The 115,343-nt window shown below is 69.6% G+C and carries 96 protein-coding genes, 1 tRNA gene and 1 pseudogene (2 of these 98 cut by a window edge); 32 read left to right on the top strand and 66 right to left on the bottom strand.

Features of this window, described 5'->3' with window-relative positions:
- Window positions 1-76 carry the beginning of an asparagine synthase (glutamine-hydrolyzing) gene (asnB, locus tag SALPAC3_RS0122400; RefSeq protein WP_018223406.1) on the bottom strand. The gene continues 1,886 nt to the left of window position 1, outside the view, so the window shows 76 of its 1,962 coding nt (coding positions 1-76); its start codon is at window positions 74-76; its stop codon lies beyond the left edge, outside the window.
- A gap of 120 nt (window positions 77-196) precedes the next feature.
- Between asnB and SALPAC3_RS0122395 the strand changes: the two genes are divergently transcribed.
- From SALPAC3_RS0122395 to SALPAC3_RS0122385, 3 genes are all read left to right on the top strand, one after another.
- Complete coding sequence (locus SALPAC3_RS0122395) at window positions 197-1,675, top strand: aminopeptidase P family protein (protein WP_018223405.1); 1,479 nt, start codon at window positions 197-199, stop codon at window positions 1,673-1,675.
- Between the two features lie 281 nt (window positions 1,676-1,956).
- Window positions 1,957-3,597 (top strand): right-handed parallel beta-helix repeat-containing protein, encoded by a 1,641-nt coding sequence (locus SALPAC3_RS0122390; RefSeq protein WP_018223404.1) that lies wholly within the window; start codon window positions 1,957-1,959, stop codon window positions 3,595-3,597.
- Between the two features lie 344 nt (window positions 3,598-3,941).
- Window positions 3,942-6,278 (top strand): hypothetical protein, encoded by a 2,337-nt coding sequence (locus SALPAC3_RS0122385; protein WP_020493371.1) that lies wholly within the window; start codon window positions 3,942-3,944, stop codon window positions 6,276-6,278.
- A gap of 66 nt (window positions 6,279-6,344) precedes the next feature.
- Here the strand turns inward: SALPAC3_RS0122385 and pulA are convergent, their stop codons facing one another.
- From pulA to SALPAC3_RS28450, 3 genes are all read right to left on the bottom strand, one after another.
- Window positions 6,345-9,188 carry a pullulanase-type alpha-1,6-glucosidase gene (pulA, locus tag SALPAC3_RS0122380; RefSeq protein WP_018223403.1) on the bottom strand — a complete coding sequence of 948 codons (2,844 nt, stop codon included), beginning with the start codon at window positions 9,186-9,188 and terminating at the stop codon, window positions 6,345-6,347.
- A gap of 124 nt (window positions 9,189-9,312) precedes the next feature.
- Window positions 9,313-9,924 carry a disulfide bond formation protein B gene (locus SALPAC3_RS0122375; protein WP_018223402.1) on the bottom strand — a complete coding sequence of 204 codons (612 nt, stop codon included), beginning with the start codon at window positions 9,922-9,924 and terminating at the stop codon, window positions 9,313-9,315.
- Between the two features lie 15 nt (window positions 9,925-9,939).
- Window positions 9,940-10,098 carry a DUF5993 family protein gene (locus SALPAC3_RS28450; RefSeq protein ID WP_018223401.1) on the bottom strand — a complete coding sequence of 53 codons (159 nt, stop codon included), beginning with the start codon at window positions 10,096-10,098 and terminating at the stop codon, window positions 9,940-9,942.
- Window positions 10,099-10,432: 334 nt separating this feature from the next.
- On the opposite strand from SALPAC3_RS28450, the gene SALPAC3_RS0122365 reads away from it, so the two are divergent.
- On the top strand, window positions 10,433-13,282 hold the full coding sequence (locus tag SALPAC3_RS0122365; RefSeq protein ID WP_018223400.1) for an aconitate hydratase: 2,850 nt from the start codon (window positions 10,433-10,435) through the stop codon (window positions 13,280-13,282).
- Between the two features lie 186 nt (window positions 13,283-13,468).
- Entirely contained in the window at window positions 13,469-13,717 is a 249-nt protein-coding gene (locus SALPAC3_RS0122360) for a DUF2630 family protein (RefSeq protein ID WP_018223399.1), read from the top strand.
- Window positions 13,718-13,738: 21 nt separating this feature from the next.
- Here the strand turns inward: SALPAC3_RS0122360 and SALPAC3_RS0122355 are convergent, their stop codons facing one another.
- Together SALPAC3_RS0122355 and SALPAC3_RS0122350 are read right to left on the bottom strand one after the other, a co-directional pair.
- On the bottom strand, window positions 13,739-14,665 hold the full coding sequence (locus SALPAC3_RS0122355; RefSeq protein ID WP_018811195.1) for a serine protein kinase RIO: 927 nt from the start codon (window positions 14,663-14,665) through the stop codon (window positions 13,739-13,741).
- Window positions 14,666-14,819: 154 nt separating this feature from the next.
- Window positions 14,820-15,464, bottom strand: coding sequence for an HAD family hydrolase (locus SALPAC3_RS0122350; protein ID WP_018223397.1), 645 nt, complete (start codon window positions 15,462-15,464; stop codon window positions 14,820-14,822).
- A gap of 239 nt (window positions 15,465-15,703) precedes the next feature.
- Between SALPAC3_RS0122350 and SALPAC3_RS0122345 the strand changes: the two genes are divergently transcribed.
- From SALPAC3_RS0122345 to SALPAC3_RS0122325, 5 genes are all read left to right on the top strand, one after another.
- A complete protein-coding gene (locus SALPAC3_RS0122345; protein ID WP_018223396.1) occupies window positions 15,704-16,276 on the top strand; it encodes a TetR/AcrR family transcriptional regulator in 573 nt (190 codons plus the stop codon).
- Between the two features lie 91 nt (window positions 16,277-16,367).
- Entirely contained in the window at window positions 16,368-17,258 is an 891-nt protein-coding gene (locus SALPAC3_RS0122340; protein WP_018223395.1) for a TIGR04222 domain-containing membrane protein, read from the top strand.
- Window positions 17,255-18,073 (top strand): MbnB/TglH/ChrH family RiPP precursor modification enzyme, encoded by an 819-nt coding sequence (locus SALPAC3_RS0122335; RefSeq protein WP_026185818.1) that lies wholly within the window; start codon window positions 17,255-17,257, stop codon window positions 18,071-18,073. The genes SALPAC3_RS0122340 and SALPAC3_RS0122335 overlap by 4 nt, the downstream gene beginning before the upstream one ends.
- The gene (locus SALPAC3_RS0122330; RefSeq protein WP_018223393.1) at window positions 18,070-18,576 is read left to right on the top strand and encodes an SCO6045 C-terminal-like domain-containing protein; all 507 of its coding nucleotides are present in this window, start codon (window positions 18,070-18,072) and stop codon (window positions 18,574-18,576) included. Before SALPAC3_RS0122335 ends, SALPAC3_RS0122330 begins: the two co-directional genes overlap by 4 nt.
- 41 nt (window positions 18,577-18,617) lie before the next feature.
- Entirely contained in the window at window positions 18,618-19,379 is a 762-nt protein-coding gene (locus SALPAC3_RS0122325; protein WP_018223392.1) for an SDR family oxidoreductase, read from the top strand.
- 45 nt (window positions 19,380-19,424) lie between these two features.
- Here SALPAC3_RS0122325 and SALPAC3_RS0122320 read toward each other — a convergent pair whose 3' ends face one another.
- From SALPAC3_RS0122320 to SALPAC3_RS0122255, 14 genes are all read right to left on the bottom strand, one after another.
- Complete coding sequence (locus tag SALPAC3_RS0122320; protein WP_018223391.1) at window positions 19,425-21,401, bottom strand: ABC transporter ATP-binding protein; 1,977 nt, start codon at window positions 21,399-21,401, stop codon at window positions 19,425-19,427.
- 113 nt (window positions 21,402-21,514) lie between these two features.
- The gene (locus SALPAC3_RS0122315) at window positions 21,515-22,282 is read right to left on the bottom strand and encodes an enoyl-CoA hydratase/isomerase family protein (RefSeq protein ID WP_018223390.1); all 768 of its coding nucleotides are present in this window, start codon (window positions 22,280-22,282) and stop codon (window positions 21,515-21,517) included.
- A gap of 46 nt (window positions 22,283-22,328) precedes the next feature.
- A complete protein-coding gene (locus SALPAC3_RS0122310; protein ID WP_007462679.1) occupies window positions 22,329-22,556 on the bottom strand; it encodes a helix-turn-helix domain-containing protein in 228 nt (75 codons plus the stop codon).
- A gap of 145 nt (window positions 22,557-22,701) precedes the next feature.
- The gene (locus SALPAC3_RS0122305) at window positions 22,702-24,306 is read right to left on the bottom strand and encodes an ABC-F family ATP-binding cassette domain-containing protein (protein WP_018223389.1); all 1,605 of its coding nucleotides are present in this window, start codon (window positions 24,304-24,306) and stop codon (window positions 22,702-22,704) included.
- A 215-nt stretch (window positions 24,307-24,521) separates the two neighbouring features.
- Window positions 24,522-25,202 carry an acVLRF1 family peptidyl-tRNA hydrolase gene (locus tag SALPAC3_RS0122300; RefSeq protein ID WP_269744926.1) on the bottom strand — a complete coding sequence of 227 codons (681 nt, stop codon included), beginning with the start codon at window positions 25,200-25,202 and terminating at the stop codon, window positions 24,522-24,524.
- Window positions 25,203-25,243: 41 nt separating this feature from the next.
- Window positions 25,244-25,942, bottom strand: coding sequence for a LysE family transporter (locus SALPAC3_RS0122295; protein ID WP_026185817.1), 699 nt, complete (start codon window positions 25,940-25,942; stop codon window positions 25,244-25,246).
- Window positions 25,943-26,098: 156 nt separating this feature from the next.
- Entirely contained in the window at window positions 26,099-26,509 is a 411-nt protein-coding gene (locus SALPAC3_RS0122290) for a metal-sulfur cluster assembly factor (RefSeq protein ID WP_018216244.1), read from the bottom strand.
- Window positions 26,506-26,982, bottom strand: a complete 477-nt coding sequence (gene sufU / locus SALPAC3_RS0122285; RefSeq protein WP_018216245.1) for a Fe-S cluster assembly sulfur transfer protein SufU — start codon at window positions 26,980-26,982, stop codon at window positions 26,506-26,508. Before sufU ends, SALPAC3_RS0122290 begins: the two co-directional genes overlap by 4 nt.
- Entirely contained in the window at window positions 26,982-28,286 is a 1,305-nt protein-coding gene (locus SALPAC3_RS0122280) for a cysteine desulfurase (protein ID WP_018223386.1), read from the bottom strand. The genes sufU and SALPAC3_RS0122280 overlap by 1 nt, the downstream gene beginning before the upstream one ends.
- A 25-nt stretch (window positions 28,287-28,311) precedes the next feature.
- The gene (gene sufC, locus SALPAC3_RS0122275) at window positions 28,312-29,085 is read right to left on the bottom strand and encodes a Fe-S cluster assembly ATPase SufC (RefSeq protein WP_018223385.1); all 774 of its coding nucleotides are present in this window, start codon (window positions 29,083-29,085) and stop codon (window positions 28,312-28,314) included.
- Window positions 29,085-29,429: a non-heme iron oxygenase ferredoxin subunit gene (locus SALPAC3_RS0122270; RefSeq protein WP_018223384.1), complete on the bottom strand. Its 345-nt coding sequence runs from the start codon at window positions 29,427-29,429 to the stop codon at window positions 29,085-29,087. The genes sufC and SALPAC3_RS0122270 overlap by 1 nt, the downstream gene beginning before the upstream one ends.
- On the bottom strand, window positions 29,429-30,625 hold the full coding sequence (sufD, locus tag SALPAC3_RS0122265; protein ID WP_018223383.1) for a Fe-S cluster assembly protein SufD: 1,197 nt from the start codon (window positions 30,623-30,625) through the stop codon (window positions 29,429-29,431). Before sufD ends, SALPAC3_RS0122270 begins: the two co-directional genes overlap by 1 nt.
- Window positions 30,626-30,701: 76 nt before the next feature.
- A complete protein-coding gene (gene sufB, locus SALPAC3_RS0122260; RefSeq protein WP_012014297.1) occupies window positions 30,702-32,132 on the bottom strand; it encodes a Fe-S cluster assembly protein SufB in 1,431 nt (476 codons plus the stop codon).
- Window positions 32,129-32,884: a helix-turn-helix transcriptional regulator gene (locus tag SALPAC3_RS0122255; RefSeq protein ID WP_018223382.1), complete on the bottom strand. Its 756-nt coding sequence runs from the start codon at window positions 32,882-32,884 to the stop codon at window positions 32,129-32,131. Before SALPAC3_RS0122255 ends, sufB begins: the two co-directional genes overlap by 4 nt.
- Window positions 32,885-32,982: 98 nt before the next feature.
- Between SALPAC3_RS0122255 and SALPAC3_RS0122250 the strand changes: the two genes are divergently transcribed.
- The gene (locus SALPAC3_RS0122250; protein WP_026185816.1) at window positions 32,983-33,963 is read left to right on the top strand and encodes a COX15/CtaA family protein; all 981 of its coding nucleotides are present in this window, start codon (window positions 32,983-32,985) and stop codon (window positions 33,961-33,963) included.
- Window positions 33,964-34,092: 129 nt separating this feature from the next.
- Here SALPAC3_RS0122250 and SALPAC3_RS0122245 read toward each other — a convergent pair whose 3' ends face one another.
- The 3 genes from SALPAC3_RS0122245 to SALPAC3_RS0122235 form a co-directional block, all read right to left on the bottom strand.
- Complete coding sequence (locus SALPAC3_RS0122245) at window positions 34,093-35,016, bottom strand: ATP-grasp domain-containing protein (RefSeq protein ID WP_018223380.1); 924 nt, start codon at window positions 35,014-35,016, stop codon at window positions 34,093-34,095.
- 10 nt (window positions 35,017-35,026) lie between these two features.
- On the bottom strand, window positions 35,027-35,362 hold the full coding sequence (locus SALPAC3_RS0122240; protein WP_018223379.1) for a hypothetical protein: 336 nt from the start codon (window positions 35,360-35,362) through the stop codon (window positions 35,027-35,029).
- 251 nt (window positions 35,363-35,613) lie between these two features.
- Window positions 35,614-36,576: a heme o synthase gene (locus tag SALPAC3_RS0122235; protein WP_026185814.1), complete on the bottom strand. Its 963-nt coding sequence runs from the start codon at window positions 36,574-36,576 to the stop codon at window positions 35,614-35,616.
- Window positions 36,577-36,831: 255 nt separating this feature from the next.
- On the opposite strand from SALPAC3_RS0122235, the gene tkt reads away from it, so the two are divergent.
- From tkt to pgl, 6 genes are read left to right on the top strand one after another with little or no spacing between them, the layout of a single operon-like run.
- On the top strand, window positions 36,832-38,970 hold the full coding sequence (gene tkt, locus SALPAC3_RS0122230) for a transketolase (RefSeq protein ID WP_018223377.1): 2,139 nt from the start codon (window positions 36,832-36,834) through the stop codon (window positions 38,968-38,970).
- Window positions 38,971-38,985: 15 nt separating this feature from the next.
- Window positions 38,986-40,164 (top strand): transaldolase, encoded by a 1,179-nt coding sequence (tal, locus tag SALPAC3_RS0122225; RefSeq protein WP_018223376.1) that lies wholly within the window; start codon window positions 38,986-38,988, stop codon window positions 40,162-40,164.
- A complete protein-coding gene (locus SALPAC3_RS0122220; protein WP_018223375.1) occupies window positions 40,161-41,825 on the top strand; it encodes a glucose-6-phosphate isomerase in 1,665 nt (554 codons plus the stop codon). The genes tal and SALPAC3_RS0122220 overlap by 4 nt, the downstream gene beginning before the upstream one ends.
- Window positions 41,826-41,856: 31 nt before the next feature.
- Entirely contained in the window at window positions 41,857-43,374 is a 1,518-nt protein-coding gene (gene zwf / locus SALPAC3_RS0122215) for a glucose-6-phosphate dehydrogenase (protein ID WP_018223374.1), read from the top strand.
- Between the two features lie 34 nt (window positions 43,375-43,408).
- A complete protein-coding gene (locus SALPAC3_RS0122210; RefSeq protein WP_018223373.1) occupies window positions 43,409-44,422 on the top strand; it encodes a glucose-6-phosphate dehydrogenase assembly protein OpcA in 1,014 nt (337 codons plus the stop codon).
- Window positions 44,419-45,189, top strand: a complete 771-nt coding sequence (pgl, locus tag SALPAC3_RS0122205; protein ID WP_018223372.1) for a 6-phosphogluconolactonase — start codon at window positions 44,419-44,421, stop codon at window positions 45,187-45,189. The genes SALPAC3_RS0122210 and pgl overlap by 4 nt, the downstream gene beginning before the upstream one ends.
- A gap of 134 nt (window positions 45,190-45,323) precedes the next feature.
- On the opposite strand, the gene secG is transcribed toward pgl, so the two are convergent.
- The 7 genes from secG to rapZ form a co-directional block, all read right to left on the bottom strand.
- Entirely contained in the window at window positions 45,324-45,584 is a 261-nt protein-coding gene (gene secG, locus SALPAC3_RS0122200) for a preprotein translocase subunit SecG (protein WP_018216261.1), read from the bottom strand.
- A 96-nt stretch (window positions 45,585-45,680) separates the two neighbouring features.
- On the bottom strand, window positions 45,681-46,472 hold the full coding sequence (tpiA, locus tag SALPAC3_RS0122195; RefSeq protein WP_018223371.1) for a triose-phosphate isomerase: 792 nt from the start codon (window positions 46,470-46,472) through the stop codon (window positions 45,681-45,683).
- Window positions 46,473-47,672 (bottom strand): phosphoglycerate kinase, encoded by a 1,200-nt coding sequence (locus SALPAC3_RS0122190; protein ID WP_018223370.1) that lies wholly within the window; start codon window positions 47,670-47,672, stop codon window positions 46,473-46,475.
- Between the two features lie 52 nt (window positions 47,673-47,724).
- The gene (gene gap / locus SALPAC3_RS0122185) at window positions 47,725-48,729 is read right to left on the bottom strand and encodes a type I glyceraldehyde-3-phosphate dehydrogenase (protein ID WP_018223369.1); all 1,005 of its coding nucleotides are present in this window, start codon (window positions 48,727-48,729) and stop codon (window positions 47,725-47,727) included.
- 250 nt (window positions 48,730-48,979) lie between these two features.
- On the bottom strand, window positions 48,980-49,960 hold the full coding sequence (whiA, locus tag SALPAC3_RS0122180; protein ID WP_018223368.1) for a DNA-binding protein WhiA: 981 nt from the start codon (window positions 49,958-49,960) through the stop codon (window positions 48,980-48,982).
- A gap of 54 nt (window positions 49,961-50,014) precedes the next feature.
- On the bottom strand, window positions 50,015-51,004 hold the full coding sequence (locus SALPAC3_RS0122175) for a gluconeogenesis factor YvcK family protein (RefSeq protein ID WP_018223367.1): 990 nt from the start codon (window positions 51,002-51,004) through the stop codon (window positions 50,015-50,017).
- Complete coding sequence (rapZ, locus tag SALPAC3_RS0122170; protein ID WP_018223366.1) at window positions 51,001-51,909, bottom strand: RNase adapter RapZ; 909 nt, start codon at window positions 51,907-51,909, stop codon at window positions 51,001-51,003. Before rapZ ends, SALPAC3_RS0122175 begins: the two co-directional genes overlap by 4 nt.
- 265 nt (window positions 51,910-52,174) lie before the next feature.
- Here rapZ and recQ point away from each other — a divergent pair, with 265 nt between their 5' ends.
- Window positions 52,175-54,016 (top strand): DNA helicase RecQ, encoded by a 1,842-nt coding sequence (gene recQ, locus SALPAC3_RS0122165; protein WP_018223365.1) that lies wholly within the window; start codon window positions 52,175-52,177, stop codon window positions 54,014-54,016.
- Here recQ and SALPAC3_RS27485 read toward each other — a convergent pair.
- The 6 genes from SALPAC3_RS27485 to rsgA form a co-directional block, all read right to left on the bottom strand.
- Window positions 53,934-54,209: a type II toxin-antitoxin system Phd/YefM family antitoxin gene (locus tag SALPAC3_RS27485; RefSeq protein WP_080635215.1), complete on the bottom strand. Its 276-nt coding sequence runs from the start codon at window positions 54,207-54,209 to the stop codon at window positions 53,934-53,936. The genes recQ and SALPAC3_RS27485 overlap by 83 nt on opposite strands.
- Window positions 54,210-54,287: 78 nt before the next feature.
- Entirely contained in the window at window positions 54,288-55,088 is an 801-nt protein-coding gene (locus SALPAC3_RS0122160; protein WP_018223364.1) for an alpha/beta fold hydrolase, read from the bottom strand.
- 46 nt (window positions 55,089-55,134) lie between these two features.
- Window positions 55,135-57,132 (bottom strand): excinuclease ABC subunit UvrC, encoded by a 1,998-nt coding sequence (gene uvrC / locus SALPAC3_RS0122155; protein WP_018223363.1) that lies wholly within the window; start codon window positions 57,130-57,132, stop codon window positions 55,135-55,137.
- Between the two features lie 95 nt (window positions 57,133-57,227).
- Window positions 57,228-57,722 carry a Rieske (2Fe-2S) protein gene (locus SALPAC3_RS0122150; RefSeq protein WP_018811218.1) on the bottom strand — a complete coding sequence of 165 codons (495 nt, stop codon included), beginning with the start codon at window positions 57,720-57,722 and terminating at the stop codon, window positions 57,228-57,230.
- 217 nt (window positions 57,723-57,939) lie between these two features.
- On the bottom strand, window positions 57,940-60,903 hold the full coding sequence (uvrA, locus tag SALPAC3_RS0122145; protein WP_018223361.1) for an excinuclease ABC subunit UvrA: 2,964 nt from the start codon (window positions 60,901-60,903) through the stop codon (window positions 57,940-57,942).
- Between the two features lie 288 nt (window positions 60,904-61,191).
- The gene (gene rsgA / locus SALPAC3_RS0122140; RefSeq protein ID WP_018223360.1) at window positions 61,192-61,986 is read right to left on the bottom strand and encodes a GTPase RsgA; all 795 of its coding nucleotides are present in this window, start codon (window positions 61,984-61,986) and stop codon (window positions 61,192-61,194) included.
- Window positions 61,987-62,100: 114 nt separating this feature from the next.
- On the opposite strand from rsgA, the gene SALPAC3_RS0122135 reads away from it, so the two are divergent.
- A complete protein-coding gene (locus SALPAC3_RS0122135; protein ID WP_018223359.1) occupies window positions 62,101-62,817 on the top strand; it encodes a maleylpyruvate isomerase family mycothiol-dependent enzyme in 717 nt (238 codons plus the stop codon).
- 7 nt (window positions 62,818-62,824) lie between these two features.
- Window positions 62,825-63,478, top strand: coding sequence for an MBL fold metallo-hydrolase (locus SALPAC3_RS0122130; protein ID WP_018223358.1), 654 nt, complete (start codon window positions 62,825-62,827; stop codon window positions 63,476-63,478).
- Window positions 63,479-63,600: 122 nt separating this feature from the next.
- Here the strand turns inward: SALPAC3_RS0122130 and SALPAC3_RS0122125 are convergent, their stop codons facing one another.
- The 7 genes from SALPAC3_RS0122125 to SALPAC3_RS0122105 all read right to left on the bottom strand — a co-directional run bounded on the left by SALPAC3_RS0122125 (window position 63,601) and on the right by SALPAC3_RS0122105 (window position 74,670).
- Window positions 63,601-65,802 (bottom strand): tachylectin-related carbohydrate-binding protein, encoded by a 2,202-nt coding sequence (locus tag SALPAC3_RS0122125; protein ID WP_026185813.1) that lies wholly within the window; start codon window positions 65,800-65,802, stop codon window positions 63,601-63,603.
- A 105-nt stretch (window positions 65,803-65,907) separates the two neighbouring features.
- On the bottom strand, window positions 65,908-66,450 hold the full coding sequence (locus SALPAC3_RS28060) for a hypothetical protein (protein ID WP_157632336.1): 543 nt from the start codon (window positions 66,448-66,450) through the stop codon (window positions 65,908-65,910).
- A 270-nt stretch (window positions 66,451-66,720) separates the two neighbouring features.
- On the bottom strand, window positions 66,721-67,113 hold the full coding sequence (locus SALPAC3_RS27480; protein ID WP_080635214.1) for a hypothetical protein: 393 nt from the start codon (window positions 67,111-67,113) through the stop codon (window positions 66,721-66,723).
- Between the two features lie 15 nt (window positions 67,114-67,128).
- Window positions 67,129-71,097, bottom strand: a complete 3,969-nt coding sequence (locus SALPAC3_RS29100) for an ALF repeat-containing protein (protein ID WP_080635267.1) — start codon at window positions 71,095-71,097, stop codon at window positions 67,129-67,131.
- A 373-nt stretch (window positions 71,098-71,470) separates the two neighbouring features.
- On the bottom strand, window positions 71,471-73,123 hold the full coding sequence (locus tag SALPAC3_RS0122115) for an FAD-binding oxidoreductase (RefSeq protein WP_018223355.1): 1,653 nt from the start codon (window positions 73,121-73,123) through the stop codon (window positions 71,471-71,473).
- Window positions 73,124-73,213: 90 nt separating this feature from the next.
- The gene (locus tag SALPAC3_RS0122110; RefSeq protein ID WP_018223354.1) at window positions 73,214-73,897 is read right to left on the bottom strand and encodes a DedA family protein; all 684 of its coding nucleotides are present in this window, start codon (window positions 73,895-73,897) and stop codon (window positions 73,214-73,216) included.
- A 92-nt stretch (window positions 73,898-73,989) separates the two neighbouring features.
- Window positions 73,990-74,670 carry a class I SAM-dependent methyltransferase gene (locus SALPAC3_RS0122105; protein ID WP_018223353.1) on the bottom strand — a complete coding sequence of 227 codons (681 nt, stop codon included), beginning with the start codon at window positions 74,668-74,670 and terminating at the stop codon, window positions 73,990-73,992.
- Window positions 74,671-74,855: 185 nt separating this feature from the next.
- Between SALPAC3_RS0122105 and SALPAC3_RS0122100 the strand changes: the two genes are divergently transcribed.
- The 3 genes and pseudogenes from SALPAC3_RS0122100 (at window position 74,856) to SALPAC3_RS28855 (ending at window position 77,362) form a co-directional block, all read left to right on the top strand.
- A complete protein-coding gene (locus SALPAC3_RS0122100) occupies window positions 74,856-75,059 on the top strand; it encodes a cold-shock protein (RefSeq protein WP_018216284.1) in 204 nt (67 codons plus the stop codon).
- A gap of 821 nt (window positions 75,060-75,880) precedes the next feature.
- Window positions 75,881-76,597: pseudogene (locus SALPAC3_RS28860) on the top strand (S1 family peptidase); the annotation flags it as partial.
- A gap of 69 nt (window positions 76,598-76,666) precedes the next feature.
- On the top strand, window positions 76,667-77,362 hold the full coding sequence (locus tag SALPAC3_RS28855; protein WP_232430573.1) for an FG-GAP repeat domain-containing protein: 696 nt from the start codon (window positions 76,667-76,669) through the stop codon (window positions 77,360-77,362).
- Window positions 77,363-77,471: 109 nt separating this feature from the next.
- Here SALPAC3_RS28855 and SALPAC3_RS0122090 read toward each other — a convergent pair whose 3' ends face one another.
- On the bottom strand, window positions 77,472-79,127 hold the full coding sequence (locus SALPAC3_RS0122090) for a CocE/NonD family hydrolase (RefSeq protein ID WP_018223351.1): 1,656 nt from the start codon (window positions 79,125-79,127) through the stop codon (window positions 77,472-77,474).
- Window positions 79,128-79,131: 4 nt separating this feature from the next.
- A complete protein-coding gene (locus tag SALPAC3_RS0122085) occupies window positions 79,132-79,644 on the bottom strand; it encodes a MarR family winged helix-turn-helix transcriptional regulator (RefSeq protein WP_018223350.1) in 513 nt (170 codons plus the stop codon).
- A 157-nt stretch (window positions 79,645-79,801) separates the two neighbouring features.
- Here SALPAC3_RS0122085 and SALPAC3_RS0122080 point away from each other — a divergent pair, with 157 nt between their 5' ends.
- Window positions 79,802-81,928 (top strand): MMPL family transporter, encoded by a 2,127-nt coding sequence (locus tag SALPAC3_RS0122080; protein ID WP_018223349.1) that lies wholly within the window; start codon window positions 79,802-79,804, stop codon window positions 81,926-81,928.
- 45 nt (window positions 81,929-81,973) lie between these two features.
- Here SALPAC3_RS0122080 and SALPAC3_RS26085 read toward each other — a convergent pair whose 3' ends face one another.
- Window positions 81,974-82,813: a lytic transglycosylase domain-containing protein gene (locus SALPAC3_RS26085; RefSeq protein ID WP_018223348.1), complete on the bottom strand. Its 840-nt coding sequence runs from the start codon at window positions 82,811-82,813 to the stop codon at window positions 81,974-81,976.
- A gap of 58 nt (window positions 82,814-82,871) precedes the next feature.
- Window positions 82,872-84,287 (bottom strand): DedA family protein, encoded by a 1,416-nt coding sequence (locus tag SALPAC3_RS0122065; RefSeq protein WP_018223347.1) that lies wholly within the window; start codon window positions 84,285-84,287, stop codon window positions 82,872-82,874.
- A 142-nt stretch (window positions 84,288-84,429) separates the two neighbouring features.
- On the opposite strand from SALPAC3_RS0122065, the gene typA reads away from it, so the two are divergent.
- Together typA and SALPAC3_RS0122055 are read left to right on the top strand one after the other, a co-directional pair.
- Window positions 84,430-86,298 (top strand): translational GTPase TypA, encoded by a 1,869-nt coding sequence (gene typA, locus SALPAC3_RS0122060; RefSeq protein WP_018223346.1) that lies wholly within the window; start codon window positions 84,430-84,432, stop codon window positions 86,296-86,298.
- Window positions 86,299-86,366: 68 nt separating this feature from the next.
- Complete coding sequence (locus tag SALPAC3_RS0122055; protein ID WP_018223345.1) at window positions 86,367-87,215, top strand: serine hydrolase; 849 nt, start codon at window positions 86,367-86,369, stop codon at window positions 87,213-87,215.
- Between the two features lie 57 nt (window positions 87,216-87,272).
- Here SALPAC3_RS0122055 and SALPAC3_RS0122050 read toward each other — a convergent pair whose 3' ends face one another.
- Window positions 87,273-88,070: a tyrosine-protein phosphatase gene (locus SALPAC3_RS0122050; RefSeq protein WP_018223344.1), complete on the bottom strand. Its 798-nt coding sequence runs from the start codon at window positions 88,068-88,070 to the stop codon at window positions 87,273-87,275.
- 251 nt (window positions 88,071-88,321) lie between these two features.
- Window positions 88,322-89,320: a TerC family protein gene (locus SALPAC3_RS0122040; RefSeq protein WP_026185810.1), complete on the bottom strand. Its 999-nt coding sequence runs from the start codon at window positions 89,318-89,320 to the stop codon at window positions 88,322-88,324.
- Window positions 89,321-89,801: 481 nt separating this feature from the next.
- Between SALPAC3_RS0122040 and SALPAC3_RS0122035 the strand changes: the two genes are divergently transcribed.
- Window positions 89,802-90,101 (top strand): antibiotic biosynthesis monooxygenase family protein, encoded by a 300-nt coding sequence (locus SALPAC3_RS0122035; protein WP_018223341.1) that lies wholly within the window; start codon window positions 89,802-89,804, stop codon window positions 90,099-90,101.
- 228 nt (window positions 90,102-90,329) lie between these two features.
- On the opposite strand, the gene uvrB is transcribed toward SALPAC3_RS0122035, so the two are convergent.
- Window positions 90,330-92,432, bottom strand: a complete 2,103-nt coding sequence (gene uvrB / locus SALPAC3_RS0122030; protein WP_018223340.1) for an excinuclease ABC subunit UvrB — start codon at window positions 92,430-92,432, stop codon at window positions 90,330-90,332.
- Between the two features lie 211 nt (window positions 92,433-92,643).
- Here uvrB and SALPAC3_RS0122025 point away from each other — a divergent pair, with 211 nt between their 5' ends.
- On the top strand, window positions 92,644-94,179 hold the full coding sequence (locus SALPAC3_RS0122025; RefSeq protein WP_018223339.1) for a hypothetical protein: 1,536 nt from the start codon (window positions 92,644-92,646) through the stop codon (window positions 94,177-94,179).
- A 48-nt stretch (window positions 94,180-94,227) separates the two neighbouring features.
- Here SALPAC3_RS0122025 and coaE read toward each other — a convergent pair whose 3' ends face one another.
- The 3 genes from coaE to SALPAC3_RS0122010 all read right to left on the bottom strand — a co-directional run bounded on the left by coaE (window position 94,228) and on the right by SALPAC3_RS0122010 (window position 98,133).
- Window positions 94,228-95,268, bottom strand: coding sequence for a dephospho-CoA kinase (coaE, locus tag SALPAC3_RS0122020; protein ID WP_018223338.1), 1,041 nt, complete (start codon window positions 95,266-95,268; stop codon window positions 94,228-94,230).
- A 166-nt stretch (window positions 95,269-95,434) separates the two neighbouring features.
- Window positions 95,435-97,015, bottom strand: a complete 1,581-nt coding sequence (gene rpsA / locus SALPAC3_RS0122015) for a 30S ribosomal protein S1 (protein WP_018223337.1) — start codon at window positions 97,013-97,015, stop codon at window positions 95,435-95,437.
- Between the two features lie 308 nt (window positions 97,016-97,323).
- Window positions 97,324-98,133 (bottom strand): class I SAM-dependent methyltransferase, encoded by an 810-nt coding sequence (locus SALPAC3_RS0122010; RefSeq protein ID WP_018223336.1) that lies wholly within the window; start codon window positions 98,131-98,133, stop codon window positions 97,324-97,326.
- Between the two features lie 218 nt (window positions 98,134-98,351).
- On the opposite strand from SALPAC3_RS0122010, the gene SALPAC3_RS0122005 reads away from it, so the two are divergent.
- Window positions 98,352-98,930 carry a dihydrofolate reductase family protein gene (locus tag SALPAC3_RS0122005; protein ID WP_018223335.1) on the top strand — a complete coding sequence of 193 codons (579 nt, stop codon included), beginning with the start codon at window positions 98,352-98,354 and terminating at the stop codon, window positions 98,928-98,930.
- On the opposite strand, the gene SALPAC3_RS0122000 is transcribed toward SALPAC3_RS0122005, so the two are convergent.
- A complete protein-coding gene (locus SALPAC3_RS0122000; RefSeq protein WP_018223334.1) occupies window positions 98,927-99,622 on the bottom strand; it encodes a helix-turn-helix domain-containing protein in 696 nt (231 codons plus the stop codon). The two genes, SALPAC3_RS0122005 and SALPAC3_RS0122000, sit on opposite strands and share 4 nt — an antisense overlap.
- Window positions 99,623-99,766: 144 nt before the next feature.
- On the opposite strand from SALPAC3_RS0122000, the gene SALPAC3_RS0121995 reads away from it, so the two are divergent.
- Complete coding sequence (locus tag SALPAC3_RS0121995; protein WP_018223333.1) at window positions 99,767-100,198, top strand: DUF3140 domain-containing protein; 432 nt, start codon at window positions 99,767-99,769, stop codon at window positions 100,196-100,198.
- Window positions 100,199-100,206: 8 nt separating this feature from the next.
- Here SALPAC3_RS0121995 and polA read toward each other — a convergent pair whose 3' ends face one another.
- From polA to SALPAC3_RS0121960, 7 genes are all read right to left on the bottom strand, one after another.
- On the bottom strand, window positions 100,207-102,906 hold the full coding sequence (gene polA / locus SALPAC3_RS0121990) for a DNA polymerase I (protein WP_018223332.1): 2,700 nt from the start codon (window positions 102,904-102,906) through the stop codon (window positions 100,207-100,209).
- Between the two features lie 175 nt (window positions 102,907-103,081).
- Window positions 103,082-103,792, bottom strand: a complete 711-nt coding sequence (locus tag SALPAC3_RS0121985; protein WP_018223331.1) for an ABC transporter ATP-binding protein — start codon at window positions 103,790-103,792, stop codon at window positions 103,082-103,084.
- On the bottom strand, window positions 103,782-104,705 hold the full coding sequence (locus SALPAC3_RS0121980) for an ABC transporter ATP-binding protein (RefSeq protein WP_018223330.1): 924 nt from the start codon (window positions 104,703-104,705) through the stop codon (window positions 103,782-103,784). Before SALPAC3_RS0121980 ends, SALPAC3_RS0121985 begins: the two co-directional genes overlap by 11 nt.
- Window positions 104,695-105,867 (bottom strand): branched-chain amino acid ABC transporter permease, encoded by a 1,173-nt coding sequence (locus tag SALPAC3_RS0121975; protein WP_033774901.1) that lies wholly within the window; start codon window positions 105,865-105,867, stop codon window positions 104,695-104,697. Before SALPAC3_RS0121975 ends, SALPAC3_RS0121980 begins: the two co-directional genes overlap by 11 nt.
- The gene (locus tag SALPAC3_RS0121970; protein ID WP_018223328.1) at window positions 105,864-106,838 is read right to left on the bottom strand and encodes a branched-chain amino acid ABC transporter permease; all 975 of its coding nucleotides are present in this window, start codon (window positions 106,836-106,838) and stop codon (window positions 105,864-105,866) included. Before SALPAC3_RS0121970 ends, SALPAC3_RS0121975 begins: the two co-directional genes overlap by 4 nt.
- 67 nt (window positions 106,839-106,905) lie before the next feature.
- A complete protein-coding gene (locus SALPAC3_RS0121965) occupies window positions 106,906-108,054 on the bottom strand; it encodes a branched-chain amino acid ABC transporter substrate-binding protein (protein WP_018223327.1) in 1,149 nt (382 codons plus the stop codon).
- A 442-nt stretch (window positions 108,055-108,496) separates the two neighbouring features.
- The gene (locus SALPAC3_RS0121960) at window positions 108,497-109,117 is read right to left on the bottom strand and encodes an ANTAR domain-containing response regulator (protein WP_018223326.1); all 621 of its coding nucleotides are present in this window, start codon (window positions 109,115-109,117) and stop codon (window positions 108,497-108,499) included.
- Window positions 109,118-109,216: 99 nt separating this feature from the next.
- On the opposite strand from SALPAC3_RS0121960, the gene SALPAC3_RS0121955 reads away from it, so the two are divergent.
- A tRNA-Leu gene (locus SALPAC3_RS0121955) sits at window positions 109,217-109,293 on the top strand.
- Window positions 109,294-109,843: 550 nt separating this feature from the next.
- Window positions 109,844-110,323: an Lrp/AsnC family transcriptional regulator gene (locus SALPAC3_RS0121950; RefSeq protein ID WP_018223325.1), complete on the top strand. Its 480-nt coding sequence runs from the start codon at window positions 109,844-109,846 to the stop codon at window positions 110,321-110,323.
- 211 nt (window positions 110,324-110,534) lie between these two features.
- Here the strand turns inward: SALPAC3_RS0121950 and SALPAC3_RS0121945 are convergent, their stop codons facing one another.
- From SALPAC3_RS0121945 to pyk, 5 genes are all read right to left on the bottom strand, one after another.
- Window positions 110,535-111,527 carry a sulfite exporter TauE/SafE family protein gene (locus SALPAC3_RS0121945; protein ID WP_018223324.1) on the bottom strand — a complete coding sequence of 331 codons (993 nt, stop codon included), beginning with the start codon at window positions 111,525-111,527 and terminating at the stop codon, window positions 110,535-110,537.
- 130 nt (window positions 111,528-111,657) lie between these two features.
- Complete coding sequence (locus SALPAC3_RS0121940) at window positions 111,658-112,128, bottom strand: RrF2 family transcriptional regulator (protein WP_018223323.1); 471 nt, start codon at window positions 112,126-112,128, stop codon at window positions 111,658-111,660.
- Between the two features lie 188 nt (window positions 112,129-112,316).
- Window positions 112,317-112,898, bottom strand: a complete 582-nt coding sequence (locus SALPAC3_RS0121935) for a hypothetical protein (RefSeq protein WP_026185807.1) — start codon at window positions 112,896-112,898, stop codon at window positions 112,317-112,319.
- Window positions 112,899-113,323: 425 nt separating this feature from the next.
- Window positions 113,324-114,208 (bottom strand): acyl-CoA thioesterase, encoded by an 885-nt coding sequence (locus tag SALPAC3_RS0121930; RefSeq protein ID WP_018223321.1) that lies wholly within the window; start codon window positions 114,206-114,208, stop codon window positions 113,324-113,326.
- 52 nt (window positions 114,209-114,260) lie between these two features.
- Window positions 114,261-115,343 carry the 3' portion of a pyruvate kinase gene (gene pyk, locus SALPAC3_RS0121925; RefSeq protein ID WP_026185806.1) on the bottom strand. 366 nt of this gene lie beyond the right edge of the window, so only the last 1,083 of its 1,449 coding nucleotides appear in the window; its start codon lies off the right edge, out of view — the gene reads right to left on this strand; the stop codon is at window positions 114,261-114,263.

Here is a 115,343-nt window from a genome sequence, read left to right as displayed (position 1 = left end):
CCAACGCGTTGGCGATGTGGTCGCGGTGAGCCGCGGCGTCTCCGCGCGCGCTGAAAAAGGCCAGGAGTCCGCACATAGTTGTCATCTTTTCACGCCCCGGTGGCGGCCGTAGCGGCCGTCCGCGCAACCAGCTTCAGCCGCCGGCCCGGCCCCGTCGGATACTGTCGAGACCAGCGACAACGCGAAGGGGGCGGCGATGACCGAGGAACGCATCCACCGCGATCCAGGGGGTACGGAGTCGCATGATCCGAACTTCCCGGCGGCGCTCCTGACGTTCATGCGACAGGGCTGGCGAGACAGTCCGCTGCCGGCTGTCCCGCACCCGGCGGCGCCCAACCACGCCAAGCGCCGGGCGGCCCTCTCCGCGGCCTTCCCGGGCGAGACCCTGGTGATCCCCACCGGAGGCGAGCAGGTACGCGCCAACGATACCGCCCACCGTTTCCGTCCCGGCAGCGACTTCGCGTACCTGACCGGCGACCACGAGCCGGACAGCGTGCTCGTACTCCGTCCGACCGGCTCCGGACATGAGCCCCTTCTCTACCTGCGGCCCCACACGTCCCGGCAGACCGACGAGTTCTTCCGGAGCCGGCACGGCGAGCTGTGGCTTGGCCGGCGGCCCACCCTCGCGGAGAAGTCGAGTGAGTTGGGCATGCCCACCGCCGACCTCGCTGACCTGGACGCCGCCCTGGCCGACCTCGCCCCGGCCCGAACCCGAGTGCTGCGCGGCTTCGACGCCCGGGTCGACGCGGCCCTGCGCCCGTACGACGGCCGGCGGCAGCCGTGGCAGCCGCCCCGCGACCAGGAACTGGCCAGCGCGATCTCCGAGCTACGGCTGGTCAAGGACGAGTGGGAGATCGCCCAACTCCAGGACGCGGTGGATGCCACGGTTCGCGGCTTCGAGGATGTGGCCCGGGCCCTCCCGGCCGACCGCGGGGTTTCCGAGCGGCTGCTTGAGGGCATCTTCGCGCTGCGGGCCCGACATGACGGGAACGACATCGGCTACGGCTCGATTGTCGGCGCCGGCGAGCACGCCACGATCCTGCACTGGGTGCACAACCACGGCACCACCCGCCCGGGTGACCTGCTGCTGATGGACATGGGCGTGGAGAACGACCACCTCTACACCGCCGACGTGACCCGGGTACTCCCGGTGAGTGGCCGGTTCACCGCGCTACAGCATCGGATCTACGACATCGTGTACGCCGCGCAGCAGGCCGGCATCGAGTTCATCCGGCCGGGCGTGGCGTTCAAGGACGTACACCTGACCTGCATGCGGGTTCTCGCCGAAGGCCTGGCTGAGCTGGGCCTACTACCGGTCAGCGTGGACGAGGCGATGGACGAGAGGTCAGCGGTATACCGACGGTGGACCCTGCACGGCTTCGGGCACATGCTCGGCATCGATGTACACGACTGCGCGAACTCGCGCAGTGCGGCGTACCGCGACGGCGCCCTGGGCGAGGGCTATGTACTCACCGTGGAGCCGGGCCTGTACTTCCAGCCCGAGGACGAGTTGGTGCCGGAGGAGCTGCGCGGCATCGGCATCCGGATCGAGGACGATGTCCTGGTCACGGCGAACGGCACGGTGAACCTCTCCGCCGGGCTCCCCCGGACCGCTGGCGACGTGGAGACCTGGCTGGCTGAACAGCGGGAGGCGGGCCCGCGCCTGCCGGGCTAAACCTCGACGACCACCTTTCGGCCCCGCCGCTGGGCCGGTGACCGCACGGTCACCGGCCCAGCGGCGGGGCCTTTCGTCTGGGTAGCCCCTTTTCGGGCCAGCCCGTGCCAGCTGCGCTAGCCGCCCTAAGATGAGCCGAATGCGGGGATTTTTCGGATACATCCCCTCCATGAAACATCTTCTCATACGGTGGTCATCGGAGGCTGCAACCGTTTTGTAGCAGTTCGCGCCACCTTCGTTCGGTGCGGACCGTCTGGTAGTCGAAAGGGCGGAATGCTCTGATGTCCATTGACGTAACAACTCCTTACGGCGGGAACAACGCCGACCCACCGAACCGGGGACGGCGGACACTGTGGGTCGCCGCCGGTGTCGTTGGCCTGACCGGCGTCGTCGGGTTGGCGGCCCTCGGTGGGGTCGCTGCCCGAGACAACGAGACGGCCGAAAGCTCCGGCCGGGCGGAGACGCAGGCCAACATCCAACAGAAGGTCAGCGATGCCGACCCCGCTGAGACCATTCCCGCCGAGGGCGGCACGGTCGGCGACAGCCAGGGCCAGTGGGGCGGTGGCGACAGCCAGGGCCAGGGCCAGTGGGGCGGCGGCGACAGCAGCGGCCGGGAGGAGCACCGGAAGACTGCGGACCACGCGAAAGCTGTCCCGTGCAACAGCGACAAGCTGATCCAAGCAATCGTCCACGCCAACCAGAACCGTGGCGGCGTGCTGACGCTCGCCAAGGGCTGCACCTACGAGCTGACCCGGGGCGAGCACGGTAACGGACTTCCAGTGATCAAGGAACCGATCGTTCTCAACGGGTACGACACCACGATCGCTCGGGCCGCCAACGCCGCGCACTTCCGGATCTTCAACGTCGGGCGCGATGGCCACCTGACCCTCAAGGGAATTACCGTCAAGGGCGGACAGACCACGCCCCGCTGGGCCTACTCAACGCCCGAAACGCCGTCGCCGCTCGACCTCTCGATGACGGGGGAAGCTACTCAGGCAACTGAGCAGGCAGTAGCTGGATCAACAACCACCAGCACGGCGATGATCAGCCGCCATGGCGACGGCGACGGCGCCGGAATCCTGGTCCAGCGTGGCGGCAAGGCCGACATCGAGAAGAGCGCGATCGTGCTGAACCACGGCCGCAACGGCGGTGGCGTCGCCAACTACGGCACGACCACCATCCGGGACTCCGCAGTCGAACACAACAGCGCCACCGAGTTCGGCGGCGGCGTCTTCAGCACCGGCATCCTACGGATCGAACGGTCGAAGATCGAACAGAACAACGCTCGCCTGGGCGGCGGCGGCTTCGCCAACGGCTCGTTCAAGCCCGGCGCCAAGGGAGGCACCGTCTGGGTATGGAGTAGCACGATCAGCCGCAACCAGACCCCGGGCCTGGCCGGCGGCATCCTCGACCGCTCCGGCAACACGAGCGTTACCCGTAGCGAGGTCACGGACAACACCGCTGGGCGGGACGCCGGCGGCATGCTCGGTATCGACAAGTCCAGGTTGTACCTGGAACAGGTGAAGATCGAGCGGAATGTCGCCACGGACGTTGCGGGTGGCCTCGCGGTAGCCAACAACTCCACCGCGATCCTGGAGGAGAGCGTACTCAAGGAGAACGTGGCCGAAGGTGTGGGCGGCGCTGGCCTGTTCAACGTGAAGGCCTTCGTGACCCTGCGGAAGAGCGAAGTCGTCGGCAACCGGGCGGTCGGCCCCTTCGCGGTGGGCGGTGGCATCGTCAACGCCTACGGACAGGTCTCCCTGATCCAGAGCACGGTGATCGAGAACTTCGCCACCACACCGCCGGGCGGCATCTTCACGACGAACAACGGCGTCAAGATCGACGAGAAGTCGGCGGTCAAGAAGAACCGGCCGACGAACTGCACGGGCAGCCCGGTCGTTCCGAAACGCTGCTTCGGATGAGGCACCCCTGAGTGCACCACCACATAGATCGGACTCCTCCGGCCGGGTGCGGCCGGAGGAGTCCCGTATCTACCCGAAGCTGACGCGATGAGCTGTTTAAGAGGTATGTCCGATTGCATACCATAACTCACATTTTAGAACACATTGATATATCTGCGCCTTATGAGGACTCACGCCCCAATCCATCCCGCAGCAAACCAAATGTGGGCTTCTTTCATAAAAGCCCCCGAGGTGAGAATGATTCCCATACGGTGTTTCTGGGAGCTACAACCGATTTGTAGTAGGGACACTCGCTCTCAAGCGAGGCGCCCCTGTCTGGTATGAGGAGAGGGTAGAGAGCTCCAATGTCCAACTACCAAGATCCAAACAACGCCACCGGCCCGGAGGCTGCGTCGAAGCGACGACGCAAACTCTGGTTCGCCAGCGGCGTCGCCGGCCTCACCGGCGTGGTCAGCATCGCCGCGGTCGGTTTCACCGGGGCCGGAGCCGGCGCCCGGGACCTGGCCTGGAACACCGCTCAGATCACCACGAACGAGCAGGCAGCCGACGACCGAGGCGCGGGCGGCGAGGGCGACTGGGAAGCCAACCACAGGGGAAACTGGGGGGGCAGCCAAAACAAGGAGTACCCGGGGAAGAAGCACGGAAAGGAGGTGCCCTGCAACACCGACAAGCTGATCCAGGCGATCATCCACGCCAACAGCAACCAGGGCGGCGTACTCAAGCTGGCGAAGGACTGCACCTACACGCTGACCCGTTCCGACGGCTACGGCAACGGCCTGCCGATCATCAAGGAACCGATCACGCTTATCGGGCAGAACACCAAGATCGTCCGGGATAGCCAGGCTGACTTCTTCCGAATCCTCAATGTCGGCCGGGGTGGACACCTAAAGGCACAGGGCCTGACCATTAAGGGGGGTAAGACCCTTGCGGACGAACGGGGTAAGAACCACCCCGAGGCGGTGTGGTCACGCTTTTCGAACTCGGTCGCGGCGGGAGAGGCTGCAAAGGCGGGCCAGCCGTACCTACCGCTGTTCCAGGGCGAGCCGCGGACTGCGGGAGCCGGCACAACGACCCCGGCCACCACGGCCAACCCCACGGCGAACACGGAGACCCCCGTCGACACGGCAGGGCCAGCACAGTGGTCAGGCGACGCGGTGACCGGAGACGCCAGCGTTAACGGGGACGCCACGATGGACGAGGCCACGAATGTGGACGCCGCCGTCACGGACGAGGCCACCGTCACGGACACCGCTGTCACGGACGAGGCCACGACCACCGACACCACCGTCGCGGACGAGGCCACCACCACCGACACCGCTGTCGCCGACGAGGCCACGACCACCGACACCACCGTCGCGGACGAGGCCACCACCACCGACACCGCTGTCACCGACGAGGCCACGACCACCGACACCACCGTCGCGGACGAGGCCACCACCACCGACACCGCTGTCACGGACGAGGCCACGACCACCGACACCACCGTCGCGGACGAGGCCACCGTCGCGGACGAGGCCACGGACGCCACCGTCGCGGACGAGGCCACGGCCACCGCAAGCGTGGACGCAGCCGTCAACGGCGACGCCGCCAGCTGGAACCAGAACGGCGCCGCCAGTGGGGACGCCACCAACGAAAACGGCGCCGCCAGCTGGAACCAGAACACCACCACCAGCGACGACGCCACCAACGAAAACGGCGCCGCCAGCTGGAACCAGAACACCACCACCAGCGACGACGCCACCGTCGGCGCACCAGTTGCCGAGTGGACGGCCCCTGCCGCTGAAGGTGCGAAGCACAAGTTGTTCCCGCACCACAACACCAAGGACGGCGCTGGCGTCCTGGTGCAGGCCGGCGGCACTGCCGATTTTGAGAAGTCCTACCTGGAGCACAACCTTGCCGGTGGTGTCGGAGGTGGGATCGCCAACTTCGGCAAGACCAACCTCTACCACACGTCATTGATCAAGAATGACGCCTTCCACTATGGCGGCGGCATCTTCAACGGGGGTGTCCTGCGGGTCTCCTCGTCCCGAGTGATGGAAAACGGCGCTGTCATCGGCGGTGGCGGTATCGCCAACGGGGCAGCGTTCCTGGACCGCAAGGACATCAAGGCCGGGATGGTCTCGGTCGAAAAGGCCGAGGTCACCGGTAACGATGCACTTGGCTTCGGCGGCGGCCTGTTCGACCTCGGCGGCGACATGACGGTCAAGCAGACCATAGTTGCCCGGAACCTGGCGCTGCTCGCCGGCGGTGGGATCGCCGCGGCCGAGCGAAGCAGCCTCTACCTGCAGGAGGCACAGCTCGTTAACAACGGCACCGTCGGTGACGGTGGAGGCATGGCGCTGGCACTTGGCGTGATTGCCAACGTCGACAAGAGCAACATCACGGACAACAAGGCCGGCGTCTTCGGGGGCGGTGTGTTCAACCTCCTCAGCGCGGTCACCTTCCGGTACAGCTCAGTTTCCGAAAACCTCGCCGGCTTCTCCGGCGGCGGGATCTTCAACGTCCTGGGCAGCGTCGATCTGACTGCTTCCAAGGTGACGAAGAACCGCTCGACCTTCAAGCCGGGTGGCGTGTTCAGCGCACTGGGGAAGGTCACAGTCGACAACAAGTCCGCGATCAAGGGCAATGACCCGACCAACTGTCAGGGCAGCCTCGAGCGGATCGAGAACTGCTTCGGCTGATCGACCAGCTAGTCAGTCCGGCCCCCTCCGCTGACGCGGAGGGGGCCGGACCAATTGCGCGTCGGGTCACCGCTGCACGAAGACCGCCACGCTGCGGGCCGGAACCGTGAACGTGCCACTGTCGGCCGCGAACGAGGACGTTCGCAGGACCTCATCAGCGGAGGTACGCAGCACCGGGTGCAGCGCTATGTCCGCTCCGCGCAGGTCGGTGAGCTGTTGGGCAGCCGCCTGGGGGGTGGCATTGAAGACCACCGTCACCGACTTCCAGGGACCACCCAACCCGCGGCTGTCCAGCGTCATCGTCAGCACCCCCGGCTGTTCCGCAGGGCCCGACAACGGGAACGCCACCCGTTGCTGCACCTGCGCTGCCGTCCGCAACCCGAACACCGGCGACGATGAGCGGATCCGAAGCAACTCGGTGTGCCGGCTCCCGGCCAGGTCGATCGTCGCGCAGTCCGGCACCAACCCCGGATCGGCAAGCAGGGGACGAGCGTACGACCACTTGTCCTTGTTGTCCTGCTCGGATGGGAGTCCGATGCCAAACCCGTTGCCCTGGGCGCAGTCCCATCGGATCTGGTTGAACCAGTCACCAGAGTTGTACGAGTTACGGTCCAGCGACTTCGACCGCAGCCGCTCACTGCCGGCGGTGGCGAATCCGGTGCCCTGCCCCAGCAGTGCGGTGGCGAGCGCGAGTACCTGCATCCGTGCTCGGTCTACCGCCGTGGTGTCTTCCGGCAGCTTGTACGTCAACGCGTCGTACAGGATCTCGTTGTCGTGCGCGTCCACGTAGGTAACCGACTCCCCCGGTGCGGCCGTGTAGCCGGCTGGCGATCCGTTGTAGTCCACCTGCGCCCCGGTGACCTGCTCGCCGGCGGTGTTGGTGAATCGGTAGTCCCGCAGGTTGCCGGTGAGCCCAACTTTGATCAGGTCGTGCTGGTGCAGCAGGTGGGCGCGTTGCTGCGCCGCTGACCCGTTCACCGGGTCGTGGTTGGGGTCGGTGTACAGCCCGGAGGCGAAGCCCTGTCGACGCGGGTTGGCGTCGAAGGGACCGCCTCCGCGCACCGCGTCCCGGAGGCGGTCGTTGAAGGTGCCGATGCCGGTGCCGGCCAGGTTGGCCTGGGTTGCCTGAACGAACCGCGCGTCGTTGGCTACCTCGCCGAAGTTCCAGCCCTCGCCGTAGAGCAGGATGCTACGACCGTCCACTCCGTCACGGACGATGGTCAGCTCGTCGAGGGCGGCGCGGACGGCCAGCATGTTTGCCTTCGGGTGGTGACCCATCAGGTCGAACCGAAATCCATCCACCTTGTACTCTTTGGCCCAGGTGACCACCGAGTCGACCACGAGTTTGCCCATCATGGCGTGTTCGGGGGCCGTGTTCGCGCAGCAGGTCGAGGTGGCCACCGAGCCATCTGCCAGCAGCCGGTGGTAGTAGCCGGGAACCACCTGGTCCAGCACCGACTTCGGGTCGGTGCCCGCCGCCGAGGTGTGGTTGTAGACGACGTCGAGCACCACCCGCAGCCCGGCGCCGTTCACCCCGGCGACCATCCGCCGGAACTCGTTGGTCCGCGCCGCCCCGGTCGGGTCAACGGCGTAGCCGCCCTCTGGCACGGTGTAGTGCAGCGGGTCGTACCCCCAGTTGTACCCGTCGGTGTCGGCGACTGCGGTGACGCATCGCTGCTGCTCGTCCGAGTCTGGCGGGAGCGCCGCCAGGTCGCAGGGGGGTTGCTGCTGGTCGGCGCGGCGTTCGGGGATCGTGGCGAAGTCGAATGCCGGGAGCAGGTGTAGGTGGGTCGTCCCGGCGTCGCCGAGCGCCTTCAGGTGTCGCATCCCGGTGGTGGCCGGGTCGGTGAAGGCACGGAACGTGCCGCGTCGCTCGGCCCGCACCGTGCTGTCCGCGATCGAGAAGTCTCGTACCGACAGCTCGGAGATCTGCGCCCGCGTCGCCGGTACCGCCGCCGGCTTCGGTAGTTGCGTCCAGCCCGGTGGCGCAAGCCGAGGGTCGGCGAGATCGACGATCTGGCTGTGGGTGGAGTCGGGGGCGAGCGCCAGCGAGTACGGGTCGGTCACCGCCGCGGTGACCATCCGCTGCTCGGCCGGTTGCCATGCCTCGACCTGGTAGCGGTAGTACCTCCCGGTCCAGGATGGGGCTCCCCGCACCGACCACACGCCGGTGCGGTGGTCCCGTTGCATGGCCACTGGCCGCGGTCGCGATGTCGGTGTGTCGAACAACTGCAGTGTCACCGTGCGGGCGGTGGGGGCCCAGACCGCGAGCGTCGGCGCCGCACCGGTGAAGGTCGGGCCGAGCCGCGCCCGGATCGCCGGGGCGTAGACGTCGTCGAGCACACCTGGGATCTGGACGCCGGTGGCGGCGCGCAGGGCGCCTCCGGCGTCCCGCTCGGTCACCACGAGTTGTCCGCGCAGCGCCGCTGGTACCCCGGCCAGGTGCTTTCGGTTCAGGGCGAGGGCCTGGTACGCCGCCAGGTGCGGGAACCGCTCGCGTTGCGCCGCGGTCAGCCCGTGCCGCCGGGCCTGCAGCGGGATCGTCCGGTACGTCCCGACGAGTTCGCCGTCAACCAGGGTCACCTCGCCGGCCGCGGAGGTTACCAGGGCGTACCTCGTGCCGTCCGGGATCTCGGTCGGCCAGGCGACGGTGCCGCGGTCAATCCAGTGCGCCTGCTGCGCGGTCAGGTCGAGGCCGGTGGTGGTCCCGAATGCGGGTTGGTGGTCACCGGCGGCGAGCAGCGTGGTGTCGAGGTGGTCGGCGGCCCACGGCTCGGCACCGGCCACGGCCGGCGCATCGGCGTCGCCGGGTGGCTGGAGGTGAACGAGGGTGTTGGTGCCGGCGAGGGTGAGGGTCGCCAGCGAGGCGAGAGTGAGCAGCGCCTTGCGCGGGATCGGCGGGGGTTTCATCGACGGCCTTCCTCTGGTCGCTGATGAGCCGCACGCTAGCTGCCGTCGAAACTTTCTGCAATCCCTTGCAAGTTTGGTCGAAATTCTGCAGGCACCTTGCACAAGGTGAACCCGACGCCCGCCCTCACTCCGTAGCGCCGCCCGATATCGCCCCAGCGCTCCACAACGCCAGACCATGGAAGATCTCGTAGCGGTCGGGGTCAGGCGGCAGGAACCAGTGGAAGCCCGCCTGGAGGAACACCACCACCAGGTTCGCCGCCACGATCACTAGGAACAGCCCGCAGACCACCTTGGACGGCCAACCGAACCGCACACCCCGCGGTACCAACGCGCGGGCGAAGATCAGACTCACCCCACAAAACACCAGTACCACGCAGAACGTAATAAATGCCCAGGTGTACAGGTGTAGCCCCAATAGGGGCGACCCGTAGCCGGGGTCGGGCGGCACGATGTGCAGCAGGATCTGGCGGACCGCGATGGCGGCACCGGCCACGGCGGCGACGATACTCATCCCGTACCCCATGGCGTAGTCGGCGAGCCGCACATCGCCACGGCGGGTCCGCGCGATGATATAGAGCGGCCCGAAGGCCACCAGCATCATCGCCATCCGTTGCAGGATGCAGAGCGGGCACGGGAGATCGCCGGTCACGAACTGCACCACGAACCCGCCGAGCAGCACACCGCAGTAGGCGAGGACGAAGAGGTGCGCGAGCCAGAAGCCCAGACGGCCGGTCATAACATCCTCAATCGATCAGAAGTTCAGCGGCAGCTTCGCGCCCACGTGATAGTTGAAGAGCAGCAGGATGGCGCAGAGCGAAACCGTCCACGCGGCGAGGACTGTCCCGCGCCCGCCGCCCCGCACGATGAGCCAGCCGGCGACGAGTAGCACCGCGAAGATAATTGTTGCCATTTACTCAAAATAGTGGGTAGATCGGGAGCTCCGAGCCGGAATCAAGAACCAACTCGACCGTCGACCGGACTTCAACCCGAACCGGCTACGCCCCGCCGCCGGCAAGGGGGCGAGACCGCAACCGGCGGCGCACCGGCGCGCACTCACCACCGCCGCACCCACTCGACACAAGCGGCGAACCGGCTGGCCTCGCCCCGCACCGGGGTCAGGGTTGCGCGAATAGCAAGACGGACGTACGGTTTGTACCCGCAGCTAATGCAGGTAAGGACCCCCTAAGCACCGCACCGCCCCCGCCGGTGCGACAGACTGCTCAGGACTGCTCACGGCCACTGGTGTGAAGGAGTACGACGTGGCGAGCCTCGACACCTTCGGTGCGAAGACCCAGCTACGCGTCGGCGACGCGAGCTACGAGATTTTCAAGATCAACAAGGTGGAGGGGCACAACCGACTCCCCTACAGCCTGAAGATCCTCCTGGAGAACCTGCTCCGGACCGAGGACGGCGCGAACATCACCGCCGACCACATCCGGCAGCTCGGCGCCTGGGAGCCGGCCGCCGACCCGAGCGTGGAGATCCAGTTCACCCCGGCGCGGGTGCTGATGCAGGACTTCACCGGCGTACCCTGCGTGGTTGACCTGGCCACCATGCGTGAGGCCGTGCGGGGTCTGGGCGGCGACCCGACCAGGGTCAACCCGCTCGCCCCGGCCGAGTTGGTCATCGACCACTCCGTCATCGCCGACCTGTTCGGCCGCGAGGACGCCTTCCAGCGCAACGTGGAGCTGGAGTACGAGCGCAACAAGGAGCGCTACCAGTTCCTGCGCTGGGGTCAGACCGCCTTCAACGAATTCAAGGTCGTCCCGCCGGGCACCGGCATCGTGCACCAGGTCAACATCGAATACCTCGCCCGTACGGTGATGGAGCGCAACGGCCAGGCCTACCCGGACACGGTGGTCGGCACCGACTCGCACACCACGATGGTCAACGGCCTCGGCGTGCTCGGCTGGGGCGTCGGCGGCATCGAGGCCGAGGCGGCCATGCTCGGCCAGCCGGTGAGCATGCTCATCCCGCGGGTCGTCGGATTCAAGCTCTCCGGGGAGATGCCAGCCGGCACCACCGCCACCGACCTGGTCCTGACCATCACCGAGATGCTGCGCAAGCACGGTGTGGTCGGCAAGTTCGTCGAGTTCTACGGCCCCGGCGTCAGCGCGGTGCCACTGGCCAACCGGGCCACCATCGGCAACATGTCCCCGGAGTACGGCTCCACCGTCGCGATCTTCCCGATCGACGCCGAAACGGTGCGCTACCTGGAGCTGACCGGGCGCGACCCGCAGCAGGTCGCGCTCGTCGAGGCGTACGCGAAGGAACAGGGCCTCTGGCACGACCCGGCCGCGGAGCCGAACTACTCGGAGCGGCTGGAGCTGGACCTGAGCAGCATCGAGCCGTCGCTCGCCGGCCCGAAGCGGCCCCAGGACCGGGTGCCGCTGGGCAACGCCAAAACCTTGTTCCGGGCCGCCCTCACCGACTACGTCGCCGTGGACGCGGCCGACGGCGAGCCGGAGCAGGGCATCAGCGGCCCCGCCGACGAGGCCAGCGCCGAGTCCTTCCCGGCCAGCGATGCCCCCGCCAACGAGGTCACCGACCCCGCTGACGCCCCGCGCGACCTGGTCACCGCGGCGGTGGGCTCCGGCGGCCGGGCCACCAACCCGATCCGGGTCACCGGCGCCGACGGCACCGAGTTCGAGCTGGACCACGGTGCGGTGGTGATCGCTGCCATCACCTCCTGCACCAACACCTCCAACCCGCAGGTGATGATCGGCGCCGCGCTGCTGGCTCGCAACGCCGTGGAACGGGGCCTGGCCCGCAAGCCGTGGGTGAAGACCACCCTCGCCCCGGGCTCGAAGGTCGTCATGGACTACTACGAGCGGGCCGGCCTCACCCCGTACCTGGAGAAGCTCGGCTTCCACCTGGTCGGTTACGGCTGCACCACCTGCATCGGCAACTCCGGCCCGCTGCCGGAGGAGATCTCCGCCGCGGTGAACGAGAAGGACCTCTCGGTCGTCTCGGTGCTCTCCGGCAACCGCAACTTCGAGGGCCGGATCAACCCGGACGTCAAGATGAACTACCTGGCGTCCCCGCCGCTGGTGGTCGCGTACGCGCTCGCCGGCACCATGGACATCGACCTGGCCAACGAGCCGATCGGCGAGGACGCCCAGGGAGACCCGGTGTTCCTGCGCGACATCTGGCCGAGCAGCGCCGAGATCCAGGAGGTCATCGCCGCCGCGATCGGCGCCGGCGGCTTCAGCTCGGCGTACGCGGACGTCTTCGCCGGTGACGAGCGGTGGCAGTCGCTGCCGACGCCGACCGGCGACACCTTCGCCTGGGAGGGCGAGTCGACCTACGTCCGCAAGCCCCCGTACTTCGAGGGCATGCAGCGCGAGCCGGCACCGGTCCGCGACATCGGCGCGGCGCGGGTCCTGGCCAAGCTCGGCGACTCGGTAACCACCGACCACATCTCGCCCGCCGGCGCGATCAAGGCCGACTCCCCCGCGGGTCGGTACCTCGCCGAGCACGGCGTGCCGCGACACGAGTTCAACTCGTACGGCTCCCGCCGGGGTAACCATGAGGTGATGATTCGGGGCACCTTCGCCAACATCCGGTTGCGTAACCAGCTTCGGGTGCCCGGTGCCGACTCCGCTGCCGGGGCCGCGCTGCCGGAGGGCGGCTTCACGGTCAACCACCTGACCGGCGCGCAGAGCACCATCTACGACGCCGCCGTGGCCTACCAGGAGGCGGGGATCCCGCTGATCGTCCTGGCCGGCAAGGAGTACGGTTCGGGCTCGTCCCGGGACTGGGCCGCCAAGGGCACCATGCTGCTGGGTGTCAAGGCGGTCATCGCCGAGTCGTACGAGCGGATCCACCGCTCCAACCTGATCGGTATGGGCGTCCTGCCGTTGCAGTTCCCGGCCGGCGAGACCGCCGAGTCGCTGGGCCTGTGCGGCACCGAGTCCTTCTCCATCACCGGAGTCACCGCCCTCAACGAGGGCAACACCCCGCGGACCGTCCAGGTGACCACCGACACCGGGGTCGAGTTCGACGCGGTGGTCCGCATCGACACGCCAGGAGAGGCGGACTACTTCCGGCACGGCGGCATCCTGCAGTACGTGCTGCGGCGGATGATCGGCTGAAGCGGTAACGGACGGGCCCCCACCACGGTGGGGGCCCGTCGCGTTTCCGTCCGGCGGGTCGGGCCGGGCTACCTACCCGAACGGTTCCCCGCCTCGCCACCGCCATCACGGCCGACCAGGCGTCGGCCGTGAGACAGCGGCCCGATCCCGGATGTGATCTCGCCATGCTGTGCCAGGCTCGTGGTCATGGACGACAAGACCATCCTGAAGCGCATCTCCGCGCTGGTTGACGAGGAACACCAGCTCCGCGCCGCGGCCCAGGCCAACGAGGAGGGCACCGACGACGAGAGCCGCGACCGGCTCCGGGATCTGTCGGCGTCCCTGGACCAGTGCTGGGACCTGCTGCGCCGGCGGCGTGCCGCCCGCTCCACCCACGGCGACCCGGACGCCCAGGGCGGACGTCCGGCACCGGAGGTGGCGCGCTACCTCCAGTAGGCCCCCGGTTGGAGGAGTGCTTCAACGCAGGCCCGCCTCCCGGAGCAGGTGTTCGGTGAGGGCGAGCGGTTCTGCCTGCTCCGCCGGCAGGCCACGAGCGACGAACCAGGTGGCGACGACCCGGACGTCTCGGGCCAGGTAATCCGGCCCCTGCGGATTGGTGACCAGATCCACGACCTGCGGCAGGTCGATGAGTACCAACCGCCCCTCGTGCACCAGAAGGTTGTAGGGCGACAGGTCACCGTGGGCGTGGCCAGCCCGAGCGAGTACCACCAGCGCCTCGACGAGTTGTCCCCACAGGTCACGCAGGTCGGCCTCCGCCGGCCGCAGCTGCGCCAGCCGAGGGGCGGCCCGCCCCTCGTCGCCGTCACCAAGAAACTCCAGCATCAGCTCGGTGCCGCGGAGCTGGACCGGGTAGGGCACGGCGATCGTGCCGTACCGGGCACCGATCTCCCAGAGGCGGCCGAGCACGGCGAACTCCGCCGCCGCCCACTGCCCCGCGATCATCTGCCGGCCGAACGCGCTTCGCCGGGTCATCGCCCGCATCTCCCGGGAGCGTCGCACGCGCCGCCCCTCCAGATATCCCGCGTCCCGGTGGAAGAGCCGATGGTCGGCAGCTCGGTATCGTTTCGCCGCGAGCAGGCAGGACCGATCGGTGTCGGGCACGGCGCGGCGGACGAGGTGGACGTCTGCCTCCTTGCCGGTCTTGAGTACGCCCAGTTCGGTGTCCTTGGCGGCCAGCTCCGTTACCAGCCAGGCGGGGTACGGCTGGGGGCCCCGGATCGCGTCGTCCCAGGACGACCAGGGCTGGGCGTCCGGCAGCGGGTCGGAGTCAGCGGGCTGCGGCCCGGCTCTCCACCCCCGCTTGATGAAGCGTGGTTCGTCATCGTCGAAGCGGCGTCTGCCGCGGGTCCGGCGTTCCGGCACCGGAGAGTCGTGATCGCGCACTGCGGTGAATTCCCTCGGTCGAGGTCGATGGAGACAGCGAAAAGTGACCTGTGTAGACGGCCATGACCGACCTCCTCCCCTCGACCGGGCCACTCGCCCGGGTGCGCCGTGCGGTCCCCATGCTCGCCGTCGGATCGCGGCGCGGCAACCGGTATTACGCCGCGAGCACCGCGGCGAGGGCGGCGATCAGACCATCGACCGTGAAGGTGGGGGCGAATCGTCCGTCGGTCCAGGTGCGCCCCCGGTGCAGCCAGACGCTGGGCAGCCCCACGGCCGCGGCACCGCCGATATCCGCCTCCGGGCCGTCACCGACCACCCAGGCCCCGCGCAGCGGCATCCGAACCCGCTGCGCGGCCAGTGCGAAGATTCGCGGGTTCGGCTTGCTGACCCCGGCCGCCTCGGAGATCACCCAGTCGGCCAGGTAGCGGTCCAGCCCGGTCCGCCGGATCTTCTCCTCCTGCTGCCGTACCGCCCCGTTGCAGACCACCACCGGCATCCACCCGGCATCGCCGACGATCCGCAGCGCGCACGCCACCAGTGGATCAAGCCGGGTGTCGGCGAGCACCCCCTCGTGCAGCTCCTCCACCAGGTCGACCGAGCGGACCGCCAGTGAGTAGCGGTTACGGATCGCATCGGCCACATCCCACCGATCGGTCAACCCGTCCGCGTCGACGGAGAGCAGCCAACGGAGGTCACCTGGCGGCGCACCGATCTTGACCAGGAAGCGCTCGCCCCAGGTTCGGAACACATTCTCTCGGTCGAGCAGGGTGTTATCCAGGTCAAGAAGGAGCAGCGGCACTCCGGCACCTTACGGGACGGAGGTGTCCGCCCGACAGCCCCAAGCAGCCAAATGTCCAGAAATTCGCGACAAACGGACTAAGCACTGGTAGGAGATTCGGCCGCTGGAGGCGGACCGGGGTTGCCGGCACACGCGCCAGCCGATCGGGGCTCCTCCGCCGCGCGAACCGAGCCGGCCGGCCACACCGCAAGCCGTACGTACGGTTTGCAGGACGCCGGGTGGTTTGACACGATCGAACCGTGCCCAGAGTAAGTCAGGACCAACTCGACGCGCGCCGGCAGGAGATCCTCACCGCCGCCCGGGTCTGCTTCGCCCGCCACGGGTACGAGGGCGCCACCGTGCGCCGCCTGGAGGAGGCGACCGGGCTGTCCCGTGGAGCGATCTTCCACCACTTCCGCGACAAGGACTCCCTCTTCCTCGCCGTGGCCGAGGACGATGCGGCGGCGATGGTCGAAACTGTCGCCCGTAATGGCCTGGTGCAGGTCATGCGCGATCTGCTGGCCCGGGCTGCCTCCCCCGACACGACGGGCTGGCTCGGCAGCCAGCTGGAGGTGTCGCGCCGGCTGCGCACCGATCCCGCGTTCGCCCGGCGGTGGACCGAACGATCCGCAGCGATCGCCGAAGCCACCCGCGACCGCCTACTCCGCCAGCGCGAGGCGGGCGTCCTACGCGACGACATCCCGCTCGATGTGCTCGCCCAGTTCCTGAAGCTGGCGTACGACGGTCTGGTCCTGCACCTGGCGATGGGCCGCCCCGCCGACGACCTCGGACCGGTACTGAACCTGGTCGAGGAGGCCGTCCGCCGGCGTTGACCATCCCCACCCAGACCTGCTTTGGCGGCCCTCCCCTCGGTTGGCAACGGTGACCCACAATGGGTTTCATCCCCCACGACAGGAGTGTCCGATGGTCCTCCTCGCCGCCCCCAGCAACACCTGGGGCATTCCCGGCCCGGTCTTCCTCGGGCTGTACCTGGTGACCGCCGCCGTTCTCGTCGCCATCGCACTCCGACGTCGAAACGAGGTCCTGAACGGTTCGGCGTACGACGCGAACCTGCTCGGCCCCCAGCAGGTCGCCTACCTCCACGGTGGTACGCAGCTGGCGGTCTGGACAGCTCTCGCGGGGCTCCGCAGCGCTGGTGCGATCAACGTGGGCCCGGATCGACGGTTGACCGCCAGCGACTCGCTGTCCATCGGCAGCACGTCGTTGGACCAGGCCATCCACCTCGCCGCCAGCCGGGGCCTACGCGCCCAGGAACTCAGCCGAGACCGAGGGGTGCGACACGCCGTCCACCAGCTCCGCGCCGACCTGACGCGACACGGCTTGGCGATCTCCGCCGAGCAGCGGGCTGCCCTGCGCGACACGGCACTGCTACCCACCGGCCTGTTCGCAGTCGGCATGCTGCGGCTCGGGGCCGGTCTGGCGAACGAACGTCCCATCGGCTGGCTGTTCCTGATCCAGGTCGCGCTGCTGGCCGTGATAGTTCTGCTCTTCCAGCGTCCATGGCGCACCCGCAACGCCGACCGAGTTCTACGCCGGCTACGCCACCGGCACACGCACCTGGCACCCCACCACAATCCGGCCCCTGCCACCTATGGCGCCGCCGGGGCGGCGATGGGCGTCGCCCTCTTCGGCACGGCCGCCCTGTGGGCCATGGATCCCGGCTTCGCCGAGCAGGCGCAGATCCAGCAACAGTTCCTGCCTGGTGGGACGGCAGCCGGCGGGGGCGGGACCGCCGGAGCAGGTAGCGGTGATGGCGGTGGCGGCGGCGGCGGTGGTGGTGGGTGCGGCGGATGACCGGTCCGGTCGGAGTGGGCATCGGATGGCGGCCCGAGATCGCTGGCTTCGTCGCCGGACTCCCCGGGCTACCTTTCGTCGAGGTGATCGCCGAATCGGTGCCGGCCGCCGGTCCGCTGCCGGCTGAGCTCACCGCGCTGCGGGAACGCGGCGTGGCCGTCGTGCCGCACGGGGTGCGGCTCTCCCTCGGCAGCGCCGAACCGGTCGATTCGGCCCGGGTAGCTCACCTGGTCGCGGTGGCTGAGCTGACCGACGCGGCGCTGGTGAGCGAGCACATCGCCTTCGTCCGGGCCGGCGGGTTGGAGGCTGGTCACCTGCTGCCCCTACCGCGCAGCAGGGAGGCGGTGACGGCGGTCTGCGCCAACGTCGCCCGCGCCCAGGCCGAACTGCCGGTGCCGATCGCGCTGGAGCCGATCGCCGCGCTCTTCGACTGGCCCGACGACGAACTGGACGAGGCGGCGTTCCTCACCGAGATCCTGGACCGCACCGGCGCCCACCTGCTGCTCGACATCGCCAACGTCTACGCCAACGCCCGCAACCGCGGCGCCGACCCGCTCGACCTGCTGGACCGGCTGCCGCTGGAACGGGTCGCGTACGCGCACGTGGCCGGCGGGGCCGAACAGGACGGTTACTACCACGACACCCACACCAGCCCAGTGTCCCGGCCGGTACTCGACCTGGTGGGTGAGCTGTGCGCTCGTCACAGACCGCCGGCCCTGCTGCTGGAGCGGGACGGAAACTACCCCCCGGCCGCTGCCCTCCGCGCCGAGTTGGACGCGCTCGCCGCCGTCGGTGGTCTGCCGGTGATCACATGAACCCCACCAGCCCGGCGAACGTACCGGCGACGCAGCCCACCGGCCCGACGGAGACCACGCTGGCCGCCCGGCAGGCCGCCCTCGTCGCCGCTCTGGTAGCCGGCGCCCCGCCGCCACCAGGTTTCGTTCCGGAAGCGCTGGCCGCGGCCCGGACCGCCCTGCTGCGTAAGCGGGCCGGCGAGGTGGCCCGGTACTGGCCACTGCTCGCCACCGGCCTGCACCCGCGGTGGCTGGAGGTGTTCCAGCACTGGGCGGCCGGGCGACCGCCCGCCGGTGCCCCTCGCGAGGGTTGGGATCTGGCCCGCTACCTACACGGCGCCGGTGAACTGCCGCCGTTGGGGGCGGACGAGTTGGCCTGCCGGCAGGCTGGGTACCACTGCCCGGAGCCGGGTCGCCCGCCCCGGCCACGCCGGCTGCCGTCCTGGGGGCGGGTCGGCGGCGCCGTCGCGATTCAGTTCGCCGGGCGGGTGCGCCTCCTGCGTCCCGCCCGCCGCAAGCCCTAGCCAACCCCGCCGGCGGGCACCGGATACGGCAGGATCAGGGCATGGATCTCGGCCTGACTGACCGCGTGTACGTACTCACCGGTGCTTCCCGGGGCCTCGGCTACGCGACCGCGGCGGCGCTCGTCGCGGACGGGGCGCGCGTCGTCCTCGCCGCCCGGGACGCCGACGCGGTGGCCGCCGCCGCTGACCGCCTCGGTGGCCCCGCGTACGCCGTCGGTGTGACCGCCGACCTGGCCGACCCGGAACTGCCCGAGCGGCTGACGGCGGCCGCCCGGGACGCGTTCGGGCGGCTGGATGGCGCGCTGGTGTCGGTCGGCGGCCCACCGCCGGGTAGCGCGGCCACGGTGACCGACGTGCAGTGGCGCAACTCCTTCGAAACGATCTTCCTCGGCACCGTCCGAATGGCCCGGACCGTCGCCGCCGCGTTGCCCGCTGGCGGGGCGATCGGGCTGGTGCTGTCCACCTCGGCCCGGGCGCCGCTGGCCGGCCTGGGCATCTCCAACGGCCTCCGGCCCGGCCTGGCCGGGGTCGCCAAGGATTTGGCCGACGAGTACGGCCCCCAGGGCGTCCGGGTGGTGGGGCTGCTGCCCGGGCGGCTCCTGACCGACCGGAGCGCGCAGCTCTTCGCCGCCGCCGGGGACCCCGCACAGGCCCGCGCCACGGCGGAGGCGGAGATCCCGCTCCGCCGGCTGGGTGAGCCGGCGGAGTTCGGCCGGGTGGCGGCGTTCGTGCTCTCCCCCGCCGCCAGCTACCTGACCGGAATCACGCTACCGGTGGATGGCGGCGCGCTGCGCGGGCTGTAGTTGGCGGCCAGTCCCACAGCAGGCCACGGTCGGGGGCAGCGCTGGCTAGTTGGCGGCGGCCGGCGGCAGCGCCTCCTCGGCGACATAGGAGCGCATCGGCAGCGTCACCGGTTCCGGCCCGGTCGCGTCCTGGTACGGCGTCGGCGAGTCGGCGACCGCGAACTGCGTCCGGTACAGCTCGGCGTAGAGCCCGCCCAGGACGACCAGCTCCTCATGTCGCCCCTGCTCGACGATCCGCCCCTGATCGAGTACGAGAATCTGGTCGGCCTCTCGCACCGTGGAGAGCCGGTGCGCGATGACCAGCGCGGTCCGCCCCGTCAACGCCACCGAGAGCGCCTGCTGCACCGCTGCCTCGCTTTCCGAGTCCAGATGCGCGGTGGCCTCGTCGAGGATCACGATCGAGGGTGCCTTGAGCAGAACCCGGGCGATCGCGATGCGTTGCTTCTCCCCGCCGGAGAAGCGATAGCCACGCTCACCCACCACCGTGTCCAGGCCGTCGGGCAACGCCCGCACCAGGTCCGCCACCTGCGCACCGGCGAGGGCAGCCCAGAGTTCGTCGTCGGTGGCCGCCGGCTTGGCGTACCGCAGGTTCTCGGCGATGGTCTCGTGGAACAGGTGTGAATCCTGGGTGACGACACCGATCTCGTCGCGCAGGGAGTCCAGGCTGGCGTCCCGGACATCAACCCCGCCGACGAGTACCTGACCGTCGGTAACGTCGTAGAGCCGAGAGATCAGCATGGACAGGGTCGACTTGCCCGCACCGGAGGGCCCGACCAGGGCGACCATCTGCCCCGGCTGGACGGTGAACGACACCCCCCGGAGCACCGGCTCGGTGGCCGTCCGATCGAGGGCGGCGACCTCCTCCAGAGACGCCAGCGAGATCTCGGCGGCGCTCGGATACTGGAAACGCACCGACCGGAACTCGACCCGTCCGTCGCCCCGCGGCACGGTGACGGCGGCGGCCTTCTCGGTGATGGCGGGTTGTAGGTCGAGCACCTCGTAGACCCGGTCGAACGAGACCAACGCACTCATCACGTCAACCCGTACGTTGGACAGCGCGGTGAGTGGGCCGTAGAGCCGGGTGAGTAGTAGCGCGAGCGTGACGACGGTGCCGGCACTGACGCTGCCGGTGACTGCCAGCCACCCGCCCAGCCCGTAGGTGAGCGCCTGTGCGAGCGAGGCCACCAGCAGCATCGCCACGAAGAAGGTCCGCGAGTACATCGCGGACTGGATGCCGATGTCCCGGACCCGCTCGGCCCGCGCGGCGAACCGGCGTGCCTCGTTGTCGGGCTGGCCGAAGAGCTTGACCAGCAGTGCTCCGGAGACGCCGAAGCGCTCGGTCATCGTCGCGTTCATCTTCGCGTCGAGGTTGTAGGACTCGCGGGTGATCTCGGCGAGGCGCCGCCCGACCCGACGGGCCGGAATGATGAACACCGGCAGCAGCACCAGCGACAGCGCGGTGATCTGCCACGAGAGGGTGAACATCACCGCCGCGGTGAGCACCAGCTGGATGACGTTGCTGACCACCCCGGACAGGGTCGAGGTGAACGCCCGCTGGGCTCCGAGCACGTCGTTGTTGAGTCGGCTGACCAGCGCACCGGTCTGCGTCCGGGTGAAGAACTGCAACGGCATCCGCTGGACGTGGTCGTAGACCCGGGTCCGCAGGTCGAGAATGATGCCCTCACCGATGCGGGCCGAGTACCACCGTTGGGCGAGTGAGAGCAGCGCATCTGCCACCGCGAGCGCGGCAATCACCAACGCCAGCCGAACGACCAGGGCGGATGCCTCGGTGCCGCCCCGGGTGATGGCGTCGATCACCTTGCCGGCGAGCACCGGGGTGGCGACCCCGATCATCGCGGCCAGCACGACGGTAGCCAGGAAGACGACGATGTCCCGCCGGTACGGCTGGGCGAAGCCGACGATCCGACGCGCCACCCCGCGCTGGAGCCGGTGCGCCGAGATCTCGTCGTGGCTACGCATCGACCGGAGCATGCTCCAGCCGCCCATGCCGCCGCCGGACATCGGATTGGACACGCTCACCTCCGGGTCATCGGGCCGACCACAACCTCCGGGTCGATTCTCCCGACGCCTGTGACAACCCGGTAAGTAACCCGAATCTTCCCGTACGGCCCTTACTACTCTCCCCGGCCGGCGAGTTCCCGCAGCCGCCGGGTCTGCGCCTCCCGTTCAGCCCGTTCCTGCTCGGCCGGGGTCCGGCCGGACGCACCGGCGAGCAACGCCTTGATCTCCACGACCGCGTTCCGGTCATTGGCGAGCAGCCCCGCCGTCAGGTCGCTGACCGCGCCGGCCAGCTCCCCGGTCGGCACGACCAGAGTTGCCAGCCCAATCCGGTCCGCCTCGGCGGCATCCAACCGCCGCCCGGTGGCGCAGAGCTCCAGGGCTCGCGAGTAGCCCACGAGCTCGACCAGGCGCTTGGTGCCAGCCAGATCAGGGACCAGACCGAGCGTCACCTCGGCCATGGAGAACCGGACATCCTCGGCAAGAACCCGCAGGTCGCAGGCGAGCGCCAGCTGAAAGCCCGCGCCGATCGCATGCCCCTGCACCGCCGCGACCGACACCAGGTCAGGGCGGTGCAGCCAGGTGAAGGCGTCCTGGAACTCGGCGATCCGGTCCGCGCACTCCTGCTCGGGCAGGGTGGACAGCTCGGCGAAGGAACCCGGCCCAGAAGCACCCGCCACGGAAAGGTCAAGGCCAGCGGAGAAGGCCCGGCCCGCACCGCGGACGACCACGACGCGTACGTCACCGGGGAGCTTCCGGGAGAAGTCGCGCAGCGCCTGCCACATCGCCGGAGTCTGCGCGTTGAGCACGTCGGGCCGAGCCAGCGTGACCGTGGCCACCGCCCCGTCACACTCCAGCCGGACCCCGGTCGCCTCGGCAGTCACCGGGCGGCCCGGGGAACGGTGCTGATGGGTGACGCCGCTCGGTGGCTCACGCCTTCTTGCGACGCCGGGCGCCGCCGCGCTGCCGCAGCTGCACCCCGGACTCGGTGAGCACCCGGTGGATGAATCCGTAGGAACGGCCGGTCGAGGCCGCGAGCGCACGGATGCTCTCCCCCGAGGTGTACCGCTTGACCAGGTCCTTGGCGAGCGTCTGACGCTCGGCCCCGACGATCCGGCGACCCTTCTCAGTGCTGGTGGCTGTGCCAGTGGCTGCCATACTGTGTCCTCACGTCCCAGACTGTGCGGTTCGGATACGGTCCCACCTATTAGACCGCCTCGAACGATCATGCGCCAGATATCAACTATTCGCCAACCGACACGCTATGTAATGTCGGCTTCCCGATACCAAGGCCCACGATCGGTCAGGCCAGCTCGACCAACTCCAGGAGGTCGTCACTCCAGGCGTCCTCGTCCCCGTCGGGCAGCAGGATGGCCCGGTCCGGCTTGAGCGCGGTCACCGCGCCCGGGTCGTGCGTGACCAGCACGATCGCACCGGGATAGCGAGCGATGGCGTCCAGCACCTGCTCCCGGCTGACCGGGTCGAGGTTGTTCGTCGGCTCGTCCAGCAGCAGCACGTTCGCACCGGAGCAGACCAGAGTAGCCAGGGCCAGCCGGGTCTTCTCCCCACCGGAGAGCACTCCAGCGGGCTTCTCCACGTCCTCCCCGGAGAAGAGGAACGCACCGAGGATCCGGCGCAGATCGGTGTCACTCTGCTCCGGCGCGGCGCTGCGCATGTGCTCCAGGATCGTCCGCTGGACGTCCAGGGTCTCGTGCTCCTGGGCGTAGTAGCCCAGCCGGAGGCCGTGCCCGGGCCGCACCTCGCCGGTATCCGGTTCCAGCAGGCCACCGAGGATCCGCAACAGGGTGGTCTTGCCGGCGCCGTTGAGGCCGAGGATCGCCACCCGGGAGCCGCGGTCGACCGCGACATCCACATCGGTGAAGATCTCCAACGACCCGTACGACTTCGACAGTCCACTCGCGGTCAGCGGGGTACGACCGCACGCCGCGGGGGTGGGGAAGCGCACCTTCGCCACCTTGTCGGAGACCCGGACCTCCTCCAAACCGGAGAGCAGCCGCTGGGCCCGCCGAGCCATGTTCTGGGCGGCGACGGTCTTGGTGGCCTTGGCCCGCATCTTGTCCGCCTGCGCCATCAGCGCGCCGGCCTTCTTCTCCGCGTTGGCCCGCTCCCGGCGGCGACGCCGCTCGTCGGTCTCCCGCGCCTCCAGGTACGCCTTCCACCCCAGGTTGTAGACGTCCACCACCGAACGGGTGGCGTCGAGGAACCAGACCTTGTTGACCACCGCCTCCAGCAGAGCGGCGTCGTGGGAGATCACGATCAGGCCACCCTTGTGGTTGGCGAGGAACCCGCGCAGCCAGGTGATCGAGTCGGCGTCTAGGTGGTTGGTCGGCTCGTCGAGCAGCAGGATGCCGCCGCCGTTCTCGCCCGCGTCGCGGAACAGGATCCGCGCCAGTTCGATCCGGCGGCGCTGGCCACCGGAGAGGGTGCCGATGGTCTGGGCCAGCGCCCGGTCGGGGAGCCCGAGGTTGGCGCAGATGCGGGCCGCCTCCGCCTCGGCCGCATATCCGCCGAGCGAGGCGAACTGGTCTTCCAGCGTGCCGTAGCGGCGGACCAACCTGTCTTCCGGCGCCTCGGCGAGCTTCGCCTCCAGCTCCGCCATCCGGGTCATCAGCTGGTCGAGGCCGCGGGCGGAGAGGACCCGATCTCGTCCGGTGACGTCGAGATCCCCGGTACGCGGATCCTGCGGCAGGTAGCCGATGTTGCTGCGGCGGTCGAGCTGACCGGCGTACGGCTGCCCCTCTCCGGCCAGCACCTTCAGCGTCGTGGTCTTGCCGGCGCCGTTGCGGCCGACCAGGCCGATCCGGTCCCCCGGCTGCACCCGCAGCGTGGTGTCGGAGAGCAGGATTCGGGAGCCGGCGCGGAGTTCCAGGCCGGTGGCAGTGATCATGTCGGAAGACTCGCTCTCGGGGTGGAAGGGCTGACTCAGGGCACGCGAAAGCACCGGCGGGCCGGAGGACCGTCGGTGCGGGGCGGTTCAGCCTTCGCAGAGCAGCACGCGCCAATTGTACCGGGACACCCCCCACCCGGTCCTGCGGATAACGCCGCCAAGATCACTGACCGGCCTCGGGCCGCCCGCCGGGGTCGCCGGCGCCGACCAACCGGTCAGGTGGCGGATCCGGCGTTGCCCGCGGCCCCCACCTCGGGATCACGAACGAGGATGTGAACGGCCCGGGCGGCGGGAATGGCATCGAGCAGCACGGCGCGGCGCGGCTCCGGCACGGTCAGGAGGCGCTCGGCCCGCAGCCCGACCAGCGGAGCCAGCCGACGATCCGCGAGCACCGCGTCCACCGTCCGCCGGTCCCCACCACAGACCAGGGCCGCCAGCGTCGGAGCCGCCGGCAGCAGCAGGCGCACAGCCAGCTCGACCGCGTCCGCCACCGCCGCCTTCGCCTGGTTCTCCCGCCGCCGGGCGAACCGCTGCTGCGACCAACCGCCGGCAGCCGTCCGGCCCTGGACGTAGTGCGTGTCGACCTTCGACACGACCAGCTCCGCTCCCTCGGCGACGCCGAGGGCCACAGCGCCCTTGCGGGCGAGCAGCAGGCCGATCCGCCGGGGCCGGGAGACGGCTGCCAGGAACCCGTCCAGGTCAGCCGTGCCGGGTACGCCGGGCGGGGTATGCACCTCGGCGGTCGTACCGTCCGGGGCGGTCAACAGCAGCCCGTACTCCTGCGGGGTGGAGATCGACGGACCGTGCCGGCCGGCGAAGCCGGCAACCCAGCGCGGGACCCGGCCCGGGTCCACCTCAACCCACCGGCCGCCTCCCGCTGCGGGCCTACTACGCACACCCCGAACCTACCCCCGCGGTCCGGCTGCCCTTCGTCGGGTCAGGCCGCCACAAGCATGACGACGGCGAGGGCAGCGATAATGGCGCTGGACACCAGAGCCGTGCCGAGCCGGCCACGGGGACCGGCGAGGACCCGGCCGACCATCGTGCCGCCCCCGGCGACCAGTAGCTGCCAGCTCGCCGAGGCGACGAACGCCCCGAGCACGAACGCCCCGGCGGCCGGCAGAGCCGGGGCGGCGGAGTCCTGACGGCCAAGCACCAGCGCCGCGAAATAGACGACGGTGGCGGGGTTCAACAGGGTCAACGCCAGCACCCCGGTGAACGCCCGTGGCGGCGTCTCCAGGCCCCAGCGGCCCACGAACGGTCGGCTGCCGGCGTCCGGTCCGCCAGATCCGGATGTGGTGTCGGAGCCGGGGCCAGCAACCGAACCCGACCGGACGGAGCGTAGGGCCCGCACCGCGGTGTGGGTCGCCAAGGCGAGCAGGATCACCGCGGCGACCACCCGCAGCGAACCTGCGACCGGGGTGAGCACCGTGACCAGGGCCGCCCCGCCAAGGGCAGCGACGGCCGCATACAGTCCATCGGCCGTGGCGACCCCGAGGGCCGCGGCGGCCCCCACCCGGAACGAGGTCCGCGCGGCCAGCCCCATGACGAGTACCGCGATGGCGCCGACTGGGATGGCCACCCCGAATCCGGCGACCAGCCCAGCCAGAAACACCCCGGTCATGGTCGTGGGCAACAGGCCGGGAGGGCGCCGGGCAGCCGAGTTTGCTGTCGGCACCCGGCCTCGGCTACGCGGACCGGAAACGGCAACAGGTACGGCTCGATCATGCCGTCATCCTGCGCCGTCCCCAGGCCCGCGGCTACCGGTTTTGCCCGACGGACGCCCGTGGCGTCAGACGTTGAAGCCCAGCGCCCGAAGCTGCTCGCGCCCCTCGTCGGTGATCTTGTCTGGGCCCCACGGCGGAAGCCACACCCAGTTGATCCGCATCTCGTTGACCAGGCCGCCCCCCGGACCGGTGGTCAGGGCCGACCGCGCCTGGTCCTCGATGACGTCGGTCAGCGGGCAGGCCGCCGAGGTGAGCGTCATGTCCAGCGTGGCGACGTTGTCGTCGTCAACGTGGACGCCGTACAGCAGGCCCAGGTCGACCACGTTGATGCCCAGCTCGGGGTCGACGACATCCTTCATCGCCTCCTCGACATCGGCGACGGCGGCCTTGCCGGCCGGCACGCCCTCCGGAGCCGCCGCACCGGTCGCGCCATCACCAGGGGCCGGCGTGGCCTCGGTGGCAGTGTCCTCGCTCATCCCTGAACCTCCGTCGGGCTCGTGTCCACACCGGCGCGTGCCGCGGCGTCCTTGAACGCCATCCACGGCAACAGCGCGCACTTCACCCGGGCGGGGTAGCGGGCGACGCCCGCGAAAGCCACCCCGTCCCCGAGTACCTCCTCGTCCGGCGTGACCTCGCCCCGGCCGGACATCAACTCCACGAACGCCGCGTGCACCGCGAACGCCTCGGCGGCCGGACGGCCGGCGAGTAGCTCGTGCAGCACACTCGCCGAGGCCTGGCTGATAGAGCAGCCGTACCCGTCGTACGAGACGTCGTGCAGCACCGCGCCGTCGGTGGCGACCCGGACGGTGACCTCGTCCCCGCAGGTCGGGTTGACGTGGTGCGCCTCGGCGACGGATGCCGCCGGGTCGTCCGCGTCGCGCAGCCCCCGGCCGTGCGGGTGCTTGTAGTGGTCCAGGATGATCTCCTGGTAGAGCTGGTCAACCTGCATCAGGCGAACACCTTCCGCACCTGCTCCAGCCCCGCCACCAGGGCGTCGATCTCCTCGGTGGTGGTGTAGAGGTAGAACGAGGCCCGGGTCGTGGCCGGCACCCCGAACCGCGTGCAGACCGGGCGGGCACAGTGATGACCGACCCGCACCTGCACGCCCAGCGAGTCGAGTACCTGCCCGACGTCGTGCGGGTGGATGTCACCCAGCGCGAACGAGATCGTCCCGCCCCGGCCCACCGGAACGTTCGGCCCGAAGATCCGCAGCCCGGGCACCGTCGCCAGGGCGTCCAGGGCGTACGCGGTGAGTTGCTTCTCGTGCCACTGGATGGCCCGCATGCCGACCCCGGAGAGGTAGTCCACCGCCGCGCCCAGCGCGACCGCCTCGGCGATCGGCGGGGTACCCGCCTCGAACCGGGTCGGCGGCGGGGCGAAGGTCGACCCCGACATCGCCACCGTTTCGATCATCGACCCACCGCCAAGCACCGGCGGCATCGCCGCGAGCAGCTCGGTGCGGCCCCAGAGCACTCCGATGCCGCTCGGGGCACACATCTTGTGCCCGGTGAAAACGATGAAGTCCGGGTCATAGTCGACCACGTCCATCGGCATGTGCGGCACCGACTGCGAGCAGTCGAGCAGCAGCAGTGCACCGACCTCCCGGACCCGCTGCGTGATCCGGGACGTCGCGTTGACGGTGCCGAGAATGTTGGACATGTGCACCAGCGAGACGATCTTCGTCCGCTCGTTGACCAGGTCCGTCAAGCCGGACTCGTCCAGCCGACCATGGTCGGTGACCGGGAACCAGCGCAGGGTAGCGCCGGTGCGCTCGCAGAGCAACTGCCAGGGAACGATGTTCGAGTGGTGCTCCATCTCGGAGATCACCACCTCGTCTCCCGGGCCCAACCGGAACCGCGGGTCGGCGTCGGGACGCAGCGACGCGTTCGAGAAGGCGTACGCCACGATGTTGATCGCCTCGGTGGAGTTCTTGGTGAACACCACCTCGTCCGGGCTCGGGGCGTTGATGAAGGCGGCGACCTTGGCTCGCGCGCCCTCGTACGCCTCCGTCGCCTCGGTGCCCAGCGTGTGCACCGAGCGCGACACGTTCGCGTTACGCCACTCGTAGTGCTCCCGCAGCGCGTCGAGCACCTGCCGTGGCTTGTGTGACGTGTTCGCGCTGTCCAGGTAGACCAGCGGGTGCCCGTTGACCTTCCGGTCCAGGATCGGGAAGTCAGCGCGCACCGCCGCCACGTCGTAGCTTGGTACGTCGCCGTACTGCGGCATACCCGGTGGTATCGCGATGGTGGTCATCGTGACCGGCCTTTCCTTGAGGTCGTCAGGCCCGCGCCGAGCCGGCCCCGGTGACGTACCGCTCGTAACCCTCGTCCTCGAGCTTGTCGGCCAGTTCCGGGCCGCCCTCCTCGACAATCCGGCCGGCGACGAAGACGTGCACGTGGTCCGGCTTGATGTACCGCAGGATCCGGGTGTAGTGGGTGATCAGCAGCAGGCCGGTGTCGCCGGTCTCCCGGACCCGGTTGACGCCCTGGCTGACGACGCGGAGCGCGTCCACGTCGAGGCCGGAGTCGGTCTCGTCGAGGATCGCCACCTTCGGCTTGAGCAGCTCCAGCTGCACGATCTCGTGCCGCTTCTTCTCGCCGCCGGAGAAGCCCTCGTTGACGTTGCGCTGGGCGAACGCCGGGTCCATCTGCAGGCGCTCCATGGAGCCCCGCAGCTCACCCGCCCAGGTGCGCAGCTTCGGCGCCGCACCGTCGATCGCGGTCTTCGCGGTGCGCAGGAAGTTCGCCACCGACACCCCGGGCACCTCGACCGGGTACTGCATGGCCAGGAAGAGGCCGGCGCGGGCCCGCTCGTCCACGGACATCGCCAGGACGTCCGCGCCGTCGAGGGTCACCGAACCACCGGTGATCTCGTACTTCGGATGCCCGGCGACCGAGTAGGCCAGGGTGGACTTGCCGGAGCCGTTCGGGCCCATGATGGCGTGCGTCTCCCCCGACCGGACGGTCAGGTCGACACCGTGCAGGATCGGCTTGAGCTCACCCTCGGGCAGCTTGACCGACACCTGCAGGTCACGGATCTCAAGGGTGCTCATTATCGGGTCACTCCATTGCTTGGCATCGGGCGGCCGTCGGCGCCCACTGGGATGTAGATGTCGCCGTCGCGGATCTCGACGGGATAGACGGGAACGGGTTCGGTGGCGGGTAGCCCGGTCGGCTCACCGGTGCGCAGGTCGAACCGGGAACCGTGCAGCCAGCACTCCAGGGTGCAGCCCTCGACCTCTCCCTCGGAGAGGGCCACCGCGGCGTGCGAGCACTCGTCGTAGACGGCGTAGAAGGCGCCGTCCTCGCCGTGCACGATCGCGACCTTCACACCGTCAATGTCCGCGCTGACCACGCTGCCCTTCGGCACGTCCTCGGCGGAGCAGATGCGGATCATCACGCGCCGGCCTTCGCGGCGACGTCCCCGCTCGCGTGCGTGGGGTCGGCGAACTCGCTCCCCCCGCCGGCCAGCCGGGCCTCGATCGCCGCGCCGAGCCGCTCCCGCAGGGACTCGACCGGAATCTTGTTCAGCAGCTCGGCGAAGAAGCCGCGGACCACGAGCCGCCGCGCCTCGGCCTCCGGGATGCCCCGGGCCATCAGGTAGAACAACTGCTCGTCGTCGAAACGGCCGGTCGCGCTCGCGTGGCCGGCACCGGCGATCTCCCCGGTCTCGATCTCCAGATTGGGTACGGAGTCCGCCCGCGCGCCCTCGGTGAGCAGCAGGTTCCGGTTGATCTCGTAGGTGTCGGTGCCGGTCGCCTCGGCCCGGATCAGCACGTCGCCGACCCAGACGGTACGGGCGCTCTCGCCCTGTAGGGCACCGCGGTAGCCCACGTGGCTGCGGCAGTCCGGGACCGAGTGGTCCACCAGTTGCCGGTGCTCCAGGTGCTGCCCCTCGTCGGCGAAGTAGACACCGTACAGCTCGGCCTCGCCGCCCCGCTCGGTGTACTCCACGGTGGTGTACTGCCGGACCAGGTCGCCGCCGAGGCTGACCTGGACGTGCAGAACCCGGGCGGCGCGCCCCAGCCGCACCTTCAGGTGTTGCGCCTGCACCGCGTCCTCGGCCCAGTCGGCGACGGTGACCAGGGTCAGCTTCGCGCCGTCGGCGACCGAGACCTCGACGTTGTCGGCGAGCGTCGCCGAACCGACGTGCTCGAGCACCAGCGTCGCCTCGGCGAACCGGCCCACCTCGACGAAGGTGTGCCCGAAGGCGAGCTCGTCGGCGCCCGCGCCGACCACCCGCAGGGTCACCGGCTCGGCCAGCACGGCCTCATCGGCGACCCGCACCAGCTGCGCCTGCGCCGCACCGCGGTACGCCAGCGCGCTGATCCGGTCCACCGGGACGAGTACGCTGCCGATCCGCGGATCGTCCTTCGCGATCGGCTCGACGGTGACGCCCGCGGGCAGGTCGCCGTACTCGTGCCGGACCGCGCCCGCGCTGGCCGGCACCTCGCCGGTCAGGCCCCGGAGTCGGTTGAGTGGGGTGAAGCGCCACTCCTCCTCCAGCCCGGTGAGGGCCGAGAAGTCGGTGACATCGTATGAGCGCAGCGCCTGCGACTTGGTGCTGGGCGGCGCGGAAGCCTGGGTAGTCATCTCTTCCTTGGTTCTGTTCTGCGACGACGGTGTCAGTAACAGGGGACGGGTCGGGTCCGCCACGGCCGCGGCGGTCTCAGCCGACCGCGCCCTCCATCTGCAGCTCGATCAGGCGGTTGAGCTCCAGCGCGTACTCCATCGGGAGCTCCTTGGCGATCGGCTCGATGAAGCCACGGACGATCATCGCCATCGCCTCGTCCTCGCTCAGTCCCCGGCTCATCAGGTAGAAGAGCTGGTCCTCGCTGACCTTCGAGACGGTCGCCTCGTGCCCCATCGACACGTCGTCCTCGCGGATGTCGACGTACGGGTAGGTGTCCGAGCGGGAGATCGTGTCGACCAGCAACGCGTCGCACTTCACGGTGCTCTTGCTGCTGTGCGAACCCTCCAACACCTGCACCAGACCGCGGTACGAGGTACGACCGCCGCCGCGGGCGATCGACTTCGAGACGATGGTGCTGCTGGTGCGCGGTGCGGCGTGCACCATCTTGGCACCGGCGTCCTGGTGCTGGCCCTCACCGGCCATGGCCACCGAGAGCACCTCGCCCTTGGCGTGCTCGCCGGTCATGAAGACCGCCGGGTACTTCATCGTGACCTTGGAGCCGATGTTGCCGTCGATCCACTCCATGGTCGCGCCCTCGTGGCACACCGCGCGCTTGGTGACCAGGTTGTAGACGTTGTTCGACCAGTTCTGGATGGTGGTGTAGCGGCAGCGGGCGTTCTTCTTGACGATGATCTCCACGACGGCGCTGTGCAGCGAGTCCGAGGAGTAGATGGGGGCGGTGCAGCCCTCGACGTAGTGCACGTACGCACCCTCGTCAACAATGATCAGGGTCCGCTCGAACTGGCCCATGTTCTCCGTGTTGATCCGGAAGTAGGCCTGGAGCGGGATCTCCACGTGCACGCCCTTCGGCACGTAGATGAAGGAGCCACCGGACCAGACCGCGGTGTTCAGGGCGGCGAACTTGTTGTCGCCGACCGGAATCACCGTGCCGAAGTACTCCTTGAAGAGATCCTCGTGCTCTTTGAGCGCGGTGTCCGTGTCGAGGAAGACGACGCCCTGCTCCTCCAGGTCATCACGGATCTTGTGGTAGACGACCTCGGACTCGTACTGTGCCGCCACCCCCGCGACCAGCCGCTGCTTCTCCGCCTCGGGGATACCCAGCTTGTCGTAGGTGTTCTTGATGTCCTCCGGCAGCTCCTCCCAGCTGGTCGCCTGCTTCTCGGTGGAGCGCACGAAGTACTTGATGTTGTCGAAGTCGATCCCGGTGAGGTCGGCGCCCCAGGCCGGCATGGGCTTGCGATCGAACAACCGCAGCCCCTTGCGCCGCAGGTCGAGCATCCAGGCCGGCTCAGCCTTCTTGGCCGAGATGTCCCGCACGACCGCCTCGTTGAGGCCACGCTGCGCGACGGCCCCGGCCGCGTCGGGGTCGGCCCAGCCGTACTCGTAGCGACCGAGGGCGGCGAGCTGCTCCTCCTGGGTCAGGGGCTGAACGGTCTGCTCGGTCATCTATCTGTCCTCACAGTGGTGACGGTCTTACTGGACTGAACATGCCCCGGTTGGGCCGGGATGTGCGTCGTGCACACCCCATCGCCGTGCGCGATGGTCGCCAGGCGCTGCACGTGGGTGCCGACCAGACGGGAGATCACCGCGGTCTCGGCCTCGCACAGTTGGGGGAACTCGGCGGCCACATGCGCGACCGGGCAGTGATGTTGGCACAGCTGCCCCCCCGAGGCGATCGTGGAGGCGTTGGCAGCGTAGCCCTCCGCGGTCAGGGCGGCGGCGAGTGCCTCTGCGCGGGCGAGCGGGTCGTCGCCGGCGTCTTCCATGGCTGCCAGGCAGCGGGCCTCCAGGGCGGAGACCTGCTCGGCGGCGAAGGCCGCCACCGCCGCCGATCCCCCACCCCGGGCGATCCAGCGCAGCGCGGCGGTGGCCATGTTGTCGTAGTGGTGGGTGCCGCACCGACCGCGGGCCGCCTCGGTCAGCAGGAAGACCTTGGCCGGACGGCCACGCCCGCGGTGACCTCGGACCGCCGGATCGCGGGCGAGGACATCTCCCTCGGCGAGCATCGCGTCCAGGTGCCGTCGAATCGCGGCGGGGCTGAGCCCGAGCTCGCGCCCGAGCTGCGCGGCGGTGGTGGCACCTCGCTCCAGCAGCAGCTGGGTAACCCGGTCGCGGGTTGACGGGTCGGCGACGGCCGACCCACCGGCGAGCCCGACAGGCGCCGGCTGGTGCCCCGAGAGCCCCGCCACCTTTTTCACAACGCCAACGTTACGTAATTCGCCGGAGGCCTGCAAACTCGGGGTCCGGTGATCCAAAACACCGTTGTGGCGAAGCCGCCCGAGGGGGCACCACTACGATGCGTAGGATTTGCGCCGTGACTGTCGCCGCCCGGTTCCCGGTCTCCACCACCATGCTTCGCCGGCTGGCGTTCGCCAACATTCTCGCGAACGTGCTGATCGTCGTCACCGGCGGGGCCGTCCGGCTGACCGCCTCCGGCCTGGGCTGCCCCACCTGGCCCCGATGTACCGACACGTCGTACACCGCCACGCCGGAGATGGGCCTGCACGGGGTGATCGAGTTCGGCAACCGGCTGCTCACCTTCGCGGTCGGCATCGTCGCCATCGCCGTGGTGGTGGCCGTCCTGCTACACCGACCACGCCGACGCGGCCTGCTGCCGCTCGCGGTCGCCGTCCTGCTCGGCATCCCGGCGCAGGCGGTGATCGGTGGGATCACCGTCCGCACCAATCTCAACCCGTGGGTGGTCGGGCTGCACTTCCTCGCCTCGATGGTCGTGATCGCCCTCGCGTACGCCCTCTGGCGGCGGATCGCGGAACCGGACGGCCCGACCGTGCCGGTGGTGCCCGGGCCACTGCGCACCCTCGCTGTGATCACCACCGTGGTCTGCGGGGCTGTCCTCGTGGTCGGCACCTGGGTCACCGGCAGCGGCCCGCACGCCGGTGACGGTGGGGCGGCCCGCAACGGCCTCGACCCCGAGCAGCTCTCCCAGATCCACGCCGATGGCGTGTTCCTGCTGATCGGCCTCTCGGTGGCCTTGGTCTTCGCGTTTCGGGCGGTCGGCGCCGCCGGCCCCGCCCGGGCCGCGCTGGTGTTGGTGGGGGTGGAGGCGGGGCAGGGCGTGATCGGCTACGTGCAGTACTTCACCAACCTGCCAGCACTTCTCGTCGGCGCCCACATGCTCGGCTCCTGCCTGGTGCTGCTGGCCACCCTCGCGGTGCTTCGGTCAACCCGGGAGCGACGGCCGGCCGTCGCCCCCACCCCGAGCGCCACCACCGCCCGCGACACCACGACCGAGCCGTCGGCCCCCGTTCCCGCCTGAGCCGCCTGAGCCCGTCGACCCCGGCCGAGCCTGAACCGTCGGCCCCGGCCGGACCGCAGCGGCCTGGGGGCCCAAACGCCAACGTCGTCGGACGCGAAACCGCGTCCGACGACGTTGGGCGAGGATGTCTCAGGGTTGGCTGTGCAGGTGGGTCAGGATGGCATCCGCGAGGCGATCCGGGGCGCCGTCGGCGTACCCGAGGAAGAGTGACGGCTCGGTCAGTTCCAGCTCGACCAGGAGCGGCACGTCGCCCTCGCCCGGGATCAGGTCGACCCGGGCGTAGAGCAGCCGCTCCGGTCCGCCCGGAACCTCGGCGAGGATCTTCTCCGCCACCGCCACCTGCTCCGGGCTCGCGGCGCGGGGGGTGATCCGCTCGGTTTTACGGGGCTCCTCCGGCCCCAGGTCCGGGCCGGTCAGCATCGCGCCCTTACGGATCGCGTGACTGAAACGCAGGCCGTCGGGGCCAGCGAGGAAGAGCAGCGCGGTCTCCCCGTCGGTGTCAACGGCGGAGAGGTACGGCTGCACCATGGTCACTCGTCCGGCCGCGCCGATGCGTCGAACATGCGCCTGGGCGAGCTCCCGGTGCTCGGGGTCGGCCAGGTCGTACCGGCCGGTGTCCTGGCTGTCCGCGCTGACCGAGGGCTTGATGACGAACTGCCCACGCTCCGCGGGGAGCGACCACTGCTGCCCCGGTTCGATCCAGGAGGTGGGGACGACGGCCACTCCCGCGGCGGAGAGCTGCTCGAGGTAGCGCTTGTCGGTGTTCCAGCGGACGATGTCCGCCGGGTTGGCCAGCGCCGGCACCGTCGCCGCCCAGGCGACGAAGGCGTCCCGACGGGCGGTGTAGTCCCACGGCGAGCGGAGGACCACGAGGTCATAACCCGCCCAGTCAACGGCGGGATCATCCCAGATCACCGCCTCGGCGGTGATGCCACGAGCCGCGAGCGGCGCGTGGACGAGGCGGTCGTCAGTCTCAAGGTCAGGAAGGGCCGCACAGGTCACGATGGCGACCCGGGGCTCCCGCCGGGCCGACTCGGGCGAAGTGATCACCATAGCCGGGAGCCTAACGAGCCATCGTGCGCCGGGCCATCGACCGCCAGAGATCGTTACTCGGACGCATCTGGTCCATCAGTTCACGCTCCCACGCGTTCTCGACGGTGACGCCCGCCTTGGCGCACGCCTGCCGCGCGACGACGGTGTCGTCGGCGAACTGGTCGCCCCAGACCCCGTCGGAGCCGACGAGGACGATGCGCGCACCACGCTTGCCGACATACTCGATGACCGCCTTCGCCCCACCGTGCCCGGCGGCGAACGACTTGATGCCGGCCACCAGGCCGCTGGGGGCCGGACCGTTGGCGGCCTGCTCGGCCGTCAGCGTCGTATCGGAACGATCTGCCATGACGCGAAGCCTAAGCAGAGTTCCCCCCATGCGGGCGAGTTCGGTGAACCTTTTGTGATGCCAGTTACCCCGAAAGCGTGACCCAAGATGCCCCTTTTGGTCCGATTTACCTGCATAATTTTCGCATTAGCAGCCAGGGGATTTCCAAAACAAAAACCAGGGTGACGGATTTCCGACCAACCAGGGATTCCCGCAGGTCAATGACGAAACCCGACAAACCCAATACCTTCGCCCCGGCCGGGGCGGGGCGGTCAGATCACCGCGTCCAGCGCAACCGCCGCGAAGACGACGGTCAGGTAGGTGGTGGACCAGTGGAACAGCCGCATCGGCTTGACCGCCTGCCCCCGCGCCGCCCGACGGCACAGCCGGTGCGCCTCGATCAGGAAGACGACCCCCACGACGAGGGTCGGCAGCCCGTAGATCGGCCCGATCCCAGCCCCGAGCGGCCAGGCCACCAGCGAGACCAGCACCGTCAGCCAGGCGAAGATGAGAATCTCGGCGTTGACGCGCCGGGTGGACGCCACCACCGGCAGCATCGGGATGCCCGCCCGGGCATAGTCGTCCTTGTACTTCATCGCCAGCGGGTAGAAGTGCGGCATCTGCCAGAAGAAGACGACCCCGAAGAGCGCCCAGGCGGCCGGCGCGAGGGAACCGGTCACCGCGGCCCAGCCGATCAACACCGGCGCCGCCCCACAGGCCCCGCCCCAGAAGGTGTTCGCCGCGGTGGTGCGCTTGAGCCAGGCGGTGTAAACCAGGTCGTAATAGAGAATCGCGGCCAGCGTCAACCCGGCGGCCAACGCGTTGGTGAAGACAGCCAGCAGGGTGACCGAGACCACTGCCAGCACCAGGCCAAAGATCAATGCGTTCCGCGGTGTGACGGTGTGCGCCGGCAGCGGGCGACGCTTGGTGCGCCGCATCACCTGATCGATATCCCGGTCGATGTAACAGTTCAGGACGCTGGCCGCGCCGGCCGCCAGCGACCCGCCGACCAGCACCACCGCCATCAGCCAGAGCGACGGCAGACCGCCGTGCGCGAGCATCATCGCCGGCACGGTGGTAACCAGCAGCAACTCCACGATCCGCGGCTTGGTCAACGCCACGTACGCCGCGACCACCGCCCGCAGCTCCCGCCGCGAGCCGACCGCCCCCTCCCCCCTTGTGCTGACCGACTGCCCGGCGGTGTCGCTGACGGGGCGCTCGGTGATCATGCTCACGGATGCCACCTTCCGGCATGGGCGAGGGAGGTCGAAATGATCGGGCCCCACTCCGGGACCACCACCGCCCCACCCTACGCGCCGCCGTAGTGGCTGCCCTGGTGACCCAGCAACGGTGCGGGGCGTCACACCCGGACGCGACTAAGCGGCCCGAACCGGGAGAACAGCATGCACGGATCCGTGGGCGGACGTTTAGGACCGCTCGATAGGGTCACGGGTGAGGGTTCCGCCCATCTGCCGAGGAGCACACCGAACGTGGCTGACAACCGACCCGAGCTTCCTGCACTCAACTGGTCCGACCTCGACCGTCGGGCGGTCGACACGGTCCGCGTACTGGCCATGGACGCCGTCGAGAAATCCGGCAACGGCCATCCCGGCACCGCGATGAGCCTGGCGCCCGCGGCCTACCTACTCTTCAACCGGGTCATGCGCCACAACCCCGCCGACCCGACCTGGCCCGGCCGAGACCGCTTCGTCCTCTCCGCCGGGCACTCCAGCCTCAGCCTCTACATCCAGCTCTACTTCGCCGGCTACCCGATGAGCCTCGCCGACCTTGAAGGGCTGCGGCAGTGGGGCTCCCTCACCCCCGGCCACCCCGAGTACGGGCACACCCCGGGAGTGGAGACCACCACCGGTCCGCTCGGGCAGGGCCTGGGCAATGCGGTCGGAATGGCGATGGCCGCCCGCCGGGAACGCGGACTGTTCGACCCCGAGCCGGCGCGCGGCACCTCGCTCTTCGACCACGACATCTGGTGCATCGCCTCCGACGGCGACATCGAGGAGGGGATCAGCCACGAGGTCAGCGCCCTCGCCGCGCACCAGCAACTGGGCAACCTCTGCGTGATCTACGACGACAACGAGATCTCGATCGAGGACGACACCCGGATCGCCAAGAGCGAGGACGTCGTGGCCCGCTACCAGGCGTACGGGTGGCACGTGCAGACCGTCGACTGGCGGCCCGGCGACGCCGACCAGGGCGACTACCACGAGGATGTGGCCACGCTGTACCGGGCGCTCCTGGCGGCCAGGGCGGAGACCGGCCGGCCGTCGTTCATCGCGCTGCGCACCATCATCGGCTGGCCAGCACCGAACAAGCGGAACACCGGCAAGATCCACGGTGCGGCGCTCGGCGCCGACGAGGTCGCGGCGACCAAGGAACTCCTCGGCTTCGACCCGGAGCGCACCTTCGAGGTCGACGAGGACGTCCTCAAGCACACCCGCCAGGTACTGGAACGCGGCATCGCCGCGCAACGCGAGTGGACCGAGACCTTCACGGCCTGGGGACGGACGAACCCGGAACGGCGGGCGCTCTGGGACCGGCTGGCCACCCGGACCCTGCCGGCGGACTGGACGGACGCCCTACCCACGTTCCCCGCCGACGCCAAGGGCCTCGCCACCCGCGCGGCCTCCGGCAAGGTCCTCGCCGCGCTCGCACCGGTGCTGCCGGAGCTGTGGGGCGGCTCGGCCGACCTGGCGGACAGCAACAACACCACCATGAAGGGCGAGCCGTCCTTCATCCCGGCCGAGCACGCCACCAAGGACTTCCCGGGCAACGAGTACGGCCGCACGCTGCACTTCGGCATCCGTGAGCACGCGATGGCCGCCATCCTCAACGGGATCGCCCTGCACGGCGGCACCCGCCCGTACGGCGGCACCTTCCTCGTCTTCAGCGACTACATGCGCCCGTCGGTGCGGCTCGCGGCGATGATGAAGCTGCCGGTGACCTACGTCTGGACGCACGACTCGATCGGCCTCGGTGAGGACGGTCCGACCCACCAGCCGGTGGAGCACCTCACCTCGCTGCGGGCGATCCCCGGACTGGACGTGGTACGCCCCGCCGACGCGAACGAGACCGCCTGGGCGTGGCGGCAGGTCCTGATGCACACCGACCGACCGGCCGCGTTGGCACTGAGCCGCCAGCCGTTGCCGACCCTGGATCGGGCCGTGCTCAACAGCGCGGAGGGGGTGGCCCGCGGCGGCTACGTGCTGGCCGAGGCCACTGGCGGCAAGCCGCAGGTGATCCTCATCGGCACCGGCTCGGAGGTGCAGCTCTGCCTCACCGCCCGGGAGCGGCTGGAGGCCGACGGCACCCCCACCCGGGTCGTCTCCATGCCCTGCCAGGAGTGGTTCCGGGCCCAGGACGAGGCGTACCGGGAGTTGGTCCTGCCCCGTGGGGTAAGGGCACGGGTGAGCGTGGAGGCGGGTGTCGCGATGTCCTGGCGGGCCTTCGTCGGTGACTGCGGCGAGACCATCAGCCTGGAGCACTTCGGGGCGAGCGCCCCGCACACCGTGCTCTTCGAGGAGTTCGGTTTCACCCCGGACCGGATCGTGGGTGCGGCGCACGCCGCGCTGACCCGGGTCGGCGACATCACCGGTAATCCGACCGGCAACTGAGGGGAGCGCGACGGCATGACGGACAGGCTGGGTGAGCTCACCGCCGCGGGCGTGGCGGTCTGGCTCGATGATCTTTCGCGGACGCGACTCAGCTCGGGCGGGCTGGACCGGCTGCGCCGGGAGAAGCACCTGGTCGGGGTGACCACCAACCCGACGATCTTCGCCAAGGCCCTGGGCGACGCCAAGGACTACGACTGGCAGCTACACGACCTCGCGATGCGCGGGGTCAAGGTCGAGGAGGCGGTCCGCACCCTCACCGCGTACGACGTGCGCTGGGCCTGTGACGTGATGCGACCGGCGTACGAGGCGTCGGCGGGCGTGGACGGACGGGTCTCGCTGGAGGTGGACCCGCGGCTGGCGTACGAGACCGACCAGACCATCGCCGAGGCGCGGGCGCTCTGGTGGCTGGTGGACCGCCCGAACCTGTTCATCAAGATCCCGGCCACCGAGGCGGGATTGCCGGCGATCACTGCCGCCCTGGCCGAGGGGATCAGCGTGAACGTCACCCTGATCTTCGGGCTGGACCGCTACTCGGCGGTCATGGAGGCGTTCCTGACCGGCCTGGAGCAGGCGAAGGCGAACGGCCACGACCTGTCCAAGATCGGCTCGGTGGCGTCGTTCTTCGTCTCCCGGGTCGACACCGAGGTCGACAAGCGGCTGGAGAAGGTCGGCTCGGCGCAGGCCAGCGCGCTGCGCGGTCGGGCCGCGATCGCCAACGCCCGACTGGCCTACGAGCGCTACAGCCAGGTCTTCGCCTCCGACCGGTGGCAGGCGCTCGCCGACGCCGGGGCGCATCCGCAGCGACCGCTCTGGGCCTCCACCTCGACGAAGAACCCGGACTACCGGGACGTGATCTACGTCGAGGAGCTGATCGCCCCCGGCACCGTCAACACGATGCCGGAACCGGTGATCGACGCCTACGCCGAGCACGGCGAGACCAGCGGCGACACCGTCACCGGCGGCTACGACGAGGCGCGGGAGGTCTTCGCGGGCCTGGCGGCGGCGGGGGTTGACCTGACCGACGTGATCGACACCCTGGAGCGCGAGGGGGTGGAGAAGTTCGCGGCGAGCTGGAACGAGCTGCTCGAAGGTGTCCGCCGTTCCCTCGCCGCCGCGAACCGGGGCATCGACCACCCCGGCGACGCCGCGACGAAGAACGCGCAGGCCGCCGAGCAGGCGGGGGGCAACGCGTGAGCGAGCTTCTCGGACCGCCCGTCGAGGCCGCCGCCGGCCTCTCGGTGCGCGGGGCAGACGCGGTTGACCAGGCCGCGGCCGCCTCCACCCGGACCGCGGTGACCACGGCCGGTGTTCCAGGCAAACTGGCGGCGAAGGACCCCACGCTCTGGGGGCCGGAGGCGGAGGCCGAGGCGCGGATCCGGCTGGGTTGGGTCGACACCCACACCCGCAGCCGGGATCTGCTTCCGCAACTCGCCGAGCTGACCTCGGAGCTGGCCGACCTGGATCACGTGGTGCTCTGTGGGATGGGCGGTTCGTCGCTGGCTCCCGAGGTGATCTCCCGGACGCTCGGCCGACCGCTGACCGTCCTGGACACCACCGATCCGGGCCAGATCCGGGCGGCGCTCGCCGACCGCCTGGAGCGGACCGTCGTCGTGGTGGCCAGCAAGTCCGGTTCAACCGTGGAGACGGACAGCCAGCGACGCGCGTACTGGCAGGCGTTCCTCGACGCGGGGATGTCCGAGGCGGAGGCCGGGCGACACTTCGTGATCGTCACCGACCCGGGTTCGCCGCTGGCGGCAACCGCTGCCGAGATGGGCGCGTTCACCGTGCTGGCCGATCCGAATGTCGGCGGGCGCTTCGCCGCACTGACCGCGTTCGGACTCGTTCCGACGGCGCTGGCCGGCGTCGAGGTGGCCGAACTGCTGGACCAGGCCGAGGCCTTCGCCGGGTCGTTGGCCGCCGAGCGGGACAACCCGGCGCTGGCGCTGGGCGCCGCGCTGGGCGCGGCGGCCACCGCCGGCCGGGACAAGGTGGCGCTGGTCCCGGACGGCAGCGGAATCGATGGGCTCGGTGACTGGGCCGAGCAGTTGATCGCCGAGTCGACCGGCAAGTCCGGGAGCGGCATCCTGCCGGTCGTCGTCGAGTCGCCGACCAGCCCGGGCGCGACTGGCGAGGACATCCTCACCATCAGCTACGGCGGGGCTTTGACCGCCGGGGAACTCAGCAGCGGGGAGGGGCCCGGCGGCGCGCCGGACGTGGCGGTCAACGGGCCGTTGGGGGCGCAGTTCCTCGCTTGGGAGTATGCGATCGCGGTTGCCGGCGTGGTGCTCGGCATCGACGCGTTCAACCAACCGAACGTCACCGAGAGCAAGGAGAACACCAACAGGATCCTGGCCTCGGGCGCGCCGACGGAGCAGCCGTCCTTCACCGAAGGCGCGATCGAGGTGTACGCCCCGGCGGGTGTACCGAACGACCTGGCCGGCGCGGTGCGCTGGCTGATCGACGGCGTGGATGACGACGGCTACCTCGCGGTCATGGCGTACCTCGACCGCGGGGCCGATGCCGACGCGGCCCGGCTCCGCCCCACGTTGGCCGAGGCCCTCAGCCCACCGGTGACCTTCGGCTGGGGCCCCCGGTTCCTGCATTCCACCGGGCAATATCACAAGGGCGGCCCACAGGTGGGTAGCTTCCTCCAGCTAACCGGTACGGTCGACGTTGATCTGCCGGTGCCCGGGAAGGCGTACAGCTTCGGGGAGTTGCAGGCGGCGCAGGCCGCCGGCGACCGGCAGGCCCTGGCTGACCGGAAGCGTCCGGTGCTGCGGCTACACCTGACCGACCGGTCGGCGGGGGTGACGCAGCTGTTGGAGGCGGCTGGCGCGCTACCCAAGCGACGATGACGGACGAAACAAGGCGGAGCGAGGAGACGGCGTGACCAACCCGTTACGCGACCCGCAGGACCGACGGCTGCCCCGCATCCCGGAACCCTGCACTCTGGTCATTTTCGGCGTTACCGGGGACCTGGCCCGCAAAAAGCTACTACCCGCGGTGTACGACCTTGCGAACCGGGGGCTGCTGCCCCCGAGCTTCGTCGTGCTCGGCTTCGCCCGCCGGGACTGGGGTGACGGCGACTTCGAGTCCGTCGCCCAGGCCGCGGCGAAGGCGCACGCCCGTACTCCCTGGCGGGAGGAGGTGTGGGCGCGGCTGGCCGGCAACATCAAGTTCGTCGGTGGTTCCTTCGACGACGACGACGCCTTCGACCAGTTGGCGGGCACGTTGGACGGGCTACGCCAATCGCATGGCATCCCCGGCAACGCCGCCTTCTACTTCGCCATTCCCCCAACGGCTTTCCCGGTGGTGCTCAAGCAACTCGCCCGCACCGGAATGTCGGATAACGCCCGCTGCGGCGGGTGGCGCCGAGTCGTGGTCGAGAAACCGTTCGGGCAGGATCTGCCCTCGGCGAAGGAACTCAACGACCTGGTGGACGATGTCTTCACCCGTCGGGACGTCTTCCGCATCGACCACTATCTGGGCAAGGAGACGGTCCAGAACATCCTCGCCCTGCGGTTCGCCAACAATCTGTTCGAGCCGTTGTGGAACTCGAGATACGTCGACTCGGTGCAGATCACCATGGCCGAGGATGTGGGGATCGGCACCCGGGCCGGGTTCTACGACACCGCTGGCGCCGCCCGGGACGTGCTCCAGAACCATCTCCTGCAGCTGCTCGCGCTGGTGGCGATGGAGGAGCCCACCAGCTTCGCCGCCGACGAGATCCGCGCCGAGAAGCTCAAGGTACTCAAGGCCATCACCCTGCCACCAGATGTGAGCCAGGGGACCGTACGCGGCCAGTACCTGCCCGGCTGGGTCGGCGGCGAACGGGCACTCGGCTACCTGGACGAGGAGGGGGTCCCGGCGGACTCGACCACCGAGACCTACGTCGCGGTGCAGCTCGGCATCCAGAACCGCCGGTGGGCGGGGGTGCCCTTCTACATCCGCGCCGGCAAGCGGATGCCCCGGCAGGTGACCGAGGTCGCGGTGATGTTCAAGAAGGCCCCACACCTGCCGTTCGACGACGCCGATGTGAAGTCGCTGGGCAACAACCAACTCGTCATCCGGGTCCAGCCGGACGAGGGCGTGGTCCTCAAGTTCGGCTCCAAGGTGCCCGGGACCGCGATGGAGGTCCGCGACATCGCGATGGACTTCCAGTACGGCGAGGCGTTCACCGAGGCCAGCCCGAAGGCATACGAGCGGTTGGTGCTGGACGTCCTGATCGGCGACCGCACCCTCTTCCCGGACGCCGCCGAGGTCGAGCAGAGCTGGCGGGTGGTGGACCCGCTGGAACAGGCCTGGGCGGGCACGAAGCCGGAGCCCTACCGATCCGGTGAGTGGGGTCCCCGCCGCTCCGACGAGATGCTGGCCCAGGCGGGCCGCGCCTGGCGGCGGGCGTGACGACCGGGCGACACGAGCGGACTGGGAGGCAGCGATGATCGGCCTGTGGGACACCACCGGCAACGAGGTGGTCAAGGCGCTCGCTGCCGAGCGGCGCAGCGCCGGCGGGGTGGCCAGTGGCATGGCCCTCACCCTGATCGTCGTGGTGGACGAGAAGCGGGTCCGCGAGGCGGAGGCGGCGGCGACGATCGCCTCCGCCGCCCACCCGTGCCGGCTGTTGATCGTGGTTCGCTCCGATGTGGATCGAGACCGAAGCCGACTGGACGCGGAGATCGTCGTGGGGGGCCGACTCGGCCCCGGCGAGGCAGTGGTGGCCCGGATGCACGGGCGGCTGGCCCTGCACGCCGAGTCGGTGGTGATGCCGCTGCTGGTGCCGGACGTACCGGTGGTGACCTGGTGGCACGCGGATCCGCCAGCCGAGATCGCCACCGACTTCCTGGGCGTGGTGGCCGACCGGCGCATCACCGACGCCGCGCAGGCCGACAACCCGATCGAGGCGCTGCGGCAGCGGGCGCACGACTACGCACCCGGTGACACCGACCTGGCCTGGACCCGGGTCACGTTGTGGCGCACCCTGGTGGCGGGCGCCTTCGACACCACCGAGGCACGGGTCACCGCGGCGACCGTGGTGGCACCGCCGACCGACCCGACGGCCGCGCTGATGCGCGGCTGGCTCGCCGCCCGGCTGGAGATCGATCCCGAGTGGCGGCACACCGACCAGTACTCCCGGATGCATGAGGTGCAGTTGCGCTGCGCCAACGGCGACGAGCTGACGCTGACCCGCAACGACAGCATGGCGGTGTTCCGCCGCACCGGTCAGGAGGACCGCCTCCTGCCGCTGGTACGCCGTCCGCTCGGCGACGAGCTGGCCGAGGAGTTACGCCGACTCGACGCCGACCAGGTGTACGCGGAGGCGCTCGGTGCCGCGACGGGGCTCTCCGGGCTGGAACGCCGCCCGGCCCAACGGGTACATGTCTGGAAGGACCCGGCTCAGGCCCACCGGGCCGAGGCGGGAATCGCCGCGCACGCTGGGATCGCGCGGGCATGAGCGAGGCGAGCATCGCGGTCCACGCCGACGCCGAGCTGCTGGCGCAGGCGGTAGCCGCCCGGCTACTGGTCCGCATCCTCGATGCGCAGACCGGGCGCGGTCAGGCGTCGGTGGTGTTGACCGGCGGGCGGATAGCCGCCGCCGTCTACCGTGCCTTGGCGGCGCTGCCCGCTCGCGACGCGGTCGACTGGTCCCGGGTGGACGTCTGGTGGGGCGACGAGCGGTTCCTGCCCGAGGGCGACCCGCAGCGCAACGCGACGCAGGCCCGGGCGGCGCTCCTGGACGCGGTGCCGCTGAACCCGGCCCGGGTACACCCGATGCCGGCTTCGGACGACTCGGCCGGCAGTGACCCGGAGGAGGCCGCCGCCCGGTACGCGGCGGAGCTGGCCCAGGCGGCCCGCCCCGGCACCGCCGTCCTCCCCCACTTCGACGTGCTCCTGCTGGGGGTGGGCGAGGACGGACACGTGGCCTCGGTCTTCCCGGAGCATCCGGTGCACTACGAGAGCCGGCCGGTCAGTGCGGTCCGGGGCAGCCCGAAGCCACCGCCGATCCGGACCACCCTGACCCTGCCGACGATCAACACCGCGGAGGAGGTGTGGCTGGTCGCCAGCGGGGCGGACAAAGCCCGCGCGGTCGGCCTGGCGCTGGCTGGTGCGGGGCCGATGCAGCTACCGGCCGCGGGTGTGCGGGGCATCAACCGCACCCTCTGGCTGCTGGATCGCAGCGCCGCCGCCGACCTACCCGCCCGTTTCCGCAGCATCCGCTGAGCTGCCGCCCGTGGCGGCGCCGCGGGTCAGGTGCCGCCGCGGACGCCCCGGCAGCTGCGGCGGGTTGGGAAAACAAACCGCGCGCGGCCCGTCCGAAGAGGAACCGCGCGCGGTTTTGACTCTAGGTGCTGGGCTCAGCCGACACTGGCCTGCTGAAGTCGCAGCCAGAGCCCAAGACCGACGATGCAGGCGAACCAGACAATGCCCACCAGAACGGTGTAGCGGTCCAGGTTCTTCTCGGCGACCGACGACCCAGCCAGGCTGGAGCTGACCCCGCCGCCGAACATGCTGGACATCCCACCGCCCTTACCCCGGTGTAGCAGGATCAGCAGGGTGAGCATGACGCTCGTAATGACCAGCAACACGATCAACGTGTACGCGAACCAGATCGGCATGGCGGGGGACAGTCCTCTCGTTGCGATCCTCGCCCGAGCAGAACGGGCACGGTGGCACCGACCGGCGGACGGGCGGAGTCAAGGATAGCGAAGCGGTCAGCCGGTGGTGTGCTCCGGGAACCGGCAGATCTTCGCGAACTCCTCAGCGTCCAGGCTGGCGCCGCCGACAAGGGCGCCATCCACGTCTGGCTGAGCCATGATCGCCGCCACGTTCGACGACTTGACCGACCCGCCGTACAGGATCCGCACCTGGTCGGCCGTCTCCTGGCCGAACTGCCCGGCAAGGCGCTCACGGAGCGCCCCGCAGACCTCCTGGGCGTCCTCCGGGGTGGCCGTCTTGCCGGTGCCGATCGCCCAGACCGGCTCGTACGCGACGACAACCTGGGTCACCTGCTCGGCGGAGAGCCCCTTGAGGGCGGCGTCGAGCTGGTCGTTGCAGTGCGCCACCTGGCCGCCCTGCTCCCGAACGTCCAGCCCCTCCCCCACGCAGAGGATCGGGGCGAGGCCATGGGTGAGCGCCGCCTGCACCTTCGCGTTGACGACCGCGTCATCCTCATGGTGGTTCGCCCGCCGCTCGGAGTGGCCGACCGCCACGTAGGTGCAGCCCAGCTTCGTCAGCATCGGCCCGGCGATGTCACCGGTGTGCGCTCCCGACGCGTGCGGCGAGAGGTCCTGCGCACCGTAACCCACCAGCAGCTTGTCCCCGTCCACGGCGGTCTGCACCGTCCGTAGGTCGGTGAACGGCGGTAGCACCACCGTCTCGACGTCGGTGAGCTGCTTCGCGGTGAGGCTCGCGGCGAGCTTCTGCACCAGCAGGTTCGCCTCGAGATGGTTGAGGTTCATCTTCCAGTTGCCGGCCATCAGCGGCCGGCGGGTGGGGTTGGCCATTCAGCTCTCCAAGGCCGCGATGCCGGGGAGGGTCTTGCCCTCCAGGTACTCAAGACTGGCGCCGCCACCGGTGGAGATGTGGCTGAACGCCTGCTCGTCGAGGCCGAGCGCCCGCACCGCGGCGGCGGAGTCGCCGCCACCGACCACGGTGAACGCGTCCGACTCCGCGATCGCCTCGGCGACACCGCGAGTGCCGTGCGCGAAGGCCGCCATCTCGAACACGCCCATCGGGCCGTTCCAGAAGATCGTCCGAGCGTCCCGCACCGCGGCGGCGAAACCAGCCACCGTCTCCGGGCCGATGTCGAGCCCGACCCGCTTGCTGGGGATCCCGTCGGCCCGCACCGTGTCGTGTGAGGCGTCGGGGGCGAACGCATCCGCCACCACCACGTCAACCGGCAGCATGATCTTGCCGTCGGCGCGCTCCAGCAGGCTCCGGCAGGTCTCGACCATCTCCTCCTCCAGCAGCGAGGAGCCCACCTCGTGGCCCTGCGCCTTCAGGAAGGTGAAGCACATGCCGCCGCCGACCAGCAACCGGTCGACCTTCGGCAGCAACGCCTCGATCACCGCCAGCTTGTCGGAGACCTTCGACCCACCGAGCACCACCACGTACGGGCGGTCCGGCTCCCCGGCGAGGGCGCCGAGCACCTCCACCTCGCGCAGCACCAGCCGGCCCGCCACGTGTGGCAGCCGGGCCGGTACGTCGTACACGCTGGCGTGCCGACGGTGCACCGCGCCGAACGCGTCGTCCACATACGCGTCGGCGAGCGCGGCGAGCTGGTCGGCGAAGGCGCCCCGCTCCGCCTCGTCCTTGCTGGTCTCACCCGGATTGAACCGAAGGTTCTCCAGCAGAGCGACCTGGCCATCGGCGAGACCCGCCACCGTGGACCGGGCCGAGTCACCGACCGTGTCCTCGGCGAAGTGGACCGGCGCGCCGAGCAGCTCACCGAGCCGCCCGGCCACCGGACGCAGGCTGAACGCCGGGTCGGGGCTGCCCTTCGGCCGCCCCAGGTGGGAGCAGACGACCACCTTCGCGCCGGCCTGGACCAGCGCGCCCAGGGTCGGCAGCACGGCCCGGATCCGGCCGTCGTCGGTGATCTGACCGGTCTGCTTGTCAAGCGGGACGTTCAGGTCCGCGCGGACCAACACCCGCCGACCCGTTACCTCCTCGGCGAGCAGGTCGTCGAGGGTGCGGATAGTCACCGGACCGACCTTCCCTTCGTCACCAGGCCCCCCGCGAGCTGCCTACGCGCACTCACAGCGACTGACCAACCAGCTTCACGAGATCCACCAGGCGGTTCGAGTAGCCCCACTCGTTGTCGTACCAGCCGACGACCTTGACCTGGTTGCCGATCACCTTGGTCAGCGGGGCGTCGAAGATGCAGGACGCCGGGTCGGTGACGATGTCGGCCGAGACGATCGGGTCCTCGTTGTAGGACAGGACACCGTTGAGCGGGCCGTTGGCGGCCGCCTTCATCGCGGCGTTGACCTCGTCCACCGTGGTCTCCCGGCCGACGGTGACGGTCAGGTCGGTGGCGGACCCGGTCGGGATCGGCACCCGCAGCGCGTAGCCGTCCAGCCGGCCCTTGAGCTCCGGCAGCACCAGGCCGATCGCCTTCGCCGCACCGGTGGAGGTCGGCACGATGTTCAGCGCGGCGGCACGGGCCCGACGCAGGTCCTTGTGTGGAGCGTCCTGGAGGTTCTGGTCCTGCGTGTAGGCGTGGATGGTGGTCATCAGACCCTGCTCGATGCCGAACGTGTCCTGCAGGACCTTCGCCATCGGCGCCAGGCAGTTGGTGGTGCAGGAGGCGTTGGAGATGACGGTGTGCTTGGCCGGGTCGTACTCCGCCTGGTTGACGCCCATCACCACGGTGACGTCTTCGTTCTTTGCCGGCGCGGAGATGATCACCTTCTTGGCGCCGCCGTCGACGTGCGCCTTCGCCTTGGTGGCGTCGGTGAACAGACCGGTGGACTCGATGACCACGTCCACGCCCACCTCGCCCCAGGGCAGCTTCGCCGGGTCCTTCTCGGCGTACACCTTGATGGTCTTGCCACCCACGGTGATCTCGTCCGCGCTGGCCTTCACCTCGTGCGGCAGCCGGCCGAGGATGCTGTCGTACTTGACAAGGTGGGCGAGCGTCGCGTTGTCGGTCAGGTCGTTGACCGCCACGACCTCGATGTCAGCGCCGGACGCCAGCACTGCCCGGAAGAAGTTACGGCCGATCCGGCCGAAGCCGTTGATGCCAACCCGGATGGTCACAGGTCCCATCTCCTCGCGTTCTAGTCCGCCGGCGTGATGACCCACGGGCCGGCGACTAGTCTGCGCCAGCCGGTGGAACCGGCCGTTTGACGGTTCATCTCGGCCGCCCCGCCGCGGTCCGAGGGACCGACCGCCCGAGGCGGTGCGCACGGCGAGGAGTGCCGAGTGCCGGCTCCCTTGCCGTACGCAGCGACCCTATCCGAGCATGGGGGGTCTTGCTCCGGCGGGTGGTGATCCCGCCGCCGTCCTATCAGACCACGAGCATGTCGGGCGTGACTGCCGCTTCGGTATCCGGGATGCCGAGATCGCGGGCTCGCTTGTCGGCGAGCGCGAGCAGCCGCCGGATCCGTCCGGCGATCGCATCCTTGGTCAACGGCGGGTCGGCGAGCGCGCCCAGCTCCTCCAGCGATGCCTGGCGATGCTCCAGCCGCAGCCGCCCGGCCGAGGTCAGGTGGTACGGCGCGTCGTCGGCGAGGATCTCCAGGGCACGGGTGACCCGGGCGGCGGCGGCGACCGCCGCCCGCGCCGACCGACGCAGGTTCGCGTCGTCGAAGTTCGCCAACCGGTTCGCGGTGGCCCGCACCTCCCGCCGGACCCGACGTTCCTCCCAGGCCAGCACGCTGGCGTGGGCACCGATCCGGGTGAGTAGGGCGGCGATGGCGTCGCCGTCCTTGACGACCACCCGGTCCACGCCGCGCACCTCGCGGTTCTTCGCGGCGATGCCGATCCGGCGGGCCGCGCCGACCAGGGCGAGTGCCGACTCCGGGCCGGGGCAGGTGATCTCCATCGCACTGGAGCGACCCGGCTCGGTCAGCGAACCGTGCGCCATGAACGCGCCGCGCCACGCCGAGACCGCGCAGCAGACGTTGGCGGCCACCACATGCGGCGGCAGACCCCGCACCGGCCGACCGCGGACATCGAGCAGGCCGGTCTGCCGGGCCAGGAACTCCCCGTCCTTGACCACCCGCACGATGAAGTGACTGCCCTTGCGCAGGCCGCCGGAGGCGAGGACATGGATCTCGCTGGGGTAGCCATAGACGTCGGCGATCTCCCGCCGCAGCCGCCGGGCCACCGCCCCAGTATCCAGCTCGGCCTCCACGACCACCCGACCGGAGACGATGTGCAACCCACCGGCGAAGCGCAGCAGCGCCGCCATCTCCGCCCGCCGGCAGCAGGGCTTGGGCACGTCAACCCGGCTCAGCTCGTCCTTGACCGCCGCCGTCATCGCCATTGTGCGTCCTCTCACGGACCGGTTCCGGCGTGTCGCCGGAGATTACGTACGTGTCTAACGAGCGGCGCCCAGGACCGGCACCAGAGCAGCGGCGAGAGCAGCCGAATCATGACAGGGCGTGCCGTCGTTGACCGCGACCGGGGCGAGGATCAGCCGAGCGCCCAGCGATTCTGCCGCACGCTCGACCGGTGCGGGATCGCCCACCGCCTTGACGTCTCCGAGCACGCAGTCGACCCGCAGCTTCGGCAGGTACCACCGCAGCTCGGCCAGGTGATCGGCGACCGAGAGCCCGAACGTCTCCTTCTCGGCGGCCAGGTTCAGGGTGACCAGCCGGCGGGCGGGGCTCGCGGCGATGGCCGCGGCCAGCTCCGGCACCAACAGGTGCGGCAGTACGCTCGTATACCAGCTGCCCGGGCCGAAGAGGAGCCAGTCGGCTGTGCCGATCGCGGCCAACGCCTCGGGGCAGGCCGCCGGCGCCTCCGGGTTCAGCCGCAGCGACTCGACCCGACCGGTGGTGACGGCCACCTGATGCTGGCCGCTGACGATGCTGACCTCCGCCGGCCGGCCGGGGTCAACACCCCGGACCCGCGCCTCGATCCCGACCGGCTCGCAGGACATCGGCAGCACCCGCCCGACCGTGCCCAACATCGCGCCGGCATGCTCCAGCGCCGCCACCGGGTCGCCGAGCAACTCCATCAGCCCGCAGAGCACGAGATTGCCGACGGCGTGCCCGGTCAGTCCGCCCGCCGCCGCCCGGTCCTCAATCGTCGAGGTCGGGACCGCGCCGAATCGGTGCTGGAAGAGCCCGGCGCTGCGCTTGGTGGCGGGGTGGTCTCCGGCCAGCGCGACGAGCGCCTGGCGCAGGTCCCCCGGCGGCAGTCCGCCCCGCTCCGCGCGCAGCCGGCCACTGGACCCACCGTCGTCGCCGACGGTCACCACGGCGGTCAGATCAAGGTCGAGTTCGGGAGCACAACGCCGCAGTGCCCGCAGCGAAGCGGAGAGTCCGTGCCCACCACCGAAGGCGACCACCCGGATGGCCGTCACTCGCGCCCCAGGTCCCGGTGCTGGGCGTTGGCGGCGAGGCCGGTCTGGCGCAGCCGCGCGGCCAACTCCTCGGCGATGGCGACGCTGCGGTGCTTGCCGCCGGTGCACCCGACGGCAGCGGTCAGGTACCGCTTGCCCTCCCGCTCGAACCCGGCGGTGGTGGCGTTGAGCAGGTCGGCGTAGGTCGCCACGAAGTCCTCGGCGCCGGCCTGGCCCAACACGTACGAGCTGACCGCCTCGACCTGCCCGGTGTGCTCGCGCAGCTCCGGAACCCAGTACGGATTCGGCAGGAACCGGGCGTCGCAGACGAAGTCGGCATCCGGCGGTACGCCGTACTTGAAACCGAAGGAGACCACGGTCACCCGCAGCCGGCGGGCGTCCTCGGCGCCGAAGAGCTCCTCGATCCGCCGACGCAGCTGGTTGACGTTGAGGTGGCTGGTGTCGACGAACACATCGGCCTGGTCGCGAGCCCCCTCCAGCAGCCCGCGCTCAACCGCGATGCCGTCGGCGAGCCGCCCCTCCCCCTGCAACGGGTGCGAACGCCGGACGCTCTCAAAGCGCCGGATCAACACCTCGTCGTCGGCGTCGACAAAGACCACCCGCGGGGCGAAGCCCCGCTCCTTGAGCTCCCGGATCGCACCGGCCAGGTCGGTGGAGAAGGCCCGGGAGCGCACATCCAGCACCATCGCCGTACGGCGGGCGGCGCCACCGGCCTTCATCGCCAGCTCGGCCATGTCCAGCATCAGCGCCTGGGGCAGGTTGTCCACCACGTAGTAGCCGACGTTCTCCAGGGCGCGGGCGACAGTGCTGCGCCCACCGCCGGAGACCCCGGTCACCACCACGAGCGTGGTGTCGGTGCCCGACGGGTCGAGCCCCTCCGGCACGCTCGGCTGCCCCTCGATCACCTGGTACCCCCAACCTGTGGCACCGCGACCCGAACTGGGCCACGGGTTCGAACAGCGACTCTAACCCGCCGAACCACCCAGATCCGCCGCGTCACATTCCCGACACCGAGACAGCTCGCTGCCCCATCAGCGGCGCAGTCACACCCGACGGTGACGCCGGCTGCGGTAACCCCGACCCAGGTTTCGTCCGGCGGCTCCCCGCCACCGGCCCCGCACGGCCCGGGCGTGCACCGTCGCGTCAGGGGCCACTCGTAGACTGCGCCCCATGCCCTCCGCCACCGACCCGCAGCCCGCCGCGCTGGAAGCCCTGCGGCGTGTCTTCGGCTACGACGCCTTCCGGGGCTTCCAGCAGGAGGTCATCGAGCACCTGACGGCCGGTGGGGACGCCCTGGTACTGATGCCCACCGGCGGCGGCAAGTCGCTCTGCTACCAGATCCCGGCGCTGCTGCGGGACGGGGTCGCGGTGGTCGTGTCACCGTTGATCGCGCTGATGCAGGACCAGGTCGACGCGCTGACCGCGGTCGGGGCCCGGGCCGGCTTCCTCAACTCGACGCTGGACCTCGACGCCCGCCGTGCCGTCGAGCGGGCCTTCGTCGCCGGGGAGTTGGATCTGCTCTACCTCGCCCCGGAGGCCCTGGGTGCCCGGGGCGTGCAGCACCTGCTCGACCAGGGGCGGATCAGCCTCTTCGCAATCGACGAGGCGCACTGCGTGTCGCAGTGGGGGCACGACTTCCGCCCGGACTACCTCGCCCTGTCGATGCTGCACGAACGTTGGCCGGGGGTGCCCCGGGTGGCGTTGACCGCCACCGCGACCAGCGCCACCCGGGCCGAGATCGCCACCCGGCTCCAGCTCACCTCAGCCCGACACTTCGTCGCCAGCTTCGACCGGCCCAACATCCAGTACCGCATCGCCGCGAAGCGGGAGCCGAAGCGGCAGCTGCTGGCTCTGCTCCGGGACGAGCACCCGGGAGACGCCGGCATCATCTACTGCCTCTCCCGGGCCAGCGTGGAGAAGACGGCGGAGTTCCTGGTCGACAACGGTGTTGCCGCGCTGTCCTACCACGCCGGCCTGGACGCGGTCACCCGCGCCCGGCACCAGCAGCGTTTCCTGCGCGAGGACGGCCTGGTCATGGTCGCGACGATCGCTTTCGGGATGGGCATCGACAAGCCGGACGTACGATTCGTTGCCCACCTCGACCTACCGAAGTCGGTGGAGGGCTACTACCAGGAGACCGGCCGCGCCGGACGGGACGGCCTGCCGGCGACGGCCTGGCTCGCCTACGGTCTGACGGATGTGGTGCAGCAGCGCCGGTTGATCGACACCTCGGAGGGGGACCTGGCGCACCGGCGTAACCTCGCCGCCCACCTGGAGGCGATGCTCGCGCTCTGCGAGACGGTCCGCTGCCGCCGGGTGCAGCTGCTGGACTACTTCGGCGAGACCGCCGCCGCCTGCGGCAACTGCGACACCTGCCTGCAGCCGCCCGAGTCGTGGGACGGCACGGTCGCCGCGCAGAAGCTGCTCTCCACGGTCTACCGGCTCGACCGGGAACGTAACCAACGCTTCGGCTCCGGGCACTGCGTCGACATCCTGCTCGGCCGCGCCACCGACAAGATCCAGCAGCACCGGCACGACTCCCTGACGGTCTTCGGCATCGGCACCGAGCTGAGCGAGACGGAGTGGCGGGGAGTGGTCCGGCAACTGCTCGCCGAGGGGCTGCTGGCGGTCGAGGGAGACTACGGCACCCTGGCCCTCACCGACACCAGCGCGGAGGTGCTGGGCCGGCGCCGCACCGTCATGCTCCGCCGCGAACCGGCCCGGAAGGCCCGCCCGGCGAAGCCGCGCGGCGCGGCCACCGTGGTCGCCGAGCTGGCGCCGGCCGCCGCCGAGGCCTTCGAGCGGCTACGCGCCTGGCGGGCCACCACCGCCAAGGAGCAGGGCGTACCGGCATACGTGATCTTCCACGACGCCACGCTGCGGCAGATCGCCACCGACGCACCGGCCGCCCTGGCCGACCTGGCCCAGGTCAGTGGCGTCGGAGAGGCGAAGTTGGCGAAGTACGGCGAGCAGGTGTTGGCCGTACTCGCCGACACCCCACACCCTGCTTAAGCAAAGTGGGCAGCCGATCCGCTGCCCACCCAGGACCCGTGGGTTGCTGGAACACGCTGGCCATGTCGTCCCACCCATGCCGGGCGCGGGGACCGACCGGGCCGAGCACGGCTGCTGGCCGACCGGCGACGGTAATAGTCACGCGTTCACCCGCTCGTGCCCGACGTACCAGGTCGCTGGCGTTCTGCCGCAGCTTCCGTCGCCCAACCTCGTCCCACGTGGCCCACGTTGGCCGGGTGTGTGCAGGTCCCGTGCCGGCGTCAGCGACGGTTCAGCACCGGGCGATGAAGTCCGTCAGCACTGGGGTTAGGGTCTGCGGCGACGGTACGTGACCCTCGCCGGGCAGCACCCGGTGCGTGCCCTGCGGCAGCGCCGCGGCGGCGGCGCGGGCCACCTCGATCATCCAGTCCGGGCTCTCGCCGCCGCTGAGCACCAGCGCGGGCACGGAAACCCGGGCGGCGATCTCCACCGGCAGGATGCCACCACGGCTGCGGTCACCCATGACCGCCGAGTCGTAGGCGAGCGTCGGCGCGAGCGCCACCACGTCGGCCCACCACGGCTCGTGGCGCAGCTCGGCCACCGCCTCCGCCGGCACGCCGGTGGTCTGGAAGAACAGCGCCACAGCGTCGTCGCGTCGATCCTCCGCCAGCAGCGTGGTCAGGGCCTCGGCGTAGTCGCGGGCCTCCTGGCGGTCCTCGTCGGTGTCCGCGCCGAAGGGTGGTTCGTGAAGCACGATCGCCCGGGCCGGCACCCCGGCCGCGGCGGCGTGCAGCACCAGTGCGGCACCGGACGAGTGCCCGTACAGGATGACGTCGGCACCGAGGTCGTTGACGAGGGCGGCGATATCCTCGACCTCCCGCTCGACGGCGTACGGGCTGACGTCGCCGCTGTCGCCGCGACCACGCCGGTCGTAGTTGACGACCGGCAGGTGGGCGCCGAGTCCCTCGGCCAGTTGGCGGGTCTTCGCCCGGTCGCAGGTGGCGCCGCCGACCACGATCAGCGGATCCGCGCCGTGCTCCCCGCAGCGTTCGTACGCGATCACCGTGCCGTCCACCGATGTCACCTTCAGCATGCCCGTGCCGTACCCTTCTGTCAGAAACGCTCCGATTGAACAGGTGCTACGTGCGTGGTTCGTCTGGCTCCGCAGAGCCGCCGAGCGCAGCGAGGATCGCCTCGGCGGTGCGCCTGCCGACCCCGGGGACCTCGGTGATCTCCTCCACCGAGGCGGCGGAGAGCCGCTTCAGCGAGCCGAAGTGCCGCAGCAGCGCCTTGCGCCGCACCTCGCCCAGCCCGGACACCCGGTCCAGCGCCGACTCGGTCATCCGCCGGGAACGCCGCTGCCGGTGGAACGTGATGGCGAACCGGTGCGCCTCGTCCCGCACCCGCTGCAGCAGGTAGAGGCCCTCGGAGGTGCGCGGCAGGATGGCCGGGAAGTCGTCGTCGGGCAGCCATACCTCCTCCAGCCGCTTCGCCAGCCCGCACAGCGCCACATCATCGACGCCCAACTCGGCGAGGGCCTGCGCCGCCGCCGCTACCTGCGGCGCACCCCCGTCCACCACCACCAGCTGTGGTGGGTAGGCGAACCGGCGTGGCCGGCCGGTCGTCGGATCGACCAGGGTGCCGACCCGCGGCTCGTCGGGCGCGCCCGGCCCGGTCGAGGCCGGCCCGGCCGGGGCGACCGGCTCACCGGCCGACTCGACACCGGCCTCCCCCGTCTCGGCCCGGGCGTCCAGGTAGCGGGCGAACCGCCGCCGCAGCACCTCCGACATCGCCGAGAGGTCGTCGGTGGCGCCCCGGATGATGAACCGCCGGTACTCACTCTTGCGCGGCAGCCCGTCCTCGAAAACCACCATGCTGGCCACCACGTCGGTGCCCTGGATCTGGGAGATGTCGTAACACTCGATGCGCAGCGGCGCCGTCTGCAGGCCCAGCGTCTCAGCGATCTCGTCGAGCGCCTTGCTCCGGGTGGTCAGATCACCGGCGCGTTTGAGCTTGTGCCGGGCCAGGGCGTCGGTGGCGTTACGCGCGACCGTCTCCAGCAGGGCCCGCTTGTCGCCACGCTGCGGCACCCGCAGCGTCACCCGGCTCCCGCGATGGTCGGAGAGCCAGTCGGCTAGCGCCTCGACATCGGCGGGCAGCTCGGGCACGAGCAGTTCCCGGGGGACATCGGCCTCACCGTGCTCCCCGCCATAAACCTGGGTGCAGAAGTGGTGGACGAGGTCGCCGATGGTCAGCTCCTCGGTCTTCTCGACCACCCAGCCGCGTTGGCCGCGGATGCGCCCGTCCCGTACGTGAAACACCTGCACGGCCGCCTCCAGCGGGTCATCGGCGAAGGCGACCACGTCGGCGTCGGTGCCGTCGCCGAAGACCACGGTCTGTTTCTCCATCGCCCGGCGCAGGGCGGCCAGGTCGTCGCGGAGCCGGGCGGCCCGCTCGAACTCCAGCGCCGCGCTGGCGTCGGCCATCTCCCGCTCCAACCGGCGGACGATGAGGTCGGTCCGACCGCCCATGAAATCGCAGAAGCCGTCCACGATCGCCCGGTGCTCCTCGGCGGAGACGCTGCCGACGCAGGGCGCGGAGCACTTGTCGATGTAGCCCAACAGGCAGGGACGGCCGACCTGACCGGCCCGCTTGAACACCCCGGACGAGCAGGTGCGCGCCGGAAAGACCCGAAGCAGCAGGTCGAGCGTCTCGCGGATCGCCCAGGCGTGCGAGTACGGCCCGAAGTAGCGCACCCCCTTGCGCTTCGACCCCCGCATGACCTGGAGTCGGGGGAACTCCTCGGCGACGGTGACCGCCAGGTACGGGTAGGACTTGTCGTCCCGGTAGCGGACGTTGAACCGCGGATCGTACTGCTTGATCTCGGTGAACTCCTGCTGGAGCGCCTCGACCTCGGTGGCGACGGAGATCCAGTCCACCGATTCGGCGGTGAAGACCATCTGCCGGGTGCGCTGGTGCAGATTGACCGGGTCGGCGAAGTAGGAGTTGAGCCGGTTGCGCAGGTTGCGCGCCTTGCCAACATAGATCACCCGGCCGGTTCCGTCACGGAACCGGTAGACCCCGGGTGATTCCGGAATCGTGCCGGGCGCGGGACGGTAGGACGAGGGATCAGCCACGTTCCGAGCCTAGTCGCCGGCTCCGACAGTCTCCGTCCGCGCCAGCTCCGGCCTGGTCGGCCCCGGCCGGGGTCGACCAGGCCGACCGCCGCCGGTCAGGCGAGCGAGATCTGGTCGCCGTTGACTTTGACATCCCGCGGGGCGAGGGGCTTGGTGGACGGGCCGGTCAGCACCGAACCGTCCTCGATCGAGAACTTGCTCCCGTGACAGGTGCAGTTGATCGTGCCACCGTCAACGTTCCCCACCGGACAGTTCTGGTGCGGGCAGATCGGGTCGAAGCCCTTGAACTCGCCCGCTGACGGTTGGGTGATGACAACCCCCTGCGCGGCGTAGACGACACCGCCCCCGACCGGGATGTCACTGGTCCGGGCCAGCGACTGGGCTCCCTCCCGATCGCCGCCACCCGGGTCGCCGCTCTCGCTCAACGCCGGGCCAGGGCTGGCCTCGGCTTCGCCGGTGGAGTTGTCGCCGCAGGCGGCCAGGGCCATCGCCGCGCCGACCGCGCCTGCGCCGGCCAACACGGCCCGCCGGGTCCGTACGCCGTCGCCAGTGCCGACCCCCGCACCGGTCCCCGTCTGCTCGTCACTCATTCCACAGTCTCCTCGGCCAACGACCACCGCCATGATGGTGTGCCCCCGTCGGTCCCCCGAAACCAACGCACCCCGTCGGTTCACCCGGTCCGCGTCCCGGGGCCACCCGTGCGACCCTACCCGGCCGGCGAAGGTCACCGTCCTGGTCACCTTGCCGCCCTGATCATTCACCGGTCCGTGTCGCCCTCGGGTGACCCGGACCGGTGACGCAGGCCAGTTACCGAGCCTTGACGGCGGCCCTCTGTGGGGCACGGGTCTTCGCCCCGGCCGCGCGGGTCTTCGCCCCGTTGGCCTTGGCCGCCCGGGAGGTGGCCTGCGCCGCGCCCTTCGCCGCACCGTCGAGCTTGAGCACCTGGCGCACAAACTGGCCGGTGTGGCTCTCGGGCACCTCGGCGACCTCCTCCGGGGTGCCGGCGGCGAGGACCGTGCCGCCGCGGTGGCCACCCTCCGGCCCCATGTCGATGATCCAGTCAGCGGTCTTGATGACGTCGAGGTTGTGCTCGATGGTGATCACCGTGTTGCCCTTGTCGACCAACCCCTCCAGGACCATCAGCAGCTTCCGGATGTCCTCGAAGTGCAGCCCGGTGGTCGGCTCGTCGAGCACGTAGACCGTCCGCCCGGTAGAACGCTTCTGCAACTCGGAGGCGAGCTTGACCCGCTGCGCCTCGCCCCCGGAGAGGGTCGGCGCGGGCTGGCCCAGCCGGACGTAGCCGAGCCCCACGTCCACCAGCGTCCGAAGGTGCCGGTGGATGGCCGGAATGGCGGAGAAGAACTCCGCCGCCTCCTCGATCGGCATCTCCAGCACGTCCGAGACGGTCTTGCCCTTGTAGTGCACCTCCAGGGTCTCCCGGTTGTACCGAGCACCCTTGCAGACCTCGCACGGCACGTAGACGTCGGGCAGGAAGTTCATCTCGATCTTGAGAGTGCCATCGCCGGAGCAGGCCTCACACCGGCCCCCCTTGACGTTGAACGAGAACCGGCCCGGCCCGTACCCCCGGACTTTGGCCTCGACCGTCTCGGCGAACAGCTTGCGAACGTGATCCCAGACGCCGGTGTAGGTGGCCGGGTTGGACCGCGGGGTGCGGCCGATCGGCGACTGGTCCACCCCGACAACCTTGTCCACGTGTTCCAGACCGGCGACCCGGGTGTGCCGGCCCGGCACCAGCCGCGCCCCGTTGATCTGGTTGGCCAGCACCGCGTACAGGATGTCGTTGACCAGGGTCGACTTGCCGGAGCCGCTGACCCCCGTGACGGCGATCAGCTGACCGAGCGGGAACGTCACGGTCAGGTTCCGCAGATTGTGTTCGCGGGCCCCCCGCACCGTCAGCTCCCGGCCCGGCGTCTGCGGACGGCGCCGCTCCGGCGTCGGGATCTCCTTCCGGCCGGCGAGATACGCCCCGGTTATCGACTCCGGGTTCTCCAGCAGCGCCGGGACCGACCCGCTGTGCACGATCCGGCCGCCGTGTTCGCCCGCCCCCGGGCCGATGTCGACGATCCAGTCCGCCGTCCGGATGGTGTCCTCGTCGTGCTCGACGACGATCAACGTGTTGCCGAGCCCGCGCAGGCGCAACAAGGTCTCGATCAAACGGTGGTTGTCTCGCTGGTGCAGACCGATCGACGGCTCGTCCAACACGTAGAGGACGCCGACCAGGCCGGAACCGATCTGGGTGGCCAACCGGATGCGCTGCGCCTCACCCCCGGAGAGGGTGCCGGCCGGGCGATCCAGGGAGAGGTAGTCCAGCCCGACGTCGAGCAGGAACCGCAGCCGAGCGTTGATCTCCTTGAGGACCCGTTCGGCGATCAGCCGCTGCCGATCGGTCAGCTCGACGCCGGCGAGCAGCTCGGCGCACTCCCCGATGGACATCCCGCACACCTCGGCGATACTCCGACCAGCGACGGTGACCGCCAGCACCTCCGGCTTGAGCCGGGCACCGCCGCAGGCGGCACAGGGCACGTCCCGCATGTAGCCCTCGTACTTCTCCCGGGACCACTCCGACTCGGTATCCGAGTGCCGGCGCTCGATCCACTGCATCACGCCCTCGAAGCCGGTGTAGTACGAGCGTTCCCGGCCGTACTTGTTGCGGTACCGCACGTGCACCTGGTCGTCGGCGCCGTGCAGGATCGTCTTCTGGATCCGGGCCGGCAGCGCCCGCCACGGCGTGTCGAGATCGAAGTGCTCCGCCTCGCCCAGCGCTCCCAGCAGGCGCAGGAAGTATTCCAGGGTGTGCCCGCCGGACCAGGGCTGGATCGCCCCCTCCCGCAGGGTGCGCTCCGGGTCGGGGATCACCAGCTCTGGGTCGACCTCCTTTTTCGTGCCCAGGCCGGTGCACTCCGGGCACGCGCCGTAGGGGGCGTTGAAGGAGAAGACCCGGGGCTCCAGGTCCTCGATCGCGAGCTGGTGGTCGTTGGGGCAGGCCAGGTGCTCCGAGTAGCGGCGCTCCCGCTCCGGGTCGTCCTCGGGCAGGTCGACGAAGTCCAGCAGCACCAGACCGCTGGAGAGCCCGAGCGCCGCCTCGACCGAGTCCGTCAGCCGCTGCTTGGCGGACGGCTTCACGGTGAGCCGGTCGATGACCACCTCGATGGTGTGCTTCTCCTGCTTCTTGAGCTTCGGTGGCTCGGTCAGCGGGTGCACCACCCCGTCCACCCGGGCGCGGGCGTAGCCCTTCGCCTGCAGCTCGGCGAAGAGGTCCACATATTCGCCCTTACGACCCCGGACAACCGGCGCGAGCACCATGAACCGGGTGCCCTCAGCCATGGCCAGGACCCGGTCAACGATCTGCTGCGGGGTCTGCCGGGAGATCCGCTCGCCGCAGACCGGGCAGTGCGGCTGGCCGATCCGGGCGAAGAGCAGGCGCAGGTAGTCGTAGACCTCAGTGATCGTGCCCACGGTCGACCGGGGGTTACGCGAGGTCGACTTCTGGTCGATGGAGACGGCCGGGCTCAGCCCCTCGATGAAGTCCACATCCGGCTTGTCCATCTGACCCAGGAACTGCCGCGCGTACGACGACAACGACTCGACGTAGCGCCGCTGCCCCTCGGCGAAGATCGTGTCGAAGGCCAGGCTCGACTTGCCGGAACCGGACAGCCCGGTGAACACGATGAGTGCGTCCCGCGGCAAATCGAGACTGACGTCACGCAAGTTGTGCTCGCGCGCGCCACGGATGATGAGTCGGTCAACCACGGTGCGTGTTCTCCCGGGGTGTGGATTGGTGGCAGCTGTCGCCCGACGGCCCGCCCGGGAGGTCTGACCCGGATGACGGCCACGCGGTCGCGCTGTGCGGTTGTGTCGCCCATCGGGCGTGGTGGTTAGCCCGTTGAGCGTGGTGGTTCCCTGGTCACTTGGTCACCTTTGTCACTCACTTGGTTACCTTTGTTACCTGGTTCCCAAAGCACCAAAGAGCGCCTCGGCAAGCCTAGCCCTGGGGTGTGACACTTCCCTTCGCCTGCGCATTCCCCCAGCTCAGATCGGTCAGCCGGGCACCGCCCGTACCCCCGGGGTTTCCACCACCGCGCCACCGCCCGGCACCGCCACCAGCGCCCGCCCAGCGGAGTGGGGTCGGCCCGCGCCGTCCACCCGCCGGCTCGCCGACGTCGGCAGCGTCACCGCGCCGGCCAGCGCGTTCACCAGACTCGACCGGCCCGCCCGGGACGGGCCGAGCAGGCCGAGGGTCCGACCCGGCGCCACCTCCGCGCGCAGCGGGTCGAGCCCATCACCTCGCTGCGCCCTGACCGGCAGCACCGGCACCCCCGGCGCCGCCGCCGCGACCTGCCGCACCACCGCAGCCGGATCGGCGACCAGGTCAGCTTTGGTCAGCACCAGCAGTGGCCGGGCTCCCGACTCCCGCGCGAGCGCCAGCAGACACTCGATCCGTCCGAGGTCGGGCCCGGGACGCATCGGCTCGACCACCGCCGCGACGGTCAGGTTGGCCGCCAGCACCTGCCCCTGGCCGGCCCTGCCGGTGGTCCGGGACACCACCGCGGTACGCCGGGGCAGCACCACCTCGACCGTCACGTGCCGGTCGGGCCAGGTGGCGAGCAGCACCCAGTCCCCCACGCACGGCAGGTAGCTCCGGTCCCGGGCCGCCGTGGCCAGCACCGCCCCGCCGAGGGTGGCGCGGAGCGGGCCGGCAGCGCCGAGGACGGTGCACACCCCCCGCTCCACCCGAGCCACCCGGCCCGGCTGACAGTCGGCGCGCCGTCGTGCGTCGGACGCCCAGTCGGCGTCCCAGCCCAGAGCCGTCAGGTCGATGGTCATGAAATCCACTACCTCCTCCGACCTCCCGGCCGCGCGTTGCCGCCGACCGTAGGGCGCACCGCCGCGCACCCGAAACCGATTTCCCCGGCGACGAACGGACGGCCCGACCGCTAGGGTCGAGAGGTGACCTCCGATCCACTACGGCTGACCGGCGAAGTGGACGACGCGACCGCCCGTCTCCTGCGCACCACGGCTGAGCTCGACGAGACGAGCCTGGCCACCGCGTCCCTGCTGCCCGGTTGGACCCGGGGGCACGTCTTGGCCCACCTCGCCCGCAACGCCGACGGGTTCGTCAACCTGCTCACCGCCGCCCGCACCGGCGCCCCCATCCCGATGTACGCGAGCCCCGCCGCCCGCTCCGCGGACATCGAGGCCGGCGCCGTCCGCCCACCCACGGCACACCGGGACGACCTGCGCCGCAGTGCGGACCGGTTCGCCGAGGCGGTGGCGGCGATGCCGGCCGAGGCGTGGGGCGCCACCGTCACCACCCGACGCGGGCCGTGGTCCGCGGCGAACCTCGTCTGGGGTCGACTCCGCGAGATCGAGGTGCACCACGTGGACCTGGCCATCGACTACCAGCCCGCCGACTGGCCGGAGGCGTTCGGCCAGCGGCTGCTGCGCGAGGTCGCCACCGGGCTGGCCCGGCGCTTCGACGCGCCGCCGATGGTGCTGCGCTGCGACGGCAGAGAGCACGAGCTGGTGGTCGGCGACCGTACCGCCGCCCCCACGGTGCGCGGCGCCGCGCCCCACCTCGCCGCCTGGCTGATCGGCCGCAGCCGCGGCACCCGGCTCACCGTCACCCCGGACGGCCCGCTACCAACCCCACCCGAATGGATCTGACCGACCAATGACCTACACCGGAGACGTCACCCCCGGCGGCCCGCCAGCCACCCGCGAGTTGGGCCAGCTCACCATCACCAAAGTCTCGGTGGGCCCGATGGACAACAACGCCTACCTGCTGCGCTGCCGGAGCAACGGCGAGCAGGTCCTGGTGGACGCGGCCAACGAGGCCCCCCGGCTACTCGACCTGATCGGCGCCGCCGGCCTCGCCACGGTGGTCACCACCCACCAGCACATGGACCACTGGCTGGCACTCGCAGAGGTGGTGGCCGAGACCGGCGCCCGGCCGCTGGCGCACGCCGAGGACGCGCCCGGGCTGCCGATCACAGTGGAGCCCCTCGCCGACGGCGACCGCATCCCGGTCGGCGACTGCACGCTGGAGGTGATTCACCTGCGCGGGCACACCCCCGGCTCGATCGCCCTGCTCTACCAGGACCCATCCGGCACCCCACACCTGTTCACCGGGGACAGCCTCTTCCCCGGCGGGGTCGGCAACACCGAGCAGGACCCGCAACGCTTCGCTCAGCTCATCGACGACGTTGAGCAGCGCCTCTTCGACCGGCTACCCGACAACACCTGGTTCTACCCAGGCCACGGCAAGGACTCCACGTTGGGCCGAGAACGCCCCGCCCTGCCCCAGTGGCGAGCCCGCGGCTGGTAGTCCACCGTCTCCACGCCACTAACAACCACCATCCGGGGAGGAAAGACCGCTGGCCGGCACCGATCAGGGTGCCGGCCAGCTGTGTCAACTCCAGGGTCTACCGCTGAGGGGTTCGTCGGGCGTTACCAGCGGCGGGTGTTGTCGGGCCAGGAGTTGTACGGTTGGGCGGAGAGGATGGGGTCCCAGCCGCTGCTGGTGGTGCCGGTTGGGGTGTACGGGGTGATGTCGGTGCCGCTGCCGTTGAACGGGGACGTGTCCAGGTAGCCGGTCACGACGCCGTTGCCGTCGCGTCGGTAGTAGAGGCCGCCGCCGGGTGAGAACAGTGCGGTGGCATTGCCCCAGCCGCTGGTGGCGAGGTCTGCCCGGCTCCAGTCGTTGGTGCCGACGGCGGTGTAGGCGATGAGGGCGCCGGCGTTGGTGGTTGCCAGCAGGCGTCCCTCACCGGTGGCTGCCAGGGTGGGTACGCCGAAGCCGCTGCTGACGATGGTCGTTCCGTTGATCAGGTCGGTGGCCGGGTTCGCGGGTTTGGCCTTGGTCACGGTGTATCGCAGCCACTTGCCGCCGGCGCGGCCGAACAGGGAGCCGTGCCCGTCGTAGACCAGCAGGTCGTGGGTCCAGCCGCCACCGAGACGCTCAGCGGTGCGGGTGAAGGTCAGCGGTTGGGTGCCGGTGATGTCGACCCGGTGCAGGCTACCGGTCTCGGTGGTGACCAGCAGCGTGTCCGAGTTGAGAGTTGCCAGCGCTTTCGGCGTGAACCCGAGGGTCTGTTCCGACACGGTGCTGGCCACCTTCGCCCCGGTGACCGGGTCCAGCGCGGTGTAGGAGATCCGACCGTCTGAGTTCACCCCGTACACCGACACCAGTGCGGTCCACGGCCGCGCCGACAGCAGTATCTGGTCCCAGCCGCTGCTGCTGACCGGATCGTTCGGGAAAGACTGGATGTCACTGCCGCTACCGTCGAACGGATTCACGTCGCGGTAGCGGTCCAACCGACCGCTCGAGGTCCGCGCGTAGTAGTGGCCACCACCGGGCGAGAGCAACTGCGTCGGGGCCGACCAACCACTGGCGGCCAGATCGTCCCTGGACCACGCCTCGGCACCGCTACCGTGAATCGTGTACGACAGCAGCCGGCCGCCCGAGGCGTTACCCAGGATCCGTCCCGCACCCGGCGACGTGATGGCCCTCAACCCGAACCCGGTACCGATCACGGTGCCCCGGCTGATGTGCTCCGCGCTACTCGGCTTCTCGGTGGTCAACGTCCGACGGCGAAGCTCACCGTTGTCGAGGATGCCGTACAACGACCCGTACCCGTCATAGGTCAGCCGGTCATACGGAGACCACCCGCTCATCACCCAGGTGGCAGTGAAGGTCAACGGATCCGTTCCGGTGACATCCACCCGATGCATCTTGCCATCAGGATCGGTGACCAGAATGGTGTCCTCGTTCAGCGTGGCCATCGCCTTCGGAACAAAACCGAGGCTGGCAGCCGACTCCCGGTCCGCCCGCAGCTCCCCGGTAGCCGAATCAATCACACTGTAGGTCAACCGGCCATCATCCAACACACCGAAAATCTGCACGTCAGCGATCTGCTCACCGACCCACGCACCAAGGTCGTCAACCCGGGTCGCGGTCGCCCCGTCCCGGGTCTCCGTCTCCCCCAGACAGCCCTTCTGCCACGAAGTACTACTAACGGCCACCAGTACGGACGCACCCTCAACATCGCGGAACACCGGCCCCCCGGCATCCCCCCTACACACCGTCGCCCCAGCCGACGCCCCCACCACACCAACAGTGGCCGCAGCGACATCCTCAACAGTGAACGCCGCAGCATGCAGACGATCCGGCACCCACTCCGTAGCCGTACGGCCATACCCCGCGACCATCACCGTCTCACTGACCCCGGGAGCAGTGTCGGCAAGCCCCACCGGAGCAACATCGGTAACCGGCGCGGACAGACGCGCCAAGACCAGGTTCCGATCCGGATGCGGCACCACCGCCACCACCGCACGCTCCTGACCCGCCGTCCCCGTCAGGTCAGTACGACCAATCACCGCACTAGTAGGTTTCCCCGGCGCCCCCCGAACCACCGGCCCAACACCATCACTGACACAGCTCTTCGCCGTCAACAACCAATCCTGGTCGACCAGCACACCCGTACACGCCCGATCACCACCAAACACCACCCTGGCAGTGAACCCATACGCCCCATCCGGAACCGGATCAGAACCACCAACAGCCCGAGCAACACCACCACCCAACACACCAGCCGCAAGCACAGCCCCGGTCAGGGCCGCACCCCAACGACGCAAAACATGAACCGACACAATATCCTCACACAAACGGCACAACGCAAATCGACACGGACATCGGCGGGTTGCCGCAGATGGCCAACCGGGAAGCATTGGCCTCTACGGGACTCCCCATACCTATTAGGACTCTCCTGGAGTCAGGCGCAACTCCACCAAGATTGCCTCAGGCCTTTCTCCCTGATCACCAGTATCGATTACAACCGGCCTATTCGGTGGAACTTCGAATGTCTGCTCGCCATCCTCACCCAGATCCGCAACAGCCTCGACCGGGACACTGCCACCACGAATGCCAAACGTTGCAGGGACCTCCAACGTCAGATAGCCTTCCGTACCCCGAGTTTGGAAGCAAAACCACACACCATGTGGAGCCACTTCCAGGGCTTTCTCCACCTGAATCTCCCCTACCGGACACCGACCCTCAGGGGAGCCATAGAGGCGCGACGACGAGAACCAAATATTCCCGTCCCCTTTGTAGACTTTTAATCCGTGCTCAGTCAAAATCTGATCAGCACCAGGATGAGTAAAGTCCTCCACCAAGGAGGGTGGTGAATCAGATTCTGACGACACCCCCGCGGCCGACGCCAGCGAGCCGGACCCTACCCCCAACCCAACAAAACCCGCAGCCAGCACCGAAGCCGAACCGAAAATCAGCAGATTTTTCATACGCCCTCCTCAAGTAGCACATCCCTAGAATCCATGCAAAACAAACTAGCAAACCATCAAATCACAGCGACTATCCTTCGAAGCGCGCCACACATAACCAGCTCACTATAACCGGTTCCAATTATTCGATCACCTTCCGATACCCTCAACCGTGAGCACATCGCCCATCTCATGGCGGTCGCGGGGAGTCCATCTCTTAACAATTTGATAAACTAGATTGGCACCAAACTGCTACCACACCTTGGGATGCGAGCCGACTTTCACCACGGATCAAGAGCGTGTCCCCAACTGGTCACCCACCAACGGAGCAACGATCCGCACCAACTTTCGCTGCACCAACCTCAAGGTCTTGATCGTCGATTCATCGGACAAACCAGTTGTCGTTGCCCATTCGACACCGGACCCGATAACATCGCTTGCAAACGCAATCTCCGTAGCCATAAGGGCTCGAGCCCAATCAATTGCCTCAATTCTTTCATCGGCAGCAAGGGCGGCTCGAATCCTTTTGGATTGTGTAAGCATGTCGGCAATGCCGGTGAAACCCATAGCAACAGCAAGCTCTTCGGTGCAACGAGCAGGGCCAGCCCACTCGAGCAGGCCCCTCCTAAGTAGATCACGCTCGTCATCATTAAGCGAATCATCTGCAATTCGGTCGACTGTCATTCGACTACCCTCGATTCAACTTAGGCCATCCAAGTAATCATTAACTTGTTCTTCAGTTCCATCCCTACGAAAAACAGTCCCGCCATCGGGATGCATTGGATCGTGAATTACGATAGTGTTTCCATCTTGACCCAGATAGGCTTTGCGATTATCCTTTAATGGCCTTTCCCGCTTAGGGTTTGCCATTACATCCGCTACATGCCTCTCCAAGTCGGAGGACGACATTCCCGGAAATTCTTGGGCATGCTTTTGATTGGCGTGGCCATGCGAGATATCTTTGGCGTCGGCAATTCGCCAGCACGCCGCGCCGCCGGCGCTCTGCACCAGCATCGAACTGCTATAGATTCGAAAATACGGGTGAAAGCCAGTAGCGACGAGATTGCCTACGTACGAACCGACAGAATAATTTGTAAGATTGCCGATCGTAGCGAGGGATCCCGCATGCATTCGGAGCCAGAGACTAACAGCTACTTCCCCTGCCAGCGTCCAGATTCTTTGCCTGGCTGGCCAGGATGGGTGCTCGGTTATGACAGCATTGCTTGCCGGGTTGGTGCCGATGGTTGCTGTAGTGATTTTGCCGGCACTCGTACCGGTATCAGTGGCGGTTGCGGTTGCGGTTGCGGTGACAACATCACCGGCGGCGATGCCCTCGGTCCAGGTGCTGAAGGTAGAGCTATTCGGCTTCTTGCAGCCCTTGGCGAGACTGTCGGCGATGCGTTGCATATCACGCAGCTTGTCCTCAGAACGGACTCCCTTGGCCCCTGTGGCGACCCAGCCCGCGAACGGGACCATAGCACCGATGGAAAGGAAACCACCTATCCAGTCACCGCGACTGAAGGACACAGCAGCATCGACGGCGTCGCAGGCTTCACCCACAACGGGGGCGAGACCGCATGCCATGAGCGCGAACTGGAGCATGTCAAGCATTACCTCGGGGTTTTCCTCGACGAACCCCTTGAGGTCGTCAACCATGCGACATCCGGGTCCGCCACTATTAGCGGGGATATTGCATGACCCTGGGTTTTGGAGCGCCAACGCGAAGTCACCCGCGATTTTCGCACAGTCCGCGTTCAAGTTTTCAATGTCGGTGAAGCATCCCCAGGTCCGGTGCTGCTCCAGCGCGGTACCAGCCCCATCGCTGCTGCTGCCTGGTTCGGTGCTACGCTGCTCAGCTTCCCATTCCTTGAGTTTCGTGGTGTAGATCTCAGAAGCTTCCCTCGCAGCCAGATCTGCTGCGAGCGCATCCTTACCGGCCGCTGCCGCTGCGGCCCGCGCATCCTCCTGCGCCTGATATGCATACTGTGCATGGACGTTCGCGCGTTCTGAGGCGGCGGTGGCGGTCGCAGCGGACTTGGCAGCCTTGTCCGCGCTGACCTGCGCGCTGGCCGCAGCGTTACGGGCAGTGGTAGCGGACTGAGCGGCCTGATCAGCGGAGGCTTTCGCCGCGCTGGCCGAATCGGCGGCGTCATTGGCGTGACCAGCGGCGATGTTTGCCGCGTCAATGGCCTGCTGGGCGTAGGCTTGCGCTTCGGCGGCCTTACCGGCCGCGTCCGCCGCGACCCGCTGCGCCTCGGCTGCATCCGCCAACGCGGTCTGCGCATACTGCTGCGCCTCAGCGATCAGCGCCTTCACCGCCGCCACGTGCGCGGCCTGCTCTTGATCGCGCTGCGCCGCCTGATACCGCGACACCGTCAGGAAGTATGAAGCAAACGATTCCGGCCCCGCCAGAGCCACCTGGCCAGCAGCCTTCACCTGCGGACCGCCGGAGTCCATCGCCCGAAATACCTCGAGCCGCTCATCCGCGCCTCGCGCCACATACTGCCCCTGCCGCAAAAACGCGTGCATGTCTGCGGCTGAACCCGACAGCGCCTGCTCCGCCGCGGTCGTCACCGACGGCCCTGCCCCATCCAGCATCCGATAGATCGTCAGCCGGTCGTTGTAGAACTTCCCCGAGTAGTCTCGGGTCCGTAGAAACTGTTCCACTGCCGCGTCATCGCCGGCCAACGCTGCCTGCGCCGCGGCTTTTTCATTCCCATCCGGCAATACGTCGATCAGATGCCACACCCGTGCCCGGTCATCCTGACCCACTGCGACCCGTCGCCCATCGGTCAACCAGGACCGCAGCTCGACCTCACCACCGGCCAACGCCTCCGCAGCAGCGGCCCGCGTCCACTCGCCTCCGGTGGTCAACAGGTTGATAGCCGCTCGACGCCCCCGGTCCAGCACCACATCCGTCGGCGCGTCCGCCACGGTGGCCTCGTCCAATAGCTGTCGGGTAGCAGGATCAACCCGATCCTCCTCCGCGGTGTCCCACAACAACTCACGGTTCCACGCCACCAAGTCACCGGCGGCAAGGTTGGCCTCCTGCTCCGCCGCAAGCTGCTCCTGCGCGGCCAGCACACCCTGCTCCGTGGCCTCCTCCAGCCTCGTCTCATCCTCCTGCCGAGCCAGCGCCTCCAACTCCACCGCCTGATTCGCCGCCGCCACCGCGGTATTTGCCGCCGCCACAGCCGCCGCGGCGTGCTTAGCCGACTCCTTCGCCGCGTTCGCCGCGTCACCCGCCGCCTCAGCCGCTGCCTCCGCAGCATCCGCCGCCGCTTCCGCATGCGCCGCCGCCTGCGCCGCGAAGTCGAACGCCTCCTCCGACGCCGCTGCCGCCGCCACCGCGAACTGATACGCCCGATCCGCCGCTCGCGCAGCCGCCGAGGCCAACCGCTGCGCCTGCGCCGCCGCCGCCCGCGACCGCGCCGCCTGCTCCGCCGACACGCCCGCATGCCCCGCTGCGGCATTCGCCGCCACCGCCGCCTTATCAGCATTCGCGCTCGCGCTCTTGGCCGCCGTAGCAGCAGCTTTCGCCTGCGCCAACGCCCGATCACGCTCAGCCCGAACCTGCTCCATCTCCCGCGCCTTCGCCGCCGCGTCCCGCGCCGACTCCGCCGCCTCCCGCGCCGCTGCCGTCTTATTAGCATCCGTGCGTGCGTCCGCCGCTGCCTGCTGCGCCCGCGCCGCCGCCCGCGCCGTCAAGGACGCCGCCGTCGTCGCCTTACGCGCCGCGTCCGACGCCACCCGTGCCGCCCGCATCGCCGCGTTCGACGCACCCACCGCGTCCCGCGCCGCATCCGCCGCGCCCCGCGCCGCATCCGCCGCCCGGCCCGCCGCTGCCGATGCACGTCCCGCATCGCCTCCAGCCGCAGCCGCCTCCTGCGCCGCCTCCTGCGCCGCCTCCTTTGCTTCCTGCGCAGCCGCCGCTGCTCGACCCGACCACTCCGTCGCCGCTAACGCCTCCCGCGACGTTGTCTCACCAGCCTCCTTGGCCTGCTCCACCAAACTCCGAACAGACGCCAACTCCTCATCCCGGGCCCGCGCCACGAACTGCCCGGACTCCACAAACTCCCGCAGTTCCTGCGCCGAGCCCGCCAACGCCTGCTGAGCCGACGCGTCCAACACCGGCCCGCTGTTGTTGACCCCCCCGGTCAACATCCGCGTCACCGCCAACCGGTCGTCAGCGAACAGCGCCTCATGGCGCCCCTGCGCCAAAAACTCCGTCAGCTCCTCCGGCGACCCCGCCAACGCCTCCTCTGCGGCGGCCTGCACCGTTGGACCACCCGACTCCAACAATCGATACGCCCGCACTCGTTCATCCGCAGCCCACGCCGACTTCCAACCGCCGTCAACGAACGCACTTAACTCCTCATCAGAACCCGCCAACACGTCCAGCGCCGCCGTCCGCATCGCCGGGCCATCCATCCCCGCCAACACCCGTGCCGCCGCTCGGGTGTCCGCCCGGACGGCTTCATCCCGACCCGACTCAAGGAACTCCTGGACGTCCTCATCCGACCCCAACAACGCGGCTTCCGCCGCGCGACGCACTGATGGGCTACCCGACAGTAGATCTGCCACGACCCACGCACGCTCATCACCCACCTCGGCTGCCCGCGCCGCAGATTCCGGAGGTAGCAACGAAGCAACTACTACCGCCACCATGAGGACACTGACCCACCGCACCCACGCGGCGACCACACGCCCCGAAGCAAAGATCGTGTCAAGTCGAAGCGACGAAGCAGCCACAGTGAACTCCCCCAGATAGATGGCGTCCGGAACCCTAACCCAAATCCCATCGCAGCTTGTAACCGCTGCCGCAATAACACGCAAGCGGCAAAAGTCCGACAGATGGGGTTAGTCGCAAATAGTCACCAGCGTAAACAACTCACATCGTCACGATTGACGACATAGGGCAGAGGCACCTACCGCCCAATCCCCAGTGTCTAGCTTCGCGACCATCACGCCGGTACCAACACCTGCTGGCCGGGCTACAAACGCGGGCGGTGCCGCAGGCGCCCCGACGAAGCCACTCGGTCTACGAACTCCCGGAGCTGGCCGCCGGAGGGGTCGCACCGCTGACTCCCGGAGCGTCCAGGAGGACGCCGGGGTTGAGCACCCACGATGGATCCAGGGCAGCTTTCGCGGCGTGCAGGGCCAGCGCCACCGGCTCGGGGCGCTGCTGGTCGTACCAGGGTCGGTGGTCGCGGCCGACGGCGTGGTGGTGGGTGATGGTGCCCCCGGCGGTGAGCAGCGCCGCGGAGACGGCGGCCTTGATCTGATCCCACTGGGCGAGGGTGCTGCCCCACCGGCCGGCGGCGTAGACGCCGAAGTAGGGGGCTGGCCCGTCCGGATAGACGTGGGTGAACCGGCAGGTGACCACCCCGGTGGCGCCGACCTCCCGCAGGGCCGCGCCGACCGCGTCGAGCACGGCGGCGCGCAGCGCCGGATAGCGGTCCCAGGTGCAAGCGGTCTCGAAGGTCTCCACAATCATCGACCGGGCCGCGAGGGCGTCCCGCTGGTACGGCATCCGCAGGAACGACGACCGCCAGGTGTCGGTGGCGCCGCTCCCCCGGGATGTCGACGCGTCGCGCTCCCGGGGCGGCTCGGGCAGCGTCCCACCGTGGTCGCGGCACAGTGCGACGGCCCGTTCCAGCGCGGGCCCGACAGGATGGTCCGCGGATTCGAAGCCCAACACGAGCACCCCACCGCCGGTGGCCGTGCCGGCGTTCAGCAGCGCCTCCGCCGGGTCGAGCAGCCGGCAGTTGCTCGGGTGCAGCCCGGACTGGGCGATTGCCCGGGTCGCCGCGACGGCCGCGTCGTGGTCGTCGAAGTGCGCCGCCGCGTCGGCCCGCCACCGTGGCCGGTCCTGCACCCGGAGCCACGCCTCGGTGATGACGCCGAGCGTGCCCTCCGAGCCGAGGAAGAGCCGGTCCGGTGACGGTCCCGCGCCGGAGGCCGGCAACCGTCGGGACTGGCTGATGCCGGCCGGGGTGACCACCCGCAGCGCCTCCACCAGGTCGTCGATGTGGGTCAGGACCGTCGCGTAGTGCCCGCCCGCCCGCGTCGCCAGCCAGCCGCCGACGGTGGAGAACTCGAACGACTGTGGGAAGTGCCGCAGGGTGAGGTGCTGCGGGCGAAGGTGTTCCTCCAGCGCCGGCCCGAACACGCCGGCCTGGACCCGCGCCGCCCGGCTGGTCCGGTCGACCTCCAGCACCCGATCGAGCCGGCCGAGGTCGAGGCTGACCGTGCCGGGGTAGCCGTCGCCCACCCGGGGCTCCACCCCGCCAACGACCGAGGAACCGCCACCGTACGGCACGACCGCCAGGCCGGAGCGCGAGCACCAGTCCAGCACGTCCACCACGTCCTGTTCGGAGGTGGGGCGGGCGACCACGTCCGGTGGGTGCCGCACGTCGCCGTGCAGGTTCCGGACCACGTCCCGGAACGCCTTTCCGTGTGCGTGCGCCGCCCGGTCGGCCGGCTCAGCCGCGCAGAGGTGCGCCAGCGTCGCCGGCGGGGTGATCCGCGTCGGCGGCAGGTCCAACTCGGCCACCGGTGGCGGTTCGTGTGGGGTCAGGTCGACGTCGGGTAGCAGGGCCCGCACCCGGTCGGCGAGCCGCGCGGCCTCAGCGCCGTTGACCGCGTCCTCGATGTGGCCCCAGCCCCACCATGAACGATGCTTCGCGGGCATCCAGTCTCCCCCACCGTCACTGACGTCGATGCAGTGAACCTACTCGACGGACGATGTGACCGGTATCCCACCGCCCGCGCCGCTGACACGTCACCCACGGTCGGCGCCGGACCTCTGCTCCGGCGCCGGTGCCGGGTGGAGGGACCCGGCTGGGGCCGGCTGCCCGTCGTCGGGCAGTTCCGGCCGCAACCGATGCCGGGTCACCGCCAACACCCCGGTGGCGAACAGCACACCGACCACCATCGTCACCACCATCGGGCTGGGTGCGCCGGGCAGCAGCCCAGTGATCGACCGGGCTGCCGTGCCCAGCACCAGATAGAGCCCGCCCCACGCCGCCGCGCCAAGCGCCGCACAGCCCACAAACCGCCGGTACGACATCCGCAGCCCACCGGCGACCAGCGGCAACAGCGCGTTGAGGACCGGTAGGAAGGGCGCCACCAGCACCATGTGGCCGCCGCTGCGGCGCAACAGGTGCTCCGCCGCCGCCCACCGCTGTTCGCCGATCCAGTCACCGACTCGCCCCCGCCGCAGCCGGTCAGCGAGGTGACGACCGACCAGGAAGCTCAGTGACCAGCCGGCCAGGCAGCCGGCGACCACGGTGCCGAGCACGGCGAGGCCGGCGGTGGGACCCTGCACCCCCACCGCCGCGAGGATCGCCACATCCCCGGGCACCAACACTCCCAGCAGCGGTATCGCATCGAGGATCATCACCAACCCGAGCGCCCCCAACAGCAGGAAAGTGGGAAGCTCTCCGATCTGGGCCAGCCAATCCATGCCCGACACGTTAGAACCACGCCGCCTCCCTGGATATCCGAGTGGCCCCCAGCTCCCCCCTGATTCCCGCTCAGGGTCACCGCCGGCGTCGGTCAGGCGGGCCGCAGCACCTGCACCCGCCGCACCGGGGAGTCGGCGGTCGGCTCGGTGGTCGGCACCAGGTACTCAGCGACGATCGCCATCCCATGGGCCGGTACGTGACCGCGTCCCGGCTCGCCGACCAGCACGTTGACCTCGGCGGCCGTGGCGCGGCGGAGGAAGGGCAGCATCCGCGCCGCCATCGCCCGGTCGTACAGGACATCGCCGGCCACCAGCAGGTCCAGCTCGGCGGGGGTGTCGTCCAGCAGGTCCCGGTCGGTAGCCGCGATCCGCACGCCGTTGGCCCGCGCGTTGACCGTGACAGCGGCGACCGAGTACGGATCGGTGTCAGCGGCCACGACCCGCGCGGCGCCGGCCAGCGCGGCGGCGACCGCGACCACCCCCGAGCCAGCGGCCAGATCGAGTACCCGGCGACCCGCCACCAGGCCGGGGTGGTCGAGCAGGTGCCGGGCGAGGGCCTGACCGCCGGGCCACACCGACGCCCAGTACGGCGGGGGCAGCGCGTGCCCGGCTCGGGCCTCCATCCGCGCCCACCAGACAATCGGGTCCTCGGCCAGATGCAGGCGCAGCTCGGGCACGAACGGCACGGGCAACAGTCGCAGCCGGTCGAGGCCGTGGCCGGGCGCAGCGATCTCCCGCTCCAGGTCGACCAACGCGGTCGCGGCTACGCCCACCGGGGCAGCATGACCCAGTCTGGTTGCCACCGTGCGGTGTTTGGCAGGTCCGCCCCGGACCGGTCATTTCGTTGCCTACGGCACTTCGTCCAGCGGATTGGCGCGCGGCCCGCTACTGTCGGGAAGGTACCGGGCGATCATCGGCCGCCGGCCGGGGTTCGCCCGCTTGGAACAGGGAGAGATGCATGGCAACCGGCACCGTCAAGTGGTTCAACGCAGAAAAGGGCTTCGGCTTCATCGAGCAGGATGGCGGGGGGCCGGACGTCTTCGTCCACTACTCGTCGATCTCGATGAGCGGTTACCGGGAGCTGAGCGAGGGCCAGAAGGTCGACTTCGATGTAACCCAGGGCCAGAAGGGCCCGCAGGCGGATAACGTCCGCCCGGCGTGACCCGGTGCGGTGGCGGTGGTCGGATCAACCGGCCGCCGTCACCGTCCGTCATTCCAGAGCCACGCAAGTCAGACACTCGTGTCTAGACAACCTCGCTGGCACCAGCGATAGGCAGCTCATCCCTTACCGCCGGTCGTAGCGCCACCCACGCCGCGGGTTGGGGCTCAAGTCCGGTCAGCGGCGCGAAGTCATTCCCAGTCGCCGCAGCCCGACACCACCCGGGCACCCTGCAGAGCGCCCCTCCGGCATACCAGCTACCGCCGCTGCCCAGAATCTGGCGGCACCATCGTTTCGCTTCGGACCGGTCGACCACGCCGCAACACTGCCACAATCCGCTGGCCAACGCTCTGCACAGCTGCGTCCCGCTGCCGGAAAGGCGATGCCGCTGCCGCCCCGGAGCTTCGCAGCGCCCGCGTTGCACCACGCAGCGCAGGAGCGACCACTCAACCCAGTTGTGGTGACCGCATAGATCTGGTTTCCGGTGGCCACGGCTCTATCTGGTCGCTCCTCCACACGCCGGCGCAGGCAGCCGAGGTCCACTATGTTTAGTTATGGCGCAGCCCCATAACTAAACAACCTACATCAACCCTATTGGCCCTATTAGTCCCAAATCTGGGAATCAGTATGATCTCACACCTAACTATGACGAAAATTGCATCAAAGGGATAAGAATATCGGCCATATGCCGTTCGAGGTGGGGCCCACAATTCTTAGGGGCGCGTGATCTAGGCTGACCGAGGAGTGCACCAAAAGCCCTCGCCAGCGTTCGCTGGTCGGAGCTTGGCCCTCCACGCCCCAACACACCTCTGACGGGAGAACCCTTGTCACCACATCACCGACTCCGTTGGAGCGCAGCGCTACTCGGCACCACATTGGTCGCCGGATTGTTGAGCGGCGGCTCAGCCAGCGCGGTCGCCGGAGGCGATCCGGTCCCAGACGGCGCTCACAGCTTTACCGCAAAAATCACTTTTGGCGATATCTCCGCGTGCAGCGGAGCCCTGATAGCACCGAATTGGGTAGTGACAGCGAAGAGTTGTTTCGTCGAGGGGGGAGCGCCCGTTGCCGACGGGGCGCCCACCCAACCAACGACCGTGGTTGTTGGCCGTACGGACCTAACAGCCCCTACCGGGCACGAAACCCAGGCGGTATCGATCGTCCCACACCCGGACCGCAACCTCGCCCTCGTTCGGATTTCCGGGCGGATGGTCGGAATCCCGGCTATTCCGATCGCTGCCGCTGAGCCAGCTTCCGCCGAGACACTCACGGTCTCCGGATACGGTCGAACCGCGACCGAGTGGGTGCCGAACCGGCTACATGCCGCCCCATTCACGGTCTCGGAAGTTGATCCCGAACTCATCAGCATTGACGGCGCCACGACTGACGCGACGATCTGTAAAGGCGACGCGGGAGGCCCAGTATTCCGAGAGAACGACGGCGACCCGCAGCTCGTAGCGATTAATAACACGTCCTGGCAGAAGGGCTGCTTGGGCGAGACAACAACCCAGGACGGCGCGACTGGCACTAGGGTTGACGACCTGGCCGACTGGATCCAGGAAAACACCCCATCCGGCTGCAACGCAGCGGGGTGGGCCACAACCGATACTCAGGTGAGCCAGGTTGTCCAGTTCGGGGACTACACCGGTGACTGCATTTCCGACCTGATCAACCAGAATCCCGGTGGGACGCTCCGGGGCTGGCACGGCACCGGCGACCTGTCGGCGGACAACCGAATGTTCGTTGGATCAGATGTCGCAGTGGGTAGCGGCTGGAGCACTTCGTTGGCCCCACGCATCATCACCGGCGACTTCAACGGCGACGGCCGCACCGACCTCATACACCAAAACGCCGTCGGCCACCTCCGCATCTTCCCCTCCACCAGCGACCTCACCGGCGACAACAAACTATTCACCAACTCATACATCGTCGGCAGCGGCTGGACCACCTCGCTGGCCCCACGCATCATCACCGGCGACTTCAACGGCGACGGCCGCACCGACCTCATGCGCCAGAACGCCGCCGGCCACCTCCACATCTTCCCCTCCACCAGCGACCTCACCGCCGACAACAAACTATTCACCAACTCAATCGTCGTCGGCAGCGGCTGGACCACCTCGCTGGCCCCACGCATCATCACCGGCGACTTCAACGGCGACGGCCGCACCGACCTCATACACCAAAACGCCGTCGGCCACCTCCGCGCCTTCCCCTCCACCGGCGACCTCACCGCCGACAACAAACTATTCACCAACTCATACATCGTCGGCAGCGGCTCGACCACCACCGCATTCCCACGACTCTTCTAACCTGACCTTTAACCTGCCGGGCGGCGGCTCCCGCCGCATTGGTTAGAGATCACGTTTTGGGGCAGCGGTGGGCGGCCAGGCCAGAAACTGGTCGGCCGCCCACCGCGGCCTACGACTCGCTCGGCACGTCCCGCGCTATGGGCAGGACCACCGCCGACGGGTGCCGCGGATCATGCAGGATCTCCCGCCATCCGGCCTGCAGCGTGATCGCGGTGCCGAGCGGCTCACCGGTGCCGGGGTTACGGGCGTATCGGGGATGGGCCCCACCGCAGATCTGCACCCGCAGTCGGTGACCGGCGGCGAACCGGTGGGCCACCGGCCACAACGGCACCGCGACGCGGACCGCGCCCGTCGGGTCGGCCGCGAAGGTGGTTGGGCTGATTCGGACCAGCCCATCGCAGATGTTCCAGGAGCGACCTCGACGGTCCACGTCGCAGAGTCGCACGAAGACGTCGAGGTGAGGCAGCTCACTTCGGACGAAGACCTCCGCCTCGACCGCTCCGATGATCTCCAACGCGACCGGCAGGGCCGCGCTGCTCCAGGTCAGTACATCCGGGCGAGCCTCGACGCGCCGGTTGTCGACCGGGCCGGCCTGCTGGGCCACCAGCAGCGGGCCGCCCACCGAGGGGGTGGGGTCGGCCGGGTCGTACCAGAAACCGTCCGCGGCTGAGGCCGGCGACGGCGCGGCGCGCAACACGCCCTCCGGGTGCAGGTACCAGGGCGTCGGCGTGGCTGGGGGCGGCCAGTCCGGCAGCTCCCGCCAACCACCGCCGGACCCGCCGACGTGCAGGCGAACCGGGGTACGAGCGCGCTCCGGATAGCCACCCAGGTGTTCGTCGAGCCAGTCCAGTCCGTCGCGGAGCGCGGCGACGAAGAGCCCCGGACTGCCGTGCGTCCACGGCCCGACGGTGAGCCGGGGCGCGGCACCGGCGTCTCGCAGGGCCGCGAAGTCACGCAGCTGGGCGGGGAGAAAGATGTCGTGCCAGCCACCGATCATGGATACCGGGGCGCGCACCTCGGCGAGCCGGTCGCCGAAGACCCGGGCCCGCCAGTAGGCCGCGTCGGGGGTGTGGTGGCGCAGCCACTCCTGGAAGAAGGGCACGGTCACCCCGGTGGCCACCCGGTCCGCCTCGGCCAACGGCAGGTGGGACAGGCCGGCGGCGAGCCGGGGCTGGCCGCGCCGGAGCTCCCACTGCCGGGCGAGCCACCCGACGGTCTGCGCCTGGAGCAGCTCGACCCAGGTGAGCACGGTGTCCAGGGCGAAGGACTCACCCGGGTACGTCGAGTCGCGGGTGCCGGAGGCGGTCACCACCGCGACCATCGCCCGGAGGTCCGCCCCGGCGTCGGCGGCGACGGCCCACTGGACGAAGCCCTGGTAGCTGACCCCGAACATGCCGAACTCGCCGTTCCACCAGGGTTGCCGCCGTAGCCAGTCGAGGGTGTCGAGGCCGTCCTCGCGCTCGTGGACCAGCGGGTCGAACCGGCTGTCCGAGCCGCCGGTGCCCCGGCAGGACTGAATCACCACGTGGTAGCCCCGCTCGCCGATGAGCCGGCCGAGCAGCCGGATCGGCCCGCCCCGCCCGTACGGGGTGCGGATCAGCACGGTGGGCGCGTTCGGGCGGTCCGGGGCGTAGTGGTCGGTGCGCAGCGACACGCCGTCGCGAACTCGGACCGGGATGTCCCGGGTCAGCCTGACCCGGCGGGTACGTGACGGCGGCAGGCGCAACACGGCCGTGGCTGCCCGGGTCGCCAGCGCCGCGAACACGGCCTCAGCCGTTCGCCCGGCGGGGCTCGGGGCGGGCGGCCCGGACCGCGTCGCGGTGTTCGCGGAGCGTGGCCCGGACGGCCGTGACGAAGCGGTGGACGGTCTCCAACTCGTCGTCGGTGAAGCCGAGCATCACCGCGTCGGTCCGGCGACCGAGCGGTCGGAAGAACTCCCTCGCCACCTCGGCACCGCGGTCGGCGTAGCGCACCAGGACCTTGCGCCGGTCGGTGGAGGTGCGGTCGCGGCGGACGTGGCCGGCGCGTTCCAACCGGTCGAGGAGGGCGGTGACCGACCCGGAGGAGAGGTCGAGTTGTTCGCCGAGCCGACCCGGGGTGATCGGGTCGCCGTGTAGTTCGGCGTCCATGACGGCGATCAGGGCCTGCAGGTCGGTGGCGCCCAGTCCGTGCAGGTGGGCGAAGGCGTGGCCGACGTGTTGGGCGTCCACCGAGTACCGCCGGAGCTCGTTGGTGATCTCCGCGATGAGGTGCTCGCGTCGGGTGTCGCGTCGCCGGTACATGCTCTGACCTGCCACGTCCCGATTTTCTCCTCGCCCTGGTGGTGTGGTTGCAGCATAGCGGAGATACCGATAATCTCGTCTGCCAAGATACTTGGCAATCGCGTATTCCCCGATGTGAGCACCCGAGCCGTCATCCCGTCGAGCCCACGAGGAAACGATGTCCGTCTTCACCCACGTCGCGCGGGGCAGGTGGGCCGCGTGGCTCACCGTGCTCGCCGCGATCGTCCTCGGCGCCGCCGTCTTCGGGCTGCCGAAGCCCGACAACCCCGCCCCCGTATCCGCCACCGGTCTCTCCGACCAGTGGCAGTCCACCCAGGTCGAACGGCTCCAGGAACAGCTGCCCGCCAGCGAGGTCCAACCGGCTCTCGTCGTCGTCAGCCGCACCGACGGCAACGCGCTCACCACCACTGACCAGGAGACCCTCACCGGGCAGAGCAACGAACTTCGCCGGTTCGCGGTAAACGGGCAGGTGCCGCCACCGCAGGTCGCCCCGGACGGCTCGGTCGCCCTGATCGCCGTACCGCTGTCCGCCACCGAGGGGCAGGAACGGACCGTCGAGACCATCGACGAGCTGCGGGCCGTGCTGGCCGACACTCCGGGCGACCTCACCATCGACGTAACCGGGGCCCCGGCCTTCACCACCGACCTGACCCGGGTCTTCGACGGCGCGGACACCACCCTGCTGGCGGTGACCGCCGCCGTGGTGGCGCTGCTGCTGCTGATCACCTACCGCAGCCCGATCCTCTGGATGGTGCCGCTGGTGGTCGTCGCCGCCACCGAGCAGCTCACCCTGCGCGCGATCGAGACGATCGTGCCGGCGGTCGGGATCAACCTGCAGTCGGGGGCCATCACCGGCATCGCCAGCGTCCTCGTCTTCGGCGCCGCCACCAACTACGCGCTGCTGCTGATCGCCCGCTACCGGGAGGAGCTACGCCGCGAGGCGGACCGCTTCACGGCGATGCGAACCGCCCTGGGCCGCACCGCGGAACCCATCCTGGCCAGCGGATCCACCGTGGTCCTCGGCGTTCTCACCCTGTTGCTGTCCGAGCAGGAGAACAACCGGGCGCTCGCCGTGGCCTGCGCCACCGGCGTCGTGTTCGCCATGTTCTCCGCGCTCTTCGTACTCCCGGCCGCCCTGGTGATCTTCGGCCGTGGCCTGTTCTGGCCGTTCGTCCCGCGCCTCGGCAGCGCGGTCACCGAGGGACGCCTGTGGGGCCGGCTCGGCACCGTGGTCCTGCGCCGCCCGGCCTCCGTCGCGGTGCTGGCGACGCTGCTGCTGGCCGGGCTCGCCCTCGGCGGCCTGGGCGTCCGCACCGGGCTGTCGGAGACCGAACAGTTCCGGGTCGAACCGGAGGCGGTCGCCGGAGCGCAGACCCTGGCCACCGCGTTTCCCGCCGGGACCACCCAGCCGGTCGCGGTGCTCACCAACCCGACCGCCGTCGCCGCGGTCACTGCGGCCGCCGCCACGGTGCCCGGCGTCGCCTCAGCCCAACCGGGTAGCACCGGCGCCACCGTCGCCCAGGTCGACGCGGTGCTGACCGCCGAGCCCGGCACCGCCGCCTCCGACCAGACGGTACGGGAGCTGCGCGCGGCGGTCGCCGCAGTACCCGACTCCGCCCCACCCGCGGTTGCCGGCACCGGCCCCCACGACGGAGCCCTGGTCGGCGGCGCCGTCGCCGCCGGCTACGACACCGCCGAGGCCAACACGCTGGACCTGCGGCTGATCCTGCCGATCATCCTGCTGCTGGTCGCCGCCGTCCTGGTACTGCTGCTGCGCGGCCTGCTCGCCCCGGTGCTGCTGGTACTCACCGTGATCGCGTCGTTCTTCGCCAGCCTCGGGGCGGCGTGGCTGCTCTTCGACCACGTCCTGGGCTTCCCCGCACTCGACAGCGGCGTGCTCCTGCTCGCGTTCGTGTTCCTCGTCGCCCTCGGGGTGGACTACAACATCTTCCTGGTCACCCGGGCCCGGGAAGACGCCCGCCACACCGGGACCCGGGACGGGATGCTCTCGGCTCTCCGGGTTACCGGCGGCGTCATCACCAGCGCCGGGGTGCTGCTCGCCGCGGTCTTCGCCGTCCTCGGCGTGCTCCCGCTGATCCTGCTCACCCAGATCGGAGTCATCGTCTGCATCGGTGTCCTGCTCGACACCCTGCTCGTCCGGACGGTGCTGGTCCCCGCCCTGGTGTTCCTGCTCGGCGACCGGTTCTGGTGGCCCGGTCGCCCGCCGGCCGTGGCCCCCGGGCAGACACCGGCCACCCCGGTACCGGTCCCCGCCCACGACTGACGGCCCTCGTTCGGGCGCCACGGCGTGGGCGTGGCGCCCGAACCGTCAGTAGGTGAGACAGACGCACTCGGTCATCAGCGCGCGGACGTTGCCCACATACCGCGGATTCGGGATGGTGATCGGGCCCTCCCCGCTCGCCACCGCCGCGTGGCCGTAGTTGTAACTGGCGATCACCGCATTGAGCAGGCACGAGTTCAGCTCGGCCGAGCACAGCGCCGCGTCCAGCCGGTAGTCGCCGTCGAAGTACTCGTCGCCGATGTACTTGGTCAGCCAGGCCAGGTAGTTCACGCCGAGATAGGCGTTGTCGCGGTAGTCCCACACGTCGTAGCTCTGCCCGAACCGTTGGTTCATCCAGTCTGCGGTCGCGGGCATCACCTGCATCAACCCAATGCCGCCGTCACAGGCGACGATCGTGGACTGCCAGCCGCTCTCCTGCCACGCGGTCGCCTTCACCAGGGCCGCCGGAATCCGGATTTCCGGTGCGGAGGTCGGCCAGTACGTCTTCGCCGCGGCGTCGGTGAGTGCCGACCTCATCTGCGTACGGGAGGCCGGCGTGCCCTCGTGGCGGGGTGGGCAGCCGGTCGGCTCCGACTCCGGCGGCGGAGGTGGGGCCTGCGTCTCCGGAGCGGATTTCGCCGCCGCCCCAGACGACGCGGTGGCGGCGGGCTTCGATGCGGGCCCACCGCCGGCGGAACTGCTGGGTGTGGCACTGTGGCTCGGCGCGTCACCCCACTCCGTCCGCGCGAACGGGGTGGCGGTCGGCGAGGGCTCCGTGGTGCTGGCCGCCACTGTCCGATCGGCCGCCACCTCGCCCCGCTCCCCCGCGCACCCCACCGTGAGCAGCACAACAGCGAGCGCACCCACGCCGATCCGGAGCATCTTCATGTCGTCTCCCCCTCCGACCGACGCAAGGTAGCAGTTGTCGATGCCTACCGCCGCCCCGTCACCCGCCGGAGACCCCCTGCGGCGAACGCGACCCGGCTACCGCCGGGCCCGCCGGGTCGCCGACGTCCGAGGCCACCCCGACCGCCCGGTCCCGGGTCACCCACGCCACCATGAACACGGCCGTCCACGCCACCCCCAGCAGCACTCCGGAAAGCGCGCTGCTGGCGGTGCTCAGGCCTAGGTACAGCCGGGCGCCACCAACCCCCACCACCCCGGCGGCGGCACCAGTCCAGGCGGCGACGGCGACCGGCCAACGGGCGCCCCGAGACAGCAGCCACGCGAGGGTGCACAGGCTCGCGGCGACCACGGCGGTCTGGGTCGGAAACAACACCGGCGGGCCGGATCGGTCGGGTTGGACCACGTCTGCGGCGACCGCCAGCACCACCAACGGCATGCACGCGCCGACGGTGCCCACCACGCTGAGCAGGTCTGCCCGCCAGGGTCGCTGCCGCCAGGCGACCCCCGCCGCCACCACCGACACGAACAGGATCACCACCGGGCCGCGCAGCGCCGAAACCGCGGCCAGCGCCACCTCCACCGCCTCCGGCGTACGACGGGCGGCGAACCAGTCGGCGACGGCGCCGTCCACCACCGACAACCCGCTCCGCCGGACCACCACGCCGAGCACCCAGGCGACGGCGAGCCCAGCCAGGAACAGCAGCAGTAGACCGGCAACCAGGTTCAGCAGCAAAGTCCACCCCGGACCGAGGGAGCGGGCGAGCAGACCGAAGAGCGCCCCGTAGCGACGGGTCAGCCCGCGCACCGGGGGCAGGCCGCCGGCCCGGGACAGCAACGCCCGTACCGGGTCCGGGTTTCGACCCAGCCAGCGCCCCGCCAGCAGCACCGCCAGCACCGCCCCGAGCAGCACCAGGACCGCTCCCGTGGCTCGGCCGAGCAGGTGCGAGACCGTCTCGTACGACTCGCCGGCCAGGTTTCCGGCGACCACCGAGCCCCCCACCCAGGTCACCACCCCACCCAGGTTCCAGGGCGCGAACCGCCGGTACGGCATCTGCCCCGCCCCCGCCAGCCGGGGCACCAGGGTCCGGGCGAAGGCCACCCAGCGGGCGGTGAAGACCCCCCGGCCCCCCAGTCTTCCGAGCATCGCGTCCGCGCGGCGCCACCGGTGGGGCCCGACGCGGGCACCGAAGCGGCTGGCGCGCAGCCGGGGCCCGTACCGGCGACCGGCCCGGAACGCCACCGCATCTCCCAGCACACCCGCGGCGATCATCACCAGCAGTGCCGGCCCCAGCGGCAGGGCTCCGGTGTAGGTGAGGAATCCGACCAACAGCAGCGTGGCCTCCCCGGGCATCAACAACCCGAAGATGAGCGCCGTCTCGGCGGCCACGATCAACGCCGCGACCAGCAGGATCAGCCCGGGTGGCAGCTCCTGCAGCCGGCTCAGCAACTCATTCACCCGGGCCCCTGGTCACGAGGGTCAGCTTGCCAGCGGTCGATCGCGAGTTACAGGCGTTTCGGTAGAGATCCGGGATACCCCGGGGAAGACCCCGGATGACCCCGACGCTGCGCCGGATCCGCGCAGGCGGAAGGATGGAGGCATGCAGCTTCGCACCGACCTCCGCAACGTCGCCATCATCGCCCACGTCGACCACGGCAAGACCACCCTGGTTGACGCCATGTTGCGGCAGGCTGGCGCCTACGGCGCCCGGGGTGAGGTGACCGAACGGGTGATGGACTCGATGGATCTCGAACGCGAGAAGGGCATCACCATTCTCGCAAAGAACACCGGCGTGCGGTACCTGCCGGCCGACGGCTCCGATCCGGTGACCATCAACATCATCGACACCCCGGGGCACGCCGACTTCGGCGGCGAGGTGGAGCGCGGTCTCACCATGGTCGACGGCGTCGTGCTGCTGGTGGACGCCAGTGAGGGCCCGCTACCGCAGACCCGGTTCGTGCTCCGCAAGGCCCTCCGGGCGCGGATGCCGATCATCCTGGTCATCAACAAGGTGGACCGGCCCGACGCTCGGATCAAGGAGGTCGTGGACGACACCTACGAGCTCTTCCTCGATCTGGACGCCGACGACGCACAGATCGACTTCCCGATCGTCTACGCCTGCGCCCGGGACGGTATCGCCTCCCTCACCCAGCCCGCCGACGGCGCCGTCCCGCAGGACAGCCACAACCTCGAGCCGTTGTTCCGCACCCTGCTCGACACCATCCCGCCGCCCACGTACGACGAGCAGGCCCCGCTCCAGGCGCACGTCACCAACCTGGACGCCTCGCCGTTCCTCGGCCGGCTCGCCCTCTGCCGGGTCCGACAGGGCACGATCACCAAGGGGCAGACCGTCGCCTGGTGCCGCACCGACGGCAGCAGCCAGCGGGTGCGTATCTCCGAAATGCTGATGACCGAGGGCCTGGAGAGCAAGCCGGCCGACTCCGCCGGGCCGGGTGACATCATCGCCGTAGCCGGCATCCCGGAAATCATGATCGGGGAGACGCTCGCCGACGCGGAGGACCCGCGGCCGCTGCCACTGATCACCGTCGACGAGCCGGCCATCTCCATGACCATCGGCACCAACACCTCCCCGCTGGTGGGCCGGGCCAAGGGCGCCAAGGTCACCGCGCGGATGGTCAAGGACCGACTGGACCGGGAGCTGATCGGCAACGTCTCGCTGCGGGTCCTGCCGACCGAACGGCCCGACGCCTGGGAGGTACAGGGCCGCGGCGAGTTGGCCCTGGCCATCCTGGTCGAGCAGATGCGCCGCGAGTCCTACGAGTTGACCGTCGGCAAACCGCAGGTCGTCACCAAGGAGATCGACGGGAAGACCTGTGAGCCGGTGGAGCGGCTGACCATCGACGCGCCCGAGGAGTACCTGGGCGCGATCACCCAGCTGCTGGCCACCCGCAAGGGTCGGATGGAGCAGTTGGTCAACCATGGCACCGGCTGGATCCGAATGGAGTGGCTGGTCCCGGCGCGGGGTCTGATCGGATTCCGCACCCAGTTCCTCACCGAGACCCGGGGTACCGGCATCCTGCACCACGTCTTCGAGTCGTACGAGCCCTGGTTCGGCGAGCTCCGGACCCGCAACAACGGCTCGCTGGTCGCCGACCGGACCGGCACCGCCACCTCGTTCGCGATGATGAACCTGCAGGAGCGCGGCACCCTCTTCGTCGAGCCGAGCACCGAGGTGTACGAGGGCATGATCGTCGGGGAGAACTCCCGCTCCGACGACATGGATGTCAACATCACCAAGGAGAAGAAGCTCACCAACATGCGCTCGTCGACCGCCGACGAGACGGAGAAGCTGATCCCGCCCCGCAAGCTCTCCCTGGAGCAGGCCCTGGAGTTCTGCCGCGAGGACGAGTGCGTCGAGGTGACCCCGGCCGCGGTGCGGATCCGTAAGGTACTGCTCGACCAGACGCAGCGGGCCCGGGCGGCGGCCCGTCGTAAGCACTCCAGCTGAGGCCACGCCGGGGCGCCGACACCGCGAGACGCGCGGAGGCGCCCCGGCATACCAGCTACCCTCGGTAGGTGATCTTCGACGGTGTCGACGCGCGTCTCGACCGGATGCCCGGCACCGTCTCGGCCTACCTGGCTCGCCTCGACGCGGCCCCCACCTGGACCCGGCGCCCGGACACCACCCACTACGCGGCCAGCACGATGAAGGTGGCCGTGCTGGTGGCGCTCCACCGCGCGCTGGCGGCCGGACACCTCGCCCCGGACACCGCCGTACCGGTCCGCAACGAGTTCGACTCGGCCCAGCCCGGCGCCGCTCGGTTCGCCTGCACCCGCCCCGCTCGAAACGACGACGACGTCTGGGAGCGGATCGGCGGTACCGCCCCGCTACGTTGGCTGGCCGAACGCATGATTGTCCGATCCAGCAACCTCGCCACCAACCTGCTCCTGAACCAGGTCGGCCTACCGGCCGTCGCCGACGTCTGGGCCCGGGCCGGGGCCCGGCACAGCGTCACCGGCCGCGGCATCGAGGATTTCGCCGCCCGTGCGGTCGGCATCACCAACCTGGTCACCGCCGCCGACCTCGCCGCCCTCCTGCGCAGCCTGGCGCTCGGCGCCACCCGGCCCGGGCCACTGGCGACACCCGAGAGCTGCGCCGCCATGCTCGACATCCTCGTCGCGCAGGAACACCGCGAGGATCTCGCCGCCGGCCTGCCCGCCGGCACCCGGATCGCCCACAAGAACGGCTGGGTACGTGGGGTGCGGCACAGCGTTGGGGTCGTCTACCCCGACGACGCGCCCCCGTACGTCCTCGCCGTCTGCCGCACCAGCGACCGCCCCGACCACAGCCGGGACGAGGACGCCTGCCAACTCCTCGCCGACCTCTCCGCCCGCGCCTTCGCCCACCGCCACCAGCTCGGCTGAGCCGGGCCGCCACCAGCTCGGCCGGCGGCCCAGAGCTCACCCCGCCACGGTGTGGGGCTACTCCAGCAACCGCGCCCGCAACGTCGCGACCAACTCGTCGTCCACCCCAAGCCCGTCGCGCAGGTACGACCCGAACGACCCGTACACCCGCCGCGCCTCGTCGTACCCGGCGTCCAGGTACTCGTCGCGCACCTCCAGCACCGGCCGGACCACGGTGACGTCCAGCTCCGGGTTCCGCCGCCGCATCCCGGCGAGGAGCACCTCCCGCAGGCTCTCGGTGAGTACGTTGTTGGCGAGGTAGTCCGCCCGGATCGTCGCCTCGTCCACCCCGAGGGCGTGCAGCAGCACCGCCGTCAACCAGCCGGTGCGGTCCTTACCAGCCGAGCAGTGGTAGAGCAGGGGCAGGTTCGCCGCCTCCGCCGCCAACCGCACCGCCGCACCGTAGCCGGCCCGCGCCGACTCCCCGGTCACGAACCAGCGGTAGATGGATCGCATCGCCGCCGGCGTGCCCTCCTGTGCCAGTTCCGCGTACGCGCCCAGGTCGTGACCGAGCAGCACCGCCGACACGTAGGTGAAGACCGGATGCGTTACGTCGTACACCGGCAGGTGGATCACTCGGGGGTCCCCCGGCAGCCGGTCCGGCGGGGCCACCACCGCCTCCGTGGCGTCCCGCAGGTCCACCACACAGGCCGGCATCAGCTTCGCCAGCACCGGTAGGTCCTCGTCAGCCAGCCGCCCCAACGCGGGGGTACGCAGCAGCACCCCATCGCGCACCCGACGGCCCCCCGCACCGACCAGACCGCCGAGGTCACGCGCGTTCGGCGCCCCCACCAGCGCCAGCTCCCGGGCGGTCACACCGGTGCTCCACCCCGTTGGCGGACACCACTCGCCCGCACCACACCCGCCGCAACGGTCCACTTGTCCACACAGTCCCCAATCACCCGCCGGTCCCTCCAGGGTGCCCGATGACGATCACGGCGGTACACCCCAGCACGGCGGGCAGCACCGGCTGCGGCGGGCCGTCGGGCCGTCGGGCCGCGAGCTGAACCATCCCGAGGCCGGTCGCTCCGCCAGTCGCGGTGCTGGACCAGGTCCGGCGTGGGCCTTCAGTCGCGGACCTGAACCAGGTTCCGACGTCGGTCCCGGGACGACTTGACCAGGCTTGCCACCGTTGCCAGCGTCAAGGTACCCAGGATGACCGTCAACGAGAGCCAGATCGGGATGTGCGGGGCCCATCCGACATGCTCGCCTCCGTTGACGAACGGCAGGCTGTTGTCGGCCAGGGCTTCCAGCACCAACTTGACGCCGATGAAGCCGAGTACCACCGCGAGGCCGTAGCTCAGGTAGATCAGCCGGTCCAGCAGGCCGCCGAGCAGGAAGTAGAGCTGCCGCAGACCCATCAGGGCGAAGACGTTCGCGGTGAACACCAGGTACGCCTCCTGGGTGATACCGAAGATCGCCGGAATCGAGTCGAGCGCGAAGATCAGATCTGTCGTGCCGATCGCGATCATCACGACCAACATCGGGGTGAACACCCTTCGCCCGTGCTCGTACGTGGTGAGCTTCGCGCCGTCGTAGTCCCGCGAGATCGGCAGCGCCCGACGGCTCCACCGGATCAGCAGGTTCTCGCTGAAGTCATCCTCATCCGAATCGCCCTGCCGAGCGAGGTTGATCGCCGTGTAGATAAGGAATGCGCCGAAGATGTAGAAAACCCACGAGAACTGGGAGATCAACGCGGCGCCGGCGGCGATGAAGCCACCGCGCATCAACAACGCGAGCACGATGCCGATGAGCAGGACCTTCTGCTGGTAGATCCGGGGCACACCGAAACGGGCCATGATGATCACGAAGACGAAGAGGTTGTCCACCGAGAGGCTGTACTCGGTGAGCCAACCGGTGTAGAACTGCCCCGCCGCGCTCGGCCCGGAGACGAGCCAGATTCCCGCGCCGAAGACCAGCGCGAGGGCGACGTAGAAGCCGACCCAGAGACTCGACTCCCGCATGCTGGGTTCGTGTGGGCGACGACCGATGATCAACAGATCGATGATGAGGATCGCGGTCAGTGCGACGAGTGTCCCCGCCCACACCAGTCCGGACACGTCCAAGGCTCAACCTCCGGCAGACACGCAACAATCGGCGCACCGTACGCCCAGGAGGACGGGGTGTGCCGATGACGCCGACTATGGTGACTGTCGGAGGTCTCTTCCGCCACCGCCCCTTCCGGGGCAGTGACCGATGGGGCCGGGTCGAGTTATCGGGCTCGCACTCGACCGTGCTGACGACTCCATCGCGGGGGAATACTCCCCTCCGCCGTTCATTGTCGCCCACCTCGTGGAGCCACCGCACAGTGGGCGGCCGGTGTCCCCCTCACGTCCACCAACCCCTGGTCACGGCGGTGCAGCGGGGCGCGGGGCGCGGCGAGACAGCGGGGCAGCGGGCGTAAGTACCGCGCCGGAGCCGGCCGAGCTGCCCCAGCAATAAGACCGAGGAGCCCGGGTTGGTAGTCGGCGGCCCGCCGGTTCGCCCTCGGCCGACCTCGGCTACCCAGACGGCGAGCTGACCCAGCCACCGTGCGAAGCTGCACACATGGTGCTCGAAGTCGCATTGATTGACGTACTGCCAGGACACGAGGAGGCCTTCGCAGCCGCGTACGCCAAGGGACACTCGGTGCTCGCCGATACGCCCGGCTGCCGCTCGGTGCGAATGACTCGCGGGGTCGAGTCCCCGTCCCGGTTCGTACTGCTGGTCGAGTGGGACTCGGTCGAGGCGCACGACCAGAACTTTCGCGCCTCCGACCGGTTTCGCCGGTGGCGGGAGCTGATCAGCCCGCACTTCGCCAATCCGCCGCAGGTCGAACACTTCACCGACGTGCCGGGCGGGCAATGACCGCTCCGATGACCGGTAGATCAGCTGCCGGGCCGGTCGACAGGTGACCGCCCAGTGACCCGGCGCCGGCAAAGGCTGTCACACCCAGCGCCTACGGTGTCCCCACACGCACCGACCGCTGGCCCCGATGCGCTCGGGGGCACCGGGTCCGGTTGGTCGCGCCGTGCATCCGGGTGCATGCCGCTGTTCTGGTAGCCGGCGGCATGCACCCGCCATCGCAGCCAAGGGTCACGACACCCCCGCGGCATCCATCCCGCGTAGTTCCTTCTTCAACTCGGAGATCTCGTCACGAATCCGGGCGGCCAACTCGAACTGCAACTCCCGCGCAGCGGCGAGCATCTGGCCATTCAGCTCCTGAATCAGCTCAGCCAGCTCCGCCCGGGCCATTCCCTCCCGGGCCGGTCCGGCGGCGGCTCGACTGCGGCTACGGGTCTCCTTCACCGGCGCCTTGCCGCGGGAGAGCTGCCGGGCCGCTCCACCGACCCGGTTGTCTGTCTCCTCCGCCTCCCGGTAGATGTCGTCGAGAATGTCGTGAATCTTCTTGCGCAGCGGCTCCGGACTGATGCCGTGCGCCTCGTTGTGCGCGATCTGCTTGTCCCGGCGCCGGTTGGTCTCCCCGACCGCCTCCGCCATCGATGGAGTGATCTTGTCGGCGTACATGTGCACCTGGCCGGAGACGTTACGCGCCGCCCGCCCGATCGTCTGGATCAATGAACGGCCGCTGCGCAGGAAGCCCTCTTTGTCCGCGTCGAGGATGGCAACCAGCGACACCTCCGGCAGGTCGAGCCCCTCCCGCAGCAGGTTGATACCGACCAGCACGTCGTAGTCACCCTTCCGGAGTTCCCGCAGCAACTCGACGCGGCGCAGCGTGTCCACCTCGGAGTGCAGATAACGCACCCGGATACCGTTCTCCAGAAGGTAGTCGGACAGGTCCTCGGCCATCTTCTTCGTCAGCGTGGTGACCAGCACCCGCTCGTCGCGCTCGGTACGCAACTTGATCTCGTGCATGAGGTCATCGATCTGGCCCTTGGTCGGCTTGACCACCACCTCCGGGTCAACCAAGCCGGTCGGTCGGATGACCTGCTCCACATACTCGCCCTGCGCGTGCTCCAACTCCCAGGAGCCAGGGGTGGCCGAGAGGAAGACCATCTGGCCGACCCGCTCCAGGAACTCGTCAAACCGCAGCGGCCGGTTGTCGGCGGCGCTGGGCAGTCGGAAGCCGTGGTCGATCAGCATCCGCTTGCGCGACGCGTCGCCCTCGTACATCCCGCCGATCTGCGGGATGGTCACGTGCGACTCGTCAACCACCGTGAGGAAGTCGTCCGGGAAGTAGTCGAGCAGGCAGTGCGGCGGGCTGCCGGGCAGTCGGCCGTCGATGTGCATCGAGTAGTTCTCGATGCCGGAGCAGAAGCCGACCTGCCGCATCATCTCGATGTCGTACGTCGTCCGCATCCGCAGCCGCTGCGCCTCCAGCAGACTGCCCCGCTGCTCCAGCTCGGCCAGCCGCTCGCCCAGCTCAGCCTCGATGTCACGGATCGCCCGCTCCATCCGCGCCGGCCCGGCCGCGTAGTGCGTGGCGGGGAAGATCAGTAGGTGGTCGACCTCCCGGACCACATCACCGGTGAGCGGGTTGAGGTAATAGAGCCGTTCCACCTCATCCCCGAACAGCTCGATCCGGACCGCCAGCTCCTCGTAGGCGGGGATGATCTCCAGGGTGTCGCCCCGCACCCGGAATGTGCCCCGCTGGAAGGCCATGTCGTTGCGGGCGTACTGAATGTCGACCAGCCGGCGCAGGAGCTGGTCGCGGTCCAGTTCCTGACCGGTGACCACCCGGACGGCCCGGTCCAGGTACTCCTCCGGGGTACCCAGGCCGTAGATCGCCGAGACGGTGGCGACCACCACCACGTCCCGGCGGGTGAGCAGCGACATCGTGGCCGAGTGGCGCAGCCGCTCCACCTCCTCGTTGATCGAGGAATCCTTCTCGATGTAGGTATCGGTCTGCGGAATGTACGCCTCGGGCTGGTAGTAGTCGTAGTAGGAGACGAAGTACTCCACCGAATTGTTTGGCAGCAGCTCGCTGAACTCCTTGGCCAGCTGGGCGCAGAGGGTCTTGTTCGGCGCCAACACGAGCGTCGGGCGCTGCAGCCGCTCAATCAACCACGCTGTGGTGGCGCTCTTGCCGGTGCCGGTCGCGCCGAGCAGCACCGTGTGCCGGTCGCCACGCCGGACCCGCTTCTCCAGGTCATCGATCGCGGCCGGCTGGTCACCGGCCGGCTGGAAATCACTGACGACCTGGAAACGGCCGTCCAGCCGGGGAATGTCGAGCGCCATGGCCCCACCGTACGCTCGGTGGCCGACATTCCGGGGCGACTACCAGAGGTCCGGTGATCAGCTTCGATATTTCGTTGTCGGCCCGCACCCGGCGAGCTACGCTTTTCGGGTAGGCCGCTCGCGGCGGCCGACCGGGCCGGCAACGGGCCCAGGATGGCCCCCACCCCCCGGCACGTGGTCGCAGCACCCGTTTCCGGCGTGCGCACCCGACGTGGTCGCGCTGACCGCGCTGACCGGCCGCCGCGAGCGCAACACGCGTCACCCGCGGCCGGTCGGCTCCGTTCAACATGCCGTGGAGTCCTCTGCCCGCACCCGCCGTACCCCCCGTCCCCGCCGCACCCCCCGGCATCGGCCCACGCCCGATACCCAGCCCACCTCGACCGCCCCCGACGACAGCCAGACCGGCCAGCTTCCCCGGATCACCGGCCGCCGCCGGACCATCCTCCGTACGCTCGCCGCGGTGGCCCTGCTCGCCGCCACCGCACTGGTTCTCGGCCTGAGCTGGATACCCGAGCCAGCCGAGCCATCGCGCCGGCCAACCGCCGACGAGCGAACCCGACTCGCCGCGGTACGGGTCACCAACTACCGCGAGCTGCGAGCCGGTGTACATCTGACGGCGGGGACCGGAGCCACCCGGATCGACCTGGTCGGCTGGGTCGACTGGTCCCGACGGCTGCTCTACCTCGATCTCGGCGGTCCCGGCCTGGGCGCCCAACGGGGGCTGCTCCAGGCGACGCCCGCAGTGCTGCTACTCCGCCCGGACTCCACCACCCCGGCACCCCCGGCACCGGCGTCCCCGCCCCTGGTACCCCCTGCTGACGGGTGGCGGCTAGCCGCCCCGCCGACGGGCGACCGCCTCCGGCCGCTGCTCGACCTGCTCTTCGCCCTCGCCACCGACCGGGCCGATCCACCAGTCGGGGAGACGGCACGGTGGATCGCCAGCGCCGACGGAACCGACGTCCTCACCGCCGGGCTACCGCCGGCCCGACCCGGCGCACCAAATCCACCGCCGGCCACCGAGGTCCACTGGTGGGTGGATCGGGAGGCGCGGCTACACCGGCTGGAGGCCCAGCTCCCCGACCTCGGCCCGGTCACCGTACGACTGAACCGCGCCGACCGACCGTCGCTACGTCCGGTGGAGGCCCTCGGTGGGCAGGCCGGTACCCCGCGGCAGCTCAGCGCGGCCGAACGCCGCCGCCTGATGTCACTCCCTACCCAGCTCCGCACCGCGGGCGAGGCGCGCGCCACCCTCACGGCGCTGCTCGGCTCTGCCGCCAACCTCCGGGGGACGGGATGGATCAACTGGAGCCGACGCAGCGCATACCTCGCGGTGGATGACCTTGACGTCCCACGTCGGCGTACCCTGCTCCGGCACGAACATGGACGCACCACCCAGACCGAGCTGCCAGTAGCCGTCAGCGCCGGGGTGGACCCGGTGCCGCCACCGTTGCCCGTCCCCACCACCGGCTGGGAACCCGCTCCCGACGCTGAGCTCACCGCCCTGCTCGACGCCGCGCTGCGCGCGGCGACACCCGCCGAAGCGGGCACGGCGCGCCGTATCCGAGGCGACCGACTGACCGGCGCCGAGCTGGATGTGGTCGAGGTGGTGGCGGCCGTCGGCGAACCGATTCGCTACTGGCTCGACCGGTCCGGGCTCCCCCACCGGCTGCAGTTCCCGACGGCGGCCGGGACCTGGGCACAGCTAGACCTCACGTTCGAGGACGGTGCCACGGGCGGACCCTCTTGACGCACACCGCCCGGGCGGGGCGCTGTCCGCGGTCACCGCCGCGGGCCCTCACGGCCGCCCGCCGGGCCAGCCCGCCTCCCGGACGTACAGGCGCACCGGGCGCGCCGGGTCAGCACTGCCGTGCACCCGTTCCGGCCAGCGTGCCGCACTCCGCGCGGGCTCGGGCAGCCGGGGAAACCCGGCGTCCGCGAGTTGCTCGGCCAGCGCTCCGTCCGCGTCACCCAGGCGCGGCACGGTGAGCTGGATGTCGATCACATCCGCCGAGTCCGATGCTGGAATCGCCATCGATCCGAGGTAGTCGATCCGCAGGTCCGCGGCGGTGACAGCGCGGTGGATCCGGGCGGCCAGTCGCGCGTACTGCTCGGACCGGGGCGGGCCGACCACGACCCGCTCGGACCGGGGCGGGTCAACCAAGACCCGCTCGGGCCGCGGCAGGTCGACCTCGACCTGCTCGGGAAGGGGCAGGTCGGCTGCCCGCCGGTCGCGGAGATTGACCGCGTAGGGCAGCAGCCGGTCGGCCCAGAGCGCGTCAACCGCGCGGTGCAACTCGTCGCGGGTCCCGTCGTTGGTCAGCAACACGTCCGCTGCCGCTCGGCGGCGGGCGTCGTCGGCCTGCGCGGCGATCCGCCGCCGCGCCTCGGCCGGCGCCATCCCCCGGTCGCGGGTCAGCCGTTCCAGGCGGATCGACAGGGCCGTCTGCACCACGACCACCAGGTGGTACGTGGGGCCGAGCCCCGACTCGACCAACAGCGGTACGTCATTGACGACGACCGCGCCGGCGGGCGCCGCAGCCACCAGCTCGGCCGTGCGGGTCCGGACCCGCGGGTGGATGATCGACTCCAGGGCCCGGCGACCCGGTTCGTCGGTGAAGACCAGGGCGCCGAGCGCCGCCCGGTCGAGCGCCCCGTCCGAGCCGAGCACCCGATCACCGAAGGCGGCGACGATCTCCGCGAGCCCTTCGGTGCCCGGCGCCACCACCTCGCGGGAGAGCTGGTCGGCGTCCACAATCACCGCACCCAGCCCCGCCAGTCGGGCCGCCACGGCGCTCTTACCCGAGCCGATCCCACCGGTCAGTCCCACCATCAACACCGGACCAGTCAACCTGATCAGTCGGCAGCACGCCACACCGGCGCCCCGGCTCACCCCGGTCGGCGGAAACGGCGGGGCCCCGCCCCGGCGATCTGTCGATCACCGGGGCGGGGCCCGTCGTCAGTACCGGCTCCGGCTCGCCGCGGGGCGGCCCAGAGCCCTCGGATCACTTGCCGCCAGCGAGCTTCTCCCGCAGGGCGGCGAGCGCCTCGTCCGTGGCGAGGGTGCCGGAGGGCTCCTCCGCCTGCCGGGTCGGAGCCGCGGTCGCCGTGGTGGTCGGGCTGGCGGCCGGCGGGTTGGCCGCAGCCTCGGCGTCGGCGGCGCGGGATGCCTGCACCTGCTTCTGGTGGGCCTCCCAGCGCTGACGCGCCTCAGCGTACTGCTGCTCCCAGGTCTCGCGCTGCTTCTCGTAACCCTCGAGCCACTCGCCCGTCTCGGGGTCGAAGCCCTCGGGGTAGATGTAGTTGCCCTCGGCGTCGTAGGTTGCCGCCATGCCGTAGAGGGTCGGGTCGAAGTGCTCCTCGCCCTCGACGAAGCCCTCGTTGGCCTGCTTGAGCGACAGCGAGATCCGGCGACGCTCCAGGTCGATGTCGATGACCTTGACCATGACCTCGGAGCCGACCTGGACGACCTGCTCCGGGATCTCCACGTGGCGCTCGGCCAGCTCGGAGATGTGGACCAGACCCTCGATGCCGTCGTCCACCCGGACGAACGCGCCGAACGGCACCAGCTTGGTGACCTTACCGGGCACGATCTGCTGGATCGCGTGGGTGCGGGCGAACTGCCGCCACGGGTCCTCCTGGGTCGCCTTCAGCGACAGCGAGACCCGCTCGCGATCCAGGTCGACGTCGAGGACCTCGACCTCGACCTCCTGGCCCACCTCGACCACCTCGGACGGGTGATCGATGTGCTTCCAGGAGAGCTCGGAGACGTGCACCAGGCCGTCCACGCCGCCCAGGTCAACGAAGGCGCCGAAGTTGACGATCGAGGAGACAACGCCCTTCCGGACCTGCCCCTTCTGCAGCTTGTTGAGGAACTCGGTGCGCACCTCGGACTGCGTCTGCTCGAGCCAGGCCCGGCGGGACAGGACCACGTTGTTACGGTTCTTGTCCAGCTCAATGATCTTGGCCTCGAGCTCGCGGCCGACGTACGGCTGGAGGTCCCGCACCCGACGCATCTCGACCAGGGAGGCCGGCAGGAAGCCGCGGAGCCCGATGTCGAGGATCAGGCCGCCCTTGACCACCTCGATGACCGAGCCGCGGACCACGCCGTCCTCGTCCTTGATCTTCTCGATCGTGCCCCAGGCGCGCTCGTACTGCGCCCGCTTCTTCGAGAGGATCAGCCGCCCCTCCTTGTCCTCCTTCTGGAGCACAAGGGCCTCAATGTGGTCACCGACCGAGACGACCTCGGCGGGGTCCACGTCGTGCTTGATCGACAGCTCCCGAGAGGGGATGACGCCCTCGGTCTTGTAGCCGATGTCGAGCAGGACCTCGTCCCGATCGACCTTGACGACGGTGCCTTCGACAATGTCGCCGTCATTGAAGTACTTGATGGTCTCGTCGATCGCGGCGAGGAAAGCCTCTTCGCTTCCGAGATCGTCGACGGTGACCTTGGTGGCGCTCGAGGGGGCCTCGATGCTGCTCGTCATGTGGGCGGTTGCTCCGGTCGGATGGTTGTCATCACGGATGTGAGCCGCGGTGACCTGTTCGCGCAAACGGACCCGCCGCCGGACACACCGAACGATCACTGCGCGGGATCATGATGTGGCTCCGTCGACCGCGCACCTGCTCCCTACCGAGGCACACAATCCGCGAGCGCATCGTCTACCCTACCCTCTGCATTACCACAGCGTGCAAGGCCTCCCACCCGCTCACCATCGCGCCACCTGCGAAAGCGGATTATCGTCGAATAACACGCCCGGCCTGTCACCCGAATCACACCGCCCCCACCGGCACCAACCCAGCGGCGCCAGCCAGCGGGCGCGCACTGCCAGCACCCGATGCCGCACTCTCGCCCGTCCCTGCACCGGGACCACGCCTGCGCCGCTGAGGGCCGTCAGGTGGCGGGCCGTTCGGCGACGAAGATGGCGGTGCCCGGGATCAGCCGGCCCCGCAACGGGCTCCACTGCCCCCAGGTTTCTTCGTGCCCCGGCGGCCATTCCGGTTCCACCAGGTCGCGAAGCACGAAGCCGGCGGCACCCAGGTCCCGGATCCGATCACCAACGGTGCGGTGTGCCTCGATGTAGGTCGGCACTCCCGACGAGTCCTCTTCCACGTAGGGGCGGCGGTCGAAGTAGGAGTGCACCGCGACCAGACCGCCCTCGCCGGCGTCATCCAGAAAGACCCAGCGCAGCGGGTGGGTAACCGCGAATACCCAGGCTCCGCCGGGTCGCAGCACCCGAAACACCTCACGCATCAGCGTCGCCGAGTCCGCGACAAACGGAACCGCGCCAAACGCGGAATGCACGGTGTCGAAGACGCCCGCCCCGAACGGCAACGCCAGGGCGTCGGCCTGCACGAGTGGCACCCGCACGCCCGAGCGCTCGGCGGCCAGCCGGGCCTGCCGCAACATGCCGGCGGACAGGTCGAGGGCCGTCACCGCCGCCCCCTGCCCGTCCAGCCAACGGGAGCCCGCGGCCGCGCCACACCCCAACTCCAGGACCCGAGCCCCGGCAACGGCACCGAGCAGCCGCGCCTCCGCCTCCCGCAGCCCCTCGGGACCCCACACGAGATCAACATCCCCGAGGAACGCACCGTGCTCCGCCTGATAGCTGTCGGCGTCCTGGTCCCACCACCGTCGGCTCGCCGCCCGCCCCTCAGTCGCTGACACCACGCGACGGGTGACCGCCGGTTCGGACTGCTGCATCCTGCCAACGGTACGGATCGTGGCAACCCGGGTACGCGGCGGCCGTCGTTTTCGTCCAAGACTCCACCGGTGGCGGTTGCCTAGCATGGGCGGCGCGCTCCACCACGGTGCGTCGGCCGGGCGCTACCTCCTCTCGGTGGGTTCATCCCGCGCGAGCAGGGTGACGGCCGTTCGATCGACATGGTGACGCCGGTCGCCTACTCCTGGGAGCACGAGACATGCGTGAGCTGGTCTACACCGGGTTCATCTCGCTAGACGGCGTCCTGGACTCCCCCGGCGGCGGGCCGGGTGAGGAGCACCGCAGCGGCGGCTGGGTGTTCAAGGACATCGAATTCCTACCCGAGGTCTTCTCGCTCAAGGGCGAGGAGCTCAAGGAGACCTCGGCACTGATGTTCGGCCGCCGGAGCTACGCGGCATTCGCACCGATCTGGCGCGACTCGGACGACCACGCCGACTACCGGGAACTGCCCAAGTACGTCGTCTCGACCACGCTGTCCGACGACGCCCTCGTCCCGGGGTGGGGACCGACGACGGTCCTGCGATCAACCGAGGACATCCGCGAGCTCAAGCAGAGCGAGGGCGGCGCGATATTCATCCACGGCAGCGCCGAACTCGCCCGACGGCTCTCCGACGCCGGGTTGATCGACCGGTACCACCTGCTCTGCTTCCCACTCCTACTCGGTGCCGGGAAGCGCCTGTTCAGCACGGCGGACAGGGCCAAGCAGCCCCTGCGCCTCCGGGACACCGCGGCCTACCCGAACGGTGTCGTCAAGCTGCTCTATGACGTCGTCCGTTAATCCAGATCCAGAGCGATCGGGCCGCCCTCGCCCGCGCGGAGTTGCCGCGCCGTACGGCCCACGTACCGGCGCAGCGCACGGGCCAGGTGCGGCTCGTCGACGTACTCAAGACGGGAGACGACATCGGCGACCGGGGCGGCGGCGGCCAGGAGCGCCGCCGCTTCGCGTACCCGTTCGACCTGCCGTACCGCGCCCTGGGTGAGCCCGGTTGCCGCTCGGAACCGACGCTCGACGGTCCGCTGCGAGACGGAGGGCCGGTGGCCCCGGCGGACCGCGGTGACGATCGGGTCACGGACTACGGCTCCGCTCCGGACCAGGCGGTCTACCAGGGCCTCGGCGTCGTCTGGGCCGGGGGTCTCCCAGCGGGCGCCCGCCAGCCGGAAGGTCCGGCGGGTGGCGTCGGGAAGCTCGGCGCCGCCGTCCACCAGCGCCGGCGTCGACACGGTCCGCAACGACGTACCGACGGCGAAGTCGATCCCGACGAAGCTCGCGCCCTCCGGCACCGGTGCGGCGCTGGTCCTCGTCTCGGGCCCGGTGATGGCCGCGTACGCGGTACCCAGCCGCTCCCAGAACACCAGGCCCCAACAGACCGTAGCTACCGAGGTCATCTCCACGACCCCGGTACTCGTGCCGGTCCAGACGGCGTCGATCCAGGGCGAGTCGGATGCGCGCGTCTGGAGTCGTAGGGCCATCCGACCAGGATAAGGGTGGTCCCCGTACCCGCGCTGGCTCGCCGGGCGCGAACGAGGCGAACCAGCGCACCGTCGTCAGGGCCGTTTCCGCAGTTCTGGCCCGGGTAAGCCAGGCGGACCGGGCCGGACAGGAGGTGCTACGCCGTGAGCCGTCGTAACGACCCGCAGCAGACCTACCAAGATTTCACCGCGGCGGTGAACATGCGCCCCGGTGAACTGTCGAAGTGGCTGGAGACCGAGAAGTCCAAGCATGTGGGCTGGCGAAGACGGGGCGACCAGGGCGGCGAGACGGTCGGCCACCGCTCCGGCCGACGAATCCTCGACCTGCTCCGGCGTCGACGGGGCGATCTCTCCGAGGACGACTACCGACACATGCGGAAAGTTGTCGGCTATGTCCGCCGACACATGGCGCAACGGCCCAGTGGCGACGTTCGGGACACCCGATGGCGGTACTCCCTGATGAACTGGGGGCACGACCCGACCAAGGGCCCGCTACCGCCACCGGGGGGCCCGTCCCGCAAGGCGCTCCGACGGCACGGCACCCCGCCCAGGGAACGCCGGGGGCCCGGCCGGTAGTAGGCCGGTCAGTGGTCGGCGCTGTTCCAGTCCCGCCCCTCCCCGACCGACACCTCCAGCGGCACGGACAGCGGGTAGGCCCCGCCCATCTCCCGCCGGACCAGCGTCTCCAGCACCTCCCGCTCCTCGGGGGCCACTTCGAAGACCAGTTCGTCGTGCACCTGGAGCAGCATCCGGGAACGCAGCCCGGCATCGCGCACCGCCGCGTCAACGTTCATCATCGCCACCTTGATGATGTCCGCGGCAGAGCCCTGGATCGGAGCGTTGAGCGCCATCCGCTCGGCCATCTCCCGCCGCTGCCGGTTGTCGCTGACCAGGTCGGGCAGGTAGCGGCGACGGCCGAGGACGCTCTCGGTGTAGCCGTCGCGCCGGGCCCGGGCCACCACCTCCTGCAGGTAGTCGCGCACCCCACCGAAACCGGCGAAGTAGATCTCCATCAGCCCGCGCGCCTCCTCGGCGGAAACGCCGAGCTGCTGGGAGAGGCCGAACGCGCTCAGCCCGTAGGCCAGTCCGTAGTTCATCGCCTTGATCTTGCGCCGCTGGTCGGGGGTGACCGTCTCCACCGGCACCTGGAAGACCGATGAGGCGGTGGCGGCATGAAAGTCGCGGCCCGAGTTGAAGGCATCGATCAGGGCCTGGTCCGCCGACAGGTGGGCCATGATCCGCATCTCGATCTGGCTGTAGTCGGCGGTGAGCAGGCATTCGTACCCGGCGCCGACCACGAAGGCCCGACGGATCCGCCGCCCCTCCTCGGTACGGATCGGAATGTTCTGCAGGTTCGGCTCGGTGGAGGAGAGCCGACCGGTGGCCGCCACGGTCTGGTTGAAGGTGGTATGGATCCGACCGTCATCAGAGACCGACTTGAGCAGCCCGTCAACCGTGGTCTTCAGCTTCGCCACGTCCCGGTGACGCAGCAGGTGCCCGAGCACCGGATGCGGGTTCTGCCCGTGTAGCCACTGCAGGGCGTCCGCATCGGTGGTGTAGCCGGTCTTGATCCGCTTGGTCTTGGGTAACCCCAGCTCGCCGAAGAGGATCTCCTGCAACTGCTTCGGGGAGCCCAGGTTGAACTCCCGCCCGACCGCCTCGTACGCGCCCTGCGCGGCGGCCTTCACCTCCGCGGCGAAGTGCGCCTCCAGCTCGGACAGGTACTGCGTGTCGGCGGCGATGCCGGTGCGCTCCATGCCGGCGAGCACCCGCATCAGCGGCAGCTCCACCTCAGCCATCAGCCGGGCCGACTGCTCGCCGTCCCGCGACAACTCCGCGTCGATCGCGTCGGCGAGGTCGAGGGTGGCTCGAGCCCGCAGCATCAGGTTCTGCTCGGCCGCACCGTCATCACCCAGGCCGTCGAGGGTGAGCTGGCCGGTTTCCGGCAGGTCAACCCGCAGTTCCCGGTGCAGATATCGCAGCGCCAGGTCAGTCAGGTCGTAGGAGCGCTGGTCGGGCCGGGCCAGGTAGGCGGCGATCTGCGTGTCTCTGGTGATGCCCCGGATCGACCACCCGTGGGCGGCGAACGCGAGCACCGCCGGCTTGCTGTCGTGCAGCACCTTCGGTCGGCTCGCATCCGCCAGCCACCCCGCCAGGGCGGCCTCGTCGGCGGCGTCGAGTCGGCCGGGGTCGAACCAGGCCCCGGCCCCGGCGGCGGTCGCCAGCGCCATGCCGGTCACGTCGGCGAGGTGCCGCCGATTGGGCCCGGTGTCGAGCGTGACGGCGAGGCCGACCGGCGTGTTCGGTGCCGCGTGCGCTCCCAGCCAGGCGGCGAGCGCCCCCGGCTCGACGAGGAGCTCGCCCGCCAGGTCAAAACCCGCCTCGGCTTCCGGCTCAACCGCGTCCAGGTACTGGTAGAGCCGATCCCGAAGGATGCGGAACTCCAGCGTGTCGAAAACCTGGTGCACCGCCTCCCGGTCCCAGCCAGCCCAGCGTGTCTCCGCCAGCGGCAGGGGCAGATCCAGGTCGGTGACCAGGCAGTTGAGCTCGTGATTACGGATCACGTCGGCGAGTCGCTCCCGCAGATTCGCCCCGGCCTTGCCCTTGATCTCGTCGGCCCGGGCGACGACACCCTCGACCCCTCCGTAGGCGGTGATCCACTTGGCGGCGGTCTTCGGGCCGACGCCCGGGACGCCGGGCAGGTTGTCGCTGGTCTCGCCAACCAGCGCGGCGAGGTCCCGATAGTGCCGCGGAGGTACCCCGTATTTCGCCGTCACCGCAGCTGGGTCCATCCTGGCCAGGTCGGAGACGCCCTTGCGGGGGTAGAGCACCGTGACGTCGTCGTCAACGAGTTGGAAGGCGTCCCGGTCTCCGGTCGTGATCAGGACCGACATCCCCTGCTCGCGGGCCTGCCGGGTGAGCGTGGCGATCACGTCGTCCGCCTCGTAGCCCACCATTTCCACCGCCGGGACGCGCAACGCCGCCAGGATCTCCTTGACCAGGCTGACCTGCCCCTTGAAGTCGGTCGGGGTCTCGCTGCGGCCAGCTTTGTACGCCGCGTACCTCTCGGTGCGGAAGGAGTGCCGGGAGACGTCGAAGGCCACGGCGATGTGTGTCGGCTGCTCATCCCGAAGAACATTGATCAACATGGAGGTGAAGCCGTAGACCGCGTTGGTCGGTTGCCCCGTCGTGGTGGAGAAATTCTCGACCGGCAGGGCGAAGAACGCCCGGTAGGCCAGGGAGTGTCCGTCAACGAGGAGCAGGCGCGGCTTCGTGGCTGTCACGGTGGCGACTCTAGTCCGTGCCGCCGACAGGGCCGGGCGGCGGCACCGGGGCGCCGGCGCGGAAAGTCACGTCGGGCCCGGCCGTCCCGGCGTGGAGATAGTCCGGACCCGGGGCGGCGGGCGGCGGCCGGTCGTCCCGGGGCGGGACGACCGGCCGCGTGGGCAGCGCCGTCGATCAGGCGACGCCCAGATACGCCTCCTTGACCGATGGGTCGTGCAGCAGGTCCTGGCCGGACCCCTCCTTGACGATCCGGCCGGTCTCCAACACGTACCCCCGGTGGGCCCGGGAGAGCGCCTGCTGGGCGTTCTGCTCCACCAGGAGGATCGTGGTGCCCTGCTGGTTGATCTCCACGATGATATCGAAGATCTGCTGAATGATCATCGGAGCGAGCCCCATCGACGGCTCATCCAACAGCAGCAGCTTCGGCCGAGCCATCAACGCCCGCCCGACCGCCAGCATCTGCTGTTCACCACCGGAGAGCGTGCCCCCCAGCTGACGACGCCGCTCCGCCAACCGCGGAAACAGCTCGAACACCCGCTTCAGGTCGGCGGCGATCCCGGCGTGGTCCCGACGCGTGTACGCCCCCATGTCGAGGTTGTCCAGGACCGTCATGCCCGGGAAGATGCCCCGCCCCTCGGGTGCCTGGCAGATGCCCCGCCGTACCCGCAGGTCGGCTCGGAGGTTGGTGATGTCCTCCCCGTTGAACCGGATCGCCCCCCGGCTCACCGGCCGGAGTCCGGAGATCGCCCGCATGGTGGTGGTCTTACCCGCGCCGTTCGCACCGATGAGGGCAACCACCTCGCCCTCGTTCACGTGCAGGCTGATTCCGTGCAGCGCCTCGATCCGGCCGTACCGGAGGGTCAGATCGTCAATCTCAAGCAGCATCTGCGGGCTCCCCCAGGTACGCCGCGATCACCTTCGGGTCGTCCCGCACCTCGGCGGGCGCCCCCTCAGCGATCTTCTTACCGAACTCCAGCACCACGATCCGGTCGGTGACCCCCATGACGAGGCGCATGTCGTGCTCGATGAGCAGCACCGTGAAACCGCGATCCCGGATCTTGCGGATCAGTTCGAGGAGTTCCTCCTTCTCCGCCGGGTTGAAGCCGGCGGCCGGCTCGTCCAGGCAGAGTAGCTTCGGCTCGGTGGCCAACGCCCGCGCGATCTCCAATCGGCGTTGGTAGCCGTACGGGAGGTTGCGGGCCAGGTCATTGGCGCGGTCGTCAATCCCGACGAAGCGCAGCAACTCGTATGCCTTACGCTCGCCGGCACGCTCCTCAAGCGTGTGCCGCGAGATGCCGAACACCTGGGCCGAGGAGCGGCGAACCTGCTGCCAGAGCCGCACCAGGCCGTTGGTCGAATCGACCGTGGGCAGTTCCTCCGGCTTCGGCTTGACCCGGTACAGCCGGAACAACGCACCGACCACGCTGGTGCGGTGCTGGGAGTCCGCACCAACCAGCACGTTCTCCAGCGCGGTCATCTCCGGGAAGAGCCGGATGTTCTGGAACGTCCGGGCGATCCCCATCTGGTTGATCCGGTGCGGCTTCCGTCCGCTGACCTGCTGTCCGTCGAACCGAACCGCACCAGAGGTCGGCCGGTAGACCCCGGTCATCGCGTTGAAGCAGGTGGTCTTGCCGGCCCCGTTCGGACCGATGAGCCCGAGGATCTCACCCTTGTACAGGTTGAAACTCAGATCGTCCAGCGCCACCACCCCGCCAAAGCGGAGCGTGACCCGGTCCACCTCAAGCAGCACCTCGGGCTGGGCGGCGTCCTCGGGCGATGTCTTCTGCTTAGGCAACATTTGCCGGAGCCTCCTTCGCCCTGTCCTGCAACTCGCGCGTTCGTCGCCGACTCGGCAACAGACCCTGCGGGCGCAACAGCATGATGAGTACCAATGCTAGGCCGAAGGCGAGGACCCGGTACTCCGAGAAGTCGCGGAACCGCTCCGGCAGGTACGCGAGCAGGAAGGCGCCAACCGCCACACCCGCCATGTTGCCGGAGCCACCGACCACCACCATCGCGACGAACAGGATGGAGAGCTGGACGTTGAAGGTCTCGGGCTGAATGAAGGCCGACCGGCTGGCGAAGAGCAGACCGGAGAACCCACCCAGGGCGGCACCGATGGCGAACGCCCACAGCTTGAACTTGAACGGGTAGACGCCCATCACCGCGGCGGCGTCCTCGTCCTCCCGGATGGCCAGCCACGACCGCCCCACCCGGCTGTGCTCCAGCCGCCGAACCAGCAGGACCATCACCAGCACCACGCTCAACGCCAGCCAGTACCAGGGCTTGATGTCGAGCAGTCCGAAGACCTTGTTGTCGGGCGACGGTGGGCCCTCCGGGCCGGGAATTCCGGGCACGCCCTGTGCCTCGCCGGCCCACCCCGAGTTCTTCGCGACGATCCGAATGATCTCGCCGAAGCCCAACGTCACGATGGCCAGGTAGTCGCCCCGAAGCCGTAGTGTCGGCCAGCCGAGCAGAACTCCCGCGACCAACGAGAAGGCCAACGCGATCGGGATACAGATCGCCCACGCTATCGCCCAGTCCTGGGAGAAGCCGAACCGTTCCTGCAACGCCCCCACAACCGGCGACTCGGCCGACCCGAACAGCGCCACGCTGTAGGCGCCCACCGCGTAGAAGCCGACGTAGCCGAGGTCGAGCAGACCAGCCAGCCCGATCACGACGTTGAGCCCGATAGCCACCAGGACGTACAGGGCGCAGACGAAGAGCACCCCTGCCCAGTTGGCGCCGCCGTCGATGGAGTCGGTCCGGAACCAGTCCAGCCCCGGAATGATCAGGTTCGTCCCCGGGATGTCACCGAGGAACGGCAGGTAGTAGAGGAAGGCAACACCCGCGAGCAGGGTCAGCCAACGCTGCCAACGAGGCAGGGCCCGCCACCGGTCACCCATACCCCCCAGAACGTGTCGGCGCCGCTCGTTGAATTGTCGTAGTGCCTCTGTCATGCCCTCGCCTTTCCGAGAGACTCACCGAGCAGGCCGGTCGGCCGGAAGATCAGCACCACCACCAGCACCACGAAGGCGGCCACATCCTCCCAGGTGGATCGGGTCAACGTCGCCGCGTACACCTCGATGACCCCGAGTAGTAGGCCACCGAGCAGTGCGCCGCGGAGGTTACCGATACCACCGAGCACCGCCGCGGTGAACGCCTTCAGCCCGACCACGAAGCCGATGTCGAACTTGGTGATCCCGTACCGCATGTTCCACAACAGGGCCGCGGCGCCCGCCATCAACCCGCCCAGGACGAAGACCAGCATGATCACCCGGTCCTGGTGCACCCCCATCAGCGCGGCGGTGTCTGGGCTCTGTGCCACGGCCCGCACGCCACGGCCGTACCGCGTCCGGTTGATGAACTGGTCCAACCCGTAGAGCATCACGAGGGCGGAGACCACCATGATGATCTGCACATTGGTGATATCGGCGCCCGCCACCGAGAGAACCGTCTCCTGCTTCAGCAGCGGCGGAATCCCGATCACGAGTCGGTTCTCGGTGAATCCGCGCCCCGAGAAGAACCCTGCCATCCACAGCGCGAAGATCTCCACCAGGACGAGCGAGAGCCCGATGGCGGTGATCAGGAAGATCAGCGGCGGCGCGTTCATCCGGCGTAGTCGCCGGTAGGCGACCCGTTCGACGGTGAGCGCGGTGGCACCCGAGGCCAGCGCACCGACCACCAGACCGATGAGCAGGTAGACGATCGCCATCCCGATCGGAGGGTTGTCGGCCACCCCGAGCAACGACCAGGTACCGAGGATCGCGAAGGTGCCCACCATGAAGATCTCAGAGTGCGCGAAGTTGATCAGACGGAGCACACCATAGACGAGCGTGTACCCCAGGGCGACGAGGGCATAGATCGCCCCCTTGGACAAGCCGTCGACAGTGTGCTGGGCTAGGTCGCCGAATAAGGCATCGAAATTCACGGGTTTCTCCCCTTTGGCACCGTTGCGCGGCCGGGGAAAGCCCCGGCCGCGCAACGGTCATCCTGGCTCAGCTGAGCTTGATCTCCTGCTGGGCCGTGATCTCACCGCCCTTGATCTCGTAGGCCCAGATCACCACCCGGGACTCGTCCACGTCACCGTTGTCGGCGAACTTGAGGGACTTCGAGACCCCCTCCTTGTCGTACGAGTCGACCCACGCCAGCAGATCCGCACGCGTGGTGTTGCCCTCGGCCAAGCCCTCGATCAACACGTTCGCGGCGTCGAAACCCTCGGCACCGTAGGAACCCGGAGGCCCGCCGTACGCCGCTTCGAAGTCAGCCGCGAAGGTGCCACCCGCCTTGTCCGGCGGCAGGCACGGGCAGGTCACGATCACACCCTCGGCGCTGGCCCCGGCACCCTTCGGGAAGGACGGGTCGTAGAGACCGTCGAAGCCGAGGAAGGGCGTCGTGATGCCGGTCTCCCGCAGCTGCTTCACCAACGGCGCCGCCTCGTTCGTGTAGCCGCCGTAGGCGATCGCGTCCGGCTCGGCAGCCTTGATCTTCGAGATGGTGGCGGCGAAGTTGACCTGCTTCTCCTGCACCTGATCGGTGCCGCCCGCCAACCCACCGAGCGCCTCGGTCAGCTCGTCGGCGATGCCGGCGCCGTAGGTGGTGCCGTCATTGATCACGAAGACCTTCTCGGCCTGCACGACGTCTCTGAGGTAGACGGCAGCGGCGGCACCCTGGACGGCGTCGTTGCCGACCACCCGGTGGAACACCTCGTTGCCGCCCGCGGTCAACTCGATCGCGGTCGCCGATGGGCTGACCATCACCATCCCGGCCGCCTCGTAAACAGCCATCGTCGCCTTGCTCTCACCAGAGAACGCGCCACCGATGACGCCCAGGAAGGACTCGTCACCGGTGACCTGATTCGCGACCGGCGTGGCCTGGGTCGGGTCGCCCTGGGTGTCGAACTCCTGCAGGGTCACCTCGCAGTCCGGGTTCGCCTCGTTGTGCTGATCCACCGCAAGCAGTGCGCCGTCGCGCGACGGGATCACCAGACCCGAGTTCGGGCCGCTGAAGGCACCGAAGATGGCGATCTTGCCACCGCAGTCACTGCTGCCGGCGGAGTTGTCCTCCTCCGCCTGGCAGCCCGCAGCGCCAATGAGGGCTGCCGACAACCCAATGGCGCCGAGCGCCCGTACGTACTTACGCCTCACGGCTATAGACCTCCTCCAGTTGCAGGAGCCCGAGCACACCCGAGGCAGCCGGCCGCACCAGTACGGCGGCCTCCCCACCTCGATGTGAGCCCACACACCTGCTACGGCTCGTGATGGCGGAGCGTACTGGTCGAGATACGGTCCCGGAAGCCCTCGAAGCCACGCTTGTCAAACCGTTACGAATACAAACGCCAATACGACCCCAACGCGTAACATCCTTCACAGCTGGCCAGCGGCCGCACGCACACCGGCGATGACCAGCGCAGCCGGCCACGACCAGCGACACCGGCATCAATCGATCCGGCGGGAGGAAAGAACAACCGCGGCGTCGGTACGCGCCGGGTGCACACCCCGGACGGGCGAACGTCGCGGCGGCGCCAACCCCTGACCGCAGCGACCGTCGGAAGAGGGCGCGGGAGAGGGAGAGGGAGAAGGACCGGACCTACTGGGCCGGACGGGGCACCTCGCCGCCGGCGGTCTCCTGGAGAATCCGCTCGGCGACCTCTTTCATGGTCATCCGGTGGTCCATCGCGGTCCGCTGGATCCACTTGAAGGCTTGCGGCTCGGTCATCCCGTACGTGGTCATCAACGCACCCTTGGCGCGCTCGATGACCTTACGCACCTCCAGCCGGTCGGTGAGGCCAGCGACCTCCGCCTCCAGGGCGGCGACCTCCGAGTAGCGCGACAACGCGATCTCTACCGCCGGGACCAGGTCACTCTTTTGGAAGGGCTTGACCAGGTACGCCATCGCACCGGCCGCCCGTGCCCGCTCCACCAGGTCCCGCTGACTGAAGGCGGTCAGGATGATGACCGGAGCAATCCGCTCGCCGGCGATCCGCTCGGCGGCGGCCAGCCCGTCCATGATGGGCATCTTGATGTCGAGGATGACCAGGTCCGGCTTGAGGTCCTTGGCGAGCCGGACGGCCGTCTCACCGTCACCGGCCTCGCCGACGACCTCGTAGCCCTCCTCGACGAGCATCTCGGCGAGATCCAGCCGGATGAGCGCCTCGTCCTCGGCGATCAGTACCCGCCTACGCTCGGCGTCCGTCTGCGTCTCGGCCACGAGCAACTCCCACCAGTCCGTACCGACACCCGACCGGGTGCCGCGCCCCTTAGCGTAGTGGGTACTCTATGACCCGACACCGAGGCTGTCGGCGCCACTGTCCCCGTATTCCAACCGGTAGAGAAACGGAGCTCAAACCTCCGACAGTGTGGGTTCGAATCCCACCGGGGACACCACCAACCGTCGCGTGGCCGGCGGTTGACAGATCGCGAGCGGCGTCAAGCTGCGGGCGGCAGCCCCAGCAGGGTGGTGCCGCCCGGCGGCACACCCGTTCCGGTTCAGCGCGAAGGTCACCAGCAGGGAGCCGTCGTCGGCGCGGCCACCGCTTCCCGGCAACCGACAGCCGCAACAGTCCACCGCTGGGCGTGCCCGCTCGCCCAGCACCGCGCCGGTCGCCCCGGCAGCGCCGGTGCTGCCCCACCGGCGAGACGCCCGGGACAGACCAGCGATACCGGGAGGTTGTTCCGGATCTCCGCCACCCGGCGAGTGGCTGGGTGATGAGCCGTGGCACCGGCTCGGGTTGGCCACCGGGGATTCCGGGAGAGCTACTCGAAGGCTCCCTGCTGGGCGACGGAGTCGTCTCCCAACCCCGACCTGCTCGGCTTCGGCATCCGGAGACCGTCATGACGGGGAGATTGAATATTTGGCCATGGAGAAGTATTCAGCCCGAACAAAATTCGGGAGCATTGCGTTGAAACTCGCATAGATTCCCGGAAAGATGGCGCTATGTCCTCTTCCCCGAATCCGGCACCACCCTACGCGAGCCTTGATGACACCGACCGCGCAATCCTGGCGGAGCTGGCCGCGGACGGCCGCCTCCCCAACAACGCCCTCGCCGAGCGGGTAGGGGTGGCGCCGTCGACCTGCCTCGCGCGAACCAGGGCGCTACACGGATGCGGGGCGATCCGCGGCTTCCACGCCGAGGTGGATCCGGCGGCGATGGGCCTGCCGTTGCAGGCGCTGATCTCGGTACGGCTCTCCGCCCACGACCGGGCCGTGGTAGCCGCCTTCCGCGCCCGATCAGTACGCCTACCGGGGATGGTGGCGGTGTTCCACGTGGCCGGTGCGGACGACTACGTGCTGCATGTCCGGGCGGCATCGGCGGACGCGCTGCGGGACTTCGTGCTCGACCACCTGGCAGTCGATCCGGCGGTGCAGCACACCCAGACCAGTCTGATCTTCGAGCAGGCACGAGGCCTGGGGTAGGACCGATCACAGCCCTGACTACGCGCCGAAACAGGATCTTCACCTCCCTGTCACGCCTGGGACGCGGGCCCCGCCTATTTTGGTTTCGGTGGTGGTTGGCACTCCCGGTCGGGACGGGTCGGGAGTTGCCAAGTTGTGGCGCACCGGGCCGGAGTCGACGGATTCCGCGAAGCCGGCCCGGTGCCCCACTCCCTCCCTCACCCGGCAAGCGCTACCGGACCGGCCCAGAGCCGGCCACCGTCCCCTCGCGGGACGCTTCGGTGGCGACGTCACCGCCGGGCGACTCAGCGGTGCTCGCACCTCGGGATGGCGTGGCGCTGCGGGCAACAGCGACGACAGTCCGGGCACGACGGGCGCGCAGCAAGGCCCGGAGCGCGAACGCGAACGCGACTCCCCAGGCGAGGGCCAGCAGGGCGTACGCCACAGGTCGCACCCCCGCGCCGAGATCGAGAGCGCGCATCAGCGTACGAGCGTTGGTTAGCACAATCACACCGCCGACCGCTGCACCGAGCAGTTGGGCCGGGACGAGGCGCACCAGCCAGGCGGCCACCGGTGCTGCGATCAGACCACCGGCCAGTAGCGCGAGCACCATCGGCAGCAGAAAGCCCTCGGAACCAAGCCCAATCAGGAAGCCGACGCTGGCCGCACCGGCGACGAGAAACTCGGCGGTGTCCACCGACCCGATCACGCGGCGAGGTTCCAGTCGCCCGCTGACCAGCAGCGCGGGGGTCGCCACCGGACCCCATCCGCCGCCGCCAGTGGCATCAACGAAACCGGCGACCAGCCCCAAGGGGCTAAGGAAGCGACTACGCAGCCGGCCAGCCCGTCGTTCGGTGCGCAGCGGCCGGGCGAAGCGCACCAGCAGGTACGCGCCGAGGGTGAACAAGATGGCCGCCATCCAGGGCGCGGCGGCAGCGGTGGAGAGAGCAGACAGAAAGGTCGCTCCGGCGAACGCGCCGAGGGCGCCGGGCACGGCGATACGCCCAACGACGCGCCAGTCGACGTTGCCGAACCGCCAGTGCGCCACGCCCGCCGCGAACGTGGTGCCCACCTCAGCGAGGTGCACCGACGCAGAGGCAGCCGCCGGTGCGATCCCGGCGAGTAGCAGCAGCGTTGAGGAGGTCAGCCCATATGCCATGCCAAGGGCACCGTCAACGAGTTGCGCGGCCAACCCCACGAACGCGAGGACCAGCAGCTTACGCACCGCGCCTCCCTAGTTTTCTGATATCTCCTATCGACTTGGTCGACAATGCGGTATGAGTGGGGCCTGGGTCAACAACGTTCAACGGCGAGTTACGGCTCAGACCCAGGCGCGGCCTAGATCCAGGCGCGGCTCAGGTCCAGGCGCGCGGGTCGGCGACCAGCTCGGTAACCCGGGCTGGAAGGGCACCGTCGGCCACGTCGGCTACGGTGACCAGCTCAAGGATCTGGCGTTCGCTTGCCCGCAGAGCGATCCAGACATCCTGCAAGGCGCGCGCGGCACCGTGGTAACCGAGCTGCTCCGGGCGCTGCCCACGGACATGGGCCAGCGGACCATCGATCACCCGAATCACCTCGGCGAGGGAGATCTCGCCCGCCGGCCGCGCCAGCCAGTAGCCTCCCTCCGGGCCCCGCTGGGCCTGCACCACACCGCCCCGACGCAGCTGCAACAGGATGCTCTCCAGGAACTTCGGCGGGATCTCCTGGGCTCGGGCGATCTGTTCGGCGGTCACGAACCGCCCTCGGCCGGTCGAGGTACTGCCGGTCGCCGAGGCGAGCTCGGCGACCGCGCGAAGGGCATAGTCGACCCGGGCGGAGAGACGCATGGCTGACAGGCTAACCGGCTCGGCCGCCAACGACCGACCATCCCTCGGTCCCCACCAAGCCGGAGGCCTGCGCTCGGGAGGCCGGACATGGCTGTTGGCCGGCACCCGGTTCGGGTGCCGGCCAACAGTTCTTTCCCCTTGTGTGGGTCAGGTCTGTGGGGGTTTGTTTGTGGGTGGTGCGGGTGGGGTCAGCTGGTCCAGTGCTCGGCGACGAGGTCGGCGGCCTGGGTCTCCCACTGGGCGTAGTGGAACGGGAACGCCGACACCTGCACCTTCTGGGCGGCCTCGGTCAACGGCATGTCCTGCCAGCCCTCGACCTGCTTGAGGCCGTTGAGGAAGGCGGTGGTGGAGTAGGCGGGGTCGGTGATCTGCTCCACCGTGCCCCAACCAGACGACGGGCGCTGCTGGAACAGGCCCTGCGAGTCGTGGTCGTTACGCGCGCCCAGGTGTCCCAGGTTCTCCAGCTTCGACTCCTGCAGGCTGGTGCCGATCGCCACCACGGCGGCACGCTCGTCCATGCCGGCCTTCTTGGTGGCCTCGATGATGGCCTTCACGTTCGCGGTCTGCTCATCACCCAGGTCGATGCGTGACTGCTTGCCCTGGGTGCCGTGCGGGATCAGCGTGTCCCTGTCCGGCTTCGCCACCTGAACGGCCGCCGCGGCCGGGGTGGGGGTGGTGTCGGTGAGGGTGGCCAGGGGGCCGGCGACGACACCGGTGGACAGGGCCAGACCAGCGATACCAAGCACGCTACGACGCAGAATCGTGTTCATCATGAGGGTTGCTCCATTCGGGGGTCGACACCCACACACGCACGCCCGAAGGAAAAGGGGGGCCTTCAGACGCCAAAGGGCGGGTGCAAGCACCGTCCGGCGCTCAAACAGGAAAGAGAAGATCCTCGGCTACCGCGGCCGGGGGAACACGCACGGCGCCGGGTCCAGATGTAACGACCGGCCGGCCGCCAACATTCCGGGGCTCACGCACGGCTGGCATCCGCCATCGGCGGAACGCCGGCTCGGTCGTACGCATGGTGTAACGCCCTGACGGCGGCTGGGATTCCGCCACCACCGTGCCCCCGACCACACCCCAAACCGGCATGAAACCGCCATCAGGCAACATCGTCGTGAACTGTTTGGGCCGACCCGTTCCAACGGTAAATCGGTGGAAAGGTCGGCCCTCCCCGGGGACAACAAGCGCGTCAGGCCCCGACCTTACGCAGCAAGCCCTCCTGCACCGCGCTGGCGATCTGCCGGCCGTCCCGGGTGAACATCCGACCGGTCGCCAACCCGCGCGCACCGGAGGCCGACGGGCTCCAGCAGTCGTAGAGGAACCACTCGTCGGCGCGGAACGACCGATGGAACCAGAGGGCGTGATCGAGACTTGCGCCCACCACCCCGCCGGGCCCCCACACCTCTCCGTGCACCGACAGCACCGAGTCCAGCAGGGTGAGGTCGGAGGCGTACGTCAGAGCACAGGCGTGCAGCAGCGGATCGTCCGGGAGCTTGCCGTCGATCCGCATCCACACCCGCTGGTTCGGCTCGGCCGGACGGTCACCAGGGCGCACCCAGCCGGGCTCGCCGACATAGCGGACATCGATCGGCCGGGGAATCAGCGCCCAGATGCCCAGCCGTTCCGGGTAGCGGGCGAGCCGATCGCTCATCGTCGGTACCTCGTCCGGGCCGGGCACGTCCGGCGGGGAGGGCGCGTGGTGGTCCAGCCCCTCCTCCTGACGTTGGAAAGACGCCGACATGAAGAAGATCGGTTTGTCGTGCTGCAGCGCCACTGACCGGCGGACGGAGAAGGAACGACCGTCACGGACGCACTCGACCTGATAGTCGATCGGTTCACTCGGATCGCCCGGTCGCACGAAGTAGCCATGCAGGGAGTGCACGGAGCGCTCCGGATCGACCGTCCGCCCGGCGGCGACCAACGCCTGCCCGGCGACCTGCCCCCCGTACACCCGCTGCGGGCCGACCTGCGGACTCATCCCCCGGAAGGTTCGCTCGCCGGTCGGGCTGAGGTCCAGCACCTCCAGCAGCTGATCGACTGCGGCCTGACCGACCACCGCACCGGACTCGCTCACCGGACCCCCCGTCGTGTCCGCGGGGATCGCGGGTCCGGCTCGCTCCGAACGCTCACTGGAGCGCCCGGGCCGCAGCGAGGTCAACCAGCGACCCGAGCTGGTGCACACGCAGGGTGTTGGTCGAGCCGGGGGTTCCGGGCGGGCTACCGGCGACGATCACGACGTATTCGCCGGGGTTGGCCAGACCGAGGCCGAGCAGCGCCTCGTCAACCTGCCGGAACATGGCGTCGGTGTGCTCAACGAAGGGCATCAGGAACGTCTGTACACCCCAGGAGAGGGCGAGCTGGTCGCGCACCTCCGGCACCGGGGTGAACGCGAGCAACGGCAGGTCGCAGTGCAGCCGGGAGAGTCGTCGGACGGTGTCGCCGGTCTGCGAGAACGCCACCAGAGCCTTGGCGTCGATCGCCCGGGCGATCGACGAGGCGGCGATGGTGAGCGCGCCCCCGTGGGTACGCGGATCGTGCTGGAGCCGAGGCACCGAGATCGAGCCCGCCTCCGTTGTCGCCACGATCTTCGCCATGGTGCTCACGGTGAGCACCGGGTACTTTCCAACACTGGTCTCACCGGAGAGCATCACCGCGTCCGCACCGTCCAGCACGGCGTTGGCCACATCGGAGGCCTCGGCACGGGTGGGCCGGGAGTTCTCAATCATGGAGTCAAGCATCTGGGTGGCGACGATGACCGGCTTGGCGTTCTCCCGGCAGAGCTGCACCGCGCGCTTCTGGACCAGGGGCACCTGGTCCAACGGCATCTCCACGCCGAGGTCACCCCGGGCCACCATGATCCCGTCGAAGGCCAGGACGATCGCCCCGAGCTGATCCACCGCCTCCGGCTTCTCCACCTTGGCCAGCACAGGCCGGTGCACACCCTCCTCGGCCATGATGGCGTGGACCAGCTTGATGTCGTCGGCGGAGCGGACGAAGGAGAGCGCCACCAGGTCGGCGCCGAGGCCGAGGGCGAACCGCAGGTCCTCGGTGTCTTTCTCGGAGAGCGCGGGGACGCTGACCGCCACGTTCGGCAGCGAGACGCCCTTGTTGTTGGAGACCGGTCCGCCCTCGGTGACCAGGCAACGGATGTCGTTGCCGGTGACGTCGGTGACCTCGACCGCGACCCGGCCGTCGTCGATCAGCAGCCG

Source organism: Salinispora pacifica DSM 45544 (assembly GCF_000378845.1).
GTDB lineage: Bacteria > Actinomycetota > Actinomycetes > Mycobacteriales > Micromonosporaceae > Micromonospora > Micromonospora pacifica.
This window is presented reverse-complemented; position numbering and strand designations above follow the sequence as displayed.

Coding starts and splice junctions, on each gene's coding strand:
- SALPAC3_RS0122395 (WP_018223405.1), top strand. CDS start 197: ATGACCGAGGAACGCATCCACCGCGATCCAGGGGGTACGGAGTCGCAT.
- SALPAC3_RS0122390 (WP_018223404.1), top strand. CDS start 1,957: ATGTCCATTGACGTAACAACTCCTTACGGCGGGAACAACGCCGACCCA.
- SALPAC3_RS0122385 (WP_020493371.1), top strand. CDS start 3,942: ATGTCCAACTACCAAGATCCAAACAACGCCACCGGCCCGGAGGCTGCG.
- pulA (WP_018223403.1), bottom strand. CDS start 9,188: ATGAAACCCCCGCCGATCCCGCGCAAGGCGCTGCTCACTCTCGCCTCG.
- SALPAC3_RS0122375 (WP_018223402.1), bottom strand. CDS start 9,924: ATGACCGGCCGTCTGGGCTTCTGGCTCGCGCACCTCTTCGTCCTCGCC.
- SALPAC3_RS28450 (WP_018223401.1), bottom strand. CDS start 10,098: ATGGCAACAATTATCTTCGCGGTGCTACTCGTCGCCGGCTGGCTCATC.
- SALPAC3_RS0122360 (WP_018223399.1), top strand. CDS start 13,469: ATGGACGACAAGACCATCCTGAAGCGCATCTCCGCGCTGGTTGACGAG.
- SALPAC3_RS0122340 (WP_018223395.1), top strand. CDS start 16,368: ATGGTCCTCCTCGCCGCCCCCAGCAACACCTGGGGCATTCCCGGCCCG.
- SALPAC3_RS0122335 (WP_026185818.1), top strand. CDS start 17,255: ATGACCGGTCCGGTCGGAGTGGGCATCGGATGGCGGCCCGAGATCGCT.
- SALPAC3_RS0122330 (WP_018223393.1), top strand. CDS start 18,070: ATGAACCCCACCAGCCCGGCGAACGTACCGGCGACGCAGCCCACCGGC.
- SALPAC3_RS0122325 (WP_018223392.1), top strand. CDS start 18,618: ATGGATCTCGGCCTGACTGACCGCGTGTACGTACTCACCGGTGCTTCC.
- SALPAC3_RS0122320 (WP_018223391.1), bottom strand. CDS start 21,401: ATGTCCGGCGGCGGCATGGGCGGCTGGAGCATGCTCCGGTCGATGCGT.
- SALPAC3_RS0122310 (WP_007462679.1), bottom strand. CDS start 22,556: ATGGCAGCCACTGGCACAGCCACCAGCACTGAGAAGGGTCGCCGGATC.
- SALPAC3_RS0122305 (WP_018223389.1), bottom strand. CDS start 24,306: ATGATCACTGCCACCGGCCTGGAACTCCGCGCCGGCTCCCGAATCCTG.
- SALPAC3_RS0122290 (WP_018216244.1), bottom strand. CDS start 26,509: ATGAGCGAGGACACTGCCACCGAGGCCACGCCGGCCCCTGGTGATGGC.
- sufU (WP_018216245.1), bottom strand. CDS start 26,982: ATGCAGGTTGACCAGCTCTACCAGGAGATCATCCTGGACCACTACAAG.
- SALPAC3_RS0122280 (WP_018223386.1), bottom strand. CDS start 28,286: ATGACCACCATCGCGATACCACCGGGTATGCCGCAGTACGGCGACGTA.
- sufC (WP_018223385.1), bottom strand. CDS start 29,085: ATGAGCACCCTTGAGATCCGTGACCTGCAGGTGTCGGTCAAGCTGCCC.
- SALPAC3_RS0122270 (WP_018223384.1), bottom strand. CDS start 29,429: ATGATCCGCATCTGCTCCGCCGAGGACGTGCCGAAGGGCAGCGTGGTC.
- sufD (WP_018223383.1), bottom strand. CDS start 30,625: ATGACTACCCAGGCTTCCGCGCCGCCCAGCACCAAGTCGCAGGCGCTG.
- sufB (WP_012014297.1), bottom strand. CDS start 32,132: ATGACCGAGCAGACCGTTCAGCCCCTGACCCAGGAGGAGCAGCTCGCC.
- SALPAC3_RS0122250 (WP_026185816.1), top strand. CDS start 32,983: ATGCGTAGGATTTGCGCCGTGACTGTCGCCGCCCGGTTCCCGGTCTCC.
- SALPAC3_RS0122245 (WP_018223380.1), bottom strand. CDS start 35,016: ATGGTGATCACTTCGCCCGAGTCGGCCCGGCGGGAGCCCCGGGTCGCC.
- SALPAC3_RS0122240 (WP_018223379.1), bottom strand. CDS start 35,362: ATGGCAGATCGTTCCGATACGACGCTGACGGCCGAGCAGGCCGCCAAC.
- tal (WP_018223376.1), top strand. CDS start 38,986: ATGACGGACAGGCTGGGTGAGCTCACCGCCGCGGGCGTGGCGGTCTGG.
- SALPAC3_RS0122210 (WP_018223373.1), top strand. CDS start 43,409: ATGATCGGCCTGTGGGACACCACCGGCAACGAGGTGGTCAAGGCGCTC.
- pgl (WP_018223372.1), top strand. CDS start 44,419: ATGAGCGAGGCGAGCATCGCGGTCCACGCCGACGCCGAGCTGCTGGCG.
- secG (WP_018216261.1), bottom strand. CDS start 45,584: ATGCCGATCTGGTTCGCGTACACGTTGATCGTGTTGCTGGTCATTACG.
- tpiA (WP_018223371.1), bottom strand. CDS start 46,472: ATGGCCAACCCCACCCGCCGGCCGCTGATGGCCGGCAACTGGAAGATG.
- whiA (WP_018223368.1), bottom strand. CDS start 49,960: ATGGCGATGACGGCGGCGGTCAAGGACGAGCTGAGCCGGGTTGACGTG.
- recQ (WP_018223365.1), top strand. CDS start 52,175: ATGCCCTCCGCCACCGACCCGCAGCCCGCCGCGCTGGAAGCCCTGCGG.
- SALPAC3_RS0122160 (WP_018223364.1), bottom strand. CDS start 55,088: ATGCTGAAGGTGACATCGGTGGACGGCACGGTGATCGCGTACGAACGC.
- SALPAC3_RS0122150 (WP_018811218.1), bottom strand. CDS start 57,722: ATGAGTGACGAGCAGACGGGGACCGGTGCGGGGGTCGGCACTGGCGAC.
- SALPAC3_RS0122130 (WP_018223358.1), top strand. CDS start 62,825: ATGACCTACACCGGAGACGTCACCCCCGGCGGCCCGCCAGCCACCCGC.
- SALPAC3_RS28060 (WP_157632336.1), bottom strand. CDS start 66,450: ATGAAAAATCTGCTGATTTTCGGTTCGGCTTCGGTGCTGGCTGCGGGT.
- SALPAC3_RS27480 (WP_080635214.1), bottom strand. CDS start 67,113: ATGACAGTCGACCGAATTGCAGATGATTCGCTTAATGATGACGAGCGT.
- SALPAC3_RS29100 (WP_080635267.1), bottom strand. CDS start 71,097: ATGGTGGCGGTAGTAGTTGCTTCGTTGCTACCTCCGGAATCTGCGGCG.
- SALPAC3_RS0122115 (WP_018223355.1), bottom strand. CDS start 73,123: ATGCCCGCGAAGCATCGTTCATGGTGGGGCTGGGGCCACATCGAGGAC.
- SALPAC3_RS0122110 (WP_018223354.1), bottom strand. CDS start 73,897: ATGGATTGGCTGGCCCAGATCGGAGAGCTTCCCACTTTCCTGCTGTTG.
- SALPAC3_RS0122100 (WP_018216284.1), top strand. CDS start 74,856: ATGGCAACCGGCACCGTCAAGTGGTTCAACGCAGAAAAGGGCTTCGGC.
- SALPAC3_RS0122085 (WP_018223350.1), bottom strand. CDS start 79,644: ATGTACCGGCGACGCGACACCCGACGCGAGCACCTCATCGCGGAGATC.
- SALPAC3_RS0122080 (WP_018223349.1), top strand. CDS start 79,802: ATGTCCGTCTTCACCCACGTCGCGCGGGGCAGGTGGGCCGCGTGGCTC.
- SALPAC3_RS26085 (WP_018223348.1), bottom strand. CDS start 82,813: ATGAAGATGCTCCGGATCGGCGTGGGTGCGCTCGCTGTTGTGCTGCTC.
- typA (WP_018223346.1), top strand. CDS start 84,430: ATGCAGCTTCGCACCGACCTCCGCAACGTCGCCATCATCGCCCACGTC.
- SALPAC3_RS0122035 (WP_018223341.1), top strand. CDS start 89,802: ATGGTGCTCGAAGTCGCATTGATTGACGTACTGCCAGGACACGAGGAG.
- uvrB (WP_018223340.1), bottom strand. CDS start 92,432: ATGGCGCTCGACATTCCCCGGCTGGACGGCCGTTTCCAGGTCGTCAGT.
- SALPAC3_RS0122010 (WP_018223336.1), bottom strand. CDS start 98,133: ATGCAGCAGTCCGAACCGGCGGTCACCCGTCGCGTGGTGTCAGCGACT.
- SALPAC3_RS0122005 (WP_018223335.1), top strand. CDS start 98,352: ATGCGTGAGCTGGTCTACACCGGGTTCATCTCGCTAGACGGCGTCCTG.
- SALPAC3_RS0122000 (WP_018223334.1), bottom strand. CDS start 99,622: ATGGCCCTACGACTCCAGACGCGCGCATCCGACTCGCCCTGGATCGAC.
- SALPAC3_RS0121985 (WP_018223331.1), bottom strand. CDS start 103,792: ATGCTGCTTGAGATTGACGATCTGACCCTCCGGTACGGCCGGATCGAG.
- SALPAC3_RS0121980 (WP_018223330.1), bottom strand. CDS start 104,705: ATGTTGCCTAAGCAGAAGACATCGCCCGAGGACGCCGCCCAGCCCGAG.
- SALPAC3_RS0121975 (WP_033774901.1), bottom strand. CDS start 105,867: ATGACAGAGGCACTACGACAATTCAACGAGCGGCGCCGACACGTTCTG.
- SALPAC3_RS0121950 (WP_018223325.1), top strand. CDS start 109,844: ATGTCCTCTTCCCCGAATCCGGCACCACCCTACGCGAGCCTTGATGAC.
- SALPAC3_RS0121940 (WP_018223323.1), bottom strand. CDS start 112,128: ATGCGTCTCTCCGCCCGGGTCGACTATGCCCTTCGCGCGGTCGCCGAG.
- SALPAC3_RS0121935 (WP_026185807.1), bottom strand. CDS start 112,898: ATGAACACGATTCTGCGTCGTAGCGTGCTTGGTATCGCTGGTCTGGCC.